This is a genomic window from uncultured Jatrophihabitans sp. (assembly GCF_964244045.1).
In the GTDB taxonomy this organism is placed as follows: domain Bacteria; phylum Actinomycetota; class Actinomycetes; order Mycobacteriales; family Jatrophihabitantaceae; genus Jatrophihabitans.
In genome coordinates, this window is record NZ_CAXTHK010000004.1 from 18,642 (window position 1) to 130,867 (window position 112,226).

The following is a 112,226-nucleotide window of genomic DNA, read 5'->3' on the forward strand; positions in this document are numbered from 1 at the left end:
TGGTGGACGACGGGGTCTTGGTGGACGACGGGGTCTTGGTGGACGACGGGGTCTTGGTGGACGACGGGGTCTTCGTCGAGGACGCCGTCTTCGTGGCCTTCGGCTTCGGTTTTGCCTTCGTGGGCGCGGGCGCGATGGCGAGCGGCACGCCTGCGACGGCCTTGGGTTTGCCGAGTACGGTCGCCGAACCGTCGGTGCCCAGCACGATGAAGGCCGGGTTGCCGGCAGGCACCATTCCGAGCGCGGCCGCCGCCTGCGCCAGATTCCCTGGAGCGCTGCCGATCGCCACCTCGTTGCGTAGCTGCTGCACCTGCGCAGCCACCCGCTGGTCCTTCGTGGCCAGGCTGTGCCGTTCGAGCTCATTGGCCGCCGAGGCCGTGTTCAGGGCCAGCAGCAACCCCAACCCGCCGACGAGCAGCACGGTGACCAGCAGCGCGAACGGCACGCGCGGCGCCTTCTTGGACTCCCTCACGACGCCTGCCGGATGCGCTCGGCGGCCCGCAGGCGCACCGAGGCGGCCCGCGGGTTGGCGGCGATCTCGTCGTCGGTCGCCGGCTCGGATCCACGGCTGAGCAACCGCAGCTGCGGGCCGCTGTCCGGCAGCGGCACCGGCAGGTCGGGCGGCGTCCGATCCGTGGCGAGCTCGGCGAAGGACTGTTTGACGATGCGGTCCTCGAGCGACTGGTAGGACAGGACGACGATGCGTCCGCCGACCGTCAGTTCCGCCAGCGCCGCGGGCACCGCCGAACGCACCGCGTCGAGCTCGGCGTTCACCTCGATGCGCAGCGCCTGGAACGTCCGTTTGGCTGGGTGGCCCCCGCGCCGGCGCGTCGCGGCGGGTATCGCCTCGCGCACCAGCTCGGCCAGTACCGCTGTCGATCGCAGCGGGGCCACCCGGCGCTCGCGATCTATCGACTGGGCGATCCGCAGCGCGAATCGCTCTTGCCCGTACACGCGCAGCACCCGCGCGAGGTCGGCGACGGGGTAGGTGTTCACGACATCCTCGGCCGTCATGCCGGTGCTCTGATCCATCCGCATGTCCAAGGGGGCGTCCTGGGCGTAGGCGAAGCCACGCTCGGCGACGTCGAGTTGCATGGACGAGACACCGAGGTCGAACAGCACGCCGTCCACGCCGTGGATGCCGAGCTCGTCCAGGACGTCGGGCATCCGGTCGTAGACGGCGTGCACGAGGTGGCTGCGGCCTGCATAGCGGGCGAGGCGGTCGCGGCTGCGCGTCAGGGCGGTCTGGTCCCGATCGAGACCGACGAGTGTCAGCTGGGGGTGCGCGGCCAGCAAGGCCTCGGCGTGCCCCCCGAGACCGAGAGTGGCGTCGACGGCGACCGCGGGGCGGTCCGACAGCGCCGGGCCCAGCAGCGCGAGCACCCGGTCGAGCAGCACGGGAACGTGCGCGGGCTCCGGCCCGGTCTGCTCGTCACTCGTCATGCGCGTCGCTTTCGTCATCGAGAGGTGCCGGAACGCCGTGGGGGAAAGTGGGGAGACGTCTGCTTCTGGTCCCCGCCCGTCCCGCCTGGCGCCGGGGAAGTGACGCCAGGTGGTTGGACGGGAGGAGGCCACAAGCCACGTCGTGGAACCGGGTGAGCGCTACAGAACCCCGGGCAGCACCTCCTCGGCGATGTCGGAGAAGCCCGGCTCGGCGGCCTGCAGGTAGTCGTTCCAGGCGACGGCGTCCCACACCTCGATGCGGGTGTTAGCGCCGATCACCGCGCACTCCTTCGACAGGCCGGCGTACTCGCGCAGCGTCGGCGGCACGGTGATCCGGCCTTGGCCGTCGGGGCTCTCCTGCGAAGCGCTGGCGAACAGCACCCGCGAGTACTCCCTGACCCGACGGTCGGTGACCGGCGCGGACCGCAACGACTCGGTGACCCGAGTGAACTCGGCGACCGGGAAGACGTAGAGGCATCGGTCCTGTCCCTTGCAGATCACCAGGCCTCCTTCCAGGTCCGGTCGGAACCGCGCCGGCAAAGCGAGCCGACCCTTGTCGTCCAGTCGCGGGGTGTGCGTGCCGAGGAACACGGCCGCTCACCTCCGAGACCCACTGCGGAGGCAGCACGACCCAGTTGTCGCCATCACTCCCCACTATGCCCCACTCTAACCCACGCACGCTCAGGGTCAATGCCCAGCCGCCGCCGGAACCGTCGTGTCGCGCCGTCCGTTCCCCTGGCGACGTTCGATCACGACCCGTGCCTCGCGCACCGTGAGTCGGCATACTCGAAGGACCCGCGCACGCCGATCGACGGGCGAGCGACGACACCGAAGGACGTACTCGTGGACGACCTGCTTCGCGGCGCCCGGCACGCCGGTCCCGACCCCGCTCCGCCGGACGTCGCTTCGCTCCCGCTGAGCGCCGTGGCCGACGCCGGCAAGCGCATCGGCGCCAACATCGAGCAGGTCCTCGAGGGCAAGTCACAGGCCATCCTCATGGGCCTGACCGTGCTGCTGGCTGAGGGTCACCTACTCATCGAGGACGTCCCCGGCGTGGGCAAGACCACCTACGCGAAGGCGATGGCTCGTTCCATCGACTGCTCGGTGCGGCGCATCCAGTTCACCCCGGACCTGCTGCCGAGCGACGTCACCGGGGTCAGCGTCTACAACTCCGAGGACCGGGACTTCGAATTCAAGCCCGGCCCCGTGTTCGCCAACATCGTGGTCGGTGACGAGATCAACCGCGCGTCGCCGAAGACCCAGGCCGCACTGCTCGAGTGCATGGAGGAGCGCCAGGTCACCGTCGACGGTGATACCTACTACCTCGAGTCGCCGTTCATGGTGCTGGCCACCCAGAACCCGATCGACATGGAGGGCACCTACGCCCTTCCCGAGGCTCAGCGCGACCGGTTCACCGCACGCATCTCGATGGGCTACCCCGACCGCGCCGCCGAGATCGCAATGCTCGACGAGCACGCCGAGTCGGACCCGCTCGACGACCTGCGACCGGTGTCGGACGCCGGTGAGATCCGCGCTCTCGTCGCTGCCGTACGCACCATCTACGTCTCCGACGCGGTAAAGGCGTACGCGGTCGACCTCGCGGAGGCCACCCGGCGCGCGAGCGAGTTACGGCTCGGTGCGTCACCGCGGGCCACCTTGCAGCTGCTGCGCGCTGCCAAGGCCTGGGCCGCGCTTGCCGGGCGCGAGTACGTCATTCCCGACGATCTGCAACACCTGCTGGTTCCGGTGCTGGCGCACCGCCTCCTGCTGACGCCCGAAGCCCACGTGGCCGGGCGCGGCGCGGTCGACGTATTGGCCCGCATCGGCCAGGCGACCCCCATTCCCGGCGCCGGGCAGACGTCCATTCCCCGGGCCGGGCGGGGAACCCGCTGAGCATGGCAAACCGCCGACGGCTCGGGTTCACTACCCGCGCCAGCTGCCTGCTCGCGGCCGGAATCACCGCGGTGCTGTGCGGGGTGCTGCTGGGCGAGACCGACCTAGTGCGGGCCGGCGTGCTCGCCGCGGCCATCCCCCTCGTCGCCGCCGTCATCGTGCACCGCTCGCGCCTGCAGGTGGCCAACCGCCGCGGGCTCGAGCCGCGCCGCGCAGCCTCCGGCGACACCGTCACGGTGAATCTGACGATCACGAACCGATCAGTGCTGCCGACCGGCGCGCTGATGCTCGAGGACCAGCTGCCGGGGCGGATCACCGGCAGGGCCCGCTTCGTCGTCGACTCGTTGTCCGGGCGCGAGGCCCGCACGATCAGCTACCGCATCCCGGCGTTGGGCCGGGGGCGCTACCGCGTCGGCCCGTTGCGCATCCGCCTGGGCGACCCGTTCCGGATGATCGAGCTCACCCGCTCGTTCAGCACGATCACCGACTTCCTCGTCACGCCGCGCATCGACCGGTTGCCCGCCGTGGACCCGCCGCGCTCTGACGAGCTGGGCGGCAATTCCGGCAGCCACTCGATCGGCTCGAACGGCGCCGACGACGCCTCGACCCGCGAGTACCGGACCGGCGACGACCTGCGCAAGATTCATTGGCGCTCGACCGCGCGCTCCGGCCAGCTGATGGTGCGCCAGGCAGAGCGGCCGTGGCGCGCCAACAGCACCGTGCTGCTCGACGTCCGCACCGTCGCCCACCAGACGGCGCCGGAAGATCCCGGCCCCGGCTCGACGGACGACACCGACGAGCGACGCGTCAGCAGTCTCGAGTGGGCGGTCAGCGCTGCGGGCAGCATCGGCGTCCAGGCAATGCGTGCGGGCCGCGACGTCGGACTGATCGCCGACACCCAGCAGGCAATCCCCGCCCAGCAGGGCACTGTCGCCTTAACGAGCGCCCGGGCCCAGTTCGCCGACGCAGACCAGCTCTCGACGTACCTGGCCACCGTGCACGAATCGCCGGCACCCGACCTCACCCGCATCTCGGACTTGATCCGCACCGCTGCACACGATTCCACGCTCATTGCCGTGCTCGGCCGACTCGGTACCGACGACATCCGGCTGCTCTGCGGCGCTCAACCCCGCGGGCGGACGACGCCCGCGCTTGCCCTCCTGCTGGACGTCGACACCTGGGTCGGCCGAACATCCGCGGTCGGGCGGCCGTCAGCGGCCGAGGCCGCCGGTGCCGTGCTGCGCTCGTCGGGATGGCGCGTCCAGGTCGTGCCACACGGTATGGCGCTGCCCCATGCGTGGCAGTTGCTCATGGCCGGGGTGGGCTCGGCAGCCCGGGCGGCGGCTGCGCGATGACCGCCACCGCGTACACCCGCCCGCCATCGCGGTCCCCCGCGCCGCCGTCGCGTCCGCCACGCGCTGGTCTGCAGCCGGCTGTCCGGCGGACCGCACAGGCTCTGCTCGGCGCTGCCCTTGGCATGGTCCCGCTGAAGGGCATCTTCAGCGACTGGAGCTGGCTGGCCGACGTCTGGATCAGCATGTTGATCACGCTGGGCCCCGCGCTGTGGCTGCGGCGGCGCCGGCCGCCGAGCGCGCTCGACATCTGGCCGGGCATCCTGCTGCTGGTCCCGTGGCTGACCCTGCGTTTCCTGCCCGACCACGCGCTGGCCGGGTTCATCCCGACGCGCGGTACCGCGGGCGACATCTCCACCGCGCTGCGCGCTCTGCACGACACCACGTCGAACTCCGTCGCCCCGATCCACAGCACCATTGCGGTCAAGCTGGTCCTCTGCGCGCTGCTCGGGTTGCTGGCCGCGCTCGTCGATCTGATCGCCGTCGTGGGACGTCGCGGCGCCCTGGCCGGAGTGCCTCTGCTCGTCGTCTACACGGTGTCGGGCGCCGTGCCGCGCGAGCCGGTGTCATGGGTGTGGTTTCTCTTCTCGGCGGTCGGTTTCCTGCTGCTGTTAGGAGTAGACGCCGGTGACGAACTCGATAGGTGGGGGCGCCGCTTCCGCGGATCGCGTCGAACAAGCACGAGCGTGCGCTGGTCGGTGTCGACACCGCGCATCGTCGTTGTCGCGCTCGTCCTGGCTGTGTTGGCCCCGCTCGCGGTGCCCGGGCAGTCGCGCAACCTCATCGCCAACGCCTTTCACGGCAACGGGGGCGGTAGCGACGTAGGCGGGTTCGGCGGCTCGGGAGGTGGGTCGATCAGCCCGTTCGCAGCCCTCAAAGGCCAGCTGATCCAGCCGACTCCCTACCCCATGGCCGACGTGCACATCACCGGTGGCGGCACGACGCAACCGTTCTACCTGCGCGTCAACGTGCTCGAGGACTACACCGGCAAGGGCTTCCAGGTGGGTAGCCACGGCAACGAGCTGCCGGTCGAGGGCAACGACTTCCCGACCCAGCCCTACGGCGGTGGCGCCGAGAACAGCGTTCAGATGCAGGCTCGGATCAAGATCACCGGGCTCTCCGGCAACGCGCCCGTCTTCTCGCTGCCGACCTCGATCACCGGGCTCGACGGAGGCACCTGGGCGCCGAAAGACCAGATCCTGCTCGGCGCAAAGGTCAGCAAGGGCCAGACGTACGTAGAGAATTTCGCTCAGCCCACGCCGACGGCCAACCAGCTCACGGCAGCAACCGGGGCCCCCGGGGCCGCGCTGGCCGAGAATCTGCAACTGCCGGCCAATTTCCCGAGCTTCGTCCATGACCTGGTCGAGCGCCTGACCAAGAATGAGTCCAGCCCCTACGCGCAGGCCCGGGCCATCAACGACTACTTCACCGATGCGTCGAACGGCTTCGCCTACGACCTGAAGACCGAGGAGGGCGATTCGGGCTCGGCGCTCGTCGACTTCCTAAAGAACAAGCGCGGTTTCTGTCAGCAGTACGCCGCTGCCATGGCCGTCATGCTGCGCGACGCCAAGGTGCCGGCACGGGTCGTGCTCGGCTACATGCACGACCCGACCGACGCCGACGGCGACTTCACGGTCACCAGTGCCGAGGCACACTCCTGGGTGGAGGCCTACTTCAGCGGCGTCGGCTGGATTCCGTTCGACCCGACGCCCGCCTCGGGCCTCGTCGGCGGGAGCAAGACCGACCTGCCGTGGGCGCCGCACTCCTACGCCTCGGGCACCGACAGCGACGCCTTGCCGAAGGCCAATACAAGCGGCGCGACGTCCTCCTCGGCGGCGCCGAGCACGTCGGCCGCCGCCTCGAGCGCCGGCACGGCGAACCCGGCGGGTGCGGGGTCGGGCTCGATCTCGTTGCAGCCGCTGTGGTGGGGGATCGGCACCCTGCTGATCCTGGCTCTGTTCTTGACGCCCGCCGGCGTGCGCGCGGGGCGACGCCGGCAGCGCTTCGCCCGCGCCCGCCGCGACGGCAACGCCGACCCGCTCTGGGCGGAGCTGTCGGATACCGCGGTCGATCTCGGCTACGTCTGGTCGCCCGCGCGTTCGCCGCGCCAGGTGGCCGGCTGGCTCGGCACGGCCGCCGGCGAATCGGCGGGCTCGCTGCATGAGCTGGCCGCCGCTGTCGAGCGCAGCCGTTACTCCGGACCGGCCACGGGAGCCACCGACGAGCCGACCCTCGAGCGCGGGCTGCGCGAGGTCACCAACAACCTGCGCGCCGGGCGGAGCACCAGCACCCGGGTGCGTTCAGTCTTCTGGCCGGCCTCGCTGGGCTGGGGCCGGCGACGCGGCCGCACGGACTGAGCACGCAGTCCAGACGGGACGACAACTGACAGTCGGCAACTGACAGCGGGTCTGGGCCATCTCTCGCCCGGCCCTGCTGTCAGTCGAAGACGACGAGACTCAGTTCTCGTCGAAGCGCTTGCGAAGCCGATCTTCCATCCGGTTACGCAGCCCCGACTGTCGCTGCGGGGTGTTGTTGGGGCGCTGAGCGCTGGACACGTCGTCCGGGGTACCGGACCGGTCGCGTCCGCGCAGCAGTTGCACCCCGTAACCGGTGGAACCGACGAGCATCACGAACCCGATGACGCTGAGCACGATGATCTGGAAGACCAGCCCGACAAGGACCAGCCCCAGTCCGACGATCGCGCCCAGAATGCACAGCGCGAGCGATCGTCGAGTGCGTGATCGCCGCCGCGCGGAACGAACCGACGCCGCAAACTTGGGGTCTTCGGCGTACAGGGCCTGCTCGATTTCATCGAGCAGTCGCTGCTCGTGCTCGGAGAGCGGCACCGGGCCCTCCTTCGTTGCCGTGACCGAATGGACTACGGCGGAAACTGGTCTGAATAACGTGTGTGTACCCGCGCTGACGGCGGATACACCATCAAGCATACGAGCCGAATCGCCCGTTCGAAAGTTACGGAGCGGGTGAATCCGATGGGTGTCGTTCGCGGGGACGGTACCGATCGGCCGAACTGACCGCTTCAGGTTGGTCGAGGGCACCGCGGGGCATCAGCGACCCGGCGGTCACCGCAGCGGCACCGAACCGTGAACGGGCCGCGTCAACCGCTTGATCTGCACGGATTCGTGCTGATTCGCCCTGATTTGTTGGGCCGGGACGCGCCAGATCGAAGCTGAGTTGCTCTGGCGCCTCGGCCGCCTCGCGGAGGTTCTCACACTTCACTCCGACCAGCCGGATCCGCGGCTGATCCAGATCTAGACCCCGGTACAGGTCCGCGGCTGTCCGGAAGATCTCACCGGTCGAGGCCGTCCAGGACGGCAGCGTGCGCACTCGGGTGATCGTGCGGAAGTCCGCAAATCGGATCTTGATCCCGACCGTGCGAGCCACGAAGCCGCGGGACCGGACCCGGGTGCCGACCTCCTCGGCCAGGCGTAGCAGCTCGCGCCGGACGTCCTGCTCCAGGACGAGATCGATGTCGAGGGTGCGGTCGGCGCTGATCGACTTCTCGACCTCGTCCGGCTCGACCGGGCGCGGATCGTGCCCGGCGGCCAGCGCCGACAGCTGCTCGGAGGCCGCGGCGCCGACCGCCCGGCGCAGGGTGTCGACGGGGGTCGCGGCAAGGTCGGCGACCGTGCGCAGCCCGAGCCGGTGCAGCGATTCGGCCGTGCGCTCGCCGACGCCCCAGAGTGCCGTGACGGGCAGCGGGTGCAGGAATTCGAGCACCCGCGCGGCCGGCACCACCAACAGGCCGTCGGGTTTGCACCGGGCCGAGGCCAGCTTGGCCACGAACTTGGTGGGCGCCACCCCGACGGAGCAGGTGAGCTCGAGCTCCGCTGCGACCCTCGCGCGGATGGCCGCAGCGATGGCGCCGGGTCGACCGTGCAGGCGCATGGCGCCGGAGACGTCGAGGAAGGCCTCGTCCAGCGAGAGCGGCTGCACGAGCGGGGTCACGTCGCGCAAGATCGCCATGACATGGTCGGAGGCGGCGGAGTACGCCGCGCGATCGGGCGGCAGCACCACCGCATGCGGACAACGACGCAGCGCCTGGCTCATGGGCATTGCACTGCGGATGCCGTACTTGCGCGCCTCGTAGGAGGCCGCGGCGACGACACCGCGGTGGCCGCCGCCGACGACGACCGGTCGGTTACGCAGCTCTGGGCGCCGCTTGATCTCGACGCTGGCGTAGAAGGCGTCCATGTCGACGTGCAGCATGGGGCAGCCCGCGTCGTCGCCGTCGTAGGTGCCGGCCGTGCGGGGCAGGTCGGCGCTGCGTCCCATCGCTGACGCTCAGCTGGACGGTCGGCGGATGAGCAGGTGGATGCGAGCGGCGAGATCTGCGAACGGGGCGCGGTCGGCCGCCTCGGCGTCGAGGTCGGCCAGCGCCTGACGGGCACCTGGTGAGTCGAGTGCCGCACCCGGCACGAGGTCGGAGAAGACCCCGATGCCGTGCCGAGCGAAGACGCTGAGCCCGGCCGCCGCGCACAGCGCGTCGACGGTGTCGGGGCCGACCGCGTCGCCCGCCTTATCGAGCCCGCGCAGTTCGCGCAGCGCCTGGGCCGGCTCACCGGCCAGGGCCCGGGCGAGGACGGAGGCCAACGGGTTGCCGACAAGCACGCTGAGCAGGCCGCCGGGACGGACCGCAGCCACCATCGCTGCGAAGGTGGCCGGCACGTCGTCGACGGCGTCGAGGATGCCGTGCGCCAGTACGGCATCGAACGTGCGGCCGGCGAACAGCTCGGCCAGCCGTTCGACGTCACCGGCGTAGGCGTGCACCAGCGATGACACGCCGGCCTCGTCGGCACGCAACCGCAAGGTGGACAGCGCGTCGGCGCTGATGTCGAGCACCGTGACATCGCACCCGGCAGACGCCAGCGGAACAGCGTAGGTACCGCTGCCTCCGCCGCAGTCGAGCACCGACACAGCTCCCGGCACCGACACAGCTCCCGGCGCCGACGGGGCCGGAACAACGTCCGTCAGGGCCTCGCCCAGCAGTCGGGACACCAGCCTGACGCGTCCAGGTGCCGAACGCAGACCGGCGTGCTCGCCGGAGCCGGCTTCGGTGGGCACGCTGATCACACTAGAGAGGCTAGCCGCGGGCAACGACATCGTTCGCAGCTCGCGCCACGGGTGGGCACTTACGCCGCGAGCAGCCCGAGCGAGTCTTCGACGAGGGCCAGGAATTCGCGGGCGGCGCGCACCTGATCGTCGGCCGTTCGTGGGCTGACCGCCGACCAGGAGCCGGCCTCAACTGCGGCCCGGGCCTGCGCCCCGGCGGCGAAGAAGGTGGCCCACTCGGCGTACTCGGGCGCAACCTTGTCGAGCAGCACCCACACGCTCATCAACCGACGCCGGGTACTGGCCGGTCGGCCCCGCTGGGCGGCCACCGCAGCGGCCGTGCGCAGGGCGGAGAGGTGGGCGAGGCGGAAGCGCTCGCCAGCATCGTCGGCGTGCTCGGCATCCTCGAGCACGGTGCGGGCCTGCGTGAGCAGTCCGAATGCAGAACCCCGTGAGGGGGTGAGCAAGTCAGCCATGACAACCTCCGGTACGACCTGGTTCGATATTAGCTCAGAAATAGAACGCGCGCATCCCTGCGGTTGTTCCCGAGGTTCGACGGGAGGTCTGACACTTTTCGATAGTGTCGATATCGGTGCCGGTTGACGTTCCGAGGGTCAGGCCAGGACGTCCACCACCGCGCCGACCACGACCACGGCGGGTGCGCTGAGACCGGCCTCGCGAGCGGCCGCCGCAATGCCGTCAAGCCGGGCCCGCACCACCTGCTGGTGTTCGCTGGCTGCGCGGTGCACCACGGCGGCAGGGGTCGACGCCGGCCGGCCGTGCTCAATCAATGCATCGGCGATGAGGTGCAGTCGATCCATGGCCATCAGAATCACCAGGGTGCCGGCGTTGACGGCCAGACCCGGCCAGTCGACGCCCTGGTCGGCCGGGCGCCCCGGGTCGAGATGCCCGGACACGACGGTGAAGTCGGCTGCTAACCCGCGGTGGGTCAGTGGGATGCCGGCCAGCGCCGGGGCGGCGAGAGCCGAGCTGATCCCCGGCACCACCGTCACCGGCACGCCGGCGGCGAGGCATGCGAGCCACTCCTCGCCGCCGCGGCCGAACACGAACGGGTCGCCGCCCTTGAGCCGCACGACCCGCTTGCCGGCCAGCGCCCGGTCGACGAGCACGTCGTTGATCTCGGATTGCGTCAGGTTGTGCCGATGGGCGGACTTGCCGCAATCGATGACCTCGACGCTGTCAGGCAGTGCATCGAGCAGCTGCCGGGGGGCGAGGCGATCGACGACGACGACATCGGCGTCGGACACCAGACGCTGACCGAGCACGGTGATTAATTCAGGATCCCCCGGGCCACCGCCGACGAGCGCCACCGAACCGGCGGCCGGCCGCCTGTGCGCCCGCAGCGGTAGGTCACCGGCGGCCAGCGCCGCGGAGATCGCATCCCGCAGCGCGCGGGTCCGCGCAGGGTCGTCGCCACCGTTGACGGCGATGGTCACGTCGCCATGGCGGGCCACCGCAGGCGTGCGCGCCGAGCCCTCCCCCGCGTTGTCGGCTCGTACGCAAAACACCCGCCGGGCCGCGGCCGCGTCCGACACGGCGGCGTTGACGCCCGGGTCGTCGGTGCACGCCACGGCGAGCCACGCGCCGTCGAGATCACGAGCGGCAAAGGGTCGCTCGTGCACGGTCACGCCCGCAAGCCGCACTGCGTCGTCGACCTCCGGTGCGATCACCACGATGTCGGCATGAGCGTCGACCAGACCACGGACCCGGCGGGTGGCGACGCGGCCGGCGCCGACCACCACGACCCGTCGCCCGGTGACGTCGAGCAGCATCGGGTACCCAGGCACCTGACCATTGTCGCGGCCCACCCCGCCTCGTGCTGTCCGCAGCCCCTCGTGTGGGATCATGGCCTGGTGGTTTCGTCTGCTCGTGGCTGACGCAACGCCGCCACATCGATCTCCTCCGGGTGACCACCGCGGGCTGTTGAGCACCCGACGGCCGATGTCCTTTCACCCAGACATACATAGCCGTCAGCTCCCCGCACGTCACCGACCGTCGAAGGGAACGCCGCATGCCGGCGCGAGAGAACGCAACTCGTAGTACGAAGCCCAAGCGGGGGCAGGGTCAGTGGGCCCTCGGCTACCGCGAACCGTTGAACAAGAACGAGCAGGTCAAGAGGGACGACGACGCGCTGCATGTCCGCCAGCGCATCCTCGACATCTATTCGGTCCGGGGCTTCGACAGCATCGACCCCGCCGACCTGCGCAACCGCTTCCGCTGGATGGGCCTCTACACCCAGCGCAAGGAGGGCATCCCCGGCGGTAAGACAGCAACCCTCGAACCGGAGGAACTCGAGGCCGCATTCTTCATGCTGCGGGTGCGCATCGACGGCGGCGCGCTGACGAGTGAGCAGCTGCGGGTCGTCGCCGGCATCTCGACCGAGTTCGGACGCGACGTCGCCGACGTCAGCGACCGGCAGAACGTTCAGCTGCACTGGATCCGCATCGAGGACGTCCCCGAGATCTGGCGTCGGCTCGAGGCCGTCGGCCTGTCGACGACCGAGGCCTGCGGCGACTGCCCGCGCGTCATGCTCGGCTGCCCGCTCGAGGGCATTGCCCACGACTCGGTCATCGACGCGGCCCCGCTCCTGCAGGCGACGGTCGAGAAGTACATCGGCGACCCGGCGTTCTCGAACCTGCCGCGCAAGTTCAAGACGTCCATCTCGGGGTGCGCACGGCATTGCACGAATCACGAGATCAACGACGTCTCTTTCGTGGGCGTCGTAGGGCCCGACGGCCAACCCGGTTTCGACCTGTGGGTCGGCGGCGGGCTGTCGACGAACCCGCGCTTCGCCGAGCGGGTCGGTGTGTTCGTGCGCCCCGACGAGGTCAGTGATGTGTGGGCCGCCGTCGTCTCGGTGTTCCGCGACTACGGCTACCGGCGGCAGCGCAACCACGCGCGGTTGAAGTTCCTGATCGCGGACTGGGGCGTCGAGAAATTCCGGGAAGTTCTCGAGCAGGAGTACTTGCACCGCGCGCTCCCGGACGGCCCGGCCCCAGCCGCATCGCCGAACCACCGTGACCACATCGGCGTCGAGGAGCAGACGGACGGGCGCGTCGCCGTCGGCGGAATCACCAAGTCCGGTCGCACGTCCGGCACCGCGCTGCACGGGCTGGCCGAGGTCGCCGATCGCTACAGCGCCGGCCAGGGCCAGATCCGGTTGACCGCGCAGCAGGGCGTCGTCGTGCTCAACGTTGCGCCTGCGGACAGCGAGGCCGTCGTCGGCGAACTGGGCGAGCTCGGCTACACGGTGCGCCCGTCGGCGTTCGGGCGGGGCGCCATGGCATGCACCGGTATCGAGTTCTGCAAGCTCGCCCTCGTCGAGACCAAGCAGCGATCCAACGAGATCCGGATCGAGATGGAGAAGCGGATGCCCGACTTCGACACCCCGATCACGATCAACGTCAACGGCTGCCCGAACTCGTGCGCTCGTTTTCAGGTCGCCGACATCGGGTTCAAGGGCATGGTCACCCGCGGCGCCGACGGCGGGTTCGACGAGACCTTCCAAGTGCACCTCGGCGGGCAGCTGGGCACAGACGCGGAATTTGGCCGCAAGTTCCGGGGTTTGAAGGTGACAGCAGAGCAAGCGCCCGAGTACATCGAGCGCGTGCTTCGCGGTTACCTCGAGCGCCGTGAAGGAGGCGAACCGTTCGCGACCTACGTGTCGCGGGCGGATGAAGCATGGTTGCTCTGACGACACGCGATGAGATGAAGGCGCTGGCCGAGAAGGCGGGCGACGAGCTCGAGGGCGCCACCGCCCTCGAGATCCTGGGCTGGGCCGACGAGCAGTTCGGGCCGTCGTGGGCGGTGGCCTCGTCGATGGCCGACACAGTCCTTCCGTCGCTGGCTGCGAAGGTGCGTCCGGGCGTCGACGTGCTCTTCCTCGACACCGGTTACCACTTCGCCGAGACGCTGGGCACCCGCGACGCCGCCGCCGCGACGCTGCCGGTCACGATCCGCACCGTCCTGCCCCATCAGACGGTGGCCGAGCAGGACGCCTCGTTTGGCGCCCGGCTGTACGAACGCAACCCCGATCAGTGCTGCGCGCTGCGCAAGGTGATGCCGCTGCGCAAGGCGCTCAAGGACTACGGCGCCTGGGCCTCCGGGTTGCGCCGCGACGAAGCGTCGACCCGCGCCGGCGTGAAGGTGGTCGAGTGGGACGACAGCCGCGGCATGGTCAAGCTGAACCCGATCGCGGCCTGGACGCAGGACGACATCGACCGCTACATCGTCGACAACGGTGTGCTCGTCAACCCTCTGCTGTTCGACGGCTACGGCTCGGTCGGCTGCGCGCCGTGCACGCGGCGCATCGCACCGGGCGAGGACGCGCGCGCCGGGCGCTGGGCCGGCAGCGGCAAGATCGAGTGCGGCATCCACTGACACCAGGCTGAGGGGTTCTCGTGGCTACTCGCGGATTCGTGGGCCGGCGTCGGCCCGAGCCGGCCGGCAAGCTGCCGCCCGGGCAGTACGACGTCGGCCGGGACTTTCCGGTCCTGACCGCCGAGGCAACACCGGTCGTCCGCCCCGACACCTGGACGCTCACCCTCGACGGCCTCGTCGGCAACGAGCACACCTGGACGTGGCAGGACCTGCACCAGCTGCCGGCGTCCGAGTACCGGGGCGACATCCACTGCGTTACGACGTGGTCGAAGTTCGACACCCGCTTCGGCGGGATCAGCCTGGACCTGCTGCTCGACGTCGTCGACCCGCTGCCCACCGCGACGCACGTCTTCGTCACTGCGACGACCGGCTACACGACCAACCTGCCGCTCGGTGAGCTCCGCGACGGCAAGGCCTGGGTGGTGTGGACGCACGAGGGGCAGCCACTCTCCCGCGAACACGGCGGCCCGGTGCGTCTGCTCGTCCCCCGGCTGTACTTCTGGAAGAGCGCCAAGTGGGTCACCAAGCTGACGCTGCTCGACCACGACCAGCAGGGGTTCTGGGAGCGCAACGGCTACCACGACCTCGGCGACCCGTGGCTCGAGCAGCGCTATCAGGGTGACTGAGCTCGATTCTGACGAGCAGTCTCGCGGGCTGCGTCGGGCCCCCGCGGGCGGCTGGCGCACGGCCGTCGTGCGCGAGGTCTCGCACCCCACGCGCTTCGGGGTGCGGCTGCGCCTCGACGTCCCCGACCGCGTCGACCACTGGCCCGGGCAGCACTACGTCATCCGGCTGACCGCCGAGGACGGTTACACCGCACAACGCTCGTACTCGATCGCGTCCGACCCCGCCGACCCGCTGCTCGAATTCTGGATCGAGCGGCTCGCCGACGGCGAGGTCTCCGGCTATCTTGCCGACGTCGTCGAGCCGGGCGACGAGCTCGAGATCCGCGGCCCGATCGGCGGCTGGTTCGTGTGGACGGCCACCGAGCCGATGCTCGGCGTGGCAGGCGGCTCAGGGGTGGTGCCGATCGTGTCGATGCTGCGGCACGCGGTGCGCGTCGGACGGCCAGAACTCGTCCGGCTCGCGGTGTCCGCGCGCACGCTCGCCGAGCTGCCCTACGCCGACGAGTTCACCGCAGCCGGCGCACTCCTCGTGCTGTCCCGTGCGGACTCCCCCAGCGGCCGAGCGGCCGCACGGATTGCCGGCGCGGAACTCGCGGCGCTGGTACCGCCGAGCGGACCGTGCCTGGTGTGCGGCTCGACGGCCTTCACCGGCGCCGCAGTACGCCTGCTCACCGAGTGCGGTGTCGACGTGCACCGCATCCGGATCGAGAGTTTCGGCCCGAGCGGCTGACGCGGCCGACACTCAGGATGCGGCGTCGGCCAGCACGCGGCGGGCCACCGCGACGCGATCGGCGCAGCGGTCCGGCATCGTCCGCCAGTAGTACGGGAACGTCATCACGGCGATCGCCAGCGCCCACGCGCGACCCCGCAGCCAGCTCAATTCGTCGACGTCGACGGCGGCCCGGAACACAGCACGCTGACCGGCATCGAATAATGCCCACGCGGCAATCAGGTCGACCGTCGGGTCGCCGACGCAGATAGCGCTGAATGTCGTCGTCGATCGCGGCCAGCGGCCCGGCGCGGTACCCCCACAACTGCGGGTCGTGCAACGCGGCGTCAGGGACGGGCAGCTCCCGCAGTGTGCGGACCATCGCCGCCAGATCGCGGGCGAACTCCTCCGGGCTACCGGCTCGAAACGCCTGGTCGGGGGCGTGCCCGTCGAGCCACCGCACGATGGACCATCGCTCCGGGTAGCCGAAGCCAGGTTCCCCGACGGCCACGATCTCCGGGACGGCGACGGGCAGCCCGGCGGCAACGTGCGGTAGCCAGCGGACCTCCTTCGTCACCATGGCCGAACCGCCCGGCTGACGCGGGAGCCGCACCAGCAGGTCGCCGCCCAACCGGAACAATGCATTGTCCGATCCGGACGCACCCAGTCGGCTTACCGGTCGGTCGGCAAAGGCAGGAACCTCCCGGGTGATGAGAGCTCGGACCAATCGATCGTCGATCCTGAGCTCGTTCGGGTGCAGTGACACCGTCCCATCCCATCTGATGGGCTGCTGAGCGGTCACGCCGGGCGCTAGGTTGCGCCGTGTGCATCCCAACTGCGTCGCCGTCGACGGGATTCTGACGGCCGCAGGTGTCCCCGGCCGGGTGCGTGTGCTCGACGAGGCCGCGCCGACCGCGGCCGCGGCGGCAACCCTCGTCGGCGTCGAGGTCGGCGCGATCGCCAACTCGCTGGTCTTCGCCACCGTCGAGGACGAACCCCTGCTCGTGCTGACGAGCGGCGCGCACCGCTTCGACACCGGCAAGGTCGCCGCGCTCGGCGGCACGACGGCGCTGCACCGCGCCAGCCCGGATTTCGTCCACGCCGCCACCGGCCGGCGCATCGGCGGGGTCGCACCCGTCGGTCACCCGGCCCCACTGCGGACCGTCGTCGATGTCGCCCTGCGCGAGTTCGACGTTGTCTGGGCGGCCGGTGGCATCCCGCACGCCGTCTTCCCGACCACCTTCGCCGAGCTCGTGGCGCTGACCGGTGGAGCGCCGGCTGAGGTCGCCTGAACCCCGGTTGCTACGCATCGCCCGCCGAGTGGGGCACGATCGACCCATGCGCCCCGCCGATGTGCCCTCGGTCGGGGGCACCCACGTCGAGACGTGGAGCTCGGCGCAATTCCTGGCGCACCTCGACGACGCCATGCGTATCTACGTCGAGGCCATGCGCTATCCGAACCACACCGGGACCCAGCGTGCGGTCAGCGCCCGCAAGCACGCCGGGCTGTCGGGCTTCGCCTGCCGGGCCGCCGTCACCGAGGACGGCGAACTCGTCGGCTTCGGTTACGGCTACACGACGCGCCCGGGCCAGTGGTGGCACGACCTCGTGCGGCGGGCGCTTGTCCGTGAGGGGTCCGAGTCGTGGCTCGAGAATGCCTTCGAGCTGTCCGAGCTGCACGTCCTGCCTGGCTATCAAGGCTCAGGTATCGGGCGGCAGGTGCTGGCGGAGCTGGCCGGTTCCCTGCCGCACACCGCCATGCTGCTGTCAACGCCGGACTCCGACACCCGCGCGTTCCGGCTCTACCGCGATACCGGCTTCGTCGACCTGGCCCGCAACTACCTGTTCCCGGGGGACGGGCGGCCGTTCGCGGTGCTCGGCGCGCGGCTCCCGCTGCTTGTCAAACCCGGGTAGGGATTGACAGCTCGGCCATGACCTCGCGGGTGGCTTTCGAGAAGTTCATGGTGATGAAGTGCAGGCCCGGCGCGCCCTCGTCGAGCAAACGCTGCGCCAGCGCGATGCCTTGGGTGATACCCAATGCCCGGACAGCAGGCGCATCGTCGTGGACGGCCTCGAACTGCGTGAGCAGGTGGGCCGGGAACGGTGCGCCGGACAACTGTTCGGACCGGTGGATGGTGCTCATGGTCGTCACCGGCATGACGCCCGGGATGATCGGGGTGTCGCAGCCGGCCGCGGCGACGCGGTCGCGCAGCCGCAGGTAGTCGTCGGCGTCGAACACCATTTGGGTGATGGCGTAGTCGGCCCCGGCCTTGCACTTGGCGACCAGCATCTGGGTGTCGGCCTCGACCGATGCCGACCGCGGGTGCTTGTACGGGAAGGCTGCGACGCCGACGCAGAAGTCTCCTGCGTTGGCGATCAGTTCTACGAGCTCGGAGGCGTACTCGACGCCGTCGGTGTGCTTGCGCCACTCACCGTTGACGTCGCCCGGCGGGTCGCCCCGCAGCGCCAGCAGATTGTTGATACCGCCGGCGGCGAGCCGTCCGACGATGCCGCGCAGCTCGCTGACGGAATGGTCGACGGCGGTCAGGTGCGCCACCGGGGTGAGGGTGGTGTCCTGGGCGATGCGTTCCGTGACCGCGATCGTGTTGTCGCGCGTCGAACCACCGGCTCCGTAGGTCACCGACACGAACGAGGGCCGCAGCGGCTCGAGCTCGCGGATCGTCTTCCAGATCCGCCGCTCGTCCGCAGGCGTCTTGGGCGGCATGAACTCGAACGAGATCGTGGGGCCGGGCTCGGCCAGGCAGTCCCGAACGGTGCGCATGGGATGAGGATAATGACAGGGTGCGAATCACGGTGGCCGCCACGAGGGAACAGGACGCCGCCGGGATAGAGGGCGCGGCGCTGCGCAGCAGCTACACCCGCTGCCGGGCGCTGGCCGCCGAGCACGGCAAGACGTTCCATCTGGCCACCCTTCTGCTGCCGGCGGCGAAGCGACCGTTCGTGCACGCCCTGTACGGCTTCGCCCGGCACGTCGATGACATCGTCGACGTCACGCCTCTGCTCACCGACGCCGAGCGGGCCGAGCGGCTGACGCGATGGAGCGAGGAATTCCTCCTCGACCTGGACTGGGGTGAGACCTCCGATCCGATCAGCCGCGCGCTGCTCGACACCGTGGCGCGCTGGTCGATCCCGCACAGCTACTTCGCCGACTTCCTCGACTCGATGCGCATGGACCTCACCATCCGCAGCTACCCCACCTACGACGACCTGCGCACCTACATGTGGGGTTCAGCGGCGGTGATCGGGTTGCAGATGGTGCCGCTGCTCGGTCGGCGCGACGAGGACGTGCGATGGGACGTCATCGAGGCGCATGCCATCGACCTCGGGCTCGCCTTCCAGATGACGAACTTCCTGCGCGACGTCGCCGAGGACCTGCGCCGTGGCCGGATCTACCTGCCCCAGGAGACGCTCGACATGTTCGGCGTTGACGCCGACCGGCTGCGCCGCGGCGTGGTCGACGAGTCCATTCGCAACCTGCTGGCCTTCGAGATCGAGCGGACGCGGGGGCTGTACGCCGCGGCTGCGCCGGGTATCGAGCTGGTGCACCCGACCTCGCAGGACTGCCTGCGGGCCGCGTTGACGCTGTACTCCGAGATCCTGGCCGAGATCGAGCAGGCCGATTACGACGTCTTCTCGACCCGGCTTCGGGTCGGTCAACGGCGTCGCGCGACGGTCGGGCTCAACGCCCTGCGCGGCGCGGTGCGGGCTCGGCGCGGGACACAGACGAGCGTCCCGCCCTTACCCACAGCGTCAAGGTGAGCAGGATCAGCGCGAAGCCGAAGAACAGATCCTCGATGGGAGCGTAAGCGATGTGCACGCCGATGATCTGGTTATGCCGGTAGCGCACGATCCCCAACCCGGTCAGCAGACCGTTCACCACAAGCTGGAAGAACACCATGATCGCGTACGCGGTCCAGAACGCCTTGCGCAACAGCAGTCGCGTGCGAACGACGACGAGGTCGAGCAGGGCCGCGATGCCGACCCCGAGCAGCGCCGCGAGCGTGTACGTCACTGCTCGTCCCCGATGAGCCAGTGCGGTTTGCGGACCCGCACCGCCTCCAGCGTGAGCACGGCGCACACGGGAATGACGAGGAAGAACAAGAGTTCTTCGAGCGGCAGCGACCCCGGCAACGTGACGCCGACGAGGTAGGCGCTGTCGTAGTGCCATGCGCCGGCCCGGATCTCGAGCACATCCCATACGACGAAGACGGCGGCGACCGGCAGCACCGTCAGAGCCAGGCGCCGCCTTTGCCGGTAGACGCCGACGTGCAGCACCACCTCGAGCGGGGCGGTGCCGAACAGGCAGGCGGCCAGGATGGCCAGATAGATGAGATGCACGGCTGGTCAGAAGCCGGCGACCTGGGCACGTCGCTTGACCTCGGTGCCGCGGTTCTCACGCAGGGCCTGGATCGGCGTGCCGGGCAACGAGTCGTCCTCGCGCGCCAGCCAGTCGAGGATCTCCTCGTCGGCGTAGCGGGCGTCGCGCAGCAGCGTGATCACCGCGGGCAGGGACTTCACCACCCCACCGTCGATGATCATGTCGGCCGGCACCCCGCGTCGGCCGGTCTCAGGATCGCGGCCGGCGACGAGGTCCCCGTCGCGGATCAGTTGGGTGACCCTGGTGACCCGGCAGCCGAGCGCAAGGGCTGCCTCGTCGAATGTCAGCAGGTCCATGCCCCCAGCCTGCCAGAGCGCTTCGAGGGAATCCGGTGGCGGGCTGCCCTGGCCCCCGCCCGGCGATCGGGTCAGCGGCGGGCGAGCAGCACCAAGGTCGAGTACTCGACGGTTAACGTCCCGCCCAGCTCGTCGACGGCGTCGCCGAGCGCCGACAGCAGCTCGGTCCTGGCCGGTTCGGCCAGCAGCTGGTGATCGCTGAACGTGACCAGCAGGTCGAGCCACTCTGCGCGGGTGTAGGTCTGCAGCCAGTCGTAGCGCCGTTCGCAGCTGTCGGTGAAGCCGGCGGCCTCCAGGCCCGGCCGGGCGTGCTCGGCTGACCTCGACCCGCGACTGGCGAGACCGTTCATGCGCCCGAGCAGGATCGGCGCGTGCCACTCGTAGACGGCGTCGAAGCGCTCCCGCAGCTCCGGCGCGATCGCATGGACATTCCAGAACAGCGCGACGGTGCCATCCGGGCGGAGCACCCGGAACGCCTTGTGGGCACCGGCGTAGGGATCGACCCAGTGCCACGCCTGCGCGCTCGTCACCAGGTCGAACGTGCGCCCGCGGTCGTCCCACTCCTCGAATGGACAGACCTCGACCTCGACGCCGTGCGTGCGCGCGACCGCCGCCATGCCCGGGTCGACCTCGACACCCAGTACCCGCATGCCCCGCGCGGCCAGTTGCACCGCCGCCTTGCCCGTCCCGCAACCGACATCGAGGACCTCGGTACCCCCGAGGGTGGCCAGCTCGTCGAACAACGCGGCGGGATATGCCGGCCGGGCCCGGTCGTACTGCTCGGCGATCGCGCCGAAGGACTCGGCGCGCCGCCGATCGCGAAAGGCCCCGTCGCCTACTGGACTCGCCACGTGTCCTCCGGCGGTTCGGGTGAGCGCATCCGGTCGTCGTCGGTGAGGATCTTGCCGCCGCCGAGCGAGGTCACCACTCCGCGCGGGAACGCCGCCCGCGCCCCGGCGCGACGGATGTCGTCCGCGGGCAGGGGCGTCGCCGACGCCACCAGCACGATGTTGCCGAAGCGACGCCGTTTTACGACCGACGGGTCGGCAACGACAAGGAGTTCCGGGAGCACCTGGCGAGCGGTCTCGACGACCCGCGCCGCGTAGCGCAGCGGCGGCCCGTCGGCGAGGTTGGCGAGCAGCACGCCGGTCGGCTTCAAAACCCGCGCCACGTCCGTCAGGAACTCCAGCGTCGTCAACTCGGGCGGCACGCGGCCGCCGTGGAACGCATCCAACACTATGACGTCAGCGCTCCCGTCCTTGAGCGTTTCAACGCCGGCGCGACCGTCGGCCGCCCGCACCCGGATTCGCGCGCCGCGCGGGAACGGCAGCCGGGCGCGGACGAGCTCGGTGACCGTGGTGTCGGGTTCCAGGACGATCTGCGGCGACCCGGGCCTGGTGACCGCCACCCACCGGGCCAAGGTGCAGGCACCACCGCCGATGTGGGTGACGGCAAGTGGCCCGTCGGGCAGCGCGGCGAGCACGTCCGCGAAACTCTCGACGTAGTCGAAGTCCAGGAAAGTGGGGTCCTCGAGGTCGACGTACGACTGCCGCACGCGGTCGATGAGCAGCAGGTAACCGCCAGGTCGGTTGAGGTCCTCGAGCAGTTCGACGCGGCTCGACTGTCCGTCTGGTTCGTCCACCGCCGGCTCCACGTCGGCCAGGGTACGGCCGGGTCTTCTTACCAAACGGTGAGCACACGCGGAGCGTCCTACGAACATTAGCCGCGACGCCAGTAGAATCGCCGCGTGCAGACGGCGACCGCAGATCCTCTGGTCGGCCGCAAGCTCGAAGGTCGCTACCGCATCCTCGACCGCGTCGCGCGCGGCGGGATGTCCACGGTTTATGCGGCCGTCGACGAGCGGCTCGACCGCCTCGTCGCGGTCAAGGTCATGAACGCCGCGCTGTCCGCTGATCCCGCCTTCAGCGACCGCTTCGCCCGCGAGGCCCGCGCCGCCGCGCGACTCACCCACCTCAATGCCGTCTCGGTCTACGACCAGGGTCACGAGATCGCCGCCGACGGTCATCACGTGTTCCTCGTGATGGAGCTCATCGAGGGTCGCACCCTGCGCGAGCTGATCCATGAGCGCGGCAAGCTGGCGCCGGCCGAGGCCGTGTCGGTCATGGAACCGGTGCTCAGCGCGCTGGCCGCCGCACACCGCGCCGGCCTCGTCCACCGCGACGTCAAGCCCGAGAACATCCTGCTGTCCGACGAGAGCGTCGTGAAGGTGGCCGACTTCGGGCTGGCCCGCGCCGTCGAGACCGACCCGTCGTCCACCCGGACCGGGCTGATGATGGGCACCGTCGCCTACTGCCCGCCGGAGCAGCTGAGCAAAGGCAATGCCGACCCGCGCTCGGACGTCTACTCCGCAGGCATCGTGCTGTTCGAGCTTCTGACGGGGCACCCGCCGTACCGCGGCGACTCGGCGATGAATATCGCCTACCAGCACGTGCACAGCCGGGTGCCCGCACCGTCGTCGCGGGCGCGCGGCATCCCGGAGGAGATCGACGAGCTGGTAGTGGCCGCCACCGACAGCGACCCGTCCGGCCGCCCGTCCGATGCCGCCGCGTTCCTGGCCGAGCTCGCTGACGTGCGCACGCAACTGCGCCTTCCGGTCACTCCCATTCCCGCCCGCCAACGCCGCACCCCGCGCGTCGAGTACCGCGAGCCACGCCATCGCACCCCCACCGGACCGGCCGAGGCCACCACCGCCGCGCTGCGCGCCAACCCCGGACGGCACGACACCAGCGTCGTCCCCGACCGGCGCCCCGACGGGGACCCCGCACGCCGGCGGGGTCCTCGTGAGGAGAGCTCCCCGCCGCCGCCAGTCGTCATCCCGCCGCCCCGGCAGCGCACCCGCAAGCGTGGCCGGCGCCGGGGTCTGCTCGTCGTCCTGCTGATCATCGCGCTGGGCGCCGGCGCCTTCTTCGGCGCGAAAGCGTTCATCACCTGGCGCTTCGCGCACGTTCCCTCTGTCGCAACTCTGTCCCCGGACGCGGCCATCGCCAAGTTGAAGCACGCGGGTTACAAAGCCCGCATGCAACCCGGGCCGGTGTACAGCGAGACCATTTCCGCCGGACTGGTGATCAGCACCGATCCCCCGAGCGGCACGCGGCTGACCACCGGGCACACGGTGGTCATCACGCTGTCCGCGGGCGCGCACTACTACGCGGTGCCCAACGTCATGAACAAGACCCCGGACCAGGCCAAGGCGGCACTGCTCACGGCCGGCCGGCTGACCATCGCCCCGCAACCGAAGTTCAGCTACAGCGACACGGTGCCGGCCAACCTGGTCATCGGCACCACGCCCGCTGCCGGTACGAAGGTGCGCAGTGGGGTGATCGTCACCATCGTGGTGTCGCGAGGGCGGCCGACCGTCACGATCCCGAACATCGCCCCGAACACCCCGTTCGACGAGGCCAGGGCGGCGCTGCGCAAGGCCAACTTCAAGGTCGATCGCAGCGACGATTACAACGACACCGTGCCCGTCGGCGCGGTCGTCTCGATCAGCCCCACCGGCAGCGCGCTGAAGTTCAGCGTGGTCCACGTCGTGGTGTCCAAGGGCCCGCAGAACGTCAAGTTGCCCGCCATTGCCGTTGGCACGCCGTACTCAGTGGCCAAGGCGACGCTCGAGGGTCTGGGCCTCACGGTCGAGAACCGGCAGATCGGCGTCCGCCCGGATCCGGTGGTCTACTCCATGAACCCTGGAGCCGGCACGTTGGTGCTGGTGGGCTCACCCGTCGAACTCACCACGCTGTAGGCCGCAGCGGCCCCGTTCAGGGTTGCCAGTTGAAGTCGGTGCAGACGTAGCGGTTGTCCGCGGTCCGGACGAACGTGATGGTCAGGACGCCGCCGGACTTCTTGGCAACCATGCGGTACCGGGCGACTGCACCGGCGCCGTCGCCGCCGGTCAGGTCGGTGCCGGGAATGCCGAAGGACTCGCCGTACAGGACGGTCAGCCGGGGCCGGACCGTCTCTGTGGCGCACGCAGCGAAGATGTCCTTGTTGAAGTCCGAGGGCTCCTCGCCGGGCTGGACGAACTCGACCGCCGTGGTCAGGTGGATGACCGCACTCGAGGCCTTCTCGCCGACCGGGCAGTTCAGGTCCTTGTAACCGGTTGACGGTGTCGCGGACGTCCCGGACGTCGGCAACGCGGTTCCCGAACCGCCGGTGTCGCTCGTGGCGCCCGTCGCAGTGCTGGCCGTCGACTCGCCCGAGAAATCGCCGCTCGCCGAACCGTTGCTGCTCGGGAACCCGGTGACATTCGTTGCGCTGCCGCCACCTGGCGAAGGTGAACCCGAACCGCCGGCCTGCTTCTTGTCGTCGCCGCCGGAGGTCAGGACGACGATCAGCGTGACGACCAGAGCCACGACGATCACTGCGCTGGCAATGATCCAGACGAGCTTGTTGTTGTCGCCACCGGACTTCGGCGGTCCGCCGTACCCACCACCGCCATAGGGCGGCTGCTGGCTGTAACCCTGCTGGCCGTAGGGCTGTTGTCCGTAGGGCTGTTGTCCGTAGGGCTGCTGGCCGTAGGGCTGTTGTCCGTAGGGCTGCTGTCCGTACGGCTGCTGGCCGTAGGGCTGCTGTCCGTACGGCTGCTGTCCGTACGGCTGCTGGCCGTAGTCGCCGGGCTGCTCGGGCTGGCCCTGATTCGGATCGGGCTGCGGGTTCCAGCCGGGCTGCTCGGGCGGCTGAGACATCGGCTGGACTCCTGGAATCACATGTGGCTGGTGTGAATGCGGACGCTACCCCGAAGGTCGTTGCGCCACACCACAATGAGCTGGTCGCGCGGGCGGCCGCGGTCGGCGAGGCAGACCTCGATACCCTGCGGCCCATGGTGATCGTGATGGCTCCCGGCGCGACCGACAATGACATCGACACGGTGGTCGCCCACATCGAGGCCCATGACGGACAGGCGTTCGTCAGCCGCGGAGTGATGCGCACGATCATCGGCGTTGTCGGCACCGAGGCCGTGCTCGAGACACTCGGCGCCGAGGGGTTGCCCGGCGTCGCCGAGACGATGCGCATCACCGCGCCGTACAAGCTGGTCTCGGCGCAGAATCACGCGAAGCGCACCACGATCCGCGTCGGCGGGGTGCCCATCGGTCCTGACACGTTCACCCTCATCGCCGGCCCGTGCGCCGTCGAGACACCCGAGCAGACGCTCGAGTCGGCGCGGATGGCCAAGCGTGCCGGCGCGACCCTGCTGCGCGGCGGCGCCTACAAGCCGCGCACCTCGCCCTACGCGTTCCAGGGTCTCGGCGTCGACGGCCTGCGCATCCTGGCCGAGGTCCGCGACGAGGTCGGATTGCCGATCGTCACAGAGGTGGTCGATGCGACGAGTGTCGACGTCGTCTGCCAGTACGCCGACATGCTGCAGATCGGCACCCGCAACATGCAGAACTTCGGGCTGCTGCAGGCCGTCGGCTCGTCCGGCAAGCCCGTCATGCTCAAACGCGGACTGACCGCCACCTACGAGGAATGGCTGATGGCCGCCGAGTACATCGCCCAACGCGGCAATCTCGACATCGTGCTGTGCGAGCGAGGCGTTCGCTCCTTCGAGCCGGCCATCCGCAACATGCTCGACGTCTCCGCGGTGCCGATGATGCAGCGGCTCTCGCACCTGCCCGTCATCGTCGACCCGTCACACGCGGCCGGTCGCCGCGACCTCGTCGTCCCGCTGGCCCGCGCCGGCATGGCCGCCGGCGCTGACGGCGTCATGGTCGACGTCCACCCCACCCCCGAGACCGCGCTGTGCGACGGCGCCCAGGCACTGTTCGGCGACGTCCTCGACGAGCTGGCCAAGGCCGTCGTCACGATCCCGCCGGCCCTGGGCCGAACCTCGGCCGCCAATCTGGCCAGCTGACCTCGCCCTCGCTGATCAACAGCGCCGAAACGTCGTCGGACGACGTTTCGGCGCTGTTGATCACTGCTGTGGCGGTCCCCAGCCCTGTTGCGGACCGGCCTGCGGAGGACCGCCCGGCTGTGGACCACTCTGGCCGTACCCGCCGGGCTGTGGACCAGGCTGGCCGTAACCGCCCGGCTGCGGGCCACCCGGCGGGGGGCCGTAACCCGGGGGCGGGTAGTTGGCCGGCGGGCCGCCGTAACCACCACCGCCGTAGGGGTTGGCCAGCTCCTTCTTGTGCCGGCTGCGCTTGATCAGTCCGACGATGAGCAAGACGATCGCGGCGATCAGCAGCAGGACGCCACCGACGATCAGCAAGCCGCCCGCCGCGGTGCCTTTCGCGATGTCGCGGCCGAAGGCGAGCTGCGCCCCGGAGGGCAAGGTCTCCTCGGGCTGCACCAGGATCCGGTAGGTGCCCTCGGTCTTGGCGGTGAACTGCAGGGCGGCCGCTCCCTTGTGCCCACCGGTGTTGTAGGTCAACTTGTCGACCTTGTCGTCGCTGCGATTGCCGTAGGACTTGAAGGTGACTGCTTTGCCGCTCGGATCAGAGATCGCGACTCGGATGTTCGGGATCCGGTCGATGTCGCTGCTGACGTCGCTGGCTTCGTAGTAGCCGACCCACTTACCGGTGCCGTCGATCTTGATCATGCCCGTACCGCTGGAGATGGACACGCGCTGGAAGTCCTCGACCTTGCCGAGTGACTTCTTGGCCAGCACGACACCGCCGATGACGAACAGAATCACGGCGAGGACGAAGAAGATGATCGCCAGCCGCAGCGGGGTGCGACCGCGCAGTTTCGGCTTGCCGGAGCCCTGGTCGCCGGGGTTGCCCGGGCCCGGGTAGGCGGGCTGGTTGGGGTATGCCGAGTAGGTCATGCGCCAGAGTGTGCCCTGTCACCGGCCCGGCGCGAAGCAGGAGAGCGGAGCGTCGGTGTTTGTTCATCGTCCGAGCAGCGGCGCAAGAACCGATATCGCCCGTTCCGTACCGGCGTCGTCGACGTCGAGGTGAGTCACGATGCGCAGGACGCGCGGACCGAGTGCCGACACGAGCACGCCCTCCTCGGCGGCCTTGCTCGCGAGGTCTGCGGCGTCGGTGACAGGTAGCACCACGATGTTGGTGTCGACGGTGGCCGGGTCTACGCCCAGCGCCTCGGCGAGGTGGCGCGCACGCAGGTGGTCGTCGGCGAGCCGTTCGAGGTGGTGATCGAGCGCGTACCGGCCGGCCGCGGCCAGAATGCCGACCTGCCGCATGCCACCGCCGTAGCGCTTGCGCCACACCCGAGCCTCGGCGATGCGGTCGGCCGAGGCCACGAGCACCGACCCGACCGGTGCCCCGAGCCCTTTCGACAAGCACACCGAGACGGTGTCGAACGGCCCGGCCAGCTCGGCGAGCGGCGTGCCGGTGGCAACGTGGGTGTTCCACAGCCGGGCGCCGTCGAGGTGCAGCCCCAGACCGTTGTCGCGAGCCAGGCTTTCTACTGCTGCGAGGCGGTCGGCCGGTTGCACGGTGCCACCGCCGAAGTTGTGCGAGTTCTCGACCGCGACAGCCGCGGTGGACACCTGGTACGGCCCCGCATTCGGCGCGATGATCTCGGCGATCGCGGCCGGGTCGAGCAAGCCGCGAGTGGCCTTCCACGTGCGGAAGGTGATGCCCGAGAACACTGCGGCCGCGCCCAGCTCGGCGCGAGCAATGTGCGCGAGCGAGTCGCACACGATCTCCTGGCCCGGCGGGCACAGCAGGCGCAGCCCGAGCTGGTTGCCCAGCGAACCGGTCGGCACGAACAGGCCGGCCTCGTGACCGAGTAACTCGGCCGTCCGTCGCTCGAGCTCGTTGACGGTCGGGTCCTCGCCGTAGACGTCGTCACCCACCGGCGCGTCGGCCATGGCCGCGCGCATCGCGGGCGTCGGGCGGGTGACGGTGTCCGACCGCAGGTCGACGACCGGGTTCACGCGCCGTCCCTCCGACGTCGCTCCGCGACCAGTCGCTCGGCGACCCGGAAGGCCAGCTCTAGCGATTGTTCGATGTTCAACCGCGGGTCGCACGCCGTCTCGTAGCGCCGGCCGAGGTCGGCGGCGGTGAGGTCGGCCGTGCCGCCGAGGCATTCGGTGACGTCGTCGCCGGTGAGCTCGACGTGCAGGCCACCCGGGTGGGTGCCCAGCTCGGCGTGCACGTCGAAGAAGCCGTCGACCTCGTCGATGATGCGGTCCAGATGCCGGGTCTTGACGCCGTCGGCGGTCTCCTCGGTGTTGCCGTGCATCGGGTCGCAGTGCCAGACGACGAGGTGGCCGGTGGACGTCACCTTCTCGACGATCGCCGGCAGGACGTCGCGGACCTTGGCGTTCGACATCCGGCTGATCAGCGTGAGCCGACCCGGTTCGTTGTCCGGGTCGAGTCGCTCGACGAGTTCGGCGGCGAATTCCGGGCTGGTTGTGGGGCCGAGTTTCACGCCGATCGGATTCGCGATGCGCGAGACGAAGTCGAGGTGCGCGCCGTCCATCTGGCGGGTGCGCTCGCCTACCCACACGAAGTGCGCAGACAAGTCGTAGGCGCGGCCGTCCTCGACCCGGGTCAGGGCGCGCTCGTACTCGAGGATCAAAGCTTCGTGCGACGCATAGAGCTCGACGCCCTCGAGTGCGGCGTCGTGCACGCCGCAGGCCCGCATGAACCGCACGGCACGGTCGATCTCGCCGGCCAGCTTCTCATAGCGGGCGCCGGTGTCGGTGCTGCGGGCAAAGGCGGCGTTCCAGGCGTGCACGCGGTCGAGCGAGGCCAACCCGCCGCCGGCGTAGGCCCGCAGCAGGTTCAGCGTGGACGCTGCGGTGGAGTAGGCGCGCAGGATGCGTCGCGGGTCGGGGGTGCGGTCGCCCGTGAGGTCATTGACCATGTCGCCGCGGTAGGACACCCGCCCGGTGGCGTCGATGTCCGACGAACGCGGTTTGGCGTACTGCCCGGCAATCCGGCCGAGCTTGACCACCGGCATCGAGGCGCCGTAGGTCAGCACCACCGCCATCTGCAACAGGACGCGCGCCTTGCCGGCGATATCGGCCTGCGAACTCGTCAGGAACGTCTCGGCGCAATCGCCACCCTGCAGCAGGAATGCCTCACCCCGCGCAACGTCGCCCAGCCGGGCGCGCAACTGGTCGACCTCGGAGGCGACGACGAGCGGCGGCATGCCTGCGAGGGTCAGCGCGACCTCGCGCAACGCGACCTCGTCGGGCCAATTCGGCTGTTGCGCCGCGGGCCGGGTGCGCCAGGCGTCGAGGCCCAGATCATCGGGGTCGGCGGGGTCGATGCTGAGGTCGGGCAACACGCTGCTCACGCCCTCACTCCGTTCGGGCGGCAAAGCGCCGATGCCGACTTGTTCGCTCCGCAGGCGTCGCTCACCCCTACAGCGTAGGCGTGGCCGCACCTCCACCGCCTTGGCGCCTGTTCTGGTCGTCGACGGGCTGATTCCTGCGACCACTGCGGGCGCCAAGCGGGGGTTAGCGTTCAGGGCATGACGGACGACTTCCATCCGGACCTTCCGCCGCACGCACCACTGCGGCACGTCCCGGCCGCGGACCTCGACAAAGGCACCGCGCAGACCCCGGGGATGCGCCGGCTCGCAGCGATCAGTCACGAGTCGGTCGGGTCGAACGAGCTGTGGATGGGTCAGACGCACGTCGGCCCTGCGCAGCGTTCGGGCGACCACCATCACGGCGAAGCCGAGACCGCGATCTATGTCGTGAGCGGCAAGCCCGAGTTCGTCTTCCTGGATGCAACCTCGGGCGACGAAGTTCGCCTGCAGCCGCAATCCGGGGACTACGTATTCGTCCCGCCGTTCACCCCGCACCGTGAGGAGAACAACGATCCCGACGTCGAGGCGGTGGTGGTCATCGCGCGCAGCACGCAGGAGGCGATCGTGGTGAACCTGCCGTCGTTGCGGGGATGACCGGCCGCGACCGCGATCAGGACGGCCGGGCGCGCAACGCTCGTCCGCGCGACGGCCTGGGTCGCCCGCTGCCCTACGGGGAGGTAGGCGTCCCCCGGGAGCCCGAGGGGGTTCGCCGCAGCCCCGACGAGACCCTGGCTGCAGCCCAGGACCTGCTGGACCACGGGCGCCCGTTCCACGCCCACGAGGTGTTCGAGGACGCCTGGAAGACCGGGGACGACGCCGACGTCGGACTGTGGCAGGCCCTGGCTCAACTCGCGGTCGGGGTCACGCACCGACTGCGTGGCAACGAGGTGGGGGCTGCCCGATTGCTGGAGCGGGCGGCCACCGGGTTGGAGCCGTACACCGACAACCCGCCCCACGGCATCGATGCCACCGGCCTGCGCGCGTGGGCACTCGAGCCGGTCGGCCGGGACGTGCCCAGGCTTAGATGAGCGACGCTTACCGGAGCCCATCGAACAGGTCGTGCTCGGGCAGCGGCGCACTGGTCGTGTCGCGGACTCTGACGAACGTCTCGATGCCCATCAGCTCGGCCAGCCGCTCGACGCCCAGCTTGAGGAAGATGATGTTCTCGGTCTGGCTGGCGTGCTCGGCGAGCGAGTCGTACTTCTGCTTGGCGAAGCCCTTGGTGTCGACCCAGGTCGTGACCTCGTCGTCGGGCAGGCCCATCTCGAATACAGGCGGCTCGTCGCTGGGTTCTTCGTCCCAGTCGACGCCGAGCTCGCGCATGACCCGGCCGAACTCCTCGAACTGCGTGCGGGGCACCGTCGTCCAATAGACCTTCGCCGGCGACTCGGCAGTGTCGAGCAGGTCGAGCGCGGCGACCGTGATGCGGTGCGCCTGGATGTGGTCCGGATGGCCGTAGAAGCCGTTCTCGTCGTAGGTGACGACGACGTCCGGGCGGTAGCGGCGCATCAGATCGGCGAGCCGGGCCGCCGCCTCGTCGACCGGGATGCCCCAGAACGCCCCCGGCGCGGTGTTGGCGTCCCAGCCCATCATCCCGGAGTCGCCGTAGCCCAGCAGTTCGAGGTGGCTGACACCCAGGATCGCCGCGCTGCGTTCGAGCTCGTCGGCACGCGTCGCCACCACGGCCTGGGGATCGTGACCGTCCTCGCCGGGCTTGACGCCGCCGGGCCCGTCGCCGCACCGGCCGTCGGTGCAGGTGACGAGCACGGTACGGATGCCTTCCGCCGCGGCTTTCGCGAACACCCCTCCGGTGCCGGTGGCCTCGTCGTCGGGATGCGCGTGCACGGCCATGAGTGTGAGTTGGCGGGTCATGGGGCCAACCCTAGGGAGCCGGAACCAGTCCCGGCGGCAGCGGTTCACCGTGGACGACGTGCAGTCGCTGGGTGGGGCGGGTCAGCGCAACGTAGAGGTCGTTCACCCCGCGCGGCGACTCGACAACGATCGCCGCCGGCTCGACGAGCACGACACCGTCGAACTCCAGGCCCTTGGCCGCAGCCACGGTGAGCACCGAGACCGGCGACTCGAGGGCATCGGTGCTGGCCGTGACCACCCCCGCGGGCAACGCGGCGCGCACCGCAGCGGCGACACCGGCGTGCGCGGCCCGCGACGTGATCACGGCCAGCGTGCCCTCGCCGGCGCGGCGGTGCTCGTCGGCCACGATGTCGGTCAATTGTGCCGACGTCGCGAGGTCGCCGTCGACGCGGGTGAACTGCGGTTCATCGCGCCCGATCCGCGCTGACGTCGGCGCCCGCACACTGGAGCCGCCGGCCGCGAGCACCGCCGCGGCGAGATCCATCACCTGCTCGGGCGTGCGGTAGTTGACGGTCAGCTCGGCCAAGCGCCAGCGGTCACCGACGTAAGGCTCGAGAACGTCGGCCCACGCGGTGGCACCGGCCGCCGAACCCGTCTGGGCGATGTCGCCGACGATGGTGAACGAGCGCGCCGGGCACACCCGCATCAACAGGCGCCAGGCCATCGGCGACAGCTCCTGGGCCTCGTCGACGACGACGTGACCATACGTCCAGGTACGGTCGGCGCCCGCACGCTCGGCCACGCTGCCCAGCGACCAGCTGCCGCCGTAACGGTTCGCGAGCTCCTCGGCCGTGCCGAACTCGGCCCCGCCGAAGGTGTCCTGTACCTGTTCCGCGTAGGCGATCTCGGCCTTGCGGTCGGCCTCGGCACGCAGCTGCTCGGCCTCGTCGGCGGAGTCGTCCTCGCCGAGCAACTCGGCCGCCTCGTCGAGCAGGGGCACGTCGGCCGCTGTCCACGGCGCGCTGCGATCACGGTGCAGCAGCTCCCGTTCCTCCCGGGTCAGGCTGCGGCCGGCCGCCTCGCCCAGCGTGGCCGGGTTTGCGTAAAGGTCGCGCAGCAGGCGCTGCGGGGTGATCGGCATCCAGAGCAGGTTGACCTCGCGCCGCACGTCCGGGGACTCGAGCAGCTCGGCCTGCAGGGTGGCACGGTTGTCGTCGTCGACCTCGGTGCCGCGGGCCGTCGCCAGCGCTCGGGCGAGGCTGCGCAACACATGTTGGACGAACGTCTTGCGGGCGAGGTTGTGCGGCGCTCGGCTGCGGCGGGCGACCTCACGAGCTTCCCGGACGTAGCGCGGCTGCAGGCGGATCGTGGTGCCGTCGACGTCCATCGCCCGGCCGGTGCTGATCATGCGCTGACGTCGTTCGACCGCGTGCTTGAGCACGGTCGCCATCCGCAGGTCGCCCTTGACGGCGACGACCTCGGGGGCCTCGGTAGCGGTGGCGACGATGCCGGGGTACAGCTCGCCGGGGGTGGACATGACCACGGCGTCGGCCTCGCCGAGGGCGGGCAGCACCTGGTCGATGTAGCGCAGGAACACCCGGTTCGGGCCGATGACGAGCACGCCGGAACGGGCGATGCGCTCGCGGTTGGCGTAGAGCAGGAAGGCAGCCCGGTGCAACGCGACGGCCGTCTTGCCGGTGCCCGGGCCGCCCTGCACGACCAGCACGCCGGCCAATGGCGCGCGGATCACCTCGTCCTGGTCGGCCTGGATGGTGGCCACGATGTCGCGCATCCGGCCGCTGCGCGCGGCGTCGAGGCTGGCGAACAACGCGCCTTGGCCGACCACGACATGATTGCCCTCGACGCCCGAGGCCTCGAAGCCCTCGAGGTCGAGCACCTCGTCCTGGACGTCGGTGACCCGGCGCTTGGAGATGCTGATCTGCCGTCGCCGCAGTACGCCCTCGGGCCGGGCCGCAGTGGCCTGGTAGAACGGCTCCGCCGCAGGCGCCCGCCAGTCGACGAGCAGCTCGTGTCGCGCCTCGTCGGACATCCCGATGCGCCCGACGTAGCGGCGCTGCCCAGTGGCCAGGTCCAACCGCCCGAAGCACAGCCGGTTCTCGACGTCGATCAGCGTGCGGACGCGCTGGCCGTACAGGCGCATGAACGCGTCGCGTTCGCTGCGCGCGCCAGGCGTGCCGACCGTGGCGCTCCGCGCGGTGCGGTCCAGAGCGAGCCGGGCCTGCTCGCGCAGCTCGTCGAGCTGGACGTAGAGCCGGTCGACGTACTCGGCCTCGGCCGCGATCTCACGAGCGCGCAGCGACTCCCCTGCCGACTCCCCCGCCCGGGTCGAATCGTCAGGCACGCTGATTGTTGCTCCTCATGAGGGCGTCAACCCTACCGAGCGGTAGCTGCGCACCCGCAGGCACGATGGGCGGATGCCCCTCGTCGACGAGCTGGCCGCTGCCGGCGTCGGTCCCGGGCGGCTGCTGGGCGTCGCAATCGCCGATGAGGTGGGCCTCGCGGCCGGCGGGCAGCGGTGGAACGCGTCGGTCGATGACCTGGCCGGCGTCGACGCCGCACTGCACCCCCGCTGGACGTGGTGGGGTCGGTCGACCGCTGTGGTGGGACTGCGCCTCAGCGCCTGCTGGGACGTCGCGGCGGTGCACCGGCTCCTCGTCGGCGGGGTGGCCGACGAGCCCGCTCTTGTCTGGGCCACGACGTTCGGGCTAGCCCTGGACGGATTGCCGGCCGACGGTCAGCTCGATTTCGTCAACGCCGGTACTGCCGACGGCGACGAGGACGACCCCGTGCGCCCCGACGGGTACGTGCGCCCCGACTGGGTCGGCGACGGGTGGCACCGCGACGTCGACCGGCCGGCGCGCTGGGCCGAGGTGGCGGTGCGCTGCGCGGAGCGCCAGCGCGCACAGCTCGACGCCCTGGACGCCGGCGGCGACCCCGTGCTGACGGCGTGGTCGGAGTCCGCTGCCGAGCTGCTGTGCGCCGAGTTGGAGGTCGAGGGGCTCCCCATCGACGTCGACGTCGCGGACGAGTTGATCACTGCGATCGCCGGGCCGCGCCCGCGCGACGAGGCCGACGCGACCCGACTGCGCGCAGAGCGCGATCGACGGGTCACGCAGTGGGCCCGCGACGTCGACCTGCGCAACCCGGGCGAGGTCCGCGAGCTGCTTGCCCGCATCGGGGTGGACGTGCCGGACACCCGCTCGTGGCGCCTGGAACCGCTGCGCGACTCACATCCGCTCGTCGCCGCACTGCTCGACTGGCGCAAGGCCGAGCGCGTTGCCACCACCTACGGGCACAGCTGGCTCGCGGCGCACGTGCGCGACGGCCGCCTGCGCGGGCGGTGGAGCGGCAGTGACGGCGCCGCCGGTCGGATGACCGCGCAGGCCGGCCTGCACAACCTGCCCGCCGAGCTGCGGCCGGCCGTCGTGGCCGAACCCGGCCACGCGTTCGTGCGCGCCGACCTCGGACAGATCGAACCCCGGGTGCTGGCCGTCGTGTCGGGGGACGCCGAGCTGGCCCGCGCAGGCGCGGCCGACGACCTGTACGCGCCCGTCGCGCAGCGGCTCGGCGTCGAACGGTCGGTGGCCAAGGTGGCCGTGCTGGCCGCCATGTACGGGCAGACGTCGGGCACGGCCGGCGAAGCGCTGCGCGGACTGCACCGCGGCTACCCGGTGGCGATGCGCTACCTCGACGATGCCTACGAACGGGGCCGGGCCGGTCGCGACGTGCGGACGCACGGCGGGCGCTTGGTGCGGATGCCCGCCCTCGGAACAGGCCTGGACGAGTCAGGCGTACGCGCCGCGCAGGGTGGCCGTGGCCGTTATGCGCGCAACGCCCTCGTCCAGGGTGCCGCGGCGGAATTCTTCAAGATGTGGGCGGTCACAGTGCGAGCCCGGCTGGCCCCACTCGACGCACGCATCGTGCTGTGCCTGCACGACGAATTACTCGTCCACGTCGCCACTGCCGACGCCGACGAGGCGGCCGCACTGCTTCGTTCGTGTCTTGACGAGACCGCGCAGCGGTGGCAACGCGAACGCACAGCCGTGCGTTTCGTGGCTGACATCTCGACCATTCAGCGGTGGTCGCAGGCCAAGGCATAACTCTTGGAGTAGCTGTAATTCAGTGTGCGGCCGCGAAAGCGTCAGAGATTTCCTGGCTGATCCGGCCACGGTCCGAGACCTCGAAACCGTTGTCCCTCGCCCAGGCGCGGATTGCAGGCAAATTCTGGCGACGCGACGCCGCGCCGGACGAGGCCCGCCGGCGGGGGGCGCGAGCCCTTCTTGCGTGCTCGACGTAAGGCTTCAACGCCTTCTCGAGCGCCGTCTTGTTCTTCTTGCTCAGGTCGATTTCGTAGTTGGTTCCCTCGAAGCTGAACGACACGGTCCCCGCCGCGGAACCTCCGTCGATGTCGTCGATGAACTCGGTTGTCGTAACTATTTTCTTGGCCATACCCAGAATAGTGTCGAGCGACGGTTTGAAAAGTCAAACCCGACGCGCGCGCTGGGTTGAAAAACAATACCCCAGCCGCGCTTCTCATAGGTGACCTGAAAGGAGTTTCGTGCGGACCGAAGAAGCTTTGGTCGAGGAGACGTGGGCCGCAGTGGCCGGCGACGCTGCGCGCCCCGACGTGACCGTGAGTGGTGCGCGCGACATCCTGCCCGCGACGCTGCCCACCGGCGCGGCCGCCACCGCAGCAGTGGTGACGGCACTGGCGGCGGCCGCGGCCCTGACGAACGGTCGCGCCGCCTTCGCCACCGATCGCGGGCACATCTCGGACGCTGTGCGCAGTGAACGGGTTGTTCGGACCGACGGTCAATCGACTGGCGCCACGTTCGCGCCGCTGTCGCGGTTCTGGCGAACAGCAGACGGGTTCATGCGCACCCACGCCAATTACCCGTGGCATCGGGACGCCTTGTTGCGAGCCCTCGACCTGTCCATCGAGGCTCGCGTCGACGCGGTAGCAAGCGAGATCGGCCAACGCGTCGCCATCGACATCGAGGAACGGGTGTTCGCCGAAGGCGGCATTGCCGCGCGGGTACGCGAGGAACGCGAATGGCAACAGCACCCACAGGGCGCGGCGGTGTGCGCCGAACCGCTTGTCGGACACGCCATTGTCGGCCCTGCCGGATCGAGAATGCGGTCACACGTCGGGATGCCGGCCGACGGTATCCGCGTGCTCGATCTCACGCGCGTGATTGCCGGCCCGGTGTGCACTCGCTTCCTGGGCGCACTCGGGGCAGACGTACTTCGCATCGATCCGCCCGACCACCACGACATACCACCAGGTATGTTCGCAGACACTCTGCTGGGAAAGCGCAGCGCCGTTCTCGACCTCACCCGGTATACCGACCGGTTGCATGCCCTGCTCGACCACGCCGACGTGTTGGTCTGCGGTTACCGGCCCGGCGCGCTCGACCGTTTCGGGCTCACCGACGAGGATCTCGCCGAACGACACCCCGGGGCGCTGCCAACTGCTCGACCACGGCACCGGCTACCTGGCCGCCGCGGCCGTCCTGGACGGCCTGCGCCGCCAGGACGCCGAGGGTGGCACGGTCGTGCGTCGCCTCTCGCTGGCGCGCACCGCCGCCTGGCTGCTGGCCGCGCCCCCGGGACCCCGCGGCTGTGCCGGCGCCGGTCGCGGCAGCAGGCGAGGCCTGGACGGTGCGCGTCGGCCCGGTGACCGCGGTGGCCCCACCCGGCAGCGTCGACGGGCAGCCGTTGCGCTGGTCCGCGCCGCCGGCCCGCTTCCTCGCCGACGATCCGATCTGGACCTAACCGCGCGGGATCACGGGGCGGCGAAGCCGGCGATCAACGCAGCCATCCGCTCGGGCAGCTCGACGAGCGGCGAATGCCCGCTCTCTGCGAGGATCTCGACCCGCGCACCGGCCGCGCGGTACCGCGGTGCCGAACGCGCTCCGTAGAAGTGGTCGCGTTCCCCCAGGATGACGAGCGTCGCCTTGCCGCTGTCGCGCACCTGGGCGTCGAGCGGGCGGCGCGCCATCCGCGCGCGCCGCTTGGTCAGCACGACCCGGAACATGCCCGGTGTCAGCGCGCGGAAGTCAGCAACAGCCTGCGCCGCGAGCTGGCGTTGGGTCGGCCGGACCCGACCCACGACAGCGCTCAATCCCATCGCCAGCGGCACCGCGGACCGGTACATCGCCGCGCCGAGGACGGGCAGCGTCATCAACCGGTTGCCGCGCGGCAGGACCGCGTCGGAGTAGTCCGGGGCCTGAGTGACGATCACCAGTCCGGTGACCCGGTCGTCGTTCTCGGCCAGCTCGACGGCGACGTCGGCGCCGAAGGAATGACCGACCGCGACCGCGTCGTGCACGTCGAGCTGCTCGAGCACCGCGGCGACGGCCTGCGCCTGGACGGGCGCGTCGGCTGCTGCCCCGCCGGTCGAGCCGTGCCCCAGCAGGTCGACCCGGACGAGCCGGAAGGTGTCGGCCAGCAGGGGCACGACCAGGTCGTACCAGTGCAGCGACCCGCTGAACCCGTGCAGCAGGACCAGCACCCGCCCGTCGGCAGGCCCGTCCTCGCGCACGTGCACCAGACCCGCATATCCCGGAGTCTCGACGGTGAGCAGGGAGCCGCTGGGTGTTCGCACCCTCCCATTGTGTGACCCGCGGGCTACCGTCGAGGAAATGGTCAGGGCTTCGGCGGCCCACTGCCCGAAACCGGCGCCGACCCGGTCGCCATCGTGGAGCTGGCGAGCGAGGCCGAACCGAGGTTGCTGGCAAGTCAATCCGGCCGCCGGGTGTCGGTAAGCAATTGGATGACCAGCGCCGAGAACGTCCACCGCACCATCGATGCCGTCCGTCGAACAGTCAGTCACTCAGTCAGTCGATGATGACGTCAGCGATGACCGGCCAGTGATCGCTGGGTAGCCGGCCGCGGGGCCGGTCGTGCCCGATCCACGCCGACGCTGCGTGCACGCCGGGGCCGGTGAGGACGTAGTCGATGCGTTTGCGGTCGTGGGCGCCGGTGAACGCGTGCTCGGTGCCGCCGGCGTCGACGGGCAGCGTGTCGGTCCACCCCGCCGCGTGCAGCGCCTGCAGCGGCGCCGATGTCGGCACCGCGTTGAGGTCGCCGGTGATCACCCATGGACGGTCGTTCTCGGCTGCCAGCCACCCGGCGAGCAGGAGCGCACTCTCGCGGCGGGACTTGGGGCCGCGATGGTCGAAGTGCGTGTTGGCCACCCCGAGCACAGTGGCCTCGTGCCGCAGCCGCGCCAACGTCACGACGCGTGGGTGGCTCGCATCCCACCCGATCGAAGCGGCGACATCGGGGGTCTCGGACAACCAGCGGGTCTCGCTGGACTCGACGACCCAGCCATCGGGGGCCACGAGCACCGCGGCGCGCTCTCCCCCGCCGTCGGCGTCGCGTCCGTCACCGGCAACCGTCCAGGTGCTGAAGGCGCGGCGGACACCGCGCAACTGCCCCGGCCGGACCTCCTGCAGTCCGACGATGTCGGCGCTCACACCACGGATGGCGTCGAGGCAGGCCGGGCGCCGGAACCACCAGCGGTTCCATCCGTCGCGTCCCGCCGAGGTGCGGATGTTGAAGCTGGCGATCCGCACCTGCACGCTCATCCCCGCATCCTGCCCGCCACCGCCCGCCGGGTCCCGCACAGCGCCGGGGCTGTAAAGATGATCGTGGCGCTCCGCTGGAACGCCTCTCGCTGGAGGTGGTTCGGTGCGTACTCGACTGCTGGCAACGACGCTCGGCCTGGCCGCGGTCACGGTGCTCGCCGGCTGCTCCGGATCAAGCGGTAGATCGAAGACGTTCGCGGCGGGCACGACGCCGGCAAGCACGACAGCTGTCGCCCCGGCACCGTCCGCCGCGTCGTCGAGCGCCGCCACGCCAACCAGCGCGACGTTCCCGTCAGCGGCGGCGACACCGGCCCCGCAGTACTACGTCTCCCTCGGCGACTCCTATGCCGCCGGCTATCAGGGCATCGGACGCAACGAGGGCCGGACCACAACGAACGGCTTCGCGTACCAGGTCGTCACGAAAGCCAAGGCGAAGGGTTACGACTACCGGCTCGTCAATTTCGGGTGCGCCGGAGCGACCACGCAGACGATGCTCTCGAGCGCAGGCTGCCGGCGTGGCTTCACCGGCCCCGGCGCCCCGCAGTACTCGACTACCCAGACCGCAGCCGCAGTGGCATTCATGAAGGCGCATCGCGGGCATATCGCGCTCGTTACCGTGTCGATCGGCGGCAACGACGTCATCCCCTGCGGCGTGCGCAGCGATGCCCTCAGCTGCCTGACGACCAGCATCGGGAAGGCCCGCACCAACCTGAACTCGATCCTGCAGCAGGTGCGCGCCGCGGCCGGATCGAGCACCCGCATCGTCGGCACCACCTACCCCGACGTCCTGCTCGGCAACCTGCTGTCCAAGGACGCAAGCCTGCGCTCGCTGGCCTCGCTCTCGGTCACCGCCTTCAAGTCCCTGATCAACCCGCAGCTGCAGCAGGCCTACCAGGCGGTCGGCGGCCGCTTCGTCGACGTCACGGCAGCATTCGGCAGCTACGGTTCGCTGACACAGACCACGTCGTTGCCCCCGTACGGCAACATCCCGGTGCCGACGGCCAAGATCTGCTCGCTGACGTTCTACTGCGCGTACCAGGACATCCACCCGCGCACGCCCGGTTACGCGATCATCGCCGACCTGGTCACCGCCACCCTGCCCCGTCAGTGAGCGACGCCTGCGGAGCGAACGGGCGGCATGGCGCCTCTGGCGGCCCGAACGGAGTGAGGGCGTGAGCGACGCCTGCGGAGCGAACCGGCGACATGGCGCCTTCGGCGGCCCGAACGGAGTGAGGGCGTGAGCGACGCCTGCGGAGCGAACCGGCGGCATGGCGCCTTCGGCGGCCCGAACGGAGTGAGGGCGTGAGCGACGCCTGCGGAGCGAACCGGCGGCATGGCGCCTTCGGCGGCCCGAACGGAGTGAGGGCGTGACGTCCGCCTATTCACGGTTGGCGCGGGCCGGCACGCTCTCTGGCCCTGGCCGTCGACACGGCGGTGGGCGCCGCGACGAACGCCGACGCCGATGCTTTTGCCGACGCGCTCGTGGACGTGCACAAGCTCGACCGCGAGCAATTACTGGTCCTGCTCGGCACCGCTACCCAGGAGCTACTGGAGCGCGCCGCCCCGGACGGCCTGGACGCCGAGGAGGCCGAACGCATCCTGCGCGGCTGCCTGCACGCGGCAGCGCCCTGGTACGACGCGCTCGACGGCACCGCCCTGCTGCACGCATTCACCGCCGGCGTGGGTGTCGGCGAACCCGACGACGGTGACGACGCCGTCGCGCGGCCGTCGCCCGACGCGGTCCTGGCGCACGGCCTGCTGCTGGTCGCGTACCTGAGTTCGACGACCGAGACCCCCCTGCCCGAGGTGCTCGACCACGCGTTGGGCGAGCTGCGGCGCGCCCAGACGATCGAGATGCCGTAGTCGAGCAGTAGTTTGCTTCTGTGCAGACCGTCTCGCTCACCATCGAGCAGTCATGGGGTCTGGCCGGCGCGCTCATGGGCGCCGGGGCGGTGCTGGCCGTCGTCCCCAATCGGCACGCCCGGACCGTCGGCGCGTTCGCGCGTGAGATCTCGATCATCGGTTTCCTGTACGGGTTGTGGCACTACGTCGGCACCCTCGCCGCGGCCGGCACGACCGGTGCCTCCGCCCATGCGCGCACCATCGAACGGATCGAGCGCGACCTGCACCTACCGTCCGAGCGGTGGACCCAGCACCTGGTGCTGGGCCACCCGCTCGTCGTGCAGGCCGCCAATCTCTACTACGCGACGATGCACTTCACCGGCATGCTGCTGTTCCTGCTCTGGCTGTTCGTACGACACCGGGATCGGTACCGCCCGATCCGCCAGGTGATGGCCTGGACCACGCTGGCCTGCCTGCTCGTCCAGCTGATCCCGGTGGCTCCCCCGCGGATGATGCCAGGCGTCGTCGACACCGCGCTGCGCTACAACCAGTCCGTCTACAGCAACGGACTGGCTGCCGACCAGCTGTCCTCCATGCCGTCGGTGCACGTCGCTTGGGCCGTGCTCGTGGGCTGGTACGTGTGGCGGGTCAGCCCGAGCCGCTGGCGCTGGATCGGCCCGGCGCACGCGGTGCTGACGGTGCTCATCGTCGTCGTCACCGGCAACCACTACTGGCTCGACGGCATCGTTGCCGCGCTGCTGCTGGCGGCCTGCGCCTGGGGGGTGGCCGGCATCCAGGCCGCGTGGCGGTTGCTGCGCGCGCGACTCGTCCGCTCGTCAGAGCCGTACCTGACGCTCGTATAACTCCTCGTAGTGCGGCCGGCTGCGTTCGACGGCCGCGCGGGCAGGGCCGGGCAGGTCGACGGCGGCCCGCGGCCGGTGCGGCGCCCACACGCCGTCGGAATCGCGCGGCCCGGCCGGGCAGGTCAGCATCGCGTCAGTGAAAGCAACGCCGACGTGCTCGCACAGCCAGCGCAGGTGTCCTTCGGGGTTGCGCAGGAAGTCGGCAGCGTCGATCACCGGGACGTCCGCACCCAGCAGGTCGGCGAGCTTTCTCTGCTGCACCAACCCGATGTCCTCGGCCACGACGTCCGCGCGCGAGCGCACGTACGACGCCACCACCTCGGCCGGGTCGCGGACGAGCAGGACGTTCGTGAGCTCGGCGATCCAGTCCCGTGGCAACTCGGGGGATCAGGTGGTGGGTCATGTGCTTCTGGTAGTAGACGCCGTTGGTTGGGGCTACCAGGTCATCCACGACGGCCCGCCAGTCCGTGGTGCCGGCCGCGATCACGTCCTCGCGGCCGGGATGGTTCAGGCCCGTCCGGTCGAGGTAATCGTCCGGCCGTCGACCGTGTGCACCGGCACGACGCCGGCGAACGTGCCGGTCACGAACGCCTCGTCGGCGCTATAGACCTCGGTGAGGCTGAACGACTTCTCCCGCGCCGGGATGCCGGCGTCGCGCACACCCGCAGGACATTGCCGCGGGTGATGCCGCCCAGGCAGTACATGCCGCTCGACGTCCACACCTCGTCGCCGCGCACGACGAAGAAGTGCGTCGAGTTGCAGGTGGCGACGAACCCGTGCGGGTCGAGCATGAGCGCCTCGTCGGCACCGGCGGTGTAGGCCTGGATGCACGCGGTGATGTCGTTGAGCTTGCTGTGCGCGTTCAGCTTGGGGTCGAGGGCGACGCGCGGCGCACGTGCACGGTGAACAACGACAGGCCGCGTTCGACGGTGGCCGGCAGCGGGTCCTTCCACTCGGCGATGATCACAACGGTGGCCGGGCCGGCCGTCATCCGCGGGTCCTGGTGCGGCGTCGACTTCGGGCCGCGGGTGACCATCAACCGGATGTGCGCGCCGTCGCCGGTCATTGCATTGGCCCGCAGCGTGTTGTCGATGCGCTCGGCCATGTCGTCGCGGGTCATCCCGATGTCGAGCATGATCGCCGCCGCGCCCTCCCACAGCCGGTCGAAATGCAGGTCGAGGAACGCGGGCCGGCCGTCGGCCACCCGCAGGCCCCTCCGACACGCCGTCGCCCAGCACGAAGCCCGCGTCGAAGACGCTGACCACGGCCCGCTCGCGCGAAACGAGCTCGCCGTTGACCTTGATCAGGATCGTGGCGTTGCGCGGGTCGTGGAGGAAGTCGTGGGTGCCGTGAGCTGCAGTCATGCGACGGCGCAGCCGGAGCAGGTCACATGGACATGGCCTTTGGCGGCCGAAGCGAAGCGGAGGTCGATCATCCTGTCATCATGGCGTGGTGTCGGCCCGCTGTTGCGTCATCGCGTCGGCAGTGCTTGTCGCCGCGCTCAGCGCTGGCTGCTCCTCGACCCCGCAGCCTGCCAGGATCACGACCGCCGCCTCGTCGTCGCCCGCGACCGTCGCGACCCGATCAATGACCAAACGGGCGAAACCCGCACCGTCGACCGTGGTGTCGGCCCGGGCACGACGAGCCGGGCTCGTCGAGATCCACAGCGTCGTGCCCGACGCGATCGTCGATCTGCGGTACACGACGAGCAACAACTTCACCCACGTCCGGCTGTATCCGAAGTCGGCGCGCTGCCTGGTGCACACCAGCATGCGCGCCGGCCTGCGTACTGCGGCGAAGCGGTTGCGGGCGCAGGGATACCGCCTGGTGTTCTGGGACTGCTACCGCCCGCACTCGGTCCAGGTACGGATGTTCCACATCGTGTCGAACCCGGAGTTCGTGGCCCGGCCGGGGCCGTACGCGCGCAGCCACGAGGCCGGCCGCTCGGTCGACGTCACCCTGTCGAAGGGCGAGCACCTGGTGAGCATGGGCACCGGCTTCGACAACTTCACCGCGCGGGCCCATGCGTACGCCACCAGCGGGGTGAGCGTGACGGCGCGAGCACACCGCCGGGTGTTGCGGATGGCGATGGCCGCCGGTGGCCTCACCGTCTACGTCGGCGAGTGGTGGCACTTCGACGGCCCCGGCGCGGACACGCCGCGGCCGATCCTCGGTGCACCGCTGCACTGAGGACCTATCCGGGTAAGCCGTACGACGAGAACCAGGCGAGAGGACGGCGGCGTGGACACCACCCAGCTCGAAAAGATCCGGTCCGGACGCGGCTTCTTCGCCGCCCTCGACCAGAGCGGCGGCAGCACCCCCAAGGCGCTGGCCGAGTACGGCATCGACGAGAGCCGCTACAGCAACGACGACCAGATGTTCGACCTCGTCCACCAGATGCGCACCCGCATCGTCACCGACCCTGCCTTCGACGGCGAGCACGTGCTGGCTGCGATCCTGTTCGAGCAGACGATGGACCGTGACGTGCACGGCGTCCCGACCGGCCACTATCTGTGGGACGAGAAGCAGGTCGTACCGATCCTCAAGGTCGACAAGGGCCTCGCCGACGAGGAGCACGGCGTCCAGCTCATGAAGCCCATCGACACCCTGGACGAGCTGCTCGAACGCGCGAACCAGCACGGCATGTTCGGCACCAAGATGCGTTCGGTGATCAAGGATGCCGACAAGGACGGCGTGGCTGCGATCGCCGATCAGCAGTTCGAGGTCGGCGCGCGCATCTCGGCCGCCGGGCTGGTGCCCATCCTCGAGCCGGAGGTCAGCATCACCAGCCCGCACAAGGCAGAAGCCGAGGCGCTGTTGCACGACGCCCTGCGCACCCGGATCGACGCACTGCCCGAGGACGCGGTGATCATGCTCAAGCTGAGCATCCCGACCCAGACCGGCCTGTACGCCGACCTCGCCGCCGACCCCCGCGTGTTGCAGGTACTTGCGCTGTCCGGCGGCTACGACCGCGACGAGGCGTGCGCCAAGCTGGTCGAGGACCACAGCATGATCGCCAGCTTCTCCCGCGCCCTGCTCGAGGGGATCAGCGACCAGCAGTCCGACGAGGAGTTCAGCGCGACGTTGGCTGCGTCGGTGCGCCAGATCTACGCCGCGTCGGTGCAGAAGGTCTCGCACGACTGAGGCGGGTCAGCGGACGTCGTAGGCGACTGCTGGTCGACGCCAACGCCAAGCAGGGATCAGTCAGCAGCGTTCCCTGCGCATTGGCGTGAGGCGCGGTGCCTACCCAGGTCGCGCCGACACCGCCGAAGCCAGCAATGTCCGTACCCAGTGACGATGTTGACAGTAAACGGGGCCCGCCGATACCTGGCAGGACGCGCAGTATGCACCGCTGGGCGCTTCAGTCCTCTGCCAGCTCCTTCAGATTCAGTAGCTGACGCCGCGCCATCACGAGGTCGCCCAGTGACACCGCCGGAGCCAGCAGGCGCCCGCGCGCCATAACGATCTTGAGCAGCAACCGGGTTTCGTCACCGCCCGGAACGAGGACGTACGACATCACCGCGCCGAGAATCGCGCCGGTGTACTGCTCCCCCGGCACGACTGACAGCACACGGCCGACCGGCCGGCCGGCAGTGGCCGTAAAGGCCTCCCCCGCCACCGGGTCGGGCAGCGCCCGCAGCTGCCGCGGTGAGCGCCGGCCGAGATTGTCGACCCAGTCGTAGGAATACGGCGCGAGCCGCAGCTGGATTACCCACGGCCAGACCAGCGAGGGCGCGGCCCCCACTGTGACACCGCGCCACGCCTGCAGGACCGGATCGGCAACGAACTCGTCGCACGGATAACGCCGCGCGACTTCCGCGTCGCTCACGCCCCAGCGATCACCCAGCACCAGACCGATGCTAGGGGTCCGACGTTGGCGGGCCGCAGGCCGTCGCCAATCGCGTACTCGGAGCTTTCGGTTCGGGCGGTGCGGTTCGGCTTCCCATCGGAGTGCGCGAAGAATGCCTGAGAGAAGGCAATTCGGGCCGGGTGATTCGAAGGGAAACGCGCGGGTAGCGACACGGTATGCGGCGCACACGCGACTGGCGCACATGACCATCAGCGACCACCGCACGGCGATGGCGAAGTTGAAGGCCGTCGCTAAGGCGGACGGTGTCACCCTTCCTGCCAAGCCCAACGCCCAGCAGCATGCGGCGGCGGCCACGGAGCTCACCGCGAAGCGCCCCGCCCTGACCTACTTCGAGCTGCAGGTCGCAGGGCACGAGCAGTCGATCGCGCAGACGAAGTACGAGATCAAGCGCGGGTCGAAAGCAAACGTGGTGGCCTACGCCAAGTACTACCTGCCGGTGGCCGAGATGCACCTGACGATGTCGAAGGCCTACCTGAAGCGTCTCGAGAACAGCTGACGCGACAGACCTGCTAGTTGTCCGCCCGTCGCGACCTCACCCGGGTAACGACGGGCGGACAACTCGCGTAGGGCGCTAACCGAAGAACACCTCGGCCTCGGCGTAGAGCTCGGGGGTGACCAGCTTGAGCTCGGACGTCGCGTCGGCCAGCGGCACCCGGACGATGGCAGTGCCGGACAGAGCGACCATCTTTCCCCAGTCGCCGTCGGTGGCCGCGTCGACGGCCTGCAGACCGAACCGGGTGGCCAGCGTGCGGTCGAACGCCGACGGCGTGCCGCCCCGCTGGATGTGCCCGAGCACCGTGGTCCGCGCTTCCTTGCCCGTCCGCGTCTCGATCTCGTTCGCTAGCCACTCACCGATGCCACCGAGGCGGGCGTGGCCGAAGGCGTCGAGCCCTTTGTTCAGGACCGCTTCGCCACCGTCGGCGGGCAACGCGCCCTCGGCGACCACGACGATGGGCGCGTAGTGCGCCTGGAAGCGGGACTCGACATACGCGCACACCCGCTCGATCGAGAACGGGAACTCGGGGATGAGGATGACGTTCGCGCCACCGGCCATCCCGGCGTGCAGCGCGATCCAGCCGGCGTGCCGCCCCATGACCTCGACGATCAACGCGCGGTGGTGCGACTCGGCCGTGGTGTGCAGCCGGTCGATGGCCTCCATGGCAATGTTCACCGCGGTGTCGAAGCCGAACGTGTAGTCGGTGGCATTCAGGTCGTTGTCGATCGTCTTCGGCACCCCGATGACGTTGACGCCCCGCTCGTGGAGTTTCGCCGCCACGCCGAGGGTGTCCTCGCCGCCGATGGCGATCAGCGCGTCGACGCCCAGCGCGTGCAGGTTTTCGGTGACCCGGTCGACCCCGCCGTCCACCCCGAAGGGGTTGGTGCGCGACGAGCCGAGGATCGTCCCGCCGCGGGGCAGGATGCCGCGGACGTCGGAGATACCCAAGGGCATGGTCAGGTTCTCGAGTGGCCCGCGCCATCCGTCGCGGAACCCTACGAACTCATGACCGTGGACGCCGGCGCCCTTGCGCACGACCGCCCTGATGACCGCGTTCAGACCCGGGCAGTCGCCGCCGCCCGTCAATACACCTATGCGCATGACTGGGACCCTAAGACATGTCTCAGGCTCCCAGCGCGCGCCACCGCGCGAGGTTGTGCCGGGCGTCGGCCAACGCGTCGTGCTGGTCGGGCGGGGCCGGTGGCAGGGGCGGCGAACCGGCGTCCTCGTAGCGCTGACGCAGCTCGTGGGTGAAGCGCGGAATGGCCCGCGGCAGGGCGCGCATGTCGCCCCACAGCTGACAGAGCACAACATGGTCGTACGCCGACATCCACGCCCACAGCTCGATGCCGTCGCCCGGCGCCAAGGAACCGGTGAGGAACGCTAGGAGGTCCTCGCGGATGCGTTCGCGCGAGCGCCAGGCTGGGTCGGACGGTGACGGCAGCTTGTCCAGCACATTCTTGCGCACCCAGTCGATCGCGCGGGACGGGTCGAACTCCGTCGACACCGCGTAGAACTCGCGGCCGTCCTCGGCGACGACGCCGATGGACACTAGGTCGATGGTGGTGCCGTCCTCGATGAACTCGCAGTCGTAGAAGTACCGCAACAGACCTCCGGTCTGGAACCGGTCAGGAGGCCCAGGTGCCAGGGTGCCGGTCACCGAGCTCGCGCACCGAAGCCGCCCGTTCGCGAGCGCCGAACGACTTGTCCCGCCCTTGCGCCTTCTTGACATTGGCGGCGTACTGGTCGACGTACTCCTGGCCGGACAGCTGCATCAGTTGGTACATGATCTCGTCCGTCATCGAGCGCTCGACGAAGCGGTCGCCCGCCATGCCCTCGTAGCGGGTGAAGTCCAGCGGCTTGCCGATGACAACGCCCGGGCGGGGGCGCAGTTTGGGAAACAGCCGCCCGGGCGGCTGGATGGTCGCCGTGTCGACCATGGCGCACGGGATGACGACTGCGCCGGACTCGAGCGCCATGCGGGCCACCCCAGTCTTACCGCGATAGAGCCGGCCGTCAGGCGACCGGGTCCCCTCGGGGTAGATGCCCAACAGGTTGTTGCCCGAGCAAAGCACCCGGACGCCGGTGTTCAGGGCCGCGCGCGAAGCGTCGGCGTCCGAGCGGTCGATGGGCACCTGACCGACACCGGCGAAGAACAGCCGCGAGAAGAAGCCCTTGACCCCCGGGGTCGTGAAGTACTCCGCCTTGGCCAGGAAGGTGACCTTGCGCGGGGCCAGCAGCGGCAGGAAGAACGAATCACAGAACGACAGGTGGTTGCTGGCCAGGATGGCCGGACGGTCGTCGGGGATGTTCTCGCGTCCCTCGATCCAGGGACGCCAGAGCAACCGCAGCAGCGGGCCGATCATGATGAACTTGGCGAACCAGAACCCCATAAACCCCGCGGTCTCCTTCGCCAACACGCTCCCCGGAGATTCCGGGTGAATGTGATCCAGAGAATAGTGCCGTCACCCGTCGCGAACCAAGTTGCCAACAGGTCAGGGTCCGACCTCGCCGACGCCTCTGTGGCCAGGCATGATGTGGGAGCGCAGCGCAGGAAGGACCACCCGTGTCAGCCACCGCAGACCCCACCGCCGATCATGAGCCGTTCTCGACCGACGGCACGGTTTCCGACGGTCGGCGGATCGGCGTCGTGGTCAGCCACGGGTTCACCGGCACCCCGGCCAGCATGCGGCCCTGGGCGCAGCATCTCGCCGACGCCGGCTACAGCGTCCGGCTGCCGCTGCTGCCAGGACACGGCCGAACCTGGCAAGACACCAACCGCACCCGCTGGCCCCAGTGGTACGGGGCGATCGAGGACGCCTACCTCGACCTGGCGCGGACCTGCGACACGGTCGTGGCCTGCGGGCTGTCCATGGGCGGCACCCTCGTCACCCGGCTTGCCGAACAGCACCCGGACGGCGTCGCCGGTCTCGTGCTGGTGAACCCGGCATACGGCACCCAGCGCTTCGACGCCAAGTTTGCGCCCTACATCGCGTGGGCGGTGCGTTCGCGGCCTGCGATCGGCGGCGACATCAAGAAGCCCGGCGTCGTCGAGGCCGCGGCCGACCGCACGCCGGTGATCGCGTTCGCCTCGCTGGCCAAGCTGTGGAAGCGCACGGTGGCCGACCTGTCGACGGTCACCGCGCCGGTGCTGCTCTACCGCTCCCGCGAGGACCACGTCGTCGACCCGCTGTCGGCGCAGTTGCTCAAGCGCCACGCGACGAACACCACGATCCGCGAGGTGGTGCTCGAGAACAGCTACCACGTGGCCACCCTCGACAACGATGCACCGTTGATCTTCGAGGGCAGCGTCGAGTTCATCCGCGCGCTGTCCGACCCGGTCACGAAGGTCAGCTCGTGACGTCGCACGACGTGCCCGGGCCCGACGAGCGCCTCGACAACGGCTTGCGCGCGCTGGCCTACGTGCCGCTGACCGACGTCGACGCCGAGATCGGCCGTCAACTGCTGACCGCCCTGGCGCGGGCGCGCATCGCGGCCTACCTCGGCGAGCTCGAAGCAGCGGCCGACCACCGTCGGCTGTTCGTCGCAGCCGAGGAACGTGTCGACGCCCGCACGATCGTCCGGGCCACCGTCCGCGCTCTGGGTTCAGTAGCCGCGGACGTGCCCGATGAACCCACGGTGTCGTTGACGAAGGCCGGCGACCCGTTGGCCGGGCTCGACACCGACGCGATCTTCGCGGAGCTCGTCGCGGATTGGCACGTCGACACGCACAGCGCGATCCGCCGCGCCGAGCGCGACCTCACCCGCGAGGACGCTGAGTGGCGGGCCCGGCTCGGCAAGCCGCCGGCGGACGAAGAACCGGAGTGGCTTGACGACGACCACTACGTGCCCCCGCCCCCGCCCCCGCTGCCCCGACTGTCGATGCCAGCGGTGCTCGGCATCGTGGTGCTCATCCTCTCGATCTTCCTGCTCGCGGCGGGCACCGTGATAGGCCTCGCCGACAACGTCGCCCGCGTGCTCGGCATCGCCGGGCTGCTGGTCGGGGTCGGCGTGCTGCTCACCCGGGTGCGCGACTTCCACCGCGACGAGGACGACGACGGCGCGGCGATCTGAGGATCAGTCGGACGGCTCGGGCAGCGTCAGTTCGACTACCCCGTCGGCGATCTGCCCGACCGTGATCCGGGCGTCGACGAACACGCCCGGCGCGGTGGCCGTCTGGCCGTCCTGCAGGTCAACCGCGGCCCCCGGGCCGGCGCCCTCGACGCAGACGACCGCCGGCGGCTCGGCCGGGTCGGCCTCGCGCACGACGCGTCGCACCTGCTCGACCTGAGCCCGCTGGGCCGCGCCGTCGCCGCTCAGCCGGGCGCCGACGAGGACGAACGGGCTGCCCAACCGGGCGAGCGCGGCCACGGTGGCGCCCGGTGGGCGCGGGCCGCGATGCCCGGCGAAGACGACGTCGCGGGTGGCTGTCGAGTCGATGCCGAGGTCGCAGAGCAGCAGGTTGCCGCCCCCGGTGCGGCCGCCGCCGACCACGACGAGTCCCGAGCGGCGGGCCAGCGCGGCCGAGATCGAGCGCCACCGAAGCAAGCTCGGCGCCCCATGCACGCAGACGACGTCGGCCGACGCTGCCGAGATGCGCCGCGCGAGCGCCTCGTGATCGAGACTCTCGGTTCGGGCGTTCACGGACAGCAGGCGCAGGGACGGCACCCGGGCAATCCTGCCGGACGGCCGCCGGCGGTCTCCCGGCAGCCTCAGGTGAGCATCCGGGCCAGGTCGGCAGCGCCGACGAGGCCGGCCTCGGGGCCGAGCGCTGCGCCGGCGACCCGGGCCTCGGTGCGAAAGCCGCGTCCGGTGAGGCTGTGGGCGAACTCATCGCGCGCGGGCCCGATCAGCAGGTCGCCCGCCGCAGACACACCGCCGCCGATGACGAACACCGACGGGTCGATCACCGCGGCCAGGTTGGCCAGTCCGCGACCCAGCCACCGACCCATGTTCGTACAGATGGACCGGGCCGCGGGATCGCCGGCGGCGGCGGCCGCGGTGACGATCGGCCCGGTGATCAACTCGGCCGAACCGGCCAGCTCGATCATCCGGCCGGCGGCCATCGGCGACTCGGCGGCCAGTTCGCGGGCGTCACGGGCCAGCGCCCGTCCGGAGGCGTACATCTCCCAGCACCCGCGGTTGCCGCACGCGCACAGGTAGCCGTCCGGGACCAGGGTCATGTGGCCGTACTCGCAGGCGATGCCGAAGGCGCCGCGATACACCTCGCCGCCGGCAACCAGCCCGCCGCCGATACCCGTCCCGAGCGTCACGCACACGACGACGGCCTCACCCTGTGCGACGCCGAAGCGGTACTCGGCCCAGGCCGCGGCGTTGGCGTCGTTCTCGATGATCAACGGAGCGCCGATGCGGCCCGTCAAGGACTTGCGCAGCGGTTCGTCGCGCCATGCCAGGTGCGGGGAGAACAGCACAGTCGCGTGGTCGTTGCCGATCCACCCGGCCGCGCCGATGCCGACTGCAGTGATGTCGTGCCGGGCGGCCAAGGTCTCAACGACGTCGACGAGCACGTCCTCATTGGCCTGGACATTGCTGCCCGGGGTGTCACGACGCTCACGGTCGATGATCGCCCCGGAGTCGTCGACGACGCCGGCCGCGACCTTGGTGCCGCCGATGTCGACGCCGATGGCCAACCCCACAGCTCAGCCCTTCGCCGGATCGTTGTGGGGGGTCTCGTCGTCGGGCACGCCTCGCTCCGCGCGCGGGCGCGGCCTCGGCCTGTCCTTCGACGGCGGGTGCGCTGCGTCGCCTGCCGCCCCCGGGGTCGCCGAGTCGATCAGCAGCCGCACTGCGGTGCTGATCGCGGCCCCGGCCTCAGCCATCCGTTCGGTGATCTCGGGGTGCTCCCCGCGCAACACGCTGGCCAGCTGGCACAGCGGGCACCACTGGCACTCCGGGCCGCCGTGCCCGGACGGTGGGGCGGGCAGGGCTTGCTTTGCCCAGTCCTGCAGGGCAGCGAAGATCGACGTCGCCGGGTCGGGCTCGCTCATTGGCCTACCCTCGCTTCGCTCCGTTCGACCGCCCAAGGCCTTCTGCGCCCATGATTCGCTCCCCAAGCGTCGCTCATGTCCCGTCCCGCAGGCTCTCGACGCGCTTCTTCAGTTCCTTGAGGGCGGTGTCCATGACGACCCGCTCGGCCTTGCGCTTGAGCAGCCCGAGCATGGGAATCGCGAGGTCCACCGACAGTGAGTAGGTGACGTGCGTGCGCTCGGGGCCGTCGGCGCGCAGGGCGTACGAGCCGTGCTGCGCACGCATCATCTGACCCGAGGTGAGATCCCACTCGACCAGGGTGTCGCCGGTCCAGACGTAGACCAGTTCGTACTGGTCGCGGACGATCCCGGCGTCGAGGGTGAAGGCCACCCGCCGTGCCCGGCCACCCGTCCCGACCGCCGCGCCCTCAATAATCTCTGCTTTCTTGACCGAGCCCGTCCACTCGGGGTAGTTCTCGAAATCGGCGATGACGGCCATGATCTGCCCCGGGTCGGCGTCGATGGTGATCGACTGCGTCGACTGCTCGGGCATGAGATCAGAGGCTACCCGGACGGGCTGTCCGGGCGGCGTCTGCAGCGAGCACGCCGGATCAGGTCAGCGAGGTGTGGGTGGCGGACGTGTGCCGGTCCAGGCGGCCGGGATCGAGCTGGTCGGCCAGCGCCCACAGCGCCTTCTTGGTGTGCCGCCGGTAGCGCCAGCGGATCCGCTCGACGTCGCTGCCGGTGACCTGCCCACCGGTCGACGGATCGAGGCGGAGGAAGAAGTGCGCGACGACGCCCTCACCCTGCGCCTGCAGCCACAGCTCGGCCGTGCCCGTCAGCCCGGGGAAGCCGTCGACCGACCGGACGTCCCAGCGGATGCCTCTCTCGGCGCGTTGCTCGTCGGCGACGAGGTCCAGGCCCGGCCACCACCGCCGCCACAATGCGGGGTCGGCGATGATCACTCCGACGGCCTGCGGTCGGGCCCGCAGCCAGGTGGAGTCCATGACATCGACGAGCGGCACCGGGTCAGGATGTCACCTCTCGCGTGGCGGTCAACGACGGGTTACCGTTGGGTAACCGGCATGAACCGGGCCCTGCAGAGAGGATGCCGACCCCGTGCACGAGCTCCACGTGGCCAGCAAGATCAGCACGATCAGCCAGAGCAACACGGCCGACTTCATCTTCGACAACGCGGCAGCGGACCCGCAGCACGTCGCGTTGCGGCGCCGCCGCCGTAACAGTCCCGGCGAAAGCTGGACCGACGTCTCGGCCAAGGAGTTCGCCGGCGAGGTCAGCGGTCTCGCGAAGGGCCTGCTGGCCGCCGGAATCGTGGCCGGCGACCGGGTCGCGGTCATGAGCAAGACCCGCTACGAGTGGACGGTCGTCGATTTCGCGCTGTTCACCGTCGGCGCGGTCGTGGTGCCGATCTACGAGACGTCCAGCGCCGAGCAGGTGCAATGGATCGTCTCGGACTCCGAGGCGCGCGCCATCTTCGTCGAGACAGACGAGCACACCGCGATCGTCGAGTCGGTGCGCGACGACCTGCCCTCGCTCGAGCACGTGTGGTCCTTCGACGACGGCGCCGTCGACACGCTCACCACCGAGGGCAGCGACGTCGCCGACTCCGACGTCGACGAGCGGCGAGCCGGAGTGTCGCTCGACGACCTGGCCTCGATCATCTACACCTCGGGCACGACGGGGCGACCCAAGGGCTGCGAGCTCACCCACCGCTGCTTCGTCGTCGAGGCCATCGAGCTGCAGGGGCTGCTCTCCGAATTCTTCAACGAGAACACGTCCACCCTGCTGTTCCTGCCGATCGCGCACGTCTTCGGCCGGGTGATCCAGATCGGCTCGCTGGCCACCGGCTGCACGTTGGGCCACACGCCGGACGTCAAGAACTTGATCGAGGACCTGGGCGGCTTCAAGCCGACGTTCGTGCTCGCTGTGCCCCGTGTGTTCGAGAAGGTCTACAACACGGCCAAGCAGCGCGCCCACAGCGAGAAGAAGGGCAAGATCTTCGACTACGCCGAGACGATCGCCGTCCAGTACTCCGAGGCCGTGCAACGAGGTTCGGTGCCCGTCGTGCTCAAGGCCCAGCACCTCGTCTTCGACCGGCTCGTCTACAGCAAGCTGCGCGCAGCGCTGGGTGGCAACTGCGTGGCTGCGGTATCCGGCGGCGCCCCGCTCGGTGCGCGGCTCGGCCACTTCTTCCGCGGCATCGGCGTGACCATCTACGAGGGCTACGGCCTCACCGAGACCACCGCCGGCATCACGGTCAACCGCCCCGACGCGATCAAGATCGGCACCGTCGGCATGCCCATCGGCGGCACGACCGCCCGCATCGCCGAGGACGGCGAGCTGCTGTTCAAGGCCCCACACGTCTTCCGCGGCTACCACAACAATCCCGAGGCAACCAAGGAGACGCTGGACGACGACGGCTGGTTCCACACCGGCGATATCGGCGAGATCGACAGTGCCGGGTTCGTCAAGATCACCGGTCGCAAGAAGGAGCTCATCGTCACCGCGGGCGGCAAGAATGTCGCGCCCGCCGTCATCGAGGACCGCGTGCGGTCCCACTGGCTGGTCAGCCAGTGCCTCGTCGTCGGCGACGGCAAGCCCTTCATCGCCGCGATCATCACCATCGACCCCGAGTCGCTGCCCCGGTTCCTCGAGCAGGCCGGCAAGCCCGGCGACACCAAGATGGCCGACCTTGTCGACGACGAAGGCCTGCGGGCCGAGATCCAGAAGGCCATCGACAGCGGGAACAAGGCGGTCAGCAAGGCCGAGTCGGTTCGTAAGTTCGTCATCCTGCCCGAGGACTGGACCGAGGAGGGCGGGCAGATAACGCCGTCGCTGAAGCTCAAGCGCAACGTGGTGGTCAAGGAGAGCGAGGAGCAGATCGCCGAGCTGTACGCCGGGGCGAAACCGAAGTAGTCGCTCGGCGCGCGGTGCTCAGGCGTCGAGGAGCTCGCGCAACCGCGCAGCGAGGGTGTCCCACTGCCAGTCCCGCTCGACCCAGGCGCGGCCGGCCGCACCGAGCTGGGCCCGCAGCGGCGCGTCGTGCAACAGGGCGACGAGCCGCTCGCCGATGGCCGGCACGTCGCGACCGTCGACGACATAACCGGTCTCGCCGTCGAGCACCGCGTCGGGCGCGCCGCCCGAGTCGCCGGCCAGCACCGGCAGTCCAGTCGCCGACGCCTCCAGGAAGACGATGCCCAGCCCTTCGACGTCCAGCCCACGACGCCTGGTGCGGCACGGCATGGCGAACACATCTCCCGCGGCGTAGTGCGCCGGGAGATCGGCGTGCGGCACCCCGCCGGTGAACACCACCGCGTCGGCCACCCCGCTGTCCCGCGCCCGACGGGCCAGCTCGTCGCGGTAGCTGCCGTCGCCGACCAGCAACAGGACGACGTCGGGCAGCACGTCCCGGACCGCAGGCATGGCGTCGATGAGCCGGTCCTGGCCCTTACGTGCGACTAACCGCGACACGCACACGATCGTCGGACGCTCGCCGAGCCCGTGGCGCTGACGTACGGCCGTCGAGTCGGTTGCTGGTCCGAACGTCTGGATGTCAACTCCAGGTGTCAACTGCACCAGTTCGGTACGGCCGCTCATCAGTGGGGCGATCTTGGAGCGGGTGTAAGCGCCAAGGTACGTGACGACGTCGCAGCCGTCGGCGATGCGGCGCAGCGCGCTGCGGGCGGCGGGCAGCTGCGCCCAGCCGGCCTCGTGCCCGTGCGTGGTCGCGACGATCCGCTGCGCCCCGGCCCGGCGCAGCGACGGGGCCAGCAGGCCCAGCGGCGCGGCCGCACCGAACCAGACCGCCGAGCAGTCATGGCGGCGCAGGGCCTCGACGACCCGTCGACGCGCGCCGGGCGTCGGCACGAGCAGACCGGTCGGGTGCCGGATCACCGGGAACGGCAGCGCTGCGTCGAAGGCGGCCGACCCTGCGTGGTCGGAGGCGTACACCACGACCGAGGCAGGGGGTTGGCGCACGAGCAGCTCGTGCACGAAGGACTGAATGCCGCCCTGGCGCGGCGGGAAATCATTGGTGACGACCAGCGTGCGCCTCATCCCAGCTGGCTGCGCAGGTACGCCCGCCACTGCGCGGTGAAGCCGGCAACGCTCTCGCCCAGCAACGTCTTGACCGCGGCGGCCACCGCGACGTTGCTGCTGTCGGGGGAGGCGCCGACCGTGCGGTAGAACCGCACCAGTCCGGCCTGGCCGATTCTGGCCGCAATAAGTCGGCAGGCCAGCCAGGACTGCTCATAGGCCGAGGCCGCAGTGCTCGCTGCGTCCACCGCGTCGTCGCCGGGCAACGCCGAGGGCACGCTGCCGGCCCTGATCTGGGCCCGCAGCTCGGCGGCGACGGTGCCGACCGGCTGGCCGGTGCCGAGGTTGCCGACGTAGTCGGCGAACCCCTCGATCAGCCAGCGCGGGATCGCCTCGGTCGTGGCCGCCGCGCTCGCCAGGTGCGTCAATTCGTGGGTGACCGTGATGCGCCGTCCGACGGCACTGAGCTTGGCGTAGGCGGCCGGGTCGATGACCAACCGTTGTTCGAGGGGCCTGTTCGTCAGCGGGTCGGAGCCGGCCGATACGGCCAACGCCGAGATGTCACCGCCGGCCTGTTCGGCCGTCGAGGCGCCGATGGCGGCCGTCAACGCCGCCGAGCTGGGCGCGACGATCACCGCGACGCGGCGGGTCCAGCCGGTGCCCCAGACCGAGGTGACGGCGGGCACCGCGGTGTCGACGACGGTCGCTATGGCCTGCAGCGAGGTCGCCCCATCGGCGCGTCCGAAAACCACACTCGAACGACCGGTGGCGGTGGTCATCGGACCGAAGTCCCACGGCCCGGACCAGCTCACCCCGCCCTCGCGGGCCAGGCTGTCATCGCCGACGGCCCGCGCCTTTCCACCGCCGCGCACGAAGGTCCACCAGAGGTTGTGCTGGACGGGCACGGTGTCGACGCCGCGGATCGCGTAATGCAGTTCGAGGCGCACGATCCGCGCGGACGCACCGTAGGCCTTGCGGGCCGCCGCCTGCGCGGTGCGATCGGTGACCTGAGGCCCGAGCGAGTACGACCAGGACGCAAGCGGCACCGTCACCAGGTTGTCGTACTCGGCGAGCTGGTCGTCGCGGAAGTCGGCTGCCTTCCTGCCGGCGTCGACGGCGGCGAGGAAGTCGTCGCGATCGTGCCGGAGCACGCCGCGCGCGTGGGTGGCCAGCGCTGCACGCACCTGCGCGTCGGTCGGGGCGCCGCCGTCGTCGCCGCCCGAGCATGCGCTGAGCAACCCGACCAGCAGTGCCGCGACCACCAGCACCGCGACGAGACGTCGCACCAGCGCGGTCAGGTCAGCCTGGTGGCGCCGGTGTAGTCGCCGTTGAACGCGTCGAGCGGCACGACCGAGACGTCCTGGCCCTCGGTCGGGGCCGAGACCATATAGCCGTTACCGATGTAGATCGTGACATGGCCGATCGGCTGGTAGAAGAAGATCAGGTCGCCCGGTTCCAGCTCATCGCGCGAGACGTGGTGCCCGTAGCTGTACTGGCCCGCGGCGGAGTGCGGCAGGCTGACGCCGCCGGCCTGCCAGGCCCTCATGGTCAGGCCCGAGCAGTCGTAGGAACCGAGCCCGGCCGCCCCGAACACGTACGGCTTGCCGACCTGGTCGAGCGCGAACTGCACCGCCTGGCGAGCGGCAGCCGTGGTTGCGCCCACCGCGATGTTCTTGACCGTCGACTTGCGCACCGCCGGATTCGCGGCCCGCTGGTAGGCCGCCTGCTGGGCCGAACTGAGCGTGGCCAGCAGGGTGCGGTACTTGTTTATCTGGTTGGTGACCGTGGTCTTCTTCGCGGCCAGGCGGGCCTTTTCGGCCTGCGCCTTCGCCAGCGCGGCGCTCGCGGCGCCGGCCTTGGCCTCGGCGGCGGCGCGGGCGGTGGACACGCGGTCGACGACATTGGCGTCGTGGTTGGACAGCAGCCGCAGCGTGGCGAGGCGGTCGAGGTAGTCCGAGCCGCTGTCGCTGACCAGCAGCGCACCGCCCGAGCTCATGCCGCCACTCTCGTACTGCGCCTGGATCGTGCGGGTGAACGTGGTACTCGCGGCGGCGTAGGTCGCAGCTGCGGCGCGCGCGACCGTCTCGGCGGCAGTCGCGGCCTGCTCAGCCTTGCCGAGCGCCACCACGGCGCTGTCGTACTGCTCGACGAGCTGGGAGTTGGCAACGGCGAGCTCACCGAGCTGCTTCTGGACACTCGTGATGTTCGGCTTGGGGGCCGGGGTGGTGTTCGGTGCGGCCGGGGTGGCCGAGGCGACCGGCGCCACGAGCAGGGACGTACCGAGACCGGCGATGGCAAGCAAGGGTCGTACGCGACGTGCGAAACGGATCGCCACGGTTGGCGGATCTCCTTCTTCCTCGACCGCGTACCGGGTTAGCTGACGGGTTCGGGCTGGAAGAGGCCCTACGACACGACGCACCTACGCTCTGCGAGCGCAGATACTGCGAGTCGATTCACCCCGGGACGGATTGGGTCCCCGGTTTGCCCCGGGTTGGGCACCACGCGAAGCGGTACACAACCCAGGAATTGGTGCAATTCGGCGGGATCTAACCGGCGACGGCCTGGCGACCGACAAGGAACCGGGTAGGTCTCGGAAAGGTTACGACGCCGCGGGTTTCCTGTGCAACGCGCCCCCCGCTTTGGGCGCGTCGCACATCGTTCATCTGCCGTTTTCCGGGCGGCCGCGCTAGGCGATCCCTCGTTCGCGCGCGGTGTCGTCCGGTAACGCGCGCACCAGCCGCAGCGGCGGAACGAGGCCCGCCTGCGCCAGGCTGCCCAGCGCCACCCGCTCGGAGTCGTCGAGATCCAAGGGCACCCGCGCGCGGTCTGGCGGGCCGCCGAGCAGCACGCTGATGACGCAGTCACCGCAGGCGAAATCGCGGGCCGTACAGGTCGTGCAGTCGATCAACATGCGGATCTCCTTCGTAGTGCGCGGTCCTCGTGACCGGCGGTCGCGCCGGTAGGTGTCGCCAGCAGTCCGCACGCTAAGAAACAGGTCGGACAGTTTTGCCGAGGCGGGCAGCAGGCCCCGCCACAGCTCCGTGCGTCGGCGCGTTTTCGTCGGACCCCAGTCCTAGCTTGCGAGCCATGACCGCCACATTCGAACAGCTGGGTTTCGACGAGCTCGGCGAACCGCTGCACGCCACCACCTTCGTCGTCGTCGACCTCGAGACCACCGGCGGCGCCGCCGCCAGCGATGCCATCACCGAGATCGGCGCAGTGAAGGTGTGCGGCGGCGAGGTGCTCGGCGAGTTCCAGACGCTCGTGAACCCGCTGCAGGCCATCAGCCCGTTCGTCAGCGTGCTCACCGGCATCACCGACTCGATGGTCTGCACCGCGCCGACCATGTCCGTCACCGTTCCTGCCTTCCTCGAGTTCGCCCGCGGCAGCGTGCTGGTCGCGCACAACGCGCCCTTCGACGTCGGGTTCCTCAAGGCCGCGTGCGTCGCGCTGGCGCTGCCCTGGCCAGGCTTCGCGGTGGTCGACACCGCGGTGCTGGCCCGGCGCGTCCTGACCCGCGACGAGGTCCGCAACTGCAAGCTCGGCACCCTGGCACCGTTCTTCCATGCCCGCACCACGCCGAACCACCGGGCGCTCGAGGACGCGCGGGCCACCGTCGACGTGCTGCACGGGTTACTCGGTCGCCTGGGCAGTCTCGGGGTTCAGTCGCTGCCCGAGCTGCGCTCGTTCACCGCCCAGGTGTCCGACGCGCAACGGCGCAAGCGTCACCTCGCCGACGGCATGCCCAGCGCGCCGGGGGTGTACATCTTCCGCGACGCCCAAGGCAGCCCGCTCTACGTCGGCACCAGCCGAAACCTGCGCAGCCGGGTACGGCAGTACTTCGTCGCCAGTGAGACCCGTAGCCGCATGGGCGAGATGGTGGGGCTGGCCGAACGGGTCGATCCCATCGAGTGCGCGCACGCCCTGGAAGCACAGGTCCGCGAGCTGCGCCTGATCGCCGCGCACAAGCCGCGCTACAACAAGCGCTCGAAATTTCCCGAGCGGTCGGTGTGGCTCAAGCTCACCCGGGAGGCCTTCCCAAGGCTGTCGGTCGTGCGCGAGCGCAAGGACGACGGCGCGGCCTACCTTGGACCGCTGCGGACCCAGCGCCAGGCCGAGGCCGTGCGCGACGCCATCCACGACGCGGTTCCGCTGCGCCAATGCACCGACCGGCTCTCGCTGCGCCGAGTTGTGCGGGCGGCGTGCGTACTCGCCGGCATTGGCCGGTGTGCCGCGCCGTGCGAGGGCGGGATCGACGTGGGCGACTACGCAGCCCTTGTCGGGCTCGTCGCCTCGGCCTGGCGGGGTGACCCGCGGCCGCTGGTCGAGCCACTCGAGCGCAAGCTGGCCGCGTTGTCAGCCGCGCAGCGCTACGAGCAGGCCGGGCTGGTCCGCGACCGGATCACCGCCGTTGTGCGCGCCAGCGCCCGCATGCAGCGGCTGGCCTCGCTGCGCGCGGTCGGCGAACTGGTCGGCGCTCGGCCCGACGGCGACGGCGGCTGGGAGCTTTCCGTGGTGCGCTCCGGGCGGCTGGTGGGCGCCGGGCACGCCCGCCGCGGCGTGCCGCCCTGGCCGGTCATCGAGGCGCTGCGGGCCACCGCTGACGTCGTCGACGAGTCCCACCAGCCGTTGGCCGAGGAGACGGAGTGCATCCTGCGCTGGCTCGAGGAGCCCGGCGTACGCCTCGCCGACGCCACCGACCCCTGGCTGATGCCGGCCTTCGGAGCAGGTGGTCTGCGCGCCTACCTCACCAACGCCGGGCGCGAGGCCGCCCACCCGTTCGCCGACCGCCGCCGGTTGCCGATGGTCGCCCGGCCGGCCCGGGCCCGTGCCTGAGCTCGCCTTGAGGCCCAGCGCGCTAGGGTTCGCGACATGATCACCGCGATCGTCATGATTGCCGTCGAGGCCGACAAGATCCCCGAGGTAGCGGCGGCCATCGCAGATCTCGACGGCGTCAGCGAGGTCTACTCGGTCGCCGGCGACGTCGATCTCGTCGCCATCGTGCGGGTCCGCGAGTTCGAGGCCATCGCCGACGTCATCGCCGGGCGACTGTCGAAGGTCGAGGGCGTGGTGCACACCGACACCCACATCGCGTTCCGGGCGTACTCCAAGCACGACCTCGACGCCACGTTCTCCCTCGGCATCGAGTAATCGCCCGCGACCCGATACGCGACTAACGGTCGAGCTTCTGCAGCCAGCGGTTGTAGGCCTCGCGCGCGCCGTCATCGTCGTCGAGCGGTTCGGCGCTGTCGGCCGAGCCGGTGTGCGTGCTGAACGTGGCCCGCCGGGCCTGCTCCAGCCAACCCTGCTCAACCGGGGCGGTGTCAACGCGACGCAGCCAGCCGATGACCAGCCCGATCATGATCGCGGCCATGATCGCGTCCCCGCCGAACCACATGATCGCCCCGCCGGTGCGGGTGTCGGACAGCGCACTGACGTCCAGCAGCGACGGCGCGAGCGCGACCGCATGGGTGCCCTGCATGAGCACGATGCCGGTGAAGGTGTCGACGGCCATGGCGATGGCGAGCAGCAGCCACCGAGCCGGCGAGGCCAACCGCCACCGGAGCGGCTCGTCGCCGACCACGAGCGCGAAGAACCAGCAGCCGGCCAACACGTAGACCAGGTGCTCGACCTGACCGGCCCAGGTATTGCGCATGATCGTGTCCATCAGCCCCGTCAGGTGGCTGCCGACGATCACTGCGGCGTAGGCGGCCAGGGCAACGGGCGGGGCGAAGAACACGGACAGGACGCGACCCTGCAGCACCCGCTCGATGCGCGCTCTGCGGGCCGGCGGGGAGGCCAGCAGCAGCAGGCGCAGCGGGCGTCCCCACATGATCAGCGCGGGCGCGACCATGACGAGCGCCAGGTGCCCGGCCATGTGCGCGGTGAACAGCACCTGGTCGTAGACGGCGATGCTGCCGCAGGTGGCGATGACGCAGACGCTGAGACCGGCCAGGAACGACATGGTTCGACGCAGCGGCCACGCCTGCTCGGGGCTGCGGACCCCCGCCAGGCCGACCCCGGTGAGGTACGCCGCGGCGGCCAGCACCAGGACGGCCAGGGCCACGGAGTCGAGCTGCCAGGAGGTGAACAGGTGCTCGCTGAGCGGGCCGAGCGGCCCACGCGAGCCGGCGCGGGTCAGCGCCTGGGCGGAGTGGCTGTGCTCACCGCTCATCGACATATGGTCCATAGCCCGGCCCGAGCCCAGGTAGTGCCAGACGGCGGTCCCCAGGACGGCGATCCCGAGCGCCGCGACCGTCCACGCCAGCACGACCAACCGCGGCACGCGCGGGTTCGTAGCGGTCATGATTCCAGTATCCGCCGCACACCCTGGCTCGCCGCCACCCACCTCTGCAGCAACTCTTGGGCGGCCCCGGTGTCGACCGCTTCGGCGGCGAACTGCAGGCCGCGAACCAGTGCGCCGTACAACGGGCCGGCGGCCAGGCCGTCGTGGGCTGCGATGGCCGCTGCGGCGTTGAGCAGGACGACGTCCCGGACGCCGCCTGGCTTGCCGGCAAGGAGGTCCCGCACGACGGCGGCATTGAACACGCGATCCCCGCCGCGCAGCTCGCCGGCCGCCACCGGAGTGATGCCCAGCGTCGTCGGGTCGATCGAGGTCTCGGTCACTACGCCGCTCGACGCCACCCACACCGACGTCGTCGTCGTGGTGGTGATCTCGTCCAGGCCGTCGTCGCCCCGAAAGACGAGGGCGCTGTCACCGCGCGCGGCCAGCACCTGGGCCATGACCGGCGCCATCCGCCGGTCGGCGCAGCCGATCGCCGACGCGGCCACGCGCGCCGGGTTGGTAAGGGGGCCGAGGAAGTTGAACGCGGTCGGGACGCCGAGCTCGCGACGTGCCGCGCCGGCGTGCCGCATCCCGGCGTGGAAGACGGGTGCGAAGCAGAACCCGATCCCGACCTCGTCGACCGTGCGCGCCACCCCGGCCGGCGGCAGGTCGATCGCGACGCCGAGCTCCTCGAGGACATCGGCGGTGCCGCAGGCCGACGACGCCGCACGGCCGCCGTGCTTCACCACCCGCCGACCCGTGCCGGCCACCACCAGTGCGGCCATCGTCGAGATGTTGACGGTGTGTGCGCGGTCTGCGCCGGTGCCCACGATGTCGACGCTGGGCCCCTCGATCAGCAGCGGTGCGGCGCGGTCCAGCATCGTACGGACCAGTCCGGACAGCTCGCCCGGCGTCTCACCCTTGGCGCGCAGCAGCACTGCGAACGCGGCGAGCTGGGCCTGCGTGGCGTTGCCGGCCATCACCTCGTCCATGGCCCACGCCGTGTCGGCCGCGGCGAGCTCCTCGCCGGCCATCAAGGCAGTGAGGACGCCTGGCCAGGTGCGCTCGACACCGCTTGTGGAGTTGTCGCCGGCGCCGGAAGACACCGCCGCTACCGGACGACCGGGATGCCCGTATGGCGCCGACGCAGCTGCTCGGCGACCACCGCAGCGCTCTCGACCGGGTCGATCGGGGTGTTGATGACGGCGTCGGCGAGCGACCACGACGCCAGCCAGCCGTCCTGCCGGCGCGCGATGAGCACCACGATCGCCGGGCAGTCCTGCAACTCGTACTTGAACTGGCGGGCCAGGCCCATGCCGCCGGTGGGCTGGGCCTCACCGTCGAGGATGGCGACGTCTACGCCGCCCTCGTCCAGCTGCTCGATGACCTGGGCGTTCGTCTCGCACTCGATCCAGTCGATGCGCCCGGTGTCGGGTGCCGGGCGCCGGCCCACCGCGCTGCGCACCGTGGCCCGCACCTCGGCGTGGTTGCTGTACACGAGAACCGTCACGCGCTCCGGCACTGTCGCCATAGATCCGTCCTCGTTCCAGCCGCTCGTTCCGGGGTCGAACCCTGATCGTATCGGCGCGGTCTCGCAGCACCCCACTGCCACCTTCGTGCCACCTCGGGCCACCTGCGAGCACGCTGCAACACCCCCCACCCCGGACGCCGAAGTCGCTCTTCAAGGGTTCATACTTCTGAGGTGACCTCGACCGCCACAGCAGCAAACTTCGAGTCCAGCAGGGTGCACTCGCTGACGCGTCCGAACGTGGTCAGCGTCGGCACCATCGTCTGGCTGTCGAGCGAGCTGATGTTCTTCGCCGGCCTGTTCGCGATGTACTTCACTGTCCGGTCCGTGCACGCCACGGACTGGCCGATGCACCTGCCCGACGGCGAACCCATCAAGCTGAGCGTGGCCTACGCGCTGCCGTTCACGGTGATACTCGTCGCCTCGAGCTTCACCTGCCAGTGGGGTGTGTTCGCGGCCGAGAAGGGCGACGTCTACAAGCTGCGTCGCTGGTTCATCCTGACGTTCTTCCTGGGTCTTATCTTCGTGCTCGGGCAGGCCAACGAGTACCGGATGCAGTACGCCGACGGCAACACCATCAAGGCCACCGGATACGGCTCCGTCTTCTTCCTCGCGACCGGCTTCCACGGCCTGCACGTCATCGGTGGCCTCATCGCGTTCATCCTGTTCCTGATCCGGACCGCCCTGGGCAAGTTCACACCCGCCCAGGCCACCGCGGCGATCGTCGTGTCGTACTACTGGCATTTCGTCGACGTCGTGTGGGTCGGGCTGTTCGCGGTGATCTACCTCATCCAATGAGCGCCGTACTCGCGCCGAGGCGCAGCCTGGGCTTGTGGACGCCGGGGACATCGACGGAAGGACAGTTGTGAACGACGACATTGAGGCCGGCGAGCTGGACGCTGCCGAGCTCGGCTTCGAGCCGGCTGTCTCGGCCACCGGCGCCCCCACCGCCAGGACCAGCGGCGCGACAGCTCGCGCAACCCGGTCACCACGCCGTCGCCGACGCGCACGCTCGGGTGGCGGCCTGCGGCGTCGCCTGGGCGCCGCAGCCGTCCTGATCGCCGCGCTCTGCGCGATGGGTGGCTCCTACGCGATGTTTGCCGCGTCCTCGGGCGCCGCGGGCACTGGGTCGAGCACGGCGGACATCGAGGCGGGCCGCCAGCTCTACCAGGTCGGCTGCATAACCTGCCATGGCGCCAACCTCGACGGCGTCAAGGGCAACGGGCCCTCGATCATCGGCTCCGGCAGCGCGTCGGTCTACTTCCAGGTCTCCACCGGCCGCATGCCCCTGGCTCGCCAGGGGGCGTATGCGCCGCGCAAGGAAGCGAAGTACAACGAAACGCAGACCGAGCAGCTCGGCGCCTACATCCAGTCCGTCGGCGGCGGCCCCACCGTTCCGGTGGGCAAGCTCGAGTCCTCGTCGGCGCAGATCGGCAAGGGCGGGGAGCTGTTCCGGCTCAACTGCGCGTCCTGCCACGGCGCAACCTTCCACGGCGCCCCGCTGTCGGGCGGCAAGATCGCACCGTCGCTGCTGGACGCGAACGACAAGCAGATCTACACCGCGATGCTGTCCGGGCCCGAGAACATGCCGGTGTTCAGCGACAACACCATCACCCCGGCCCAGAAGAAGCAGATCATCGGCTACATCCAGACGCTGAAGGCGTCGCAGGACCCAGGCGGCAACGGCATCGCCCGCATCGGCCCGGTGTCCGAAGCCATCGTGATCTGGGTGGGCGGGGTCGGCGCGCTGATGATCTCGATCCTCTGGATTGGAGCACGCGCGCGATGAGCGACGCTTGCGGAGCGAACAGTGTGATCTCGGCGGCGAAGCCGCCTATCGGGGCGAGGACGGACCCGAGCGCAGCGAGTGGTCCAGAGGAGTCCCGATGAGCGACGCTTGCGGAGCGAACAGTGTGATCTCGGCGGCGAAGCCGCCTATCGGGGCGAGGACGGACCCGAGCGCAGCGAGTGGTCCAGAGGAGTCCCGATGAGCACGACTCACGAGCCGCACACGACGGCAGGTTCGCATGTGCAGCCGCCTGAGCCGCTGACCGCGGACGAGCTGCGGGAGATGTCCACCGAGGACGCGATGCTTGCCGGCACCGAGGCCGACGGCGTCCACATCGTCCACCGGCGCAACCGCTTCCCGGTCCCCGGAACGAAGGCCGAGAAGCGCGTCGAGCGGGCCGTCGCCCTGACCTTCTTGATCTCCGCGCTGGGCGGTGTGGGCTTCATCGTCGCGTTCGTTGCGCTGCCGTACCGCTGGCACCTGCCCGGAACGCCGCAGAACTTCCGCTTCTACACACCGGCGCTCGGTGCGCTGCTCGCGATCATGCTGATCTTCATGGGCGTGGGCCTCGTGCTGTGGGCCAAGTGGCTCATGCCCGAGGAGGAGGCGGTCCAGGACCGCCACGACGACCCCACCACCGAGCAGGACAAGCTAATGATCGAGGCCACGCTGCTCAGCGGCCTCGAGGACACCGGCCTGCCCCGGCGCGGCCTGATCCTCAAGACGCTCGGTCTGGCCGGTGGCGCGATGCTCACCGTGCCCCTGGTCGCCCTCGTCGGCGGGATGATCAAGAACCCCGGCAACAAGTTCTTCCACACCCAGTTCCGTCCGAACAAGAAGCTGTTCCCGCCGAACGGGCACGTGCCGATCGTCGACGTCGACTTCCGGCGCATCGGGCCCGACGACCTCGAGCCCGGCGGCCTGCTGACCGTGTTCCCCGGCATCCACGAGGACGACTCCGACGGGTTCAACGGCGTCACCGACGCCGCCTCTCCGACGTTGTTGATCCGCTTGCACCCGGGTCAGAAGGTCCAGGCCCGTAAGGGCCAGGCCGGGTTCGGTTGGCCGACAGCCAACCCCGAGTACGTCGCGTTCTCCAAGATCTGCACGCACGCTGGTTGCCCGGCCTCGCTGTACGAGCAGCAGACCTCCCGGCTGCTGTGCCCGTGCCACCAATCGCAGTTCGAGGTGCTCAAGGACGCCAAGCCAGTTTTCGGTCCGGCATCTCGCAGCCTTCCCAAGCTCCCACTTGGCGTGGAAATGGGGGACGATGGACGTCAGTACTTCGTCGCCCTCGACGACTATCACGAAGCGATCGGTCCCGCCTTCTGGAACCGGCCGTGAGCACCACTTCACACCAGGCCCCAACCCAGCGAGCCGCCAGTAATGACTGCGTGTCTGTGAGGACATCATGACCGCCACCAGATCACCGGTAGCCCGGCGCTCCAACGAGCCGCGAACGCCGCAGGGCAAGGCCGGCAAGTTCATGGACGACCGGCTGACCATGGCCGGGCCCATGCGCAAGCAGCTGAACAAGGTCTTCCCGGACCACTGGTCGTTCATGATGGGCGAGATCGCGCTGTACTCGTTCGTCATCCTGTTGCTGAGCGGCACATACCTGACGTTCTTCTACGACCCGTCCATGGCAGAGGTCGTCTACCACGGCCGATACGTCCCGCTGCGCGACATCACCATGTCCCGTGCCTATGCCTCGACGCTCGACATCACGTTCGACGTACGCGGCGGCCTGATCGTCCGCCAGATCCACCACTGGGCCGCGCTGATGTTCCTGGCCGCGATGATGGTGCACATGTTCCGGGTGTTCTTCACCGGGGCGTTCCGCAAGCCGCGTGAGCTGAACTGGCTGATCGGTATCGGGCTGCTCGCACTCGGCATCATCGAGGGTTTCGCCGGCTACTCACTGCCCGACGACCTGCTGTCCGGTACGGGCCTGCGTATCGCCGACGCGATCATGCTGTCGATCCCGGTCATCGGCACCTGGGTGTCGTTCCTGCTCTTCGGCGGGCCCTTCCCCGGTCACGAGATCATCGGCCGGCTCTACATCGCCCACGTCCTGCTGATCCCGGCCATCCTGGCCGCGTTGATCGGTGCCCACCTCGCACTCGTCGTGCGCCAGAAGCACACCCAGTTCGCCGGTCACGGGCACACCGAGGACACCGTCAGCGGCGAGCGGGTGTTCCCCGTCTACGCGGCCAAGGCCGGCGGTTTCTTCTTCGTCGTCTTCGGCATCACCTGTGCACTCGGCGGTCTGGCACAGATCAACCCGGTGTGGTTGTTCGGCCCGTATGAGGCGTCCCAGGTGTCTTCGGGTTCACAGCCCGACTGGTACATGGGCTTCCTGGACGGTTCGACGCGACTGTTCCCGTCCTGGGAGATCCGCAACTTCGGGTACACGATCCCGGCCGTGTTCTGGCCGACGGTGGTGCTGCCGGGCATCTTGTTCACGCTCGCGGCTGCGTACCCGTTCATCGAGGCCAAGATGACAGGTGACAAGGCCCGGCACCACCTGCTGCAGCGCCCCCGTGACGTTCCGGTTCGCACCGGCCTGGGCTGCATGGCCATTGCGTTCTACGTGGTCCTATATCTGTCAGGCTCGAACGACATCATCGCCAAGGCGTTCGACATCTCGCTGAACGCCATGACGTGGGCCGGCCGCATCGGCCTGCTCGTCATCCCGCCGCTGGCTTACCTGTTCGCCTACCGGATCTGCCTGGGCCTGCAGCGCCACGACCGCGAGGTGCTCGAGCACGGCATCGAGACCGGGATCATCAAGGTCCTGCCGACCGGTGAGTTCATCGAGGTTCACCAGCCCCTGGGGCCGGTCGACGAACACGGTCACGGCCAGCTGTCCTACAGCGGCACCCCGGTGCCCAAGCGGATGAGCCAGGTCGGCGGTGCCTCGCCATTGCGGCACATCCGCGGGTTCCTCTACCCCGTCAAGGAGAAGCCCGAGATCCAGGCCGCTATCGACGCGATCGAGGCTGCCGAGCTGGCAAGGCTCCAGGGCGAAGACCGCAAACAGCTCACCGACTGACGCAGCACGCACGGTCGACCGGGGCCGCGACCAGTTACGGGGTCGCGGCCCCGATGTCGTTTCGCCGTGCGTCCATCGAGGGATGGGTCGAGTGGTGAGTTACGCGTCGAGTGGTGCGCTATAACCCACCACTCGCCCGATAACCCACCACTCGACCGACGGGGTCGACGGGATCGCGCCCGGGCACCCGGCCTGCGGCCACGACGTGACACCAGCGCAGCGGTCGTCGGCCGTCGAGTGGTGCGTTACGCATCGAGTGGTGCGTTATAACCCACCACTCGCCTGATAACGCACCACTCGACGGGTGCACCGCGGGCACCGGAGAGATGGCGCCGGGGAGGGCGGGAGTGGTCGATCAGCCGTGGTTGGGCGGGTCGAGCAGGCCTCGGGCACCGCCGAGGTAGTACTCGAACAGCAGACCGCCAACGGTGAACAGGATCGTCATGACGCCAACGATCACCAGCCAGAGCTGCGCGAAGGCGAGCCCCACGCCGGTCAGGGCCGCGGAACCAGCGACCGCGACTGGCCAGTAGGAGCCCGGGCTGAAGAAGCCCAGGTCACCGGCCATCTCGGCGATCTCGGCGTCGGCACGGTCCTCAGGACGAGGATCAATACGCCGGGACACGAAGTAGAAGAACGAACCCGGGATGCCCAGCAATCCGCCGGACAGGATCAGGGCCGCGACGCCGACGACCTCGACGTGGCCCTGGTACAGGTCACTCCAGACTCCGTAGGCGATGGCAGCGAGCCAGCAGAAGATGGCAACCCCGAGAAAGATCCTGGCTTCGGACTTCATGTCAGTTGTCGACCTCCTGGCCCTTCTTCGAGGGCCCGCGGTACGTGCGGTCGGTGTTGAACGGATGCGTGCTCGTGGCGTAGGGGCTCATCCCGGCCGCGGCGAGCGCCTTGGACTGGCGGGCAGGATCGATGGGGCCGATCTTCTGCAAAGCGGCCAGGTAGGTCGTGTACGTCTGCATCGACACCACGCGGACCTCGAAGTTCATCTGCGAGTGGTAGGTGCCGCACAGCTCAGCACACCGGCCGACGAAGTTGCCCTTCTTCGTCGCGGTGATCTCGAACTGGTTGTCACGAGTCGTCCCGGTGGTGCCGTACGGAATCACGTCACGCTTGAACAGGAACTCCGGCACCCAGAACGAGTGGATCACATCTTCGGAGTGCTCGATGAAGCGCACGGTGCGGTTCTCGGGGATGACGAGGACGGGAATCTCGTCCTGTGACCCGACGGTGGACAGGTTCAGCGGTCCCGCAGCGGCGTTCTGCGCAGTGCCGCTGGCCCCGCAGGAGTACGAGCTGTTGCCCGCTGCCTCGTCGCACCTCTCGGGGGGTACGACGTTGTCGCGCGCCTTCGTGTTGCCGGCGTTGTCGGCGACGTCCTGCTGGCCCGGGTACACCGTGTTGCGCCTGGTGCCGTCGGCGGCGAGGTAGGACAGGTACTCGAACTGCCAATTCCACTTGAACGCATCCACCTGGACGATGACGTCGGGATTCTTCGTCAACTTGTTGACGTAGTCCTCGACCACGACGGTGCGGTAGAACAGGCCGGCGATGACGATGAACGGGAACGTGAAGCAGACGATCTCGACGGCGAAGTTGTACTTGGTCTGGCGCGGCAGCTCGTCACTCTTCTTGCGATACCGCAAGCAGGCCCAGAAGATGAGCCCCCACACCACGACGCCGAGGGCGAGCGCGGTGACGCCCGTCCACGTCCACAGCACGCGCATCCGGGTGGCCTGCTTGGTGACTCCCGTGGGCCAGCCGAAGCGCAGATTGCGCTCCCACTGCTGCGCCGAACAGCCCGACAACGTCAGGGTCAGCAACGCCAGCAGACCGGCCACCCGAACGGTCTTCATCCGGGCGAGTGGGCGACCCCAAGGCTTACGCGACACCTGTGAACCACCCTTCGTACACCCACGTCCGAGCACTAGGCCGAGGGTACTTGACCTCTCCCCGACCACCGGCTCGGGGTGGGCACCGGGATACTGGTCGGCGTGTGTGGACTGATCGGTTTCGTATCGGCTGATGGCGCCGCGGCACGCGCTGTTCCCGGAGTGGAGACGGCGCTGCGCGACATGCGTCACCGCGGCCCCGACGAAGGCGGTGTTTGGCACGACGCCGACGTGGCGATCGGTTTCCGTCGCCTCGCTTTCATCGACCTCGACCACTCTCACCAGCCGCTGCCCTGGCTCGGCGGCCGGTACCAGTTGATCTTCAACGGCGAGATCTACAACTATCTCGAGCTGCGTGAGCGGCTCACCCGCGACTTCGGCGCCACGTTCAAGACCGAAGGCGACGGCGAAGCCATCGTGGCCGGTTACCACTACCTCGGCGAGAAGTTCGTGCGCGAGCTGCGGGGCATGTTCGCCTTCCTCATCTGGGACACCCGCGACAAGGTGCTTTTCGGTGCTCGCGACTGGTTCGGGATCAAGCCGCTGTACACGATGAGCGACGCCCGGGGCACGTTCTTCGCCAGCGAGAAGAAGTCGCTGCTCGACCTGGCCAGCGTCGAGGAGCGGCAGGCGGTCGATCACACCGCGGTGCAGCACTACCTCACCCTGCAATACGTCCCGGAACCGGCGTCCATGCACACCGCGATCCGCCGCGTCGAGTCCGGCACGCACTTCACCCTGCGACCCGGCGAACCGATGCGTTCGCACCGCTACTTCCATCCGGACTTCGAGATCCGTGCGGTACCCGAGCCCGACAAGCTCTACCGCCGCATCGCCGAGGCCCTCGAGGACTCCGTCGAGAAGCACATGCGCGCCGATCCCGACGTCACCGTCGGTTCGTTCCTGTCCGGCGGCATCGATTCAACCGCGGTTGCGGCACTGGCCAAGCGGCACAAGCCCGACCTGCTCACCTTCACTACCGGTTTCGAGCGAGAAGGCTTCAGCGAGATCGACGTTGCGGCCGAGTCGGCGGCCGCGATCGGCGTCGAGCACATCACCAAGGTCGTCACGGCCGAGGAGATGATGGAGACGCTGCCGCTGATCGTCTGGTACCTCGACGACCCGGTGGCCGACCCCGCGCTCGTCCCGCTGTATTTCATCGCCCGCGAGGCCCGCAAACGGGTCAAGGCGGTGCTGTCCGGTGAGGGTGCCGATGAGCTGTTCGGCGGTTACACGATCTACCGGGAGCCGATCTCGCTACACGGGTTCTCCTACCTCCCGGCGCCGGCCAGACGTGGCCTCGGCAAGCTCTCGACCCGCATCCCCGAGGGCCGGCGCGGCAAGGACCTGCTGCGCCGCGGCGCGATCGGCATCGAGGAGCGCTACTACGGCAACGCGCGGATCTTTCGGCCCGACGAGATGCAGGGCCTGTTCCCTGGTTACCAGCCCGACGTCTCCTACATGGACGTCACCGGCCCCCTCTACGACCGCACCACGCACCTGGACGACTCGACACGGATGCAGTACGTCGACCTGTTCACCTGGCTGCGAGGCGACATCCTGGTCAAGGCCGACAAGATGACGATGGCCAACTCCCTCGAGCTGCGGGTGCCGTTCCTGGACACCGAGGTGTATGCCGTCGCCTCGTCGATACCCACGGACCTGAAGCTGACCAAGGAGACGACGAAGTACGCGCTGCGCCGCGCCCTCGAGCTGATCGTCCCGGCGCACGTGATCAACCGACCGAAGCTCGGTTTCCCGGTGCCGATCCGGCATTGGCTCAAGGACGTCATGTACGAGTGGGCACGCGCGATCATCACCGACTCGCAGGCCGACGAGCTCGTCGACCGCGACGCCGCACTCCGCCTGCTCGAGGCCCATCGCGAGGGCCCGCACGACTACTCACGCAAGATCTGGACGCTGCTCGTGTTGTTGATCTGGCACGGGATCTTCGTGGAGGGACGCATTGTGATCACGCCGCCCGAGCCGGTGTACCCGGTGCGTCTGTAGTCGCTACTCCCCCGTGTCCCCGGTGGTCAGTTCGACGACGACGTCGAGCTGGCCCAGATGGCGGGCGTACTCCTGCAGGACGTGCAGGAGCACCCGCTCGAGCGTTGCTGGTGCGCCGCCGTCCCAGCGCGGCCCGGGGGCGCCGATGTCGTGCAGGTGCGCTGCCGTCACGATGTCGCGCGTGCGCTCACCCTGACTGAGCAGAGCAGCGAGCACACCATCACCTGACATGCCGATCGGGACGACCCACTGTCCGTCCGGGGCGTCACCCCACGGGTCATCGACCGGCTCGCCGACGAAGCCCCAGACCAGCCAGCGCCGCTCCATGTAGCGCAGATGGACGGCCAGCTGCAGCGGCGTCCAACCGGACGGCAGCACGCTGGCGACCTGCGCGTGAGCCGGCAGGGAGCGGATCTTCTCGGTCACGCACCCGCGGAAGTAGTCGAGGTAGCGCAGGAGCACGTCGGCCCGATCGCCGGGCACGGTGGGCTCGGGGAAGTCCATTGCGGCGTCAGGCGAGGTGGGGCAGCACCTCGGCCGCGCAGTCGTCGCCGTAGGACTCAGCCAGGCGGGCGGCGAACTCGTCCTTGACGACGGTGTACTCCTGCGTGCCGAGCGTCTCGAGCACCATGGTCGCCAGCAGGCTGCCGACCTCGGCCGAACGCTCCCAGGACAGACCCCACTCGCGGGCGGTGAGCAGGCCGCCGCGAAAGGCGTCGCCGACGCCGGTGGGGTCGGCCTTGCTGCGCTCCTTCGCGACCGGGGTGTGCACGGTGCCGAAATCGCCCACGATCTCGACGCCCCTTGAGCCGAGCGTGGTCACGCGGACGTTCACCTGGGCGTCGATCTCGGCGGTGCTCAGTCCGGTCTTGGACTCCAGCAGCTCGCGCTCGTAGTCGTTGGTAAACAGCAGATCGGCACCCTCGATCAGCTGCTTGAGCTGGTCGCCGTCCATCCGGGTGACCTGCTGCGACGGGTCCGCGACGAATCGCAGGTCCTTGTCGCGGCACTCTTCGCTGTGCTTGACCATTGCCGCCGGGTCGTAGGCGCTGATCACGACGAGGTCGGCGCCGGTGGCGTCCCAGATCGGGCTGATCTCGATCTCGCCCGAGTCGGACATCGCACCTGCGTAGAACGACCCGATCTGGTTCATCTCGGTGTCGGTGGTGCACACGAAGCGCGCGGTGTGCTTCGTCGGCGAGACGTAGACGTGCCCGCAGTCCACGCCGTGCGTCTCGAGGAACTCGCGGTACTCAGCGAAGTCCTCCCCGACAGCGCCGACGAGCACCGGTGAGCCACCGAGCTGCGCCATGGCATAGCAGATGTTCGGCGCCACACCGCCGCGCTTGATGGTCAGCTCGTCGACGAGGAACGACAAGGACACCTTGTGCAGGTGATCGGCAAGCAGCTGATCGGCGAACCGTCCCGGGAAGTGCATGAGGTGATCGGACGCGATGGACCCCGCAACAAGAACCGGCATTACCGCACCCTAACCGAGCAGGTGGGACTCAGCCGCAGAAGCTGTTCCCGCACGCGCAGCCGCCACCGGCGTTGGGGTTATCGATGGTGAAGCCCTGCTGCTCGATGGTGTCGGTGAAGTCGACGGTGGCGCCGCCCAGGTAGGGGGCGCTCATCCGGTCGACGACGACCGGGACACCGTGCGGCGCGAGCTCGACGTCCCCGTCGAGAACCCGCTCGTCGAAGAACAGCTGGTACTGCATGCCCGAGCAACCACCCGGCTGCACGGCGATGCGCAGGCGCAGGTCGTCACGGCCCTCGGCCTCGAGCAGGCTGCGGACCTTACCCGCGGCTGCATCGGTGAGAGCGACATCATTTGACGCCTCAACTGCGACGTCTGCTGCGGTGCTGAGCTCGACAGTGGTCTCGGTGCTGGTCATATGACGCTCCTCTAAGAACGCGGGAGGTAGGTGCTGCTCGCGTATCGCGGTTCTCCTGGCAACCGGCGCGTGCCGATCGTCATTCCCCATCGTAACGAACTCCGGCGCACGTTTCGGGTTACACCGGGCACAGGAGACCCTAGCGGACCACAGTTAGTCTGTTCGGGTGAAGCTTTCCCGCCGTGGCGCCACCGCCCTCACCGTGACCGACACCGACGTCGAGCAGGACACCGCCGGGATCGACTTCCACAAGCCTGCCAAAGGCCGTCCCACCCCGAAGCGACGTGACGCCCAGGGCCGCAAGGGCCCGGTGACCGCGCCGAAGACCCGTAAAGAGGCCTACGCCCGGCAGAAGCAGCTCACAAAGGAGCAACGCGCAGCGCAAAAGGCGGGCACGGCGCCGACGAAGGCCCGCTCGGCCGCCGAGCAGCGGGCGGCGCTCAAACGCGGCGATCCCGACGCCCTTCCTCGTCGAGACCAGGGCAAGACCCGCAAGCTCGCGCGCGACTACGTCGACTCGACGCGCATGCTCAGCAATTACATGCTTCTGCTGTTCCCGCTGTTCATCCTGACCACGGTCGTGCCGCAGCTGCGCCTGCTCGAACTGGCCGTTATCGTGATCTTCCTGGGCCTGGTCGGCGAGTGGTTCATCGTGGGTCGCCGGTTGCGGGCCCTGGCGCTCGAACGCTTCGGCGAGGCAGACGGCACCAACATGGGCATCGGCTTCTACATGGGCTCGCGGGCCTACATGCCGCGTAAGTGGCGCCTGCCCGCCCCACAGGTGCAGCGCGGCGACACGTTCTAGGGTGCTCACATGATCACGAGCACCATGCAGGACGATTTCCAGCTCACGACCACCGCGATCCTGCAGCACGGCGCGCAGGTGTACCCCGACAGCGAGGTCGTCACCTGGACGGGCGGCGGCGCCCGGCGCGCCACGTTCACCGAGATCGCGGCCAACGCCAATCGCTTCGCCGCCGCGCTCACCGAGCTGGGCGTCCAACCAGGGGACGCCATCGGCACCTTCTGCTGGAACACCGCCGAGCACGTCGAGGCCTACTACGCCATCCCGGGCATGGGCGCGGTCGTGCACACCCTCAACATCCGGCTCACGGCAGAGCAGGTCGCGCAGATCGTCGAGCACGCCGGCGACCGGATGATCATCGTCGACGATTCCCTCGTGCCGCTGCTGGCTGCCGTTGCCCCGCAGCTGTCGAGCGTCGAGGCATACATCGTGGTGGGCCAGGCCGACACCTCAGCCCTCGAAAACCACGCCACAGTCCACCGCTACGCCGACCTGCTGGCGGCGCAGGAGCCGACGTTCGACTGGCCCGACATCGACGAGAAGTCGGCCGCGGCCATGTGTTACACCAGCGGCACGACGGGCGACCCGAAGGGCGTCGTCTACTCGCACCGCTCGACGTACCTGCATGCGTTGGCCACGCTCGCCGCTGGCGTCACGGGCTTCACCGAGGCCGATCGCATCCTGACCTTTGTGCCGATGTTCCACGTCAATGCATGGGGAATCCCGTTCGGCGCCTTCCTCGGCGGCTCGACGCTGCACCTGCCGGCGCAGTTCATGACGCCCGATCAGGTATGCGCGTTCATCGCGGCCGAGCGCTCGACGGTCGCCTCGGCGGTGCCGACCATCTGGGGCGGCATCATGCAGTACGGCCGCGAGCACGAGATCGACCTGTCGTCGCTGCGGATGGGCACCTCCGGCGGCGCTGCGATCCCCCGCTCGCTGATGGCGGGTTTCGAGCAGACCTACGGCGTGCGCATCATCCAGGGCTGGGGCATGACCGAGACCTCCCCGGTGGCCGGCATGGCCTGGCCGCCGCCCGAGGTCGAACCAGGCGCTCCCGACGAGCTGGACTGGCGGCTCAAGTCGGGGCGCGTCGTGCCCGGCGTGCAGATGCGCATCGTCTCCGAAGACGGCGACGTGCTGCCGTGGGACGGCACAGCGGTCGGCGAGATCGAGGTCCGCGGGCCGTGGATCACCGGCTCGTACCACGCCACCGACGTCCCCGAGAAGTTCGACGACGGCTGGCTGCGCACCGGCGACATCGGCACCATCGACCACCGCGGCTTCTTCCTGATCACCGACCGCAGCAAGGACGTGATCAAGTCCGGCGGCGAGTGGATCTCCTCCGTCGAGCTCGAGAACCTGCTGGCCGCGAGCCCCGACGTCGCCGAGGCGGCGGTCATTGGCATCCCGGACGAGAAGTGGACAGAGCGTCCGCTCGCGGCCGTCGTGCTGCGCTCGGGCGCCGCCGCCTCCCCCGAACAGCTCGCGCACTTCCTCGACGGCAAGGTCGCGGCGTGGCAGATCCCCGAAAACTGGACGTTCATCGACGAGGTGCCCAAGACGACGGTCGGCAAGTTCGACAAGAAGGTGCTGCGCTCGCAGTTCGCCGACGGCGAGCTCAAGGTCGAACGCAGCCGCTGAGCCGGCTCCCCTCTTGCTGATCAACAGCGCCGAAACGTCGTCCTACGACGTTTCGGCGCTGTTGATCACGGTTGGGGGTAGCCGTTGAGGTAGGCCAGCACGGCCAGGACCCGGCGGTTGTCGTCCTCGGACGGCGGTAGGCCGAGCTTGCCGAAGATGCTGTTGGTGTGTTTGCTGACCGCCTTCTCGCTGACCGTCATCTTCGCGGCGATGGCAGCGTTCGACCGTCCCTCGGCCATCGCCTCGAGCACCTCACGCTCCCGCGGCGTCAGGGTGGCCAGCGGCTCGTCGCCGGCCCGGCGGCTCAGCAGCTGGGCAACGACGTCGGGGTCCATGGCCGTGCCGCCGGCGGCCACCTGACGCACCGCGTCGACGAACTGCCGCACGTTGAACACCCGGTCCTTGAGCAGGTAACCCACCCCACCCGAGCGATCGGCGAGCAGTTCCCGCGCGTAGAGCTGCTCGACGTATTGCGACAGCACGAGCACCGGCAACCCGGGCACCTGTCGGCGCGCCTCGATGGCAGCGCGCAACCCCTCGTCGGTGAAGGTCGGCGGCAGGCGTACGTCGACGACCGCGATGTCGGGTCGGTGGGTGACCAGCGCTCGCAGCAGCGACGGCCCGTTGTCGACGGCCTCGACGACCTCGCAGTCGTTGGCCTCGAGCAGCCGGATCAGCCCGTCGCGGAGGAGGGCAAGGTCTTCGGCGAGGACGACGCGCACGGCAGCACCATAGCCACGACGGTCGGACCACCCGGCGGGCTCGACACGGCAAGCGAGCCGTCGAAGGCCGACAGCCGACGCTCGATGCCGCGCAAGCCGGTGCCGCAGGCCGGGTCGGCGCCGCCCCGGCCGTCGTCGCGGACCGCCACGCGCAGCGTGTCGCCGGCGTGCTCCAACGCGATCACCGCGTGCCGGGCGCCGCTGTGTTTGATGACATTGGCCAGCGCCTCGGCAACCGCGAAGTAGGCGGCTGATTCGACCGGAGCGGGCAGCCGGCCGACGCCGTCGGCGTGGACGTCGGCAGGCAGCGGGCTGGCCAGGGCCAGCGCGTGGACGGCGCCGACCAGCCCGCGGTCGGCCAGCACCGGCGGGTGGATGCCACGAACGAGGTCGCGCAGCTCGGTCAGCGCTGCGCTGCTGGACGCACGGGCCTCGGCCACGAGGGCAAGCGCCGCCTCGGGGTCGTCGGCGAACTGGTCCTCGGCCAGCGCGAGGGTCATGCCGACCGAGACCATGCGGGCCTGCGCGCCGTCGTGCAGGTCGCGCTCAATACGTCGCAGCTCTGCCGCCGACGTGTCGACGGTCTCGGCACGGGACTCGGTGAGTTGCTCGACGCGCAACGCCAACCGGCTCTTCTCCGACGTCGAGAGCAGCGCCCGTCCGACGACGGCCCGGCCGCGCAGGGCCAGGCCCGGCGGCGCCCACCAGATCAGCAGCAGGTCCAGGACGGCCTCGACGATCCCGACGACCGCGAGAACCAACCCGAGCGTGCCGTCGGCGAGCAGCCAGTACACGTCGCGGCGGCGCGCCGGGTCGCGGACCAGCAACCGCAACCGGCCCAACCAGCCGGCGCCTGCGACGTGCAGGTACGGGGAAGGAATGGGCCCGTGACCGTCGATCATCGGGATGCGACGGCGCTGCAGGTCGGCCAGCGGGCGGATCAACAGCACCGTGCCCAGCACGATCGGAATGCCGGCCGACACGACGATCAGCGCCGTTCCGACCGTGATCAGGATGAACAGCGTGAGGCTGACGGCCGCCACCACGACGGCCTCGACGGACCACCTCAGCAGGGCGATCCGGCGGCGCAGCTGCACTTCCACCCCGCCATCCTGACGCACTCCCGGCCGGCGCGCGGTGGAGAAAACTCCACCCTCGATGGGGGTCCAGGGCCACTGCGCCCGCTCCGGCGAGCCGGAAGCGTCGACGGCACAACGATCCGATGACCGGAAGGCAGCACCATGGGACCCACTCCGACTCGTCCGCGGCCCAGCACCGTGCGGGCCGCGCGCTGGAGCGCCACGCACCCCTGGAAGGCGATCTCGCTGTGGCTGGTATTCGTGGCCGCCTGCATCGCGGTCGGCAGTGTCAGCGGCACGCATCAGGCGAGCGGCTTGGACCTCACGACCGGCCAGTCGGGACGCGCCGCGCACTGGCTGCACGACAGCGGACTCGAGCGGCCGGACACCGAGAACGTGCTGGTGACCGCTCGGGCCGGCGCGCTACCCGCGGTTGAGGCCCAGACGACGCTGACGCAGGCCGCACGCGGGTTGGCGCGGTTACCACTCGTGTCGGCGGTCAGCGCGCCGGTCACGTCTCGGGACGGCAGCGCGATGACGATCGCGGCCACGTTGCGCGACGCCGGCAAGGAGCAATCCGACGTCGACGTCTCGTCGTTGCAGGCCGTGACCGCGGCGGTGCAACGTGCCCATCCCGACCTGCGGGTCGAGCAGGTCGGCGCGGTATCGCTGGACACGGCCGTCAACGACCGCGTGGACGAGGACCTGTCGGCCGCGACGACATTCAGCCTGCCCGTCACGCTGGCCATCCTGCTGGTGGCGTTCGGCGCCATCGTCGCGGCCGGGGTGCCCGTGCTGCTGGCGCTGTCCGCGGTCGGTTCGGCGACCGGGCTGTCGGCGCTGGCCTCGCACCTCGTTCCCGACTCCGGCAGCACCTCAGCGATGATCCTGCTGATGGGCATGGCCGTCGGCGTCGACTACTCACTGTTCTACGTCAAGCGGGCCCGGGCCGAACGGCAGGCCGGGCACAGCGCGCTCGACGCGGTCGAGATCGCGGCCGAGACGGCTGGGCACTCGGTGCTCGTCTCAGGATCGACCGTGGTCGTGGCGATGGTCGGCATGTATCTGACCGGCAACCTCGTCTTCGCCTCGCTGGCCACTGGGTCGACCATCGTGGTGGCCGTCGCGGTGCTGGGCTCCCTGACCGTGTTGCCGGCGGTACTGGTGAAACTGGGCCGGGCCATCGACCGGCCGCGGGTGCCGGTGCTGTGGCGTCTGACGGCCGGTGAACGCGAGCCGCGGCTGTGGCCGGCCCTGCTGCGCCCAGCCCTCGAGCGTCCCGGTCGCACGCTCACCGTCTCCGTCCTCGCGTTGGCCCTGCTCGCCCTGCCTGCGCTGGGCATGCGGCTCGCATCCGACAGCCCGGCGTCGCTGCCGAACGTCATCGCCGAGAAGCAGTCCCTCGATCGGCTGAGCACCGCGTTCCCGGACCAGAACGCCACCCAGCGGGTCGTGGTGCGAGCGCCCGCCGGGTCAGCCCCAGCGGTGGTCGGCGCGCTGGCCGACATCGCCAAGCGCGGCGCGGCCGACGGCGCGTTCGTGCCCGGTCGAGCGGACATCCGCACGTCGCGGGACGGCACGGTGCACGCGCTGACGCTCCAGGCGCCCTTCGACGCAGAATCCGGCAAAGCCCGGGCAGGCGTGACGTCCCTGCGCTCCACGCTGGTGCCGGATGCGGTCGTGCGCATTGCCGGTGCACGGTGGGCCGTCGGCGGCGACAGTGCCGATGCGATGGACGCCGATCGGCAGTTGTCGGACCGCCTGCCGTGGGTGATCGCGTTCGTGGTCGGGCTGACCATGCTGATCATGGGCTGGGTGTTCCGTTCCGTGGTGATCGCGCTGAGCACCGCCCTCGTCAACCTGCTCTCCGCGGGCGCGGCATTCGGGGCACTCGTCGCGGTGTTCCAGAATTCCTGGGCCGAGGGTTTGCTCGGCTTCCACTCGACCGGTGCGTTGATCAACTGGATTCCGCTGTTCACGTTCGCGGTGCTGTTCGGGTTGTCGATGGACTACCACGTATTCGTGATCAGTCGGATCCGCGAGGCCGCTATGCAGGGCCTTTCGACGCGCGACGCTATCCGGATGGGCATCACCGGATCGGCCGGCACCGTCACCTCGGCAGCGATCGTGATGATCTCCGTCTTCGCGATCTTCGCCTCGCTGCACATGATCGAGATGAAGGAACTCGGCGTCGGGCTGGCGGTGGCCGTGCTCGTCGACGCGCTGGTCGTGCGGGTGATCGTGCTGCCGTCGTTGATGATGCTGCTCGGGCGCTGGAACTGGTGGCCGGGACGCCTGGCGTCAGTCGGCCTCGAGGGACATCGGACCGTAGATCTTGGTCCCGTCCTCGAGCAACGTGACCTGCGCGACGCCCGCGTCTGACAGCTCGCGGAACGTCTCGCCCAGCCAGCTCTCGGCGTCGGACTGGTTCTGGAACGGCGGCTGCGCAACATCCGGGACCTCGGTCAGCTCGGTGCCGTCGGCCTGCTCCATGCGCCACGTCCAGGTCATGGCGTCACCTTACGGACCGCGTCCGGACGGGCGGGCACGGCGTCCGGATGCAAGATCGCCGCGAGCGCTTCGACCCCGTCAACGAGGCGCGGTCCCGGACGCACGACGAGCCCGTCGCCGTCGATTGCCCATACCGGCACGCCGGGCAGCACGTCGATGACCGGTTCGCGCCCGGCGCGCGCTAACGCACCGAACACGAATCCCGCGGACCGCGACGAGACACTGGCCTGTTCCGCCCTGGCAGGCATTCCGACTGGCCACTCACGAGCGGCATCACGGCCGCGGGTCAGTGCCGGAGTCTCACCGGGCTTCCCCTACCAGGACAGTTTTTGCTGAGTGCCGCGGCTGTTCCCGCGGCGGCGGAAACGTATCCCTGCGTGGCAACGACGGTCAACGTGGGGTGACGCAGTCCTCCGGGCTCACCGCTCGGTTCGTGCGGTCCGGGCATACTGGCTCGGTGAATGACGCCCCGATCGATCTCGTTGCGGTCGGCGAGGACGTCGAGTGGACCGACGCGGGTTGCGCCGCGCAGGTCCGTCCGCTGGCGACCACGGTTGGCGGTCGACTCGGTGAGCTGATCGAGTGGCTCGCCGCGACGCAGGGTCAGCTGCCGGTAAGCGCGCCGAAGCGAGCCCGTTGCGTGGTGCTCGGGCCGATCAGCGAGCCCGTCACAGTGCTCGCCGACGAACTCGGTGTGCAGGTCCGCGAGCTCGCCGTGGCCGACACCGAAAGCCCCGAGAGTGCCTTCGCCCTCGGGATCGCTGCGGCCGACGACGAGATCGACTCCGGTGCTGACCTGCTGATCGTCGCCGACCCCGACGACTCGGTGGCCTCGGCGCTGATCGTTGCTGTCCTGACGGGCGCCGAACCAGTAGCCCTGCTCCCCCGAGGCGCCGCCGCCACCGACACCGACGCCTGGATCGCCGCCGCCACAGCGTTACGCGACGGGCGCCGGCGACTGGCCGATCTGCGCACCGACCCGTCCGCGTTGCTGGTCGCGCTCGGCCATCCGCGGCTGGCCGCCACGGTGGCGTTGATCATGCGCGCGGTGGCCCGCCGCACCGGTCTCGTGCTCGACGGTGCGGCTGCCGTCGCCGCTGCCCTGCTGTGTCACGACGTCCAGGCCCGGACGGGCCGCTGGTGGCAGATCGCCGACGCGGGCACCGATCCGGCGCAGCATCGCGCGGCCATCGAGCTCGGCCGGCGGCCGCTGCTCGACCTCGGGGTGGCGCACGGCGACGGCACCGCCGGCCTGCTCACCGTCCCGGTGCTGCGCGCTGCCGCAGCGCTTGCCGAAGGTGCGGCATGACGGACGACACAAAGAAATACAGCAACCCGGAGAAGGCAGTCACCTGGCACGTGCGGGTGGCCGCGGCCTGGAGCTGGCGCCTGCTCATCATCGGGCTCGGCGTCTACGTCCTGGCGAAGGTCTTCGACCGGGTCGAGCTGGTCGCCTTCTCCTTCGTGCTCGCCCTGTTCTTCACCGCAGTGCTGCACCCGCTCGAGAAGTCGCTACGCCGGTTGCCGGGTTCCCGCTCGCTGTCGGCCGGGCTTGCCCTGCTGATCGGTCTGCTGGTGCTCAGCGGCATCGGGTACTTCGTGGTGTGGCAGATCAGCCGGCACTCCGGCGAGCTCAGCGACCAGGTGTCCGACCTGGTTGACAAGGGCCGAAACTGGCTGCGCACCGGCCCGCTGCATCTGAAGTCGAGTGACCTCGACAAGGCGGCAGACAACATCAAGAACGCCATCAGCGACAACAAGGGCGAGGTGATCAGCGGGGCCATCGACACCGTGACCACCGTCCTTGAGGTGTTCGGATCACTGCTGCTCATCCTGCTGTCGACGTTCTTCCTGCTCCGCGACGGTGCGGCGATCTGGACCTGGACGCTGCGGCTGTTCCCCGAGCGGGCGCAGGAACGCCTCGACCGCGCCGGCCACGTCGGCTGGCGCACCCTGGGCGGCTACATGCGTGGGCAGGTTCTCATCGCGCTGTTCCACGGCATCTCGGTGATGATCATCCTGCTTATCCTGCAGGTGCCCCTCGCCGCCGCGCTCGGCGTGTTGATCTTCCTGGGCTCCTTCATCCCGCTGATCGGCCTCACGGTCACGGGCGCGCTCTGCGTTGCGGTGGCCCTGCTCGAACACGGTCTCACCGCGGGCATCGTCGTCGCCGTCGCGATCATCGTGCTGGTCCAGCTCGAGGCCCACCTGCTGCAGCCGTTGATCATGAGCCGCAGCGTCGAGGTGCACCCGCTGGCGATCGCCTTAGCCGTCATCACCGGCACCACCCTCTACGGCATCGTCGGCGCGCTACTCGCCGTCCCGCTGATCGCCTTCGTCAACTCGACGGTCCACGCGCTGCGCGACACCCCGGCGTTGCCGGTCGAGGGCTCGACGTTCCCGGTGCGGCATCGCGAGGAGGTCGGCGGTGACCCCGTCGACATGACCGTGCCCGAGGACGGCGAGGACGACACCCCGAACATCCCGAACCCGTCAGCGGACGTGTGACTCCACGAACGGCGGCTTGACGACCCGTACGGCACTGCGCCGCCCGCGGACGTCGATGGCGAGCTCGTCGCCGTCCTGAACGCCGGCGGCAGTGGCGATCAGGGCCAGCCCGATGCCCACGCGCAGGGACGGCGAGAACGTCCCGCTCGTCACCTCGCCAACGGGGTCTCCACCGGCGTCGAGCACCGGCATGTGCGCACGCGGGATGCCGCGGTCGAGGGCCTGCAACCCGCGCAGCGTCCGCCCGGGCCCGCGTTCCTTTTCGGCCAGCAGGGCATCGCGGCCCCAGAAGGCGCCCTTGCCCCAGCCGACCGCCCAGCCCGAGCGGGCCTGCAACGGGGAGATGTCGAGCGAGAGGTCCTGCCCGTGCAGCGGGTAACCCATCTCGGTACGCAACGTGTCGCGTGCGCCCAAACCGGCAGGCATCCCGCCGACGGCCGCCGCGGCGTCCACCAGCGCGTCCCACAGCGGCGGGACGACGTCCCACAGCGGTAGCAGCTCGTACCCGTGCTCGCCGGTGTAGCCGGTGCGGCAGACGCGGACGGGTTGGCCGGCCCACTCGGCGTCGGCGTAGGCCATGTAGCCCAGCGCCGCGGGCAGGCCGACAGCGGCGAGCACCTCCTGCGACTTCGGGCCCTGGACGGCGAGCACGCCGTAATCACGGTGCTGGCCGATGACCTCGACGCCTGCCGGCGCAGCGGCCTGCATCCGGGCGACGACCTCGTCGGTGTTCGCGGCGTTCGGGACCAGGAAGACGTGCTCGTCGTCAACGAGATAGGCGATCAGGTCGTCGACGACGCCACCCGACGGGTCGCAGCACAGCGTGTACTGCGCCTGACCCGCCCCGATGCGACCGAGGTCATTCGACAGTGTCGCGTTCACGAAGTCCCGGGCGCCGGGGCCACGCACCACGGCCTTGCCCAGGTGCGAGACGTCGAAGATGCCGACGGCCTCGCGGACCGCTGCGTGCTCCTTCAGGACGCCGCCACCACTGGCCGAGTACTCGATCGGCATCTCCCAACCGCCGAAGTCCGCCATCTTCGCGCCCAGCGCCTTGTGCCGCTCGTGCAGGGCTGAGGTCAGCAACGTGCTCATGCCGCCAACCTAGTGGCCGACCCGATCCGGCGCCGGACCTACGATCGTGTCCATGCCGCCCGCCGCGCCGCCGCCCCCCGCCTTCGCGCCGTCCGTCTCGGTCGTTGCTCCCACGTCCCAGATCCGGGCCGACGCGGTGGTGGTCGGTGTCCACTCCGGTAGGGACGGCATGCGCGTGGCCGCCGGCGCGGAGGCCGTCGACGCGGCGCTAGGCGGACGGTTGTACGAGGCGCTGCGCGCGCTCGGCGCCACCGGCAACGTCGATGAGGTGCTCAAGATCCCGACGCTCGGGCTCGCGGACTTTCCCCTGGTGGTGGCGACCGGGCTCGGCGCTGATGACACCGGCGTGGCCGCTGAGGCCGCCCGTCGAGGGACTGGCGCAGCCCTGCGGTCGCTGACCGGCCAGCGTCGCGTGCACCTGGCCCTAGACGCCCCGGCGGGTGCGCTCGCCGAGGGTGCGCTGCTCGGGGCCTACGCCTTCACCGCCTACAAGTCGAGCGCGGCCAAGCGCGTGCTCCGCACGATCACCGTGGCGGCCACCCCGCCGGCGCGCGCCGAGGTGAAGCGAGCCCAGGTCGTAGCCGAGGCCGTCGCCCTCACCCGTGACCTCGTCAACACCCCGCCCAACGACCTCTACCCCGAGTCGTTCGCCGAGCGAGCGCGCGCCCTGGCCGAGAACCGCGACCTGTCGGTCGAGGTGCTGGACGAGAAGGCGCTGCGCCGCGGCAAGTTCGGCGGCATCCTCGGCGTCGGCCAGGGCAGCGCGCGTCCGCCCCGCCTGGTGCGCATCAGCTACCGCCCGGCGAAGGCCAAGGCGCACCTCGCCCTGGTGGGCAAGGGCATCACCTTCGACAGCGGCGGTCTCAACCTCAAGACCGCGAACATGGCCGCGATGAAGTCCGACATGGGTGGCGCGGCGGCAGCCATCGCCAGCGTGCTCGCGATCGCGACGCTCAAGCTGCCGGTCAGTGTCACGGCAACGGTGCCGATGGCCGAGAACATGCCCTCGGGTACGTCGTACCGGCCGTCGGACATCCTGCGCATGTACGACGGCAGCACCGTCGAGATCGGCGACACCGACGCCGAGGGCCGGGTGATCCTTGCTGACGCTCTCGTGCGGGCCGGACAGGACGACCCCGACTACCTCATCGAGGCCTCGACGCTCACCGGCGCGCAGATCGTCGCGCTCGGCCCGCGTCTGATCGGCGCCATGGGCACCGACGGCTGGCGCGACACAGTTGTCGCCGCCGGGGCCTCGGCCGGCGAGGGGCTCTGGGCGATGCCGCTGCCCGACGAGCTGCGCACGAACCTCGACTCCCCCGTGGCGGACATCGCCAACATCCCTGGCGAGCGCTGGGCCGGCATGCTCGTGGCGGGCCGGTTCCTGGGCGAGTACGTACCCGACGGTGTGCCGTGGGTGCACCTCGACATCGCCGGGCCGGCGTTCAACCAGGGCTCCGCCCACGGCTACACGCCCAAAGGTGGCACCGGCGCAGGCGTGCGGACCATGATCGCCGCCGCCGAGCACCTCGCCGCCCGCTGATCTCCAACACCCGCTGGTGGTCAGCGGCGGTAGGCACGCATCCGCTCCGGGTAGCCGACCGCGGCCACGTCGTAGCAGCGCATCGCGTGCTTGCGGGCGAACGCTTCGGCCCAGCGCGGATTCGGGACGCGGCGCCGCGTGCACTCGCCGTCGCCGGCCACGAGCACGAGCGAAGCCTCGGTGACGGGTGTGCGCGGCTCGAGGTAGGCCTCGACACCGACCCGGGTGCGCACGAAGTCGCGCAGGTGTCCGGTGTCCGAGCGCGAGGCGGTACGCAGCGTTCCGGCACGCGGACGGTGCAGGTTGAGCAGGGGCATCGATCTCTGCGCAGGAGTCGCTGAACAGCCGCTGAAGGGCCCTAGTGCTCACAGTGAACCGACCGTCCGGTGACCCAGTTACCGGGCAGTGCCAAGATGAACGTGCACTCAGCACGCCCGCGCCCAACACGCCGGTGGCGCTTCGTCGGTAGGTAACGTCGGTAGGTAGGAGCACCCGTGGCAGACAACCAGTCCGATCTCGTCATTCTCGGTGGCGGCAGCGGCGGTTACGCCGCAGCGCTGCGTGCGGCCGAGCTGGGCAAGTCCGTCGTGCTGATCGAGAAGGACAAGGTCGGCGGCACCTGCCTGCACCGTGGCTGCATCCCCACCAAGGCGCTGCTGCACGCCGGCGAGATCGCCGACGGTGCGCGCGAGAGCTCGCTGTTCGGCGTCAACGCCACCTTCGAGGGCATCGACATGGCCGGGGTGAACAAGTACAAGGACGGCGTGATCGGCAAGAACTGGAAGGGCCTCACCGGGCTCATCAAGTCACGCGGCATCGAGATCGTCGAGGGCGAGGGCACGCTCGTCGGGCCGAAGACGGTGCAGGTCGGGGACGACACGTACACCGGCGAGAACGTCATCCTCGCCACCGGTTCCTACTCCCGGACACTGCCCGGCCTCGACCTCGACGGCCACCGGGTCATCGCCAGCGAACACGCCCTGCAGCTCGACCACGTGCCCGAGAGCGTCATCGTGCTTGGCGGCGGGGTCATCGGCTGCGAGTTCGCCTCGGCGTGGACCTCGTTCGGCGCCAAGGTGACCATCGTCGAGGCGCTGCCGCACCTCGTCCCCCTCGAGGACGAGGCGAGCTCCAAGCAGCTCGAGCGCGCGTTCCGCAAGCGCAAGATCGACTTCAAGCTGGGCGTGCGGTTCGAGAGTGTCGAGACGACCGACAGCGGCGTGGTCGTGCACCTCGAGGGCGGCGCCACCCTCGAGGCCGAGCTGCTGCTCGTCGCCGTTGGCCGCGGCCCGGTATCGCAGGGTCTCGGTTACGAGGAACAGGGCCTGACGATCGAGCGCGGATTCGTCGTGACGGACGAGCTGCTGCGCACGTCGCTCGACGGCGTCTACGCGGTGGGCGACCTCGTCTCGATCAACGGCGGGCCGCACCTGCAACTGGCGCACGTCGGCTTCGCCGAGGGCATCCTCGTCGCCGAGCACATCGCCGGGTTGCCGGTCGTGCCGATCGACTACGCCGGCGTCCCGCGCATCACCTACAGCCAGCCCGAGGTCGCCTCGGTGGGCCTCACCGAGGTCCAGGCCGCCGAGCAGCACGGCGCCGACAACATCAAGGCGGTCACCTACGACCTGTCCGGCAACGGGCGCAGCGCCATCCTGAACTCCAAGGGCGCGGTGAAACTGATCGCCCAGAAGGACGGGCCCGTGTTGGGCGTACACATCGTCGGCGACCGGGTCGGCGAGCTCATCGCCGAGGCGCAGTTGATCTACAACTGGGAGGCGTTGCCGAGCGAGGTCGCCCAGCTCGTGCACCCGCACCCCACGCAGTCCGAGGCCATCGGCGAGGCGCACCTGCTGCTCGCGGGTAAGCCCCTGCACGTCCACGAATGACCCTCTGCTGACCCCGCCTTTGAATTGAAGGAGTTTCTGGACCCATGTCGACGTCCGTGACCATGCCGCGCCTCGGTGAGAGCGTCACCGAGGGCACTGTGACCCGCTGGCTGAAGGCCGAGGGCGAGCACATCGACGCCGACGAGCCGCTGCTCGAGGTCTCGACCGACAAGGTCGACACCGAGGTCCCCTCACCGGCGTCGGGCACGCTGCTGTCGATCAAGGTCCAGGAGGACGAGACGGTCGAGATCGGCGTCGAGCTCGCCGTGATCGGCGAGGCAGGTGAGGACGGTAGGTCGTCCGACGAGGCCCCCGCCGCCGAGGCCGAACCGGAACCCGAGCCCGAACCTGAGGCGGAGCCCGAGCCGGAAGCAGAGCCCGAGCCCGAGCCGGTCGCGCAGGCCGAGCCGGAGCCGGAGCAGGCACCGAAGCCGCGGCCGGCGCCCGCCGCACCGGAACAAGCCACTGCTGCGGCAGAGCAGTACTCCTCGACCACCGCCGGCGACACCCAGGGCGACGCCACCGCATCGACGGACGGCGACGGCGACGAGGTCGCCGGCGCCTACGTCACTCCCCTGGTACGCAAGCTGGCCAGCGAGCACGGGGTCGACCTCGCCGCCCTGCAGGGCACGGGTGTGGGTGGCCGCATCCGCAAGTCCGACGTCCTCGCTGCGGCCGAGGCAGCCGCCGACAAGAAGGCCGCCGAGACGTCCTCTGCTCCTCCCGCCGCCCAGTCGGCCGCGGCGCAGTCGGCCGCCGGCCCGAGCGACAACCCGGCCGCGGCGGCCACCGCGGCGGCCACGGTCACTCACCAGCGCGGCAAGACCGAACCGTTGTCGCGGATGCGTCAGGTCATCGCCACGCGGATGGTCGAGTCGCTGCAGATTTCCGCGCAGCTGACCACCGTCGTGGAGGTCGACGTCACCCGCATCGCGCGGCTCCGGCAGCGTGCCAAGGCCGACTTCGAGGCCCGTGAGGGCGTCAAGCTGTCGTTCCTGCCGTTCTTCGCCGTGGCCGCCATCGAGGCGCTCAAGGCCCATCCGGTCGTGAACTCCTCCATCGACCTCGAGAACAAGCAGGTCACCTTCCACGACGCCGAGCACCTGGGCATCGCGGTCGACACCGAGCGCGGCCTGCTGGTGCCTGTCATCCACAACGCCGGTGACCTCAACCTGGGCGGAGTGGCCCGCAAGATCTCCGACCTCGCCGAGCGCACCCGTACCAACAAGGTCAGCCCCGACGAGCTCGGGGGCGGCACCTTCACCCTCACCAACACCGGCAGCCGCGGGGCGTTGTTCGACACCCCGATCATCAACCAGCCGCAGGTCGGCATCCTCGGCACCGGCGCGGTCGTCAAGCGACCCGTGGTCATCGACGACGAGGACCTCGGCGAGACGATCGCGGTGCGCTCGATGGTCTACCTTGCGCTGTCCTACGATCACCGCATCGTCGACGGGGCCGACGCGGCCCGCTTCCTCGTGACCATGAAGGAACGGCTCGAGGCGGGGGCTTTCGAGCGCGCGCTCGGGCTGAGCTAGGACGACGTCGTGTTGGTTCTGCTAGCCGGCGCATCCGGGCTCATCGGCCCGGCCCTGCGCGAAAGCCTGCTCGCGGATGGGCACACCGTGCGCACCCTCGTCCGGCGTGAGCCCACCACGCCGGACGAGGACCGCTGGGACCCAGCGGCCGGGTTGATGGACCCGGGCGTGCTCGACGGTGTCGACGTCGCAGTGTGCCTGTCCGGCGCCGGCGTCGGCGACAAGCGGTGGACCGACAAGTATAAGAAGACGATCGTCGCCAGCCGGGTCGACACGGTCGGCACCCTGGCCACGACGATCGCCAAGACCGGCAGCACCGCGAAGCTGGTGTGTGCGTCGGCGGTCGGCTACTACGGTGACACCGGCGACCGACGCATTGACGAGACCGCACCAGCGGGCAACGGCTTCCTGTCCGGCGTCTGCGAGCAGTGGGAGCGCGCCGCTGACCCGGCCCGGGCGGCGGGCGTCACCGTCAGCCACCTACGGACCGGCCTGGTGCTGGCCAAGGCGGGTGGCCTGCTGCCGCGACTCGGGTTGCTGGTCAAGCTGGGGCTCGGCGGCAAGCTCGGTTCTGGTCGTCAGTACTTCCCGTGGATCTCGCTCACCGACGAGATAGCCGCCATCCGCTTTGTCCTGGAACAGGACGTGCCCGGGGCGGTGAACCTGACCGCCCCCAACCCGGTGACGAACGCCGAGTTCACGAAGACCCTAGGTTCGGTGCTGCACCGGCCGACGTTCCTGATTGTGCCCGGCTTCGGCGCTCGCATCGTGCTGGGCGAATTTGCCGGCGACGTGCTGACCGGGCAGAACGCCGTCCCGGCCGCGCTCGAGGCGGCCGGCTTCACCTTCACGCACCCGCACCTTCGCGCGGCGCTGGAGTCCGAGCTGCACTGAGCCCGGCGGGCTGGTTTCAGGTTCGCCGCTGGTCGGCGATGCGAGCGGTCGGCCGCGGCCCGACGAGGGTCAGGCGCATGGACGTCGGCCCCACGTCGGCCGCGCGACCGCGAATGGTCCCGGAGCACACGAGCGTGCTGGCCGTCAGGGCCGCCTGCGCCGAGACGACGACCCGGTCGGCGCCCTCGGTGATCCGGATCTGCTGATAGGTCGTCCGTACTCCACGCAAGCCGCACCCGGGCGGGACGATGCGCAGCAGCAACGCGGTGTCGGCCTGCAACAGGGCGGCTGAGGCGTAGACGCTGCGCAGCAGCTCGGGCCGACGCTCGGCGAACGCTCGTGCCCGTACCGCGTCCAGCGCGCTCAGCCGCGCCGGCCAGCCGATGCCGGGCTCGGCGGCGATCGATCGTGTCGGGGCGGCCGCCGATTGCGACACCGCGCGGGCCGGCGGCTGTGCCCCAGCCGACGTGTCGAGGTGGCGCGAGACCAGCAACCCGCAGGCGCCGAGCACGAGCGCGACGAGCAGCGCGATGCCCACGGTGTGCGGGCGGGAGCGAGGGAGTTGGTCGGACCGGCGGCGCGGTGGACGCGGGAGCTGCGGCCGGGGTCGCGGCCGAACCCGGCTCGTCGGCGGCGGGGCGCCCGGCCGGGCCGGCGCGCCCCCCGGCGCGCCGGACACCGGCCGGGAGAACGATGGGCGCCCGAGTACCGCAGGCTGCGCGGCGGGCGGGATCCGCGGCGGCGTGACCGGCGCAAAGTCGGTCCCGCTGAAGCGATCACGGCGACTCGGGCGGCCCGGCGCAACCGCTGCGTGCCGGCCGCCCCGGGGACGCGTCTCGGTCGGGGCCGGCGGCACGAACTCCCGCAGCGCGGGCTCGCGCCGGGCCCGGCCAGCGTCCAGCTCCACGGCCACCGGCACGCCGCTGTGCCGCAGGTCGAGCGCGAACGCCGCCGCCGTGCCGCGCCGACCGGGGCTGCGGTCGAGGGCCCGGCACAGCACGCCGACCATGGCGTCGGGCACACCGGCGTCGGTCAACCGATCGGGCAGCGAACCGAGGTCACCGGTGCGGGCCTGCGCCAACGCCTCGTCTGAGGTGGGCCCGGGCCACGGGATCTCGCCGGTGAGGGCGTGCAGGGCGGTTGCGGCCAGCATGAACACGTCGCTCAACTCCGACGGGATGCCACCGAGGGCGACACCGGGGTCGACGTAGGCAGGTGTGCTCTCGGCGTCGTCCTCCTCGCCGGTCAGCCGGGCGACGCCGAGGTCGGCCAGCAGCGCGTTGCCGCCCGCGGTGAACAGGATGTTGGCCGGCGTGACGTCGCCGTGCACGACTCCTGCGGCATGCACGTGCGCCAGCGCTGCGGCTACCGGAGCGATGGCGGTGATGACCTCGCCTGGCGACAACCGCCCGCGCACGTCGAGCAGCTCTGCCAGCGAGCCGCCCTCGGCGAGATCGAGGACGAGGACGACGTCGGTGCTGTCGGGCACGAGCGCGTGCAGGCGAACCAGGTGCGGGTGCTCGAGAACGGTAAGCTTCGCCGCCTCGGCCGCGGCCCGCCGGACCTGCGCCTCGTCGCGCACTGGCAGCCGCTTCAGCGCGACCTTCTCCCCCGTCGCGGCCACCCGCGCCCGCCAGACCTCGCCGGACCCACCCTGGCCCAGCAGCCCCTCGACCACGTACCCGCGCAGTCGCCACGCGCCGCTCACTCCGTTCGGCCATGCGGAGACGAAATGCCGCCAGTCGCTCCGCAAGCGTCGCTCATGCGGGCAACCCTAGGATCGCCGAGTGTCTCAACCGGCGTTATCCACAAGGTGAGATCTCTAGGCTGATCCGGGTGACCGCAGACGCGCCGACCATCCTCGCCACCTCGGGCGGCATCGTGCCCGGCACTCGCATCCGCTGGGAGCTGGGGCCGCTCACCGAGTACGCGATCGAGCTCGCCGGCGTCGACGGTCGACGCCCGAAGGTGTGCTTCCTGGCCACCGCGCTCGGCGACGACGCCACCACGATCAACCAGTTCTACGCGGCGGCGCAGCAACGCGGCCTGGACCCCTCTCATCTGCGCACGTTCGGCATGCCGAACGTCGACGACGTCACCGCGCACCTGCTCGAGCAGGACGTCGTGTGGGTGTGGGGCGGCAGCGTCGCGGGCCTGCTGGCCATGTGGCACCTGCACGGCTTCGACGACGCGATGCGCACCGCGTGGCAGGCGGGCGTGGTGCTCACCGGCGTATCGGCCGGCTCGATCTGCTGGCACGTCGGCGGCACCACCGATTCCTTCGGCCCCGAGCTGCGGCCGATCACCAACGGACTTGGGCTGGTGCCCTTCTCGAACGGGGTGCACTACGACTCCGAGGAGCAACGGCGGCCGTTGTTCCAGTCCCTGATCGCCGACGGCACGCTGCCGGCCGGCTATGCCACCGACGACGGCGTCGGCCTGCTCTACCGGGGCACCGAGTTCGTCGAGGCCGTCAGCGAGAAAGACGACAAGGGCGCCTACTTCGTCGAACGCGACACGAGCGGGGCCGGCAACACGGCCATCGAGACGCGGATCGACCCCCGCCGCCTCTGATCTGACCTGTCCCGCGCTAGTCCGGCGCCGAGGCAGACGCCAGCTTCGACGGCCACCACACCTTCTTGCCGATGTCGTAGGCCAGCGCAGGCACCAGGATCGAGCGCACGACGATGGTATCGAGCAGCACGCCGAACGCCACCGTGAAGCCCAGTTCCGCCAGGAACACGATCGGCAGCACACCGAGCACCACGAAGGTCGCGGCCAGCACGACGCCTGCCGAGGTGATCACTCCGCCGGTGACGGCCAGCCCGCGCACGATCCCCTGCCTCGTCCCGTATTGGAGCGTCTCCTCACGCACCCGCGTCATCAGGAAGATGTTGTAGTCGATGCCCAGCGCCACGAGGAACACGAACGCAAACAACGGGAACGACGGGTCCGCGTTGGCGAAGTGGAACACGTGGTTGAAGAACAGCGCGCTGACGCCGAGCGAAGCCAAGAACGAGAGCACGACGGTCAGGATGAGCAGGATCGGCGCGATCAGCGCCCGTAGCACCAAACCCAACACGATCAGGATCACGACGAGCACCAACGGGATGATCAGGTCGCGGTCGTGTCGCGATGCGTCCTGGATGTCGAGGTTCACTGCCGAGCTGCCGCCGACAAGTGCGCTGTCGTCGACCTTCGTCACCGTCGAACGCAGCCGTTTGACGGTGTTGTACGCCGCCTGGCTGTCGTAGCTGTTGACCAGGGTGGCATTGAGCAGCAGCTTGCCGTCCTGCGGCTTGACCTGCAGTGCCGCCGGGGCGCACCCGGTGGCCAGCGCGGACAGCGCCTTCGGGTTCCTCTTCGCGATCTTGGCGACGGCGGTGAAGTCGGTCTGCACGCAGACGGCGTTGGCCGCGCGCGAGACCCCCTCGACGTTCTTCACCGCAGCGAGCACGGCCGTGGACTTGCCGGCGTCGACGAGGATGTCGGCCGGTGCGCCCGCGCCCTTCGCCGAGGGGAAGGCGTCGTCGTAGAGGTGCTGACCCGTGACCGCGTCAGGGGTGTTCGTGAAGCCGTCGATCGTCGACAGCCCGCCGGTGTTCAGAGTGACCACCGCGATGGCACAGGCCACCAGCACGAGCCCGGCTCCGCCCCAGCTGCGGCGACGGTTGTTGGTGATGCCGCGGGCGATCTTCGTCCACAGCGGGTGGGTCTCGTTGACGTCGATCTCCCGGTCGACGGTCGGCCGCTTGGGCCAGAAGATCCACCGACCCGAGACGACGAGCAGCGCGGGCAGCACGGTGAGCATGATCAGCACCGTGCAGGCGATGCCGATGGCGCACACCGGGCCGAGCCCGGCCGTGGAGTTCAGCTCGGCGAAGCTCAGGCAGATGAGCCCGAGGATGACGGTGACGCCGGACGCCAGGATGGGTGGCGCCGCCCCCTTCCAGGCCGCGATCATGGCCTGGACGCGGCTGTCGTAGGTGTGCAACTCCTCGCGATAACGACTGACCAGCAACAACGCGTAGTCGGTGCCCGCGCCGATGACCAGCACGGACAGGATGCCCTGGCTCTGCCCGTTGAGCGTGATAGTGCCGCCCTTGGCCAGTGCGTAGATCAGGATCGACGCCGCGCCGAGGGCCAGCACCGAGCTGAACAGCGGGAAGAACCACAGCACGGGGCTGCGGTAGACGAACAGCAGGATGACGATGACGACGACGCCGGCCGAGAGCAGCAGCGCACCGTCGAGCCCGGAGAACGCGTCGATGAAGGCGACCAGGACGCCGCCCGCGCCGGCGCTGTGCACCACGAGACCCGCGGGCGCACCGGCCTTGCCGGCCTTGATGACTGCCTTCTCGGCGTCGACGAGCTCGGGGCCGGTGCGGCTCTTGCCGTCCTGCTTGCCGATCAGCGGCACGGCGATCGAGCCGACCTTGCCCGCCTGCGCACCGGTCGTGCTGTACGTGGGCCGGCCGACCTGGTCGGCAGCGACGTTGTTGATCTTTGCGAACACTGCGGCCCGGCTCTGGATGAACGTCTTGTCGGCGGCCGTCAGCCCGCTCTTGCGCTGGAAGACCATGAACCCGGGGATGGCCTGCGTCGTGGCGAACTTCTGGGACGCGTTCGTGACCTTCGTGGAATCGGCCGAGCTGGGTGAGAACGAGGAGTTGTCGTTCTTCTGGACGTCGCTCAACTTGCTCTGGAACGACAGGCCGCCGACGCCGATCAGAAAGAACAACACCGCAACGGCTGCGAACACCCACACGATGCGGGGTTTCGAGGTTCCGGCGGTGGGGGCCGGCCGGTTCGCCTCATCGGTCATCGTCATGGAACATCTCCTCTGGTCCGGCCAACCGTAGCGAGGCGGTCCGACACGGTGCGAGGCCATTCCGCCGAGGGCTACATTCGGCAGAGTGACCGAGCTGCACATCATCCGGGCCGGACTTGTCCCTTACGCGGACGCCTGGTTGCAGCAGCGTGACATCCATTCCGACGTCGTCGCCGGACGGGCTCCGGACACCGTGCTGCTGCTCGAACACCCGTCCGTTTACACCGCCGGCAAGCGCACCGAAGCGTGGCAGCGGCCCACCGACGGCACGCCGGTCATCGACGTCGACCGTGGCGGCCTGATCACCTGGCACGGCCCGGGCCAGCTCGTGGGCTACCCGATCCTGCACCTGCCTGATCCCGTCGACGTCGTCGCCTACGTGCGTCGCCTCGAGACCGTGCTCGTCGGCATCTGCGCCGAGATCGGTGTGCAGGCCGGTCAGGTCGAGGGTCGCAGCGGCGTCTGGCTCGACGCCGACGATCGCGGGCCCGAACGCAAGATCGCCGCGATCGGCGTTCGGGTCTCCCGCGGCGTCACGCTGCACGGCTTCGCGCTGAATTGCGACCCGGACATGACCAACTTCGACCGCATCGTGCCCTGCGGCATCACCGACGCCTCGGTAACCAGCCTGTCCCAGGAGCTCGGCCGCGATGTGACCGTGACCGAGTTGCTGCCCGTGGTCGAGCGGCACCTGCCGGCGCTTGTCGCGGGACTCACTGCGTCTGTCTGACTGCCCTTTCGGCGTACGCTCGAACAGTGACTTCCGTTCGTCCCACCGTCCCTGAAGGTCGGCGTCTGCTGCGCATCGAGCAGCGCAATATCGAGACGCCGATCGAGCGCAAACCCGAGTGGATCAAGACCCGGGCGAAGATGGGGCCGGAGTACAAAGCGCTGCAGTCACTGGTCAAGACCGAGGGGTTGCACACCGTCTGCCAAGAAGCCGGTTGCCCCAATATCTACGAGTGCTGGGAGGACCGTGAGGCCACCTTCCTCATCGGCGGTGACCAGTGCACCAGGCGCTGCGACTTCTGCCAGATCGACACCGGCAAGCCCCTTGCCCTCGACCGCGACGAGCCGCGGCGGGTCGCCGAATCGGTGCAGACGATGGGTCTGCGCTACGCCACCATCACCGGCGTCGCCCGCGACGATCTGATTGATGGCGGGGCGTGGCTCTACGCCGAGACCGTCGATCAGATCCACCAGCTGAATCCCGACACCGGCGTCGAGCTGCTGGCGCCGGACTTCAACGCCGTCCCGGAGCTGCTGGCCCAGGTGTTCGCGTCGCGGCCTGAGGTGTTCGCGCACAACGTCGAGACGGTGCCGCGGATCTTCAAGCGCATTCGCCCGGGCTTTCGCTACGAGCGCTCGCTCGATGTCATCCGCGCTGCTCGCGCGGACGGCCTCGTCACCAAGTCCAACCTCATCCTGGGCATGGGCGAGGAACGCCACGAGATCAGCGAGGCACTGCAGGACCTGTACGACGCGGGCTGCGAGTTAATCACCATCACGCAGTACCTGCGCCCGTCACCCAAGCACCACCCCGTCGAGCGTTGGGTCAAGCCCGAGGAGTTCGTCGCGCTGCGCGAGGAAGCCGAGGAGATCGGCTTCGCCGGCGTGATGTCCGGTCCGCTCGTCCGCTCGTCCTACCGCGCCGGACGCCTGTACCAGCAGGCGATCGAGGCCCGCACCTGAGCGCGCTGACCGATCAGTGCCAGTTCGTTGCGTACACGACGTTGCGCGCCCAGATCTTGCTGTACTCGACACCGGTGCTCGGGGTGCTCGCGGAGTACTGGCGGCCGTGGCCTGCGTAGATCGAGACGTGGTATGCGTCGCCGCCACTGAGGTAGAAGACCAGGTCACCCGGTCGGGCTGACCGTTTGCTGATCTTGCGCATGCGCTTCGCGTGCCGCTGGGATTCCGAGTTGTGCGGCAGGGTTGCCAGGTCGGTGCGGGCGAAGACGTACTTGGCGTAACCCGAGCAGTCGAAGGACCGCGGACCGTCGGCGCCGTAGCTGTACCGCGCGCCGACGTGAGCCCGGGCCACGCTGACGATGTAGGCGCCGGTGTTGCGGTAGTGCGTGATGCGCTTGGTCGCCAGCGTCCGCTTGCCGGCAACCAACGACACCCTGCGGGCACCCGCAGGTGCGCGGAACACCGATTTGAAGCCGTGCTTGCCCTTGAGGTGGTGGTTGCGGCTGTACGTCGGGCTGTCGTGCTTGGCAGCCGACGTGTGCACCCATCGGCCGTCGACGTACACCTTGACGTTGACCGAGCGCTTGGACTGCTTGTCGTAGGCGTACCCGCGGATGTGGATCTGTCGCGTCGAGGAGTCCTGCCAGGCGTAGCTGACGGTGCCGTGGTCGGGTTGGGCCGACGCCTCGGCGGGCACAGCACCGAGCAGGGTCGCGGCCGCAGCCGTGCAGCCGACGCCGAGCGCGGCGATGATCGTCGCCTTCCGGCGGGCGCGGTGCACGCCTCGATACCTGTTGTGCAGCACTACATCGTGCAGCCGTGCGGTCACGGTGGTCCCCCCGTCGGTGGCGCGCGGCCACTTCGCCGTGCGGACTGGCGACGACCACGCAAACAACCGCGGCACCCCGGGAAGCGGCGCGGGGGCCGCAATAGTGGGCCCGCCCACCATTCACCCCCCTCGCCTGCGCAGTGCGCAGCTGCGTCAGGACCGGACCGGCGTGATCGTTGCGACAGTGGCATCGCTCGACGGCGACGTCCGGCTGGCAGCCTCAGCGGTCCCTCGACCAGGTAGCGCCACGGCGGCCAACGCGCCGAGCCAGCAGACCCCGAAAGCCACCGCGCAACCGAGGTGGAAGGCATCCATGAACGCGTCCTGGACGGCAAGCTCCAGCGCACCTCCGCCGGCCCGACGAGCTGCCGCGAATGCCACCGCGACCGACGACGACGCACCATCGGGCAGACCGCCGGGCAACCGGGCGAGCCCCGACGACGAGATCTGGCTGGCGAAGATCGAGGCGAAGACGCTGCCCACGACGGCCACGCCCAACGTCCCGCCGGCCTCACGGGTCGCGTCGTTGACGGCGGACCCGACGCCGGCCTTGGCCGCGGGCAGCACCGACAGGATCGACTCGGTGGCGGGCACCTGGGTGAGTCCGAGGCCGAGCCCCATCAGCAACATCTGCGCCACGATCACGCGGTAGGACATGTCGGCCGGTGACAGGGCGATCCAACCGAACGAGCTGCCCAGGGAGAAGAGTCCTGTCATCACGACGGCGCGGGTGCCGAAGCGCGCGACGAGCGCAGGTCCCGCGCCGGCGCCGAGGGCGATGCTGCCCGCGACCGGCAGGATGCGCAGGCCCGTCGACAGCGGCCCGTAGCCGCGCAGGAACTGGAAGAACTGGGTCACCAGGAAGATGAAGCCGAACAGCGCGAAGAACGCGATGGTCACCGACATGCTCGCCGCCGAGAACGCCGGGGTGCGGAACACCGTCATGTCCAGCATCGGGTTCGCGACCCGACGCTCGATGCCCACGAAGACGGCGGCCAGGGCCGCGGTCGCCGCGAAGCCGGCGAGGGTCAGGGCGTCCGACCAACCCCGCTGAGGCGCCTCGATGATCGTGTAGACGAGCGTGCCGACGGTGGCGCACGCGGCGAGCACGCCACCGACGTCGATAGCGGGTGCGCCCGGGTCGCGCGACTCGGGCACCAGGAGCCAGGCCAGGACGGCGGTCAGCGCCGACAGCGGGACCAGGGCCAGGAACACGCTGCCCCACCAGAAGTGCTCGAGCAGTAGTCCCCCGGTCACCGGGCCGACGGCAACGGCCACGCCGACGACTGCGCCCCACACGCCGATGGCCTTGGCCCGCTGCGCACGGTCGGGGAAGGCGTTGGTGATGACCGACAGCGTCGTCGGAAACACCATCGCGGCGAAGATACCCATGACGAGGCGCGTGGCGATGAGCGGCCCGGGCGAGTCCCAGCATGCGCCGACGCCGCTGGCCACCGAGAAGCCGAGCAGGCCGACGATGAGCAGCGGCCGTCGGCCGAAACGGTCACCCAGGCTGCCGGCGCCGAGCACGAGTCCCGCGAACGCGAGGTTGTAGGCGTCGACGATCCACTGCAGGTCCGTGGTGCCCGCGCCGAGCGAGCGGCTCAGATCCGGCAGCGCCACGTTGACGATGGTGGTGTCGAGGTTGATGGCGAAGCTGGCGAGGCACGCGAGCAGCAGGATCACGGCCGGACGGACGGGGCGGCGGCTGATGTTGACGGTGGTCACATGAGTGAGCGTGGCGCATGATGTTGGCCCTGTCAACATCGTGCTGCAAGAATGTGCCCGTGCCTTACCACCACGGCAACCTGCAGGTTGCCCTCATCGACTCCGCCGTCGAACTCGCCGCTGCGGACGGTGCGGACGCGGTCGCGCTGCGCGAGGTCGCCCGCCGCGTCGGCGTTTCGCACAACGCTGCCTACCGGCACTTCACCGATCGCGAGGCGCTCATGCGCGCTGTCGCCGCGCGCGCTCTGACCGGCTTCGGCGAGAGCATGCGCGATCGCATCGCCGCTGCAGCGCAGGGTGCCGACGTCGAGAGTTCCTACGACCGCCTCGCTGCGTCCGGGCGCTCCTACGTCGAGTACGCCACTGAACACGCCCAGCTGTTTCGCGCGATCTGCGCCTTTCCGATGGGCAGCGTCCAGCCCGACACCGATGTCGTGCATCCCTACCAGCAACTCACCGAGCGCCTCGACGACCTGGTCACCGTCGGCGCGATCACGCCCGAGCGACGGGGCAACGCCGAGATTGCGGCGTGCTCGGCCGTGCACGGGTTCGCGATGCTCACCCTCGACGGGCCGTTCCGCAACGTGTCTTCGGCGGAACGGGAACAGGGCCTGGCGCAGGTGCTGCGCGTCGTCCGATTCGGCATCTAGGCAGCTACGCCTCGTCGACGCACCCGACCCACGCGGTCCGGCGTCGGCACAACTATCCTCAGCACCATGGCCAAATCTGCCGGGGCTGGCAAACCGCCCAAGTTGTCACGCGCTGACAAGGCCGCGCTGCGCGGAGCCAAGCGCGCCAAGCGTCGCGAGACCTGGGCCAATCTGAAGCAGGCGTTCACGCTCACCCGGCAGAACGACTCGAAGTTCTTGCCGTACCTGATCGGCGGCTTCGCTCTGGCCGCTGTGGTGATCTTCGCGATCGTCTACCTGGTCAGCGGCTCGCTGTTCATCGCCATCGCGTTCGCGATCCTCGCCGGCCTGCTCGCCGCCATGCTCATCTTCTCGCGCCGCGCGCAGTCCTCGATGTTCGCTCAGGCGGAGGGCCAACCCGGCGCCGCCGGATTCATGCTGCAGCAGCAGTTGCGTGGCGACTGGCGACTCACCCAGGCCGTCGCCGGCACCACGCAGCTCGACGCCGTGCACCGCCTCGTCGGCCGTCCCGGTGTGGTGCTGGTGGGCGAGGGTGCGCCGCACCGCGTCCGGGGCCTGTTGGCGCAGGAGAAGAAGCGCACCGCGCGGGTCGTCGGCGAGACGCCGATCTACGACATCATCATCGGCAACGAGGGCGACGAGGTGCGGCTGTCGAAGTTGAACCGCTACCTGCTCAAGCTGCCGACGAACCTCAGCAAGGACCAGGTCCGGACGCTGGAGAAGCGGCTGTCCGCGCTCGGCGGCGCAAAGTCCCCGCTGCCACAGGGCCCCATGCCCGCCGGCGCCAAGATGCGCAACGTCCAGCGCACCGTGCGCCGCCGGTCCTGACAACACCTCGATGACCACCCCCCAGGCGTACCGCGGCGCCAAGATCGGGTTGCCGCAGTCCGGGCCCGGGTCCTTGACCACCGCCGGTCCACGCCTCGGGGCCTTCGTGGTCGACGCCCTCGCCTCGACCCTGGTGGCCTCGCTGTTCGTGCACGGGCACGGCAGCACGTTCGCCGACAAGCTCCCGGGCTCGTGGAGCCTCATCCCGCTAGCGGTCGACTACCTGTTGGGCATCCTGCTGGCCGGCCGCACGGTCGGCATGTACCTGTTCGGCCTGCGGCTCATCCGCGTCGACCGGACCGCCGCAGTCGACCCGGGGCGCGTTGTCATCCGGACCGTCATGCTTTTCCTGCTCGTCCCCGCACTGGTCTTCGACCGGGACGGACGCGGGCTGCACGACCGGGTCACCGACACCGCGGTGGTGCGAGCGTGATCCGCCCCAGCGGCTGAGAGATCACCTAGGAAACCTCCTGGCAACAATCGAGACACTCGCAGGCAACTGCGGACGCGATAGTTTCGCCCTCCCACCCTGTGCAACGGAGGACGGATGTTCAGTAGCTCAGAAGAGGTCTTGGCCTACATCAAGAACGAGAACGTCGAATTCATCGACGTTCGCTTCACCGACCTCCCCGGCGTGCAACAGCACTTCAACCTGCCGGCGTCCAACTTCACCGAGGACTCGTTCACCGAGGGCCAGATGTTCGACGGCTCGTCGATCCGCGGGTTCGCCTCGATCGACAAGTCCGACCTCAAGCTGATCCCCGACCCGACGACGGCCTACGTCGACCCGTTCCGCGCCCGCAAGACGCTGAACATCAACCACTCGATCTACGAGCCGCGCACCGGCGAGAAGTACGACCGCGACCCGCGCCAGGTGGCGACCAAGGCCGAGGAGTACCTGAAGACGACCGGCATTGCCGACACCGTCTACTTCGGCCCCGAGGCCGAGTTCTACATCTTCGACGAGATCAAGTACGAGACAAAGATGAACGGTTCGTTCTACTTCGTCGACTCCGAAGAGGGCTACTGGAACACCGGCCGCGACGAGCCGGGCGGCAACCTCGGTTACAAGACCAACGTCAAGGGCGGCTACTTCCCGGTCTCGCCCTACGACCACCAGGCCGACCTGCGGGACGAGATCAGCCACGAGCTGATGGCGACCGGTCTCGACCTCGAGCGGGCCCACCACGAGGTCGGCACCGGCGGCCAGGCCGAGATCAACTACAAGTTCAACACCCTCACCCACGCGGCGGACGAGGTGCTGCTGTTCAAGTACATCGTCAAGAACGTGGCGTGGCGCAACGGCAAGTCGGCAACCTTCATGCCGAAGCCGCTGTTCGGCGACAACGGCTCGGGCATGCACTGCCACCAGTCGTTGTGGAAGGACGGCGAGCCGCTGTTCTACGACGAGACCGGGTACGCAGGTCTGTCCGACATCGCCCGCTGGTACGTGGGTGGCCTGCTCAAGCACGCCCCGTCGGCGCTGGCGTTCACCAACCCCACGGTGAACAGCTACCACCGGCTCGTGCCGGGCTACGAGGCGCCGGTGAACCTCGTCTATTCGGCTGGTAACCGCTCGGCCTGCATCCGGGTGCCCATCACCGGCACCAGCCCGAAGGCCAAGCGCATCGAGTACCGGGTGCCCGACCCGTCGTGCAACCCGTACCTGGCCTTCGCGGCCATGCTGATGGCCGGCCTGGACGGCATCAAGAACAAGATCGAGCCGCCGGCGCCGGTCGACAAGGACCTCTACGAGCTCCCGCCGGACGAGGCCGCCTCGATCCCGCAGGTCCCGGGTTCGCTCGGCGAGGTGCTCAACTCGCTCGAGGCTGATCACGACTACCTGCTCGAGGGCGGCGTCTTCACCGAGGACCTCATCTCGGCGTGGATCAGCTACAAGCGCACCAACGAGGTCGACCCGGTCCGGCTTCGCCCGCACCCGTACGAGTTCGACCTGTATTACAACATCTAGACCTGATCGATGCTGGAGGCCCCGGATTCCGGGGCCTCCAGTCATTTAAGGACCGTTGCCTCGGCCCGGATTCCGCGGGGATTCCGCGGGGATTCCGCAGTGATTCCGCAGCGATTCCGCAGGAGATTCGCTTCGCGTCCGAATGGCCGCCGCAACAGTCGCCCGAGTGGCCTCGTCCTTGTCCGGCCACAGGAGTCCGTACACGTCCAACGTCGTCTTGGCGCTGGCATGTCGGAGACGCACCTGAACGGTCTTCACGTCGAGACCGTCGGCAATCAGCAGCGATGCGAAGTCGTGCCGCAGATCGTGGAACCGCAATCCCCGCGAAAGTCCGGGCACCTTCGCGGGCGGCCCGCATGGCGAGTTCGATCGTGTATGGGCCTGCGGGACGACCGAGCTCGTTGGACACCAATCTGGTTCCGTCGCCTGACTTGAGAGCTGCAGACAGCAGCAGGGCCAGTTCCGGCGGGATCGGCACCGGGGTGCGGCTGGTCTCGGACTTGAGTGGGACATCGGGCGACTGGACCGACGGAGACACGACGCCCCGCACGAAGTCCACGTCCTGAAGGCGCGCTGCGCGCCGGTGCCGGGCGATGTCCGGCGCGAGCTGCCGCAGTCTCGGCGTGTGCTGTCGCGTGCTCGAGGGTCCGCTGGGCCCGCTGGTAGGCGTCCTTCAAGGGCGGGATTTCAGCGTGCCGCCGGGCGTGCAGGGCGACGATCCGGTGTAGCGCGTCGACGCGGGGCTCGAGGTTGGCGAGCCGGTCGAGGGCCTGCTGCTCGCTGGTCCACGCCGAGTGCAGCTCGGCCACCACGTCGTCCAGAGGGCGGGGTTGGGCGTAGTTCGCCGCCGCCTTAGCGGCCAGCTGCGCGGCGTGGGCGGGGCCTAGACAATCAGGCTGCTCTGCTCGAGAAGCTCCACGGCAACATCCGACCGCAGGACCCGATCACCGACTGGATCAGCCGGATTTCCTGAACTACGTCGGCTCTATCGTCGTCGGTCTCTTCGTGCTCACCTGGATCGTCGCACTCACCAACTGGCGCACAGCGAAGGTCGAAGACCGCTGGACGAAGCCCGCCCCGGCGGATCCGGAGACCGCGTGACCTGATTCCGCCTGAACGGGAACTTCCGGGGGCCGACGGGGCACTCGGTGACGTGGGAACTATTCAGTTCAGGCGAAGGTCCGTCGCGGTCGCGGTCGCTGTGCTCGTCTCGGCGTTGACGGTCGCAGGATGCGGCTCGAGCGGGTCCGACGGATCGCCTCGGGACCGCTCCCTGTCGCTGCGCGTGCCGGACCACGTCACTGTCACGACGCGTCAGGCCACCGGACTGGGCACGATCCTCGTCGACAGCCGGGGACATGCGCTTTACATGTTCCCCCCGGATGCCGGGGGCAGGGTGAGCTGCACCGGTGCGTGTGCAGGCACCTGGCCGCCGCTGGTGGTCTCGAGCGGCGTCAAGCCAACGGCGACGGGCGGCGTCAACTCCGAGGTGCTGTCGACCCTCGCCGATCCGAACACCGGTGCCCGCATCGTGACCTACAGCGGTTACCCGCTATATCGCTACGCGGGCGACGTCCGGGCCGGTACCGCGGACGGCCAGGCGCTGTTCCTGAACGGTGGGCCCTGGTACGTCCTGAACACCGCCGGGAACCCGATCACCACCGACCCCGGGGACGACCGATGACCGAGGACCGTGAGCGTCCTCGAATTGTCGGCCGACGCTCGCTGCTGGCCGCTGGTGCCGGGCTGGTCGTCGGGGCAGGAGGCACCGAGCTCGTGAACGCCCTGTCCCCGTCCGAGACCTCGATTACGCCGCACGTCGCCTCACCGGGCGAGGAGTTGATGACCGAGCACGGCGTGCTGAAACGGGTGCTGCTCGCGTACCGGGCGATTCACGATCGGCTCGTCGACGGGCGCGCGGTTCCGGTGGGTGCGGTGAGCGATTCGGCCCAGCTGATCTCGGACTACATCGAGAGCTTTCACGAAGGGCTCGAGGAGGCCTACGTCTTCCCTCGCGTCACCGCGACGCAGGGTGCGCTCGTACGCACTCTGCTCATCCAGCACGACCGGGGTCGACACCTCACCGCCGCCATCACCACGGCCGCATCTGCGGGTTTCGCCACCGCTGCGGCCCGCTCCGCGCTGGCTAGCGATCTCGACAGGTTCGTGCGGATGTACGAGCCGCACGAGGCGTGGGAGGACACCGTGATCTACCCCGCGCTGCGCGCGACCACCTCGCAACGCACGCTGGACCTGCTCGCCGAGCGTTTCGCCGGCCTGGAGAACACCCAGTTCGGTGACAACGCGCTGTCGCAGATGCTCAGCCGCCTGGCCGGCATCGAGGACCAGCTCGGCATCGGTGACCTGGCCGCTTTTACACCACCTGCAACGGCCTGACTCGGCTACGTCGCACGCTCAGAGTGTCGCCTCGGTTTCAGTCGAGGAGGCTCGCCAGAGGATGGTGACCAGCAGGCCAACGGTGCAGATGTGCACGACCGTGCACCACAGGCAGATCGCATCGACGGCGAGCAGCTCGACGCCGACCAGGTAGAGCACGCTCGCCGTCCCGAACAGCGCCCCGACCACCCGGACCCGATCGAGCAACGCGATCCGCAGCACCGCGGGCAGGCACAGCACCGTCATCGCGACGAAGAACATCAGCCCGAGCAATGCCACCGGGATCGGCCCCACGTGCGACCAACTGCTCGTGGTCACCTTCGCGCAGTTGATCGTCGCCGACTCGGGGCACGACAGCGTCACCGAGGAGTCGTAGTGCTCGACGGTCAGGTAGGTAGACACGCCCAGCCCGGCACCGGCGAAGGCGAGCGCGACCAACCCACTCGCCCCCACTCGCGGACGGTCGGTCGACGTGCCGGACGGGCGGCGGCGCGGGTCGAGCATGCTCAGAGCTTCTTGGCCGCGGCGACGACGCCGGAGGCCGTGCACACCGAGGCCGGCGTGTTACCGGTGCTGGCGCAGACGGCGGCGGTGACGGCGTTCGCGGTGCCGTCGACGCCCTTCGCGATGGGCGATGACGGGTCGGACAGCGCCGCGGCGATCTCGGCGTGCGTGTTGCCCTGAAGTACCTGCGGGTTGTACGAGGCGCCGGAGATCATGTAGTTGCCGCCGATGTCGATGAACGGGATGCCGCCGCCGGAGTCGTACTTGGTCAGCAGCGCCTTCTCGTCGGCGGTGAGGGTGTCCAGGGTGGCGTAGGTGCCGTTGACGACCTGGTTGCTTTGAATCTCCTTGCCGGTGAACGACAGATATTTGCTGGTGTACGAGGCGCCGTGGAAGGTCAGCGTGGCCGTACTCGGGTACACGTCGCTCGGCGAGGATGCCGTCTGCCCCAATCCGGTGAACGTGCCGAAGCGTGACAGCGCCACGGCCACCGCCCACCGCTCGGCCGCGCAGTACGGGCAGTACTCGGCACCGATGTAGAGCACTTGCGGCAGCCCGTTCGCAGACAGAGCTGCACCGGAGATGGCCTTGGGCTGCGTCACGACGCTGCCAGCTCCTACGGTGTTCAGCGCGGAGGCTGGCACGGAGGTCACGGCGGTGATGACGGTGCTGGTCGCAGTCGTCGCCTTCTTCCCCGACTTGGGATCACCGGCGCCGGTGGCCACCTTGACCACGACGAGCACCGCGACGACGAGGACGACCACCAGGATCGGGATCCCGACTGTCTTGATCCGGCGACGGCGGGACGCCGCCGCCCGGCGCTCGGACGCTGCGGCTTCCAGTTTGGCGGCGAGGCGTTGCTGAGCCGCCGAAGGACGGGTCTGGGAAGGCATGTCTGGTAGTCGGGTCGGGGCGCACGAAAGTTCCGACGCCGGACCGAGAATTCACTGATTCTCAGCGGGCGGGAACTATCGAGGCTTCTCCGGCGACTGTGCTGACGTGGACCATGGCGTCGTGCTTCAGCTCGCGGGCCGCCGCGCTCGCGAGCGGCAGCGACAGCGCGATCACGCCTGGGGTCTACTGGACCTGTGGGTCGCGACCCTGCCTGCGGAGTCGCCGGACCCAGAGGAGTTGACTGCGTCCATCATGGGGCGGCTGAGGCACGAGGGGCTGCTGCGGTCCGTTCCGCTGGGGTCGTCGTCATGATCCCGTCTGTGTCACTGGGATCGCCGCGCGCGCCGGCGTCCCGCGCCCTGCGGGCGGCCGTGTTCGCCTTCGCCGGTACCGGGCTGGGCGTGGCCGCGCACCGCCTCGGCGGCGGCATGACACCGCCGGCCTGGTTGACGATCGCCAGCGTGCTGGGTCTGTTCGCCCTGGCGTTCGCGTTGACCGGAGCGCAGCGTCGGTTGCCGGTGATCACTGGTCTCGTTCTGATGACCCAGACCGCGATGCACGTCGGCTTCACCGCCGTCGGCATGCGAGCCATAGCTTCGCCGACGGCCGCTAGCGGCGAACGGTCGCTACTGAGCATGGTGCTGTGCCACAACCCGGCACACACGCCCAGCGCCCGCGAGGTCGTTGCCGCACGGGCAACTCTCGCCTCGCTGCACGTGTCCGCCCCGGCCGCAACGCAGGCCACGACGATGCCGGCCGGCAGCATGTTGACGCCGTCGATGGCCTGGATGCTCGCGGCGCACCTGCTCGCGGCCACGGTCATGGCGTGGTGGCTGGCCCGTGGCGAACGGGCCGTTTGGCGCTGCGCGCGCCGCGTGGTGCAGACGATCCAGGCGGTCGCCGAAGGCTTTCCGACGCCAGCAGCGACGACCGTGCGCGGTGTGGCCGTATCGGTTGTCCCGTCGCTGCGGACGCGGTGGCGGATGCTCTGCGCCCCGGGTCGCGCTCCACCCGCGCCGCGGTCGTTCAGCCTTCTGCCTGCCGCCTCCTGACACGGGACTCGACCTGATCGAGTGATTCGGCCGTGGGGCGCGGGTTTCGCCCTGCGGTCCCGGCGCCTCGTCGCGCCGTATTCGCCCCACCCCTCCTGGAGTTCGCACGTGCCCACCTCGTCATCCAATGTCCGCCTCCGCAGCCGCGGGCCCGGACGATCCGCCGCTGTCCTGGCGCTCGGCGCCACGCTCGCCCTCACCATCGCCGGCTGCTCGTCCTCCTCGACGGGTCAGTCGGGCGCCCCTGTCGTGATCAACGGCACGACGACGTCAGCGGGCGGCATCCGCGGCGATGAGCTGAGCCAGCCTGTCGTCCTCGACGCTGCCGCCAAGAACGCGGTCTTCCAGAGCACCGCGGGCGGAACCACCACCCTTGGGGCGCTGCAGAAGGGCGGGTTGATGCTGCTGTACTTTGGTTACACCCACTGCCCCGACGTGTGCCCGACGACGATGGCCGACATCGGTCTGGCCTTGAAGAAGGTGCCGGCCCAGACGCAGGCCCGGACGCAGGTCGTGTTCGTCACCTCCGACCCCGCGCGGGACACGACCAGCGTTGAGAAACAGTGGCTGGCCAACTTCGACTCCGGCCTGACCCGCCCGTTCGTCGGCCTCACCGCCTCGTTGTCCGAGATCGACGCAGTGGCCAAGAGCGTCGGGGTCCCGCTGTCGCCGCCGGTGAAGGAGCCCGACGGCTCGATCACCGTCGAGCACGGCGCCCAGACCCTCGCCTTCACCGCCGACAAAGCCCACGTGGTCTGGCTCGCCGGGACCTCGCAGGGCGATTACGCCCACGACATCGCCGCGCTCGACCCCGGACCGTCCTGATGCGCGCCCCACTTCGGCCAAGACCGGACGAGCACACGGACCAGCCGTCGGACGAACTGCGGGAGGTTGCTCTGCGCGCGGGCCGAGGGGACGCGGCCGCTCTGACGGAGTTGGTCCGGGCCACGAGCACGACGGTGTGGCGTGCCTGCGCCGCCCTGGTCGACCCCGCGTCCGCGGACGACCTTGCGCAGGACACCTACCTGCGGGCCGTGACCTCGCTGCCGACGTATCGGGGTGAGGCCAACCCGACCCGGTGGCTGCTCACCATCGCGCGCCGGGTCTGCGCCGAGGAGATCGGCGCTCGGCAGAGGTCGCGGCGGTTACTGGCCGCGCTCGAGAGCCAACGAAGGGTCGTGTCCGCCGACTTCGGGTTTGTGAGCGATGTCGGCGACGCGGTCGACCGGTTGCCCGACGAGCGGCGTGAGGCGTTCCTGCTCACCGTGGTGGCCGGCCTGCCCTACGCCGACGCGGCTGCGATGTGCGGGTGCCCGGTCGGCACGATACGTAGCCGGGTCGCTAGGGCGCGGGCGGAACTCGTCGACGTGCTGGCCGAGCGTGAGGTCCAGAACGCGGCGGGATGACCGCGGTCAGCGGCCCGCGTGGCGGTCCAGACGTGCGAGCCAGGCGTTATACCGCTCGTGGGCGCGCTCGTCGTCATCGACATCCCGCACAGCCGGTGTGGCAGTCCTCGCGCCCGCGCCGACGAGTTCATGGCTGTCCAGCTGCGAGCGGCGAGCCTGCTCCAACCACCCCCGCGACTCGCGGCGACGATGCTCGGGCATGCGCACCCAGATCACCACGACGATCACCATGACCAGCGCCATGATCCCGTCCCCGCCGACCCACATGATCGCGCCGCCGAGGCGGGTCTGCGCCAGCGGATCGAGGTGACGCGGGGACATGCCGGTCATGGTGATCGGCGTCGCGGTCTGGAGCAGCACGACACCGGTGAACGTGTCGATGGCCATCGCCACGGCCAGCAGCAACTGCTTGGCCGGCATCGACAACCGCCAACGCATCGGCTCGTCACCCAGCACGAGCGCGAAGAACTGATACCCGACCAGCAGGTAGGCCGCGTGCTCAAGCTGTCCTGCCCACGGGCGCGACATGATCACGTCCATCAACCCGGTCAGGTGGGTGCCGACGATCACGACCGCATAGCTTGCCAACGCCACCGGCGGGCTGAACCACAACGCCGCGGCGCGGCTGCGCCAGACGCACTTGATCCGGGTGTGCCACGGGTTGCGGGTCGCGTGCAGCGCCAGGGTGACCGGTCGGCCGCACACCAGCAGCGGCGGCGCGATCATCACCAGGGCCAGATGGCCGAGCATGTGGGCGGAGAACATGGCCATGTCGTAGGTCGCGATCGGGCTGCATGTGGCGATCACGCACACCGCCAGGCCCGCCGCGAACGACAGCGTGCGCCGGCGGGGCCAGGCCTGCCGATGCCGACGGGCCACCGCCGAGACGCCGGCCAGATACAGCAGGCCCGCACCCACGACCACCGTGATCGCGATCGGGTCGCGCTGCCACGCCGTGAACCACCGAGCACCGGTCAGCGGCGGCAGAACCCGCATGACCCCCGTGCGGCACAGCGACACGGGCAGCACCGGGCCGTGGACGCCCGCAAAATCCCTCACCGTCCCGACCATCAACGCCGCCGCCGTCGCCAGCAGCAGGACGGACCCCACGACGAGCAGCGCCAGACTGGAACGACCGGGGCTTCGCTGACGCCCGGTTCCCGGAATGGTCACGGCGACATCGCCTGGACGGTGCCCGTCGCTGACATCGGCAGCCCAGGTGATCGTCGAGGCCGCATCGCTATGTCACCGTCCCGCACGGACATTGAAACCGCCTTGGAGAGGTCGACCGAACCAACCGGTATCTACCAAGTCGGTTGGTCAGGCCCGAAAGTTCCCGACGGATAGCCCGATCGGTCAGCCGGACGTGGACATGTTCATGCCTGACATCGGCCCCATCGATGTTCCGGCCGAGCTATAGGTCGAGGGCACCCCACTGGGCAGCTGACCCAGCGGGACCACGGGCAACATGATCGTCACCGAGCCGACGCCGGTGAAGGTGAGGGTCATGCTCACCTTCTCCCCCGCCGTCAGCGGGGCCGGGTTCTCCAGCATCAGGTGCGCGTGGTTGGGCACGAACTTGTAGCTGCCGTGGGCCGGGATGTCGATGCGGGACAGGTCGGTCATCGACCCCACGCTCCCGTTGTCAGCCTCCTTCATGGCCATCACCGACGTGGTCACGCTTGTCACGACCTTGGTCAGGCGCACCGAGGTGTCGGTGGTGTTGGCGATCGTCAGGTAGGCCGCAGCAACGTCCGGCGACGCGGGCTTGGGCACGTACCCGCCGGTGATGCGCACACCTTGCGAGGTCACGCTCGCCGCAGCGAACGACGGACTCGGGGACGCAGGTGCCGACGGCGACGCTGAGCTCGCGCCTCCCCCACCGCTGGAGCAACCCGCAACGGCTATCGCCAGCGCGAGGCCGCTGATGCCCGACACGCCGACCCGGTGTCGGCGTCGGAGCTGACGAGGAGAGGTCGCAGAGATGTTCTTCATGACCTCACAGTGCGTCGCGAGTCACCGGTAGTTCCCGTGGTTCCGGATCTGGGTTCGGCGTCAGCGCGTGATTAATTGGACGACGCCGGCGTCGGTCCCGGTCACCCACACGCGATGACTGCCCGGGTCGACAGCGACGGTGTTCGGTTGGCGGACCGTGTCGTACCGGGCGATCACCCGAGGCGTGTCGCCGGAGACGTCGAGACCGACGACCTGGTTCAGCGCCGTGAGAGTCACCCAGACGGTGTCGGTGGAGTCGTCCACGGCCATGCCGTACGGGTTGCCCTCAAGCGCGAGCCGCCCGATCCTCTTGAGCGGGGCGACGTCATAGACGAGCATCGCGTTGCCACGGGTGTCGGCGACGATGACGCGATTGCCGTTCAGCAGGTTGCCGTGGGTGGGCCCGGCGCCGGCCGGCACGCGGGCCGTCCTGGTCAGCGTGGTCAGGCTGTAGGTGCTCAGCGCGAACGCACCGACATCGACGACCGCCACCGTGCTGCCGTCGCCGATCACGCCGCCGGGCTGCTTCAGATCGCTGATGGTCTTGAGCACCTTTCCGTCGCGCAGGATCGAGATCGACTTGCCGAACTCGTTGCCGACGACGACGTCCCCATTGCTGCCGGCGGTCGCGTCATGGGGCTGCTTGCCGACCACCGTCGTCTCCTTCACCGACCCTGCGGGCAGCGACACCTCGAGCAGTTTGCTGGCCGACTCCACCGGGACGAGGACGGGACCGCCGGCCTTCGCCAGCTGCAGGTGGCGCACCGAGCCC

General features: G+C 69.7%; 115 protein-coding genes, 3 pseudogenes and 2 riboswitches (1 of these 120 only partly in view). Of the genes and pseudogenes, 53 read left to right on the forward strand and 65 right to left on the reverse strand.

The features are described from left to right. The 3 genes from ACFFC4_RS04430 to mraZ all read right to left on the reverse strand — a co-directional run. Positions 1-472 (reverse strand): septum formation initiator family protein (locus ACFFC4_RS04430; RefSeq protein WP_375498182.1); only part of this gene is annotated, 472 nt, incomplete at its 3' end. Next, positions 469-1,461, reverse strand: a complete 993-nt coding sequence (gene rsmH, locus ACFFC4_RS04435; RefSeq protein WP_375498184.1) for a 16S rRNA (cytosine(1402)-N(4))-methyltransferase RsmH — start codon at positions 1,459-1,461, stop codon at positions 469-471. The genes ACFFC4_RS04430 and rsmH, both read right to left, overlap by 4 nt. A gap of 141 nt (positions 1,462-1,602) precedes the next feature. Continuing rightward, the gene (mraZ, locus tag ACFFC4_RS04440) at positions 1,603-2,034 is read right to left on the reverse strand and encodes a division/cell wall cluster transcriptional repressor MraZ (RefSeq protein WP_375498186.1); all 432 of its coding nucleotides are present in this window, start codon (positions 2,032-2,034) and stop codon (positions 1,603-1,605) included. A 324-nt stretch (positions 2,035-2,358) separates the two neighbouring features. On the opposite strand from mraZ, the gene ACFFC4_RS04445 reads away from it, so the two are divergent. The 3 genes from ACFFC4_RS04445 to ACFFC4_RS04455 are packed head-to-tail and all read left to right on the forward strand — an operon-like array spanning position 2,359 to position 7,045. After that, positions 2,359-3,336: an AAA family ATPase gene (locus ACFFC4_RS04445; RefSeq protein ID WP_375498609.1), complete on the forward strand. Its 978-nt coding sequence runs from the start codon at positions 2,359-2,361 to the stop codon at positions 3,334-3,336. 2 nt (positions 3,337-3,338) lie between these two features. Beyond that, positions 3,339-4,691, forward strand: a complete 1,353-nt coding sequence (locus ACFFC4_RS04450) for a DUF58 domain-containing protein (RefSeq protein WP_375498188.1) — start codon at positions 3,339-3,341, stop codon at positions 4,689-4,691. Further along, positions 4,688-7,045, forward strand: coding sequence for a DUF3488 and DUF4129 domain-containing transglutaminase family protein (locus ACFFC4_RS04455; RefSeq protein WP_375498190.1), 2,358 nt, complete (start codon positions 4,688-4,690; stop codon positions 7,043-7,045). Before ACFFC4_RS04450 ends, ACFFC4_RS04455 begins: the two co-directional genes overlap by 4 nt. 99 nt (positions 7,046-7,144) lie before the next feature. Here the strand turns inward: ACFFC4_RS04455 and ACFFC4_RS04460 are convergent, their stop codons facing one another. The 5 genes from ACFFC4_RS04460 to cobA all read right to left on the reverse strand — a co-directional run bounded on the left by ACFFC4_RS04460 (position 7,145) and on the right by cobA (position 11,551). Beyond that, the gene (locus ACFFC4_RS04460; protein ID WP_375498192.1) at positions 7,145-7,534 is read right to left on the reverse strand and encodes a DUF3040 domain-containing protein; all 390 of its coding nucleotides are present in this window, start codon (positions 7,532-7,534) and stop codon (positions 7,145-7,147) included. Between the two features lie 124 nt (positions 7,535-7,658). Beyond that, entirely contained in the window at positions 7,659-8,981 is a 1,323-nt protein-coding gene (dinB, locus tag ACFFC4_RS04465) for a DNA polymerase IV (protein WP_375498194.1), read from the reverse strand. Between the two features lie 9 nt (positions 8,982-8,990). Further along, the gene (locus ACFFC4_RS04470) at positions 8,991-9,770 is read right to left on the reverse strand and encodes a class I SAM-dependent methyltransferase (protein ID WP_375498196.1); all 780 of its coding nucleotides are present in this window, start codon (positions 9,768-9,770) and stop codon (positions 8,991-8,993) included. A gap of 68 nt (positions 9,771-9,838) precedes the next feature. Then, positions 9,839-10,234, reverse strand: coding sequence for an SAV_6107 family HEPN domain-containing protein (locus ACFFC4_RS04475; RefSeq protein WP_375498198.1), 396 nt, complete (start codon positions 10,232-10,234; stop codon positions 9,839-9,841). A gap of 138 nt (positions 10,235-10,372) precedes the next feature. After that, positions 10,373-11,551, reverse strand: coding sequence for a uroporphyrinogen-III C-methyltransferase (cobA, locus tag ACFFC4_RS04480; protein WP_375498611.1), 1,179 nt, complete (start codon positions 11,549-11,551; stop codon positions 10,373-10,375). A gap of 239 nt (positions 11,552-11,790) precedes the next feature. On the opposite strand from cobA, the gene ACFFC4_RS04485 reads away from it, so the two are divergent. The 4 genes from ACFFC4_RS04485 to ACFFC4_RS04500 are packed head-to-tail and all read left to right on the forward strand — an operon-like array spanning position 11,791 to position 15,515. Continuing rightward, entirely contained in the window at positions 11,791-13,473 is a 1,683-nt protein-coding gene (locus ACFFC4_RS04485; RefSeq protein ID WP_375498200.1) for a nitrite/sulfite reductase, read from the forward strand. Beyond that, positions 13,461-14,159 carry a phosphoadenylyl-sulfate reductase gene (locus tag ACFFC4_RS04490; RefSeq protein ID WP_375498202.1) on the forward strand — a complete coding sequence of 233 codons (699 nt, stop codon included), beginning with the start codon at positions 13,461-13,463 and terminating at the stop codon, positions 14,157-14,159. The genes ACFFC4_RS04485 and ACFFC4_RS04490 overlap by 13 nt, the downstream gene beginning before the upstream one ends. A gap of 20 nt (positions 14,160-14,179) precedes the next feature. Next, positions 14,180-14,785, forward strand: a complete 606-nt coding sequence (locus ACFFC4_RS04495; protein ID WP_375498204.1) for a sulfite oxidase-like oxidoreductase — start codon at positions 14,180-14,182, stop codon at positions 14,783-14,785. After that, positions 14,778-15,515 carry an FAD-binding oxidoreductase gene (locus ACFFC4_RS04500; RefSeq protein ID WP_375498206.1) on the forward strand — a complete coding sequence of 246 codons (738 nt, stop codon included), beginning with the start codon at positions 14,778-14,780 and terminating at the stop codon, positions 15,513-15,515. Before ACFFC4_RS04495 ends, ACFFC4_RS04500 begins: the two co-directional genes overlap by 8 nt. A gap of 12 nt (positions 15,516-15,527) precedes the next feature. Here the strand turns inward: ACFFC4_RS04500 and ACFFC4_RS04505 are convergent, their stop codons facing one another. Both ACFFC4_RS04505 and ACFFC4_RS04510 read right to left on the reverse strand, forming a co-directional pair. Next, positions 15,528-15,695 carry a hypothetical protein gene (locus ACFFC4_RS04505; protein WP_375498635.1) on the reverse strand — a complete coding sequence of 56 codons (168 nt, stop codon included), beginning with the start codon at positions 15,693-15,695 and terminating at the stop codon, positions 15,528-15,530. Between the two features lie 106 nt (positions 15,696-15,801). Further along, a pseudogene (locus tag ACFFC4_RS04510) lies at positions 15,802-16,296 on the reverse strand (phosphotransferase); the annotation flags it as partial. 22 nt (positions 16,297-16,318) lie between these two features. On the opposite strand from ACFFC4_RS04510, the gene ACFFC4_RS04515 reads away from it, so the two are divergent. Together ACFFC4_RS04515 and ACFFC4_RS04520 are read left to right on the forward strand one after the other, a co-directional pair. Next, the gene (locus ACFFC4_RS04515) at positions 16,319-16,786 is read left to right on the forward strand and encodes a YbaK/EbsC family protein (RefSeq protein ID WP_375498208.1); all 468 of its coding nucleotides are present in this window, start codon (positions 16,319-16,321) and stop codon (positions 16,784-16,786) included. Positions 16,787-16,832: 46 nt separating this feature from the next. After that, the gene (locus ACFFC4_RS04520) at positions 16,833-17,408 is read left to right on the forward strand and encodes a GNAT family N-acetyltransferase (protein ID WP_375498210.1); all 576 of its coding nucleotides are present in this window, start codon (positions 16,833-16,835) and stop codon (positions 17,406-17,408) included. Here the strand turns inward: ACFFC4_RS04520 and metF are convergent. Next, complete coding sequence (gene metF / locus ACFFC4_RS04525) at positions 17,395-18,276, reverse strand: methylenetetrahydrofolate reductase [NAD(P)H] (protein WP_375498212.1); 882 nt, start codon at positions 18,274-18,276, stop codon at positions 17,395-17,397. The genes ACFFC4_RS04520 and metF overlap by 14 nt on opposite strands. Positions 18,277-18,296: 20 nt before the next feature. Between metF and ACFFC4_RS04530 the strand changes: the two genes are divergently transcribed. Beyond that, on the forward strand, positions 18,297-19,274 hold the full coding sequence (locus ACFFC4_RS04530; RefSeq protein WP_375498214.1) for a phytoene/squalene synthase family protein: 978 nt from the start codon (positions 18,297-18,299) through the stop codon (positions 19,272-19,274). Here the strand turns inward: ACFFC4_RS04530 and ACFFC4_RS04535 are convergent. The 5 genes from ACFFC4_RS04535 to ACFFC4_RS04555 form a co-directional block, all read right to left on the reverse strand. Further along, positions 19,195-19,527, reverse strand: a complete 333-nt coding sequence (locus ACFFC4_RS04535) for a lycopene cyclase domain-containing protein (protein WP_375498216.1) — start codon at positions 19,525-19,527, stop codon at positions 19,195-19,197. The two genes, ACFFC4_RS04530 and ACFFC4_RS04535, sit on opposite strands and share 80 nt — an antisense overlap. Beyond that, complete coding sequence (locus tag ACFFC4_RS04540; protein ID WP_375498218.1) at positions 19,524-19,853, reverse strand: lycopene cyclase domain-containing protein; 330 nt, start codon at positions 19,851-19,853, stop codon at positions 19,524-19,526. Before ACFFC4_RS04540 ends, ACFFC4_RS04535 begins: the two co-directional genes overlap by 4 nt. 6 nt (positions 19,854-19,859) lie before the next feature. Next, on the reverse strand, positions 19,860-20,189 hold the full coding sequence (locus ACFFC4_RS04545) for an Rv2175c family DNA-binding protein (protein WP_375498220.1): 330 nt from the start codon (positions 20,187-20,189) through the stop codon (positions 19,860-19,862). Positions 20,190-20,260: 71 nt separating this feature from the next. Beyond that, complete coding sequence (locus tag ACFFC4_RS04550; protein WP_375498222.1) at positions 20,261-21,040, reverse strand: class I SAM-dependent methyltransferase; 780 nt, start codon at positions 21,038-21,040, stop codon at positions 20,261-20,263. Further along, positions 21,025-21,843 (reverse strand): spermidine synthase, encoded by an 819-nt coding sequence (locus ACFFC4_RS04555; RefSeq protein WP_375498224.1) that lies wholly within the window; start codon positions 21,841-21,843, stop codon positions 21,025-21,027. Before ACFFC4_RS04555 ends, ACFFC4_RS04550 begins: the two co-directional genes overlap by 16 nt. A gap of 93 nt (positions 21,844-21,936) precedes the next feature. Here ACFFC4_RS04555 and pknB point away from each other — a divergent pair, with 93 nt between their 5' ends. After that, complete coding sequence (pknB, locus tag ACFFC4_RS04560) at positions 21,937-23,949, forward strand: Stk1 family PASTA domain-containing Ser/Thr kinase (RefSeq protein ID WP_375498226.1); 2,013 nt, start codon at positions 21,937-21,939, stop codon at positions 23,947-23,949. Positions 23,950-23,965: 16 nt separating this feature from the next. Here pknB and ACFFC4_RS04565 read toward each other — a convergent pair whose 3' ends face one another. Then, positions 23,966-24,892: a hypothetical protein gene (locus ACFFC4_RS04565; protein ID WP_375498228.1), complete on the reverse strand. Its 927-nt coding sequence runs from the start codon at positions 24,890-24,892 to the stop codon at positions 23,966-23,968. A gap of 134 nt (positions 24,893-25,026) precedes the next feature. Here ACFFC4_RS04565 and aroF point away from each other — a divergent pair, with 134 nt between their 5' ends. Continuing rightward, on the forward strand, positions 25,027-26,058 hold the full coding sequence (aroF, locus tag ACFFC4_RS04570; protein WP_375498230.1) for a 3-deoxy-7-phosphoheptulonate synthase: 1,032 nt from the start codon (positions 25,027-25,029) through the stop codon (positions 26,056-26,058). A 60-nt stretch (positions 26,059-26,118) separates the two neighbouring features. On the opposite strand, the gene ACFFC4_RS04575 is transcribed toward aroF, so the two are convergent. The 3 genes from ACFFC4_RS04575 to ACFFC4_RS04585 form a co-directional block, all read right to left on the reverse strand. Beyond that, on the reverse strand, positions 26,119-26,973 hold the full coding sequence (locus ACFFC4_RS04575) for a hypothetical protein (protein WP_375498232.1): 855 nt from the start codon (positions 26,971-26,973) through the stop codon (positions 26,119-26,121). Positions 26,974-27,036: 63 nt separating this feature from the next. Then, positions 27,037-27,993, reverse strand: coding sequence for a threonine aldolase family protein (locus ACFFC4_RS04580; RefSeq protein ID WP_375498613.1), 957 nt, complete (start codon positions 27,991-27,993; stop codon positions 27,037-27,039). 50 nt (positions 27,994-28,043) lie between these two features. Next, on the reverse strand, positions 28,044-29,417 hold the full coding sequence (locus tag ACFFC4_RS04585; protein WP_375498234.1) for a class II 3-deoxy-7-phosphoheptulonate synthase: 1,374 nt from the start codon (positions 29,415-29,417) through the stop codon (positions 28,044-28,046). A gap of 177 nt (positions 29,418-29,594) precedes the next feature. Between ACFFC4_RS04585 and ACFFC4_RS04590 the strand changes: the two genes are divergently transcribed. Together ACFFC4_RS04590 and ACFFC4_RS04595 are read left to right on the forward strand one after the other, a co-directional pair. Next, positions 29,595-30,029, forward strand: a complete 435-nt coding sequence (locus ACFFC4_RS04590; RefSeq protein ID WP_375498236.1) for a cupin domain-containing protein — start codon at positions 29,595-29,597, stop codon at positions 30,027-30,029. Next, a complete protein-coding gene (locus tag ACFFC4_RS04595; RefSeq protein ID WP_375498238.1) occupies positions 30,026-30,463 on the forward strand; it encodes a DUF309 domain-containing protein in 438 nt (145 codons plus the stop codon). The genes ACFFC4_RS04590 and ACFFC4_RS04595 overlap by 4 nt, the downstream gene beginning before the upstream one ends. A 7-nt stretch (positions 30,464-30,470) precedes the next feature. Here the strand turns inward: ACFFC4_RS04595 and ACFFC4_RS04600 are convergent, their stop codons facing one another. Together ACFFC4_RS04600 and ACFFC4_RS04605 are read right to left on the reverse strand one after the other, a co-directional pair. Further along, on the reverse strand, positions 30,471-31,307 hold the full coding sequence (locus ACFFC4_RS04600; protein ID WP_375498240.1) for a PIG-L family deacetylase: 837 nt from the start codon (positions 31,305-31,307) through the stop codon (positions 30,471-30,473). Positions 31,308-31,317: 10 nt separating this feature from the next. Then, on the reverse strand, positions 31,318-33,609 hold the full coding sequence (locus ACFFC4_RS04605; protein WP_375498242.1) for a HelD family protein: 2,292 nt from the start codon (positions 33,607-33,609) through the stop codon (positions 31,318-31,320). Between the two features lie 73 nt (positions 33,610-33,682). On the opposite strand from ACFFC4_RS04605, the gene ACFFC4_RS04610 reads away from it, so the two are divergent. Next, on the forward strand, positions 33,683-35,368 hold the full coding sequence (locus ACFFC4_RS04610; protein ID WP_375498244.1) for a DNA polymerase: 1,686 nt from the start codon (positions 33,683-33,685) through the stop codon (positions 35,366-35,368). A gap of 19 nt (positions 35,369-35,387) precedes the next feature. Here ACFFC4_RS04610 and ACFFC4_RS04615 read toward each other — a convergent pair whose 3' ends face one another. Next, complete coding sequence (locus tag ACFFC4_RS04615) at positions 35,388-35,717, reverse strand: Lsr2 family protein (protein ID WP_375498246.1); 330 nt, start codon at positions 35,715-35,717, stop codon at positions 35,388-35,390. A 109-nt stretch (positions 35,718-35,826) separates the two neighbouring features. Between ACFFC4_RS04615 and ACFFC4_RS04620 the strand changes: the two genes are divergently transcribed. Next, positions 35,827-36,948, forward strand: coding sequence for a CoA transferase (locus ACFFC4_RS04620; protein WP_375498248.1), 1,122 nt, complete (start codon positions 35,827-35,829; stop codon positions 36,946-36,948). A gap of 105 nt (positions 36,949-37,053) precedes the next feature. Here the strand turns inward: ACFFC4_RS04620 and ACFFC4_RS04625 are convergent, their stop codons facing one another. After that, positions 37,054-37,875, reverse strand: a complete 822-nt coding sequence (locus ACFFC4_RS04625; protein WP_375498250.1) for an alpha/beta fold hydrolase — start codon at positions 37,873-37,875, stop codon at positions 37,054-37,056. Positions 37,876-38,107: 232 nt separating this feature from the next. Further along, positions 38,108-38,860 carry an endonuclease/exonuclease/phosphatase family protein gene (locus ACFFC4_RS04630; RefSeq protein ID WP_375498252.1) on the reverse strand — a complete coding sequence of 251 codons (753 nt, stop codon included), beginning with the start codon at positions 38,858-38,860 and terminating at the stop codon, positions 38,108-38,110. A gap of 103 nt (positions 38,861-38,963) precedes the next feature. Between ACFFC4_RS04630 and ACFFC4_RS04635 the strand changes: the two genes are divergently transcribed. The 3 genes from ACFFC4_RS04635 (at position 38,964) to ACFFC4_RS04645 (ending at position 41,565) form a co-directional block, all read left to right on the forward strand. After that, positions 38,964-39,971 carry an SGNH/GDSL hydrolase family protein gene (locus ACFFC4_RS04635; protein WP_375498254.1) on the forward strand — a complete coding sequence of 336 codons (1,008 nt, stop codon included), beginning with the start codon at positions 38,964-38,966 and terminating at the stop codon, positions 39,969-39,971. A 323-nt stretch (positions 39,972-40,294) separates the two neighbouring features. Next, the gene (locus tag ACFFC4_RS04640) at positions 40,295-40,723 is read left to right on the forward strand and encodes a hypothetical protein (RefSeq protein WP_375498256.1); all 429 of its coding nucleotides are present in this window, start codon (positions 40,295-40,297) and stop codon (positions 40,721-40,723) included. Between the two features lie 20 nt (positions 40,724-40,743). Continuing rightward, positions 40,744-41,565 (forward strand): phosphatase PAP2 family protein, encoded by an 822-nt coding sequence (locus ACFFC4_RS04645; RefSeq protein WP_375498258.1) that lies wholly within the window; start codon positions 40,744-40,746, stop codon positions 41,563-41,565. Here ACFFC4_RS04645 and ACFFC4_RS04650 read toward each other — a convergent pair. The 3 genes and pseudogenes from ACFFC4_RS04650 to ACFFC4_RS04660 form a co-directional block, all read right to left on the reverse strand. After that, positions 41,539-41,943, reverse strand: coding sequence for a hypothetical protein (locus ACFFC4_RS04650; RefSeq protein ID WP_375498260.1), 405 nt, complete (start codon positions 41,941-41,943; stop codon positions 41,539-41,541). The genes ACFFC4_RS04645 and ACFFC4_RS04650 overlap by 27 nt on opposite strands. 52 nt (positions 41,944-41,995) lie before the next feature. After that, positions 41,996-42,052, reverse strand: a pseudogene (locus ACFFC4_RS04655) (hypothetical protein); the annotation flags it as partial. A 20-nt stretch (positions 42,053-42,072) separates the two neighbouring features. Continuing rightward, positions 42,073-42,929: pseudogene (locus ACFFC4_RS04660) on the reverse strand (aminotransferase class IV). 223 nt (positions 42,930-43,152) lie between these two features. Between ACFFC4_RS04660 and ACFFC4_RS04665 the strand changes: the two are divergent. Together ACFFC4_RS04665 and ACFFC4_RS04670 are read left to right on the forward strand one after the other, a co-directional pair. Beyond that, positions 43,153-43,755, forward strand: coding sequence for a M15 family metallopeptidase (locus ACFFC4_RS04665; protein ID WP_375498262.1), 603 nt, complete (start codon positions 43,153-43,155; stop codon positions 43,753-43,755). Between the two features lie 51 nt (positions 43,756-43,806). Then, on the forward strand, positions 43,807-44,709 hold the full coding sequence (locus tag ACFFC4_RS04670; protein WP_375498264.1) for a fructose bisphosphate aldolase: 903 nt from the start codon (positions 43,807-43,809) through the stop codon (positions 44,707-44,709). 217 nt (positions 44,710-44,926) lie between these two features. Here ACFFC4_RS04670 and ACFFC4_RS04675 read toward each other — a convergent pair whose 3' ends face one another. Next, positions 44,927-45,415, reverse strand: a complete 489-nt coding sequence (locus ACFFC4_RS04675) for a polyketide cyclase (RefSeq protein WP_375498266.1) — start codon at positions 45,413-45,415, stop codon at positions 44,927-44,929. A 112-nt stretch (positions 45,416-45,527) separates the two neighbouring features. On the opposite strand from ACFFC4_RS04675, the gene ACFFC4_RS04680 reads away from it, so the two are divergent. After that, positions 45,528-45,932 (forward strand): DUF4142 domain-containing protein, encoded by a 405-nt coding sequence (locus ACFFC4_RS04680; RefSeq protein ID WP_375498268.1) that lies wholly within the window; start codon positions 45,528-45,530, stop codon positions 45,930-45,932. Positions 45,933-46,007: 75 nt separating this feature from the next. Here ACFFC4_RS04680 and ACFFC4_RS04685 read toward each other — a convergent pair whose 3' ends face one another. The 3 genes from ACFFC4_RS04685 to ACFFC4_RS04695 are packed head-to-tail and all read right to left on the reverse strand — an operon-like array spanning position 46,008 to position 48,325. After that, positions 46,008-47,033, reverse strand: coding sequence for a 6-phosphofructokinase (locus ACFFC4_RS04685; protein ID WP_375498270.1), 1,026 nt, complete (start codon positions 47,031-47,033; stop codon positions 46,008-46,010). A gap of 22 nt (positions 47,034-47,055) precedes the next feature. Beyond that, on the reverse strand, positions 47,056-47,538 hold the full coding sequence (locus ACFFC4_RS04690) for a polyadenylate-specific 3'-exoribonuclease AS (RefSeq protein WP_375498615.1): 483 nt from the start codon (positions 47,536-47,538) through the stop codon (positions 47,056-47,058). Positions 47,539-47,560: 22 nt separating this feature from the next. Beyond that, entirely contained in the window at positions 47,561-48,325 is a 765-nt protein-coding gene (locus tag ACFFC4_RS04695; RefSeq protein WP_375498272.1) for a lysophospholipid acyltransferase family protein, read from the reverse strand. A 173-nt stretch (positions 48,326-48,498) separates the two neighbouring features. Here ACFFC4_RS04695 and ACFFC4_RS04700 point away from each other — a divergent pair, with 173 nt between their 5' ends. Next, positions 48,499-49,293, forward strand: a complete 795-nt coding sequence (locus tag ACFFC4_RS04700; RefSeq protein WP_375498274.1) for an alpha/beta hydrolase — start codon at positions 48,499-48,501, stop codon at positions 49,291-49,293. Next, positions 49,290-50,006 carry a hypothetical protein gene (locus ACFFC4_RS04705; RefSeq protein ID WP_375498276.1) on the forward strand — a complete coding sequence of 239 codons (717 nt, stop codon included), beginning with the start codon at positions 49,290-49,292 and terminating at the stop codon, positions 50,004-50,006. The genes ACFFC4_RS04700 and ACFFC4_RS04705 overlap by 4 nt, the downstream gene beginning before the upstream one ends. Positions 50,007-50,009: 3 nt before the next feature. Here ACFFC4_RS04705 and ACFFC4_RS04710 read toward each other — a convergent pair whose 3' ends face one another. The 5 genes from ACFFC4_RS04710 to ACFFC4_RS04730 form a co-directional block, all read right to left on the reverse strand. After that, the gene (locus ACFFC4_RS04710) at positions 50,010-50,600 is read right to left on the reverse strand and encodes a hypothetical protein (RefSeq protein ID WP_375498278.1); all 591 of its coding nucleotides are present in this window, start codon (positions 50,598-50,600) and stop codon (positions 50,010-50,012) included. A 44-nt stretch (positions 50,601-50,644) separates the two neighbouring features. Beyond that, positions 50,645-51,589 carry an ROK family glucokinase gene (locus ACFFC4_RS04715; protein ID WP_375498280.1) on the reverse strand — a complete coding sequence of 315 codons (945 nt, stop codon included), beginning with the start codon at positions 51,587-51,589 and terminating at the stop codon, positions 50,645-50,647. A 3-nt stretch (positions 51,590-51,592) separates the two neighbouring features. Next, positions 51,593-51,940 carry a hypothetical protein gene (locus ACFFC4_RS04720; RefSeq protein WP_375498282.1) on the reverse strand — a complete coding sequence of 116 codons (348 nt, stop codon included), beginning with the start codon at positions 51,938-51,940 and terminating at the stop codon, positions 51,593-51,595. A gap of 73 nt (positions 51,941-52,013) precedes the next feature. After that, on the reverse strand, positions 52,014-52,472 hold the full coding sequence (locus ACFFC4_RS04725; RefSeq protein ID WP_375498284.1) for an SRPBCC family protein: 459 nt from the start codon (positions 52,470-52,472) through the stop codon (positions 52,014-52,016). Between the two features lie 58 nt (positions 52,473-52,530). Then, positions 52,531-52,944: a polyketide cyclase / dehydrase and lipid transport gene (locus tag ACFFC4_RS04730; protein WP_375498286.1), complete on the reverse strand. Its 414-nt coding sequence runs from the start codon at positions 52,942-52,944 to the stop codon at positions 52,531-52,533. A gap of 94 nt (positions 52,945-53,038) precedes the next feature. Here ACFFC4_RS04730 and ACFFC4_RS04735 point away from each other — a divergent pair, with 94 nt between their 5' ends. Then, complete coding sequence (locus ACFFC4_RS04735) at positions 53,039-54,856, forward strand: AMP-dependent synthetase/ligase (RefSeq protein WP_375498288.1); 1,818 nt, start codon at positions 53,039-53,041, stop codon at positions 54,854-54,856. An 18-nt stretch (positions 54,857-54,874) separates the two neighbouring features. Here ACFFC4_RS04735 and ACFFC4_RS04740 read toward each other — a convergent pair whose 3' ends face one another. From ACFFC4_RS04740 to ACFFC4_RS04755, 4 genes are all read right to left on the reverse strand, one after another. Beyond that, the gene (locus ACFFC4_RS04740; protein ID WP_375498290.1) at positions 54,875-55,996 is read right to left on the reverse strand and encodes a glycosyltransferase family 4 protein; all 1,122 of its coding nucleotides are present in this window, start codon (positions 55,994-55,996) and stop codon (positions 54,875-54,877) included. Next, complete coding sequence (locus ACFFC4_RS04745; protein WP_375498292.1) at positions 55,993-57,261, reverse strand: hypothetical protein; 1,269 nt, start codon at positions 57,259-57,261, stop codon at positions 55,993-55,995. Before ACFFC4_RS04745 ends, ACFFC4_RS04740 begins: the two co-directional genes overlap by 4 nt. An 8-nt stretch (positions 57,262-57,269) precedes the next feature. Then, the gene (locus ACFFC4_RS04750; protein WP_375498294.1) at positions 57,270-58,277 is read right to left on the reverse strand and encodes a C40 family peptidase; all 1,008 of its coding nucleotides are present in this window, start codon (positions 58,275-58,277) and stop codon (positions 57,270-57,272) included. 45 nt (positions 58,278-58,322) lie between these two features. After that, a riboswitch (cyclic di-AMP (ydaO/yuaA leader) is annotated at positions 58,323-58,527 on the reverse strand. A gap of 134 nt (positions 58,528-58,661) precedes the next feature. After that, complete coding sequence (locus ACFFC4_RS04755) at positions 58,662-58,886, reverse strand: hypothetical protein (protein ID WP_375498296.1); 225 nt, start codon at positions 58,884-58,886, stop codon at positions 58,662-58,664. Between the two features lie 176 nt (positions 58,887-59,062). Here ACFFC4_RS04755 and ACFFC4_RS04760 point away from each other — a divergent pair, with 176 nt between their 5' ends. Together ACFFC4_RS04760 and ACFFC4_RS04765 are read left to right on the forward strand one after the other, a co-directional pair. Then, positions 59,063-60,811, forward strand: coding sequence for a DEDD exonuclease domain-containing protein (locus ACFFC4_RS04760; protein ID WP_375498298.1), 1,749 nt, complete (start codon positions 59,063-59,065; stop codon positions 60,809-60,811). Positions 60,812-60,847: 36 nt separating this feature from the next. Next, a complete protein-coding gene (locus ACFFC4_RS04765) occupies positions 60,848-61,126 on the forward strand; it encodes an Lrp/AsnC family transcriptional regulator (protein ID WP_375498300.1) in 279 nt (92 codons plus the stop codon). Positions 61,127-61,148: 22 nt separating this feature from the next. Here the strand turns inward: ACFFC4_RS04765 and ACFFC4_RS04770 are convergent, their stop codons facing one another. The 3 genes from ACFFC4_RS04770 to ACFFC4_RS04780 are packed head-to-tail and all read right to left on the reverse strand — an operon-like array spanning position 61,149 to position 63,792. Then, a complete protein-coding gene (locus ACFFC4_RS04770; RefSeq protein ID WP_375498302.1) occupies positions 61,149-62,282 on the reverse strand; it encodes a cytochrome c oxidase assembly protein in 1,134 nt (377 codons plus the stop codon). Continuing rightward, the gene (gene trpD / locus ACFFC4_RS04775; protein WP_375498304.1) at positions 62,279-63,367 is read right to left on the reverse strand and encodes an anthranilate phosphoribosyltransferase; all 1,089 of its coding nucleotides are present in this window, start codon (positions 63,365-63,367) and stop codon (positions 62,279-62,281) included. Before trpD ends, ACFFC4_RS04770 begins: the two co-directional genes overlap by 4 nt. Before the next feature lie 5 nt (positions 63,368-63,372). Then, positions 63,373-63,792 (reverse strand): hypothetical protein, encoded by a 420-nt coding sequence (locus ACFFC4_RS04780; RefSeq protein ID WP_375498306.1) that lies wholly within the window; start codon positions 63,790-63,792, stop codon positions 63,373-63,375. A 171-nt stretch (positions 63,793-63,963) separates the two neighbouring features. Here ACFFC4_RS04780 and ACFFC4_RS04785 point away from each other — a divergent pair, with 171 nt between their 5' ends. The 4 genes from ACFFC4_RS04785 to ACFFC4_RS04800 all read left to right on the forward strand — a co-directional run bounded on the left by ACFFC4_RS04785 (position 63,964) and on the right by ACFFC4_RS04800 (position 68,633). Further along, the gene (locus tag ACFFC4_RS04785; protein ID WP_375498308.1) at positions 63,964-64,587 is read left to right on the forward strand and encodes a heme-copper oxidase subunit III; all 624 of its coding nucleotides are present in this window, start codon (positions 63,964-63,966) and stop codon (positions 64,585-64,587) included. 94 nt (positions 64,588-64,681) lie between these two features. Then, a complete protein-coding gene (locus ACFFC4_RS04790; RefSeq protein ID WP_375498617.1) occupies positions 64,682-65,578 on the forward strand; it encodes a c-type cytochrome in 897 nt (298 codons plus the stop codon). 198 nt (positions 65,579-65,776) lie between these two features. Then, a complete protein-coding gene (locus ACFFC4_RS04795) occupies positions 65,777-66,922 on the forward strand; it encodes a ubiquinol-cytochrome c reductase iron-sulfur subunit (protein ID WP_375498310.1) in 1,146 nt (381 codons plus the stop codon). Positions 66,923-66,989: 67 nt separating this feature from the next. Continuing rightward, entirely contained in the window at positions 66,990-68,633 is a 1,644-nt protein-coding gene (locus ACFFC4_RS04800; protein WP_375498312.1) for a cytochrome bc complex cytochrome b subunit, read from the forward strand. 355 nt (positions 68,634-68,988) lie between these two features. On the opposite strand, the gene ACFFC4_RS04805 is transcribed toward ACFFC4_RS04800, so the two are convergent. After that, the gene (locus ACFFC4_RS04805) at positions 68,989-69,429 is read right to left on the reverse strand and encodes a cytochrome c oxidase subunit 4 (protein ID WP_375498314.1); all 441 of its coding nucleotides are present in this window, start codon (positions 69,427-69,429) and stop codon (positions 68,989-68,991) included. 1 nt (position 69,430) lies between these two features. After that, positions 69,431-70,540: a cytochrome c oxidase subunit II gene (locus ACFFC4_RS04810; RefSeq protein WP_375498316.1), complete on the reverse strand. Its 1,110-nt coding sequence runs from the start codon at positions 70,538-70,540 to the stop codon at positions 69,431-69,433. Positions 70,541-70,642: 102 nt separating this feature from the next. On the opposite strand from ACFFC4_RS04810, the gene asnB reads away from it, so the two are divergent. Continuing rightward, a complete protein-coding gene (gene asnB / locus ACFFC4_RS04815) occupies positions 70,643-72,550 on the forward strand; it encodes an asparagine synthase (glutamine-hydrolyzing) (RefSeq protein ID WP_375498318.1) in 1,908 nt (635 codons plus the stop codon). Between the two features lie 3 nt (positions 72,551-72,553). On the opposite strand, the gene ACFFC4_RS04820 is transcribed toward asnB, so the two are convergent. The 3 genes from ACFFC4_RS04820 to erpA are packed head-to-tail and all read right to left on the reverse strand — an operon-like array spanning position 72,554 to position 74,448. After that, a complete protein-coding gene (locus ACFFC4_RS04820) occupies positions 72,554-73,054 on the reverse strand; it encodes a DUF664 domain-containing protein (RefSeq protein WP_375498320.1) in 501 nt (166 codons plus the stop codon). A gap of 7 nt (positions 73,055-73,061) precedes the next feature. Next, positions 73,062-74,030 (reverse strand): carbohydrate kinase family protein, encoded by a 969-nt coding sequence (locus tag ACFFC4_RS04825; RefSeq protein WP_375498322.1) that lies wholly within the window; start codon positions 74,028-74,030, stop codon positions 73,062-73,064. A gap of 28 nt (positions 74,031-74,058) precedes the next feature. Further along, positions 74,059-74,448, reverse strand: a complete 390-nt coding sequence (gene erpA, locus ACFFC4_RS04830) for an iron-sulfur cluster insertion protein ErpA (protein ID WP_375498324.1) — start codon at positions 74,446-74,448, stop codon at positions 74,059-74,061. 166 nt (positions 74,449-74,614) lie between these two features. Between erpA and ACFFC4_RS04835 the strand changes: the two genes are divergently transcribed. Further along, positions 74,615-75,253 carry a DUF3043 domain-containing protein gene (locus tag ACFFC4_RS04835; RefSeq protein ID WP_375498326.1) on the forward strand — a complete coding sequence of 213 codons (639 nt, stop codon included), beginning with the start codon at positions 74,615-74,617 and terminating at the stop codon, positions 75,251-75,253. 12 nt (positions 75,254-75,265) lie between these two features. Continuing rightward, positions 75,266-76,897: a long-chain fatty acid--CoA ligase gene (locus tag ACFFC4_RS04840; RefSeq protein ID WP_375498619.1), complete on the forward strand. Its 1,632-nt coding sequence runs from the start codon at positions 75,266-75,268 to the stop codon at positions 76,895-76,897. A 65-nt stretch (positions 76,898-76,962) separates the two neighbouring features. Here ACFFC4_RS04840 and ACFFC4_RS04845 read toward each other — a convergent pair whose 3' ends face one another. Then, positions 76,963-77,619: a LuxR C-terminal-related transcriptional regulator gene (locus ACFFC4_RS04845; protein WP_375498328.1), complete on the reverse strand. Its 657-nt coding sequence runs from the start codon at positions 77,617-77,619 to the stop codon at positions 76,963-76,965. Beyond that, positions 77,571-78,722 carry a sensor histidine kinase gene (locus ACFFC4_RS04850; protein ID WP_375498330.1) on the reverse strand — a complete coding sequence of 384 codons (1,152 nt, stop codon included), beginning with the start codon at positions 78,720-78,722 and terminating at the stop codon, positions 77,571-77,573. The genes ACFFC4_RS04845 and ACFFC4_RS04850 overlap by 49 nt, the downstream gene beginning before the upstream one ends. Before the next feature lie 138 nt (positions 78,723-78,860). On the opposite strand from ACFFC4_RS04850, the gene ACFFC4_RS04855 reads away from it, so the two are divergent. Next, positions 78,861-81,080: an MMPL family transporter gene (locus ACFFC4_RS04855; protein ID WP_375498332.1), complete on the forward strand. Its 2,220-nt coding sequence runs from the start codon at positions 78,861-78,863 to the stop codon at positions 81,078-81,080. Here ACFFC4_RS04855 and ACFFC4_RS04860 read toward each other — a convergent pair. Together ACFFC4_RS04860 and ACFFC4_RS04865 are read right to left on the reverse strand one after the other, a co-directional pair. After that, complete coding sequence (locus ACFFC4_RS04860) at positions 81,000-81,209, reverse strand: hypothetical protein (RefSeq protein WP_375498334.1); 210 nt, start codon at positions 81,207-81,209, stop codon at positions 81,000-81,002. The two genes, ACFFC4_RS04855 and ACFFC4_RS04860, sit on opposite strands and share 81 nt — an antisense overlap. Then, entirely contained in the window at positions 81,206-81,457 is a 252-nt protein-coding gene (locus tag ACFFC4_RS04865) for a hypothetical protein (RefSeq protein WP_375498336.1), read from the reverse strand. Before ACFFC4_RS04865 ends, ACFFC4_RS04860 begins: the two co-directional genes overlap by 4 nt. After that, positions 81,431-81,546, reverse strand: a riboswitch (cobalamin riboswitch). It overlaps the preceding gene by 27 nt. Positions 81,547-81,666: 120 nt before the next feature. Between ACFFC4_RS04865 and ACFFC4_RS04870 the strand changes: the two genes are divergently transcribed. After that, positions 81,667-82,518 (forward strand): nicotinate-nucleotide--dimethylbenzimidazole phosphoribosyltransferase, encoded by an 852-nt coding sequence (locus ACFFC4_RS04870; protein ID WP_375498338.1) that lies wholly within the window; start codon positions 81,667-81,669, stop codon positions 82,516-82,518. Beyond that, complete coding sequence (locus ACFFC4_RS04875) at positions 82,515-83,717, forward strand: AI-2E family transporter (protein WP_375498340.1); 1,203 nt, start codon at positions 82,515-82,517, stop codon at positions 83,715-83,717. Before ACFFC4_RS04870 ends, ACFFC4_RS04875 begins: the two co-directional genes overlap by 4 nt. Here ACFFC4_RS04875 and gcvT read toward each other — a convergent pair. Continuing rightward, a complete protein-coding gene (gene gcvT / locus ACFFC4_RS04880) occupies positions 83,703-84,812 on the reverse strand; it encodes a glycine cleavage system aminomethyltransferase GcvT (RefSeq protein ID WP_375498342.1) in 1,110 nt (369 codons plus the stop codon). The two genes, ACFFC4_RS04875 and gcvT, sit on opposite strands and share 15 nt — an antisense overlap. A gap of 52 nt (positions 84,813-84,864) precedes the next feature. On the opposite strand from gcvT, the gene ACFFC4_RS04885 reads away from it, so the two are divergent. Beyond that, positions 84,865-86,355: a leucyl aminopeptidase gene (locus tag ACFFC4_RS04885; protein WP_375498344.1), complete on the forward strand. Its 1,491-nt coding sequence runs from the start codon at positions 84,865-84,867 to the stop codon at positions 86,353-86,355. 20 nt (positions 86,356-86,375) lie between these two features. Here the strand turns inward: ACFFC4_RS04885 and ACFFC4_RS04890 are convergent, their stop codons facing one another. Beyond that, the gene (locus ACFFC4_RS04890; RefSeq protein ID WP_375498346.1) at positions 86,376-86,672 is read right to left on the reverse strand and encodes an oxidoreductase; all 297 of its coding nucleotides are present in this window, start codon (positions 86,670-86,672) and stop codon (positions 86,376-86,378) included. Between the two features lie 177 nt (positions 86,673-86,849). Between ACFFC4_RS04890 and lpdA the strand changes: the two genes are divergently transcribed. Genes lpdA through ACFFC4_RS04905 form a run of 3 tightly spaced genes read left to right on the forward strand, consistent with a single transcriptional unit; the run spans position 86,850 to position 90,676 of the window. After that, on the forward strand, positions 86,850-88,244 hold the full coding sequence (gene lpdA, locus ACFFC4_RS04895) for a dihydrolipoyl dehydrogenase (RefSeq protein ID WP_375498348.1): 1,395 nt from the start codon (positions 86,850-86,852) through the stop codon (positions 88,242-88,244). A gap of 44 nt (positions 88,245-88,288) precedes the next feature. Beyond that, a complete protein-coding gene (gene sucB / locus ACFFC4_RS04900; protein ID WP_375498350.1) occupies positions 88,289-89,782 on the forward strand; it encodes a 2-oxoglutarate dehydrogenase, E2 component, dihydrolipoamide succinyltransferase in 1,494 nt (497 codons plus the stop codon). Between the two features lie 9 nt (positions 89,783-89,791). Continuing rightward, positions 89,792-90,676: a TIGR01777 family oxidoreductase gene (locus ACFFC4_RS04905; RefSeq protein ID WP_375498352.1), complete on the forward strand. Its 885-nt coding sequence runs from the start codon at positions 89,792-89,794 to the stop codon at positions 90,674-90,676. A gap of 16 nt (positions 90,677-90,692) precedes the next feature. On the opposite strand, the gene ACFFC4_RS04910 is transcribed toward ACFFC4_RS04905, so the two are convergent. Continuing rightward, positions 90,693-92,384 (reverse strand): serine/threonine-protein kinase, encoded by a 1,692-nt coding sequence (locus ACFFC4_RS04910; protein ID WP_375498354.1) that lies wholly within the window; start codon positions 92,382-92,384, stop codon positions 90,693-90,695. Positions 92,385-92,512: 128 nt separating this feature from the next. On the opposite strand from ACFFC4_RS04910, the gene ACFFC4_RS04915 reads away from it, so the two are divergent. Continuing rightward, entirely contained in the window at positions 92,513-93,250 is a 738-nt protein-coding gene (locus tag ACFFC4_RS04915; RefSeq protein WP_375498356.1) for a Type 1 glutamine amidotransferase-like domain-containing protein, read from the forward strand. Between the two features lie 16 nt (positions 93,251-93,266). Here ACFFC4_RS04915 and ACFFC4_RS04920 read toward each other — a convergent pair whose 3' ends face one another. Then, positions 93,267-95,501: an MMPL family transporter gene (locus ACFFC4_RS04920; protein WP_375498621.1), complete on the reverse strand. Its 2,235-nt coding sequence runs from the start codon at positions 95,499-95,501 to the stop codon at positions 93,267-93,269. 91 nt (positions 95,502-95,592) lie between these two features. Between ACFFC4_RS04920 and lipB the strand changes: the two genes are divergently transcribed. Together lipB and lipA are read left to right on the forward strand one after the other, a co-directional pair. Then, positions 95,593-96,237 (forward strand): lipoyl(octanoyl) transferase LipB, encoded by a 645-nt coding sequence (gene lipB / locus ACFFC4_RS04925; RefSeq protein ID WP_375498358.1) that lies wholly within the window; start codon positions 95,593-95,595, stop codon positions 96,235-96,237. Positions 96,238-96,263: 26 nt separating this feature from the next. Continuing rightward, complete coding sequence (lipA, locus tag ACFFC4_RS04930; protein ID WP_375498360.1) at positions 96,264-97,199, forward strand: lipoyl synthase; 936 nt, start codon at positions 96,264-96,266, stop codon at positions 97,197-97,199. 13 nt (positions 97,200-97,212) lie between these two features. Here the strand turns inward: lipA and ACFFC4_RS04935 are convergent, their stop codons facing one another. Then, positions 97,213-98,028 (reverse strand): C40 family peptidase, encoded by an 816-nt coding sequence (locus tag ACFFC4_RS04935; RefSeq protein ID WP_375498362.1) that lies wholly within the window; start codon positions 98,026-98,028, stop codon positions 97,213-97,215. 153 nt (positions 98,029-98,181) lie between these two features. Beyond that, a complete protein-coding gene (locus ACFFC4_RS04940; RefSeq protein WP_375498364.1) occupies positions 98,182-99,756 on the reverse strand; it encodes an MFS transporter in 1,575 nt (524 codons plus the stop codon). Positions 99,757-99,815: 59 nt separating this feature from the next. On the opposite strand from ACFFC4_RS04940, the gene ACFFC4_RS04945 reads away from it, so the two are divergent. The 4 genes from ACFFC4_RS04945 to glnA all read left to right on the forward strand — a co-directional run bounded on the left by ACFFC4_RS04945 (position 99,816) and on the right by glnA (position 103,206). Further along, the gene (locus ACFFC4_RS04945) at positions 99,816-100,406 is read left to right on the forward strand and encodes a TetR/AcrR family transcriptional regulator (RefSeq protein ID WP_375498366.1); all 591 of its coding nucleotides are present in this window, start codon (positions 99,816-99,818) and stop codon (positions 100,404-100,406) included. A gap of 66 nt (positions 100,407-100,472) precedes the next feature. After that, positions 100,473-101,234: a DUF4191 domain-containing protein gene (locus ACFFC4_RS04950; RefSeq protein ID WP_375498368.1), complete on the forward strand. Its 762-nt coding sequence runs from the start codon at positions 100,473-100,475 to the stop codon at positions 101,232-101,234. A 10-nt stretch (positions 101,235-101,244) separates the two neighbouring features. Then, entirely contained in the window at positions 101,245-101,667 is a 423-nt protein-coding gene (locus ACFFC4_RS04955; protein ID WP_375498370.1) for an RDD family protein, read from the forward strand. Positions 101,668-101,781: 114 nt separating this feature from the next. Then, the gene (gene glnA / locus ACFFC4_RS04960; RefSeq protein ID WP_375498372.1) at positions 101,782-103,206 is read left to right on the forward strand and encodes a type I glutamate--ammonia ligase; all 1,425 of its coding nucleotides are present in this window, start codon (positions 101,782-101,784) and stop codon (positions 103,204-103,206) included. Between the two features lie 45 nt (positions 103,207-103,251). Here glnA and ACFFC4_RS04965 read toward each other — a convergent pair whose 3' ends face one another. Next, complete coding sequence (locus ACFFC4_RS04965) at positions 103,252-103,719, reverse strand: tyrosine-type recombinase/integrase (RefSeq protein WP_375498374.1); 468 nt, start codon at positions 103,717-103,719, stop codon at positions 103,252-103,254. Positions 103,720-104,491: 772 nt separating this feature from the next. Between ACFFC4_RS04965 and ACFFC4_RS04970 the strand changes: the two genes are divergently transcribed. Together ACFFC4_RS04970 and ACFFC4_RS04975 are read left to right on the forward strand one after the other, a co-directional pair. Continuing rightward, the gene (locus ACFFC4_RS04970) at positions 104,492-104,890 is read left to right on the forward strand and encodes a hypothetical protein (protein WP_375498376.1); all 399 of its coding nucleotides are present in this window, start codon (positions 104,492-104,494) and stop codon (positions 104,888-104,890) included. Continuing rightward, complete coding sequence (locus tag ACFFC4_RS04975) at positions 104,887-105,603, forward strand: hemerythrin domain-containing protein (protein WP_375498378.1); 717 nt, start codon at positions 104,887-104,889, stop codon at positions 105,601-105,603. Before ACFFC4_RS04970 ends, ACFFC4_RS04975 begins: the two co-directional genes overlap by 4 nt. An 18-nt stretch (positions 105,604-105,621) precedes the next feature. On the opposite strand, the gene ACFFC4_RS04980 is transcribed toward ACFFC4_RS04975, so the two are convergent. Together ACFFC4_RS04980 and ACFFC4_RS04985 are read right to left on the reverse strand one after the other, a co-directional pair. Further along, positions 105,622-106,107, reverse strand: coding sequence for a vitamin K epoxide reductase family protein (locus tag ACFFC4_RS04980; protein ID WP_375498380.1), 486 nt, complete (start codon positions 106,105-106,107; stop codon positions 105,622-105,624). Between the two features lie 2 nt (positions 106,108-106,109). Continuing rightward, positions 106,110-107,000 carry a DUF929 family protein gene (locus ACFFC4_RS04985; protein ID WP_375498382.1) on the reverse strand — a complete coding sequence of 297 codons (891 nt, stop codon included), beginning with the start codon at positions 106,998-107,000 and terminating at the stop codon, positions 106,110-106,112. Between the two features lie 321 nt (positions 107,001-107,321). Here ACFFC4_RS04985 and ACFFC4_RS04990 point away from each other — a divergent pair, with 321 nt between their 5' ends. The 3 genes from ACFFC4_RS04990 to ACFFC4_RS05000 all read left to right on the forward strand — a co-directional run bounded on the left by ACFFC4_RS04990 (position 107,322) and on the right by ACFFC4_RS05000 (position 109,459). Further along, on the forward strand, positions 107,322-108,053 hold the full coding sequence (locus ACFFC4_RS04990; RefSeq protein ID WP_375498384.1) for a hypothetical protein: 732 nt from the start codon (positions 107,322-107,324) through the stop codon (positions 108,051-108,053). Between the two features lie 108 nt (positions 108,054-108,161). Beyond that, positions 108,162-108,878: an SCO family protein gene (locus ACFFC4_RS04995; RefSeq protein ID WP_375498386.1), complete on the forward strand. Its 717-nt coding sequence runs from the start codon at positions 108,162-108,164 to the stop codon at positions 108,876-108,878. Further along, positions 108,878-109,459, forward strand: a complete 582-nt coding sequence (locus ACFFC4_RS05000; RefSeq protein ID WP_375498388.1) for a sigma-70 family RNA polymerase sigma factor — start codon at positions 108,878-108,880, stop codon at positions 109,457-109,459. Before ACFFC4_RS04995 ends, ACFFC4_RS05000 begins: the two co-directional genes overlap by 1 nt. 6 nt (positions 109,460-109,465) lie before the next feature. On the opposite strand, the gene ACFFC4_RS05005 is transcribed toward ACFFC4_RS05000, so the two are convergent. The 3 genes from ACFFC4_RS05005 to ACFFC4_RS05015 form a co-directional block, all read right to left on the reverse strand. Further along, on the reverse strand, positions 109,466-110,632 hold the full coding sequence (locus tag ACFFC4_RS05005) for a cytochrome c oxidase assembly protein (RefSeq protein ID WP_375498390.1): 1,167 nt from the start codon (positions 110,630-110,632) through the stop codon (positions 109,466-109,468). Between the two features lie 183 nt (positions 110,633-110,815). Then, entirely contained in the window at positions 110,816-111,271 is a 456-nt protein-coding gene (locus tag ACFFC4_RS05010) for a copper chaperone PCu(A)C (RefSeq protein WP_375498392.1), read from the reverse strand. A 243-nt stretch (positions 111,272-111,514) separates the two neighbouring features. Further along, positions 111,515-112,226, reverse strand: the 3' portion of a protein-coding gene (locus tag ACFFC4_RS05015; RefSeq protein WP_375498394.1) for a YncE family protein. The gene runs 284 nt beyond the window's last position; only the last 712 of its 996 coding nucleotides appear in the window; its start codon lies beyond the right edge, outside the window — the gene reads right to left on this strand; the stop codon is at positions 111,515-111,517.

Coding starts and splice junctions, on each gene's coding strand:
- metF (WP_375498212.1), bottom strand. CDS start 18,276: ATGCGCACCGTTCGGGACTGCCTGGCCGAGCCCGGCCCCACGATCTCG.
- ACFFC4_RS04665 (WP_375498262.1), top strand. CDS start 43,153: ATGACCAAACGGGCGAAACCCGCACCGTCGACCGTGGTGTCGGCCCGG.
- ACFFC4_RS04580 (WP_375498613.1), bottom strand. CDS start 27,993: ATGCGCGCGGCCATGGCCGACGCGCCGGTGGGTGACGACGTCTACGGC.
- aroF (WP_375498230.1), top strand. CDS start 25,027: ATGGTGATCGTGATGGCTCCCGGCGCGACCGACAATGACATCGACACG.
- erpA (WP_375498324.1), bottom strand. CDS start 74,448: ATGACCAGCACCGAGACCACTGTCGAGCTCAGCACCGCAGCAGACGTC.
- ACFFC4_RS04590 (WP_375498236.1), top strand. CDS start 29,595: ATGACGGACGACTTCCATCCGGACCTTCCGCCGCACGCACCACTGCGG.
- ACFFC4_RS04890 (WP_375498346.1), bottom strand. CDS start 86,672: ATGCCCCTGCTCAACCTGCACCGTCCGCGTGCCGGAACGCTGCGTACC.
- ACFFC4_RS04610 (WP_375498244.1), top strand. CDS start 33,683: ATGCCCCTCGTCGACGAGCTGGCCGCTGCCGGCGTCGGTCCCGGGCGG.
- ACFFC4_RS04765 (WP_375498300.1), top strand. CDS start 60,848: ATGATCACCGCGATCGTCATGATTGCCGTCGAGGCCGACAAGATCCCC.
- ACFFC4_RS04865 (WP_375498336.1), bottom strand. CDS start 81,457: ATGCCTGCCAGGGCGGAACAGGCCAGTGTCTCGTCGCGGTCCGCGGGA.
- rsmH (WP_375498184.1), bottom strand. CDS start 1,461: ATGACGAAAGCGACGCGCATGACGAGTGACGAGCAGACCGGGCCGGAG.
- ACFFC4_RS04475 (WP_375498198.1), bottom strand. CDS start 10,234: ATGGCTGACTTGCTCACCCCCTCACGGGGTTCTGCATTCGGACTGCTC.
- ACFFC4_RS04820 (WP_375498320.1), bottom strand. CDS start 73,054: ATGGACTTCCCCGAGCCCACCGTGCCCGGCGATCGGGCCGACGTGCTC.
- ACFFC4_RS04950 (WP_375498368.1), top strand. CDS start 100,473: ATGGCCAAATCTGCCGGGGCTGGCAAACCGCCCAAGTTGTCACGCGCT.
- ACFFC4_RS04520 (WP_375498210.1), top strand. CDS start 16,833: ATGCGCCCCGCCGATGTGCCCTCGGTCGGGGGCACCCACGTCGAGACG.
- sucB (WP_375498350.1), top strand. CDS start 88,289: ATGTCGACGTCCGTGACCATGCCGCGCCTCGGTGAGAGCGTCACCGAG.
- ACFFC4_RS04875 (WP_375498340.1), top strand. CDS start 82,515: ATGACGGACGACACAAAGAAATACAGCAACCCGGAGAAGGCAGTCACC.
- ACFFC4_RS04825 (WP_375498322.1), bottom strand. CDS start 74,030: ATGCCGGTTCTTGTTGCGGGGTCCATCGCGTCCGATCACCTCATGCAC.
- ACFFC4_RS04920 (WP_375498621.1), bottom strand. CDS start 95,501: ATGACCGATGAGGCGAACCGGCCGGCCCCCACCGCCGGAACCTCGAAA.
- ACFFC4_RS04885 (WP_375498344.1), top strand. CDS start 84,865: ATGCCGCCCGCCGCGCCGCCGCCCCCCGCCTTCGCGCCGTCCGTCTCG.
- ACFFC4_RS04780 (WP_375498306.1), bottom strand. CDS start 63,792: ATGGCGACAGTGCCGGAGCGCGTGACGGTTCTCGTGTACAGCAACCAC.
- ACFFC4_RS04565 (WP_375498228.1), bottom strand. CDS start 24,892: ATGTCTCAGCCGCCCGAGCAGCCCGGCTGGAACCCGCAGCCCGATCCG.
- ACFFC4_RS04485 (WP_375498200.1), top strand. CDS start 11,791: ATGCCGGCGCGAGAGAACGCAACTCGTAGTACGAAGCCCAAGCGGGGG.
- ACFFC4_RS04740 (WP_375498290.1), bottom strand. CDS start 55,996: ATGAGGCGCACGCTGGTCGTCACCAATGATTTCCCGCCGCGCCAGGGC.
- ACFFC4_RS04760 (WP_375498298.1), top strand. CDS start 59,063: ATGACCGCCACATTCGAACAGCTGGGTTTCGACGAGCTCGGCGAACCG.
- ACFFC4_RS04695 (WP_375498272.1), bottom strand. CDS start 48,325: ATGGGGTTCTGGTTCGCCAAGTTCATCATGATCGGCCCGCTGCTGCGG.
- glnA (WP_375498372.1), top strand. CDS start 101,782: ATGTTCAGTAGCTCAGAAGAGGTCTTGGCCTACATCAAGAACGAGAAC.
- ACFFC4_RS05000 (WP_375498388.1), top strand. CDS start 108,878: ATGCGCGCCCCACTTCGGCCAAGACCGGACGAGCACACGGACCAGCCG.
- ACFFC4_RS04770 (WP_375498302.1), bottom strand. CDS start 62,282: ATGACCGCTACGAACCCGCGCGTGCCGCGGTTGGTCGTGCTGGCGTGG.
- dinB (WP_375498194.1), bottom strand. CDS start 8,981: ATGGGACGCAGCGCCGACCTGCCCCGCACGGCCGGCACCTACGACGGC.
- ACFFC4_RS04575 (WP_375498232.1), bottom strand. CDS start 26,973: ATGACCTACTCGGCATACCCCAACCAGCCCGCCTACCCGGGCCCGGGC.
- ACFFC4_RS04965 (WP_375498374.1), bottom strand. CDS start 103,719: ATGTCCCACTCAAGTCCGAGACCAGCCGCACCCCGGTGCCGATCCCGC.
- ACFFC4_RS04595 (WP_375498238.1), top strand. CDS start 30,026: ATGACCGGCCGCGACCGCGATCAGGACGGCCGGGCGCGCAACGCTCGT.
- ACFFC4_RS04615 (WP_375498246.1), bottom strand. CDS start 35,717: ATGGCCAAGAAAATAGTTACGACAACCGAGTTCATCGACGACATCGAC.
- ACFFC4_RS04545 (WP_375498220.1), bottom strand. CDS start 20,189: ATGGACCTGCTGACATTCGACGAGGCAGCCCTTGCGCTCGGCTGCCGG.
- ACFFC4_RS04630 (WP_375498252.1), bottom strand. CDS start 38,860: ATGAGCGTGCAGGTGCGGATCGCCAGCTTCAACATCCGCACCTCGGCG.
- ACFFC4_RS04985 (WP_375498382.1), bottom strand. CDS start 107,000: ATGCCTTCCCAGACCCGTCCTTCGGCGGCTCAGCAACGCCTCGCCGCC.
- ACFFC4_RS04725 (WP_375498284.1), bottom strand. CDS start 52,472: ATGCCCGAGCAGTCGACGCAGTCGATCACCATCGACGCCGACCCGGGG.
- ACFFC4_RS04685 (WP_375498270.1), bottom strand. CDS start 47,033: ATGCGCATAGGTGTATTGACGGGCGGCGGCGACTGCCCGGGTCTGAAC.
- ACFFC4_RS04490 (WP_375498202.1), top strand. CDS start 13,461: ATGGTTGCTCTGACGACACGCGATGAGATGAAGGCGCTGGCCGAGAAG.
- ACFFC4_RS04860 (WP_375498334.1), bottom strand. CDS start 81,209: ATGACCTGGACGTGGCGCATGGAGCAGGCCGACGGCACCGAGCTGACC.
- ACFFC4_RS04680 (WP_375498268.1), top strand. CDS start 45,528: ATGCCTGAGAGAAGGCAATTCGGGCCGGGTGATTCGAAGGGAAACGCG.
- ACFFC4_RS04600 (WP_375498240.1), bottom strand. CDS start 31,307: ATGACCCGCCAACTCACACTCATGGCCGTGCACGCGCATCCCGACGAC.
- ACFFC4_RS04855 (WP_375498332.1), top strand. CDS start 78,861: ATGGGACCCACTCCGACTCGTCCGCGGCCCAGCACCGTGCGGGCCGCG.
- cobA (WP_375498611.1), bottom strand. CDS start 11,551: ATGCTGCTCGACGTCACCGGGCGACGGGTCGTGGTGGTCGGCGCCGGC.
- ACFFC4_RS04795 (WP_375498310.1), top strand. CDS start 65,777: ATGAGCACGACTCACGAGCCGCACACGACGGCAGGTTCGCATGTGCAG.
- ACFFC4_RS04755 (WP_375498296.1), bottom strand. CDS start 58,886: ATGTTGATCGACTGCACGACCTGTACGGCCCGCGATTTCGCCTGCGGT.
- gcvT (WP_375498342.1), bottom strand. CDS start 84,812: ATGAGCACGTTGCTGACCTCAGCCCTGCACGAGCGGCACAAGGCGCTG.
- ACFFC4_RS04455 (WP_375498190.1), top strand. CDS start 4,688: ATGACCGCCACCGCGTACACCCGCCCGCCATCGCGGTCCCCCGCGCCG.
- ACFFC4_RS04955 (WP_375498370.1), top strand. CDS start 101,245: ATGACCACCCCCCAGGCGTACCGCGGCGCCAAGATCGGGTTGCCGCAG.
- ACFFC4_RS04980 (WP_375498380.1), bottom strand. CDS start 106,107: ATGCTCGACCCGCGCCGCCGCCCGTCCGGCACGTCGACCGACCGTCCG.
- ACFFC4_RS04805 (WP_375498314.1), bottom strand. CDS start 69,429: ATGAAGTCCGAAGCCAGGATCTTTCTCGGGGTTGCCATCTTCTGCTGG.
- ACFFC4_RS04720 (WP_375498282.1), bottom strand. CDS start 51,940: ATGAGCGAGCCCGACCCGGCGACGTCGATCTTCGCTGCCCTGCAGGAC.
- ACFFC4_RS04800 (WP_375498312.1), top strand. CDS start 66,990: ATGACCGCCACCAGATCACCGGTAGCCCGGCGCTCCAACGAGCCGCGA.
- ACFFC4_RS04450 (WP_375498188.1), top strand. CDS start 3,339: ATGGCAAACCGCCGACGGCTCGGGTTCACTACCCGCGCCAGCTGCCTG.
- ACFFC4_RS04975 (WP_375498378.1), top strand. CDS start 104,887: ATGACCGAGGACCGTGAGCGTCCTCGAATTGTCGGCCGACGCTCGCTG.